88 protein-coding genes, 2 tRNA genes and 18 pseudogenes (2 of these 108 cut by a window edge) are annotated in these 115,343 nt (G+C 65.2%); 40 read left to right on the forward strand and 68 right to left on the reverse strand.

All coding sequences use genetic code 11. The features are described from left to right. The 3 genes and pseudogenes from plsX to OMK73_RS20995 form a co-directional block, all read right to left on the reverse strand. Positions 1-170 carry the beginning of a phosphate acyltransferase PlsX gene (gene plsX, locus OMK73_RS20985; protein WP_267603788.1) on the reverse strand. It extends 907 nt beyond the left edge of the window, so 170 of the gene's 1,077 nt are visible here — the first part of the coding sequence; its start codon is at positions 168-170; the stop codon falls past the left edge of the window. Positions 171-493: 323 nt separating this feature from the next. Then, on the reverse strand, positions 494-673 hold the full coding sequence (gene rpmF / locus OMK73_RS20990) for a 50S ribosomal protein L32 (protein ID WP_006158597.1): 180 nt from the start codon (positions 671-673) through the stop codon (positions 494-496). Positions 674-792: 119 nt separating this feature from the next. Next, positions 793-1,388: pseudogene (locus OMK73_RS20995) on the reverse strand (DUF177 domain-containing protein). A gap of 270 nt (positions 1,389-1,658) precedes the next feature. On the opposite strand from OMK73_RS20995, the gene OMK73_RS21000 reads away from it, so the two are divergent. Next, complete coding sequence (locus tag OMK73_RS21000) at positions 1,659-2,258, forward strand: Maf-like protein (RefSeq protein ID WP_267606455.1); 600 nt, start codon at positions 1,659-1,661, stop codon at positions 2,256-2,258. A gap of 52 nt (positions 2,259-2,310) precedes the next feature. Continuing rightward, positions 2,311-3,040: pseudogene (locus OMK73_RS21005) on the forward strand (SAM-dependent methyltransferase). A gap of 83 nt (positions 3,041-3,123) precedes the next feature. Here the strand turns inward: OMK73_RS21005 and OMK73_RS21010 are convergent. From OMK73_RS21010 to OMK73_RS21025, 4 genes and pseudogenes are all read right to left on the reverse strand, one after another. After that, positions 3,124-4,293, reverse strand: a complete 1,170-nt coding sequence (locus tag OMK73_RS21010) for a S49 family peptidase (protein WP_267603789.1) — start codon at positions 4,291-4,293, stop codon at positions 3,124-3,126. A 61-nt stretch (positions 4,294-4,354) separates the two neighbouring features. Then, a pseudogene (locus OMK73_RS21015) lies at positions 4,355-4,746 on the reverse strand (Rieske (2Fe-2S) protein). Further along, a complete protein-coding gene (locus tag OMK73_RS21020) occupies positions 4,739-5,398 on the reverse strand; it encodes an HAD-IA family hydrolase (RefSeq protein ID WP_267603790.1) in 660 nt (219 codons plus the stop codon). Before OMK73_RS21020 ends, OMK73_RS21015 begins: the two are co-directional and overlap by 8 nt. A gap of 19 nt (positions 5,399-5,417) precedes the next feature. Further along, a complete protein-coding gene (locus OMK73_RS21025) occupies positions 5,418-6,419 on the reverse strand; it encodes an RluA family pseudouridine synthase (RefSeq protein WP_267603791.1) in 1,002 nt (333 codons plus the stop codon). 767 nt (positions 6,420-7,186) lie between these two features. Here OMK73_RS21025 and OMK73_RS21030 point away from each other — a divergent pair. From OMK73_RS21030 to OMK73_RS21050, 5 genes and pseudogenes are all read left to right on the forward strand, one after another. Beyond that, a pseudogene (locus OMK73_RS21030) lies at positions 7,187-10,358 on the forward strand (Rne/Rng family ribonuclease). A 223-nt stretch (positions 10,359-10,581) separates the two neighbouring features. After that, entirely contained in the window at positions 10,582-11,706 is a 1,125-nt protein-coding gene (gene moaA, locus OMK73_RS21035) for a GTP 3',8-cyclase MoaA (protein ID WP_267603792.1), read from the forward strand. 46 nt (positions 11,707-11,752) lie between these two features. After that, positions 11,753-12,351, forward strand: a pseudogene (mobA, locus tag OMK73_RS21040) (molybdenum cofactor guanylyltransferase MobA). A gap of 35 nt (positions 12,352-12,386) precedes the next feature. Next, positions 12,387-13,665: pseudogene (glp, locus tag OMK73_RS21045) on the forward strand (gephyrin-like molybdotransferase Glp). A gap of 231 nt (positions 13,666-13,896) precedes the next feature. Then, positions 13,897-14,163 carry a hypothetical protein gene (locus tag OMK73_RS21050; protein ID WP_006158586.1) on the forward strand — a complete coding sequence of 89 codons (267 nt, stop codon included), beginning with the start codon at positions 13,897-13,899 and terminating at the stop codon, positions 14,161-14,163. 69 nt (positions 14,164-14,232) lie between these two features. Here OMK73_RS21050 and rmuC read toward each other — a convergent pair. The 5 genes and pseudogenes from rmuC to pncB form a co-directional block, all read right to left on the reverse strand. Next, positions 14,233-15,701 (reverse strand): annotated as a pseudogene (gene rmuC / locus OMK73_RS21055) (DNA recombination protein RmuC). Positions 15,702-15,733: 32 nt separating this feature from the next. Continuing rightward, on the reverse strand, positions 15,734-16,732 hold the full coding sequence (locus tag OMK73_RS21060) for a 2-hydroxyacid dehydrogenase (RefSeq protein WP_267603793.1): 999 nt from the start codon (positions 16,730-16,732) through the stop codon (positions 15,734-15,736). 8 nt (positions 16,733-16,740) lie between these two features. Then, positions 16,741-18,182 (reverse strand): annotated as a pseudogene (locus tag OMK73_RS21065) (sodium:proton antiporter). Between the two features lie 177 nt (positions 18,183-18,359). Then, a pseudogene (locus OMK73_RS21070) lies at positions 18,360-19,045 on the reverse strand (LutC/YkgG family protein). An 89-nt stretch (positions 19,046-19,134) separates the two neighbouring features. Continuing rightward, positions 19,135-20,313 (reverse strand): nicotinate phosphoribosyltransferase, encoded by a 1,179-nt coding sequence (pncB, locus tag OMK73_RS21075; RefSeq protein WP_267603794.1) that lies wholly within the window; start codon positions 20,311-20,313, stop codon positions 19,135-19,137. 63 nt (positions 20,314-20,376) lie between these two features. Between pncB and OMK73_RS21080 the strand changes: the two genes are divergently transcribed. The 3 genes from OMK73_RS21080 to OMK73_RS21090 all read left to right on the forward strand — a co-directional run bounded on the left by OMK73_RS21080 (position 20,377) and on the right by OMK73_RS21090 (position 22,823). Continuing rightward, the gene (locus OMK73_RS21080; protein WP_267603795.1) at positions 20,377-20,961 is read left to right on the forward strand and encodes a hypothetical protein; all 585 of its coding nucleotides are present in this window, start codon (positions 20,377-20,379) and stop codon (positions 20,959-20,961) included. A gap of 330 nt (positions 20,962-21,291) precedes the next feature. Next, entirely contained in the window at positions 21,292-21,615 is a 324-nt protein-coding gene (gene fdxA / locus OMK73_RS21085; protein WP_267603796.1) for a ferredoxin FdxA, read from the forward strand. 98 nt (positions 21,616-21,713) lie between these two features. Further along, on the forward strand, positions 21,714-22,823 hold the full coding sequence (locus OMK73_RS21090; RefSeq protein WP_267603797.1) for an NAD(P)/FAD-dependent oxidoreductase: 1,110 nt from the start codon (positions 21,714-21,716) through the stop codon (positions 22,821-22,823). A 93-nt stretch (positions 22,824-22,916) separates the two neighbouring features. On the opposite strand, the gene ltrA is transcribed toward OMK73_RS21090, so the two are convergent. Then, positions 22,917-24,314: a group II intron reverse transcriptase/maturase gene (gene ltrA, locus OMK73_RS21095; protein WP_267602818.1), complete on the reverse strand. Its 1,398-nt coding sequence runs from the start codon at positions 24,312-24,314 to the stop codon at positions 22,917-22,919. Positions 24,315-24,906: 592 nt separating this feature from the next. Here ltrA and OMK73_RS21100 point away from each other — a divergent pair. Then, a tRNA-Asn gene (locus tag OMK73_RS21100) sits at positions 24,907-24,982 on the forward strand. A 155-nt stretch (positions 24,983-25,137) separates the two neighbouring features. Here OMK73_RS21100 and OMK73_RS21105 read toward each other — a convergent pair. The 5 genes and pseudogenes from OMK73_RS21105 to OMK73_RS21125 form a co-directional block, all read right to left on the reverse strand. Beyond that, complete coding sequence (locus OMK73_RS21105) at positions 25,138-26,064, reverse strand: tripartite tricarboxylate transporter substrate binding protein (RefSeq protein WP_267606456.1); 927 nt, start codon at positions 26,062-26,064, stop codon at positions 25,138-25,140. A gap of 281 nt (positions 26,065-26,345) precedes the next feature. Beyond that, positions 26,346-26,633 (reverse strand): hypothetical protein, encoded by a 288-nt coding sequence (locus OMK73_RS21110; protein ID WP_267603798.1) that lies wholly within the window; start codon positions 26,631-26,633, stop codon positions 26,346-26,348. A gap of 80 nt (positions 26,634-26,713) precedes the next feature. Then, positions 26,714-28,821, reverse strand: a pseudogene (fusA, locus tag OMK73_RS21115) (elongation factor G). Positions 28,822-29,081: 260 nt separating this feature from the next. Beyond that, positions 29,082-30,278, reverse strand: coding sequence for an SDR family oxidoreductase (locus tag OMK73_RS21120; protein ID WP_267603799.1), 1,197 nt, complete (start codon positions 30,276-30,278; stop codon positions 29,082-29,084). Positions 30,279-30,288: 10 nt separating this feature from the next. Continuing rightward, the gene (locus OMK73_RS21125) at positions 30,289-31,125 is read right to left on the reverse strand and encodes a MipA/OmpV family protein (protein ID WP_267603800.1); all 837 of its coding nucleotides are present in this window, start codon (positions 31,123-31,125) and stop codon (positions 30,289-30,291) included. 177 nt (positions 31,126-31,302) lie between these two features. Between OMK73_RS21125 and OMK73_RS21130 the strand changes: the two are divergent. Both OMK73_RS21130 and OMK73_RS21135 read left to right on the forward strand, forming a co-directional pair. After that, positions 31,303-32,036: pseudogene (locus OMK73_RS21130) on the forward strand (response regulator). Next, complete coding sequence (locus tag OMK73_RS21135) at positions 32,037-33,365, forward strand: ATP-binding protein (protein WP_267603801.1); 1,329 nt, start codon at positions 32,037-32,039, stop codon at positions 33,363-33,365. A 195-nt stretch (positions 33,366-33,560) separates the two neighbouring features. Here OMK73_RS21135 and OMK73_RS21140 read toward each other — a convergent pair. Further along, positions 33,561-33,636: transfer RNA gene (locus OMK73_RS21140), tRNA-Met, on the reverse strand. Positions 33,637-33,765: 129 nt separating this feature from the next. On the opposite strand from OMK73_RS21140, the gene OMK73_RS21145 reads away from it, so the two are divergent. Beyond that, complete coding sequence (locus OMK73_RS21145; protein ID WP_006158572.1) at positions 33,766-33,963, forward strand: cold-shock protein; 198 nt, start codon at positions 33,766-33,768, stop codon at positions 33,961-33,963. Positions 33,964-33,997: 34 nt separating this feature from the next. After that, positions 33,998-34,210 (forward strand): 30S ribosomal protein S21, encoded by a 213-nt coding sequence (rpsU, locus tag OMK73_RS21150; RefSeq protein ID WP_006158571.1) that lies wholly within the window; start codon positions 33,998-34,000, stop codon positions 34,208-34,210. A gap of 411 nt (positions 34,211-34,621) precedes the next feature. Here rpsU and OMK73_RS21155 read toward each other — a convergent pair whose 3' ends face one another. Then, positions 34,622-35,239 (reverse strand): LysE family translocator, encoded by a 618-nt coding sequence (locus OMK73_RS21155; protein WP_267603802.1) that lies wholly within the window; start codon positions 35,237-35,239, stop codon positions 34,622-34,624. A gap of 215 nt (positions 35,240-35,454) precedes the next feature. Continuing rightward, positions 35,455-35,871, reverse strand: coding sequence for a PaaI family thioesterase (locus tag OMK73_RS21160; RefSeq protein WP_324291753.1), 417 nt, complete (start codon positions 35,869-35,871; stop codon positions 35,455-35,457). 204 nt (positions 35,872-36,075) lie between these two features. Here OMK73_RS21160 and nodI point away from each other — a divergent pair, with 204 nt between their 5' ends. The 3 genes from nodI (at position 36,076) to OMK73_RS21175 (ending at position 38,447) form a co-directional block, all read left to right on the forward strand. Further along, positions 36,076-36,987, forward strand: a complete 912-nt coding sequence (gene nodI / locus OMK73_RS21165; RefSeq protein ID WP_400102951.1) for a nodulation factor ABC transporter ATP-binding protein NodI — start codon at positions 36,076-36,078, stop codon at positions 36,985-36,987. Between the two features lie 67 nt (positions 36,988-37,054). Further along, positions 37,055-37,930, forward strand: a complete 876-nt coding sequence (locus OMK73_RS21170) for an ABC transporter permease (protein WP_324291754.1) — start codon at positions 37,055-37,057, stop codon at positions 37,928-37,930. 286 nt (positions 37,931-38,216) lie between these two features. Beyond that, positions 38,217-38,447 carry a hypothetical protein gene (locus OMK73_RS21175; RefSeq protein ID WP_267603804.1) on the forward strand — a complete coding sequence of 77 codons (231 nt, stop codon included), beginning with the start codon at positions 38,217-38,219 and terminating at the stop codon, positions 38,445-38,447. A 45-nt stretch (positions 38,448-38,492) separates the two neighbouring features. On the opposite strand, the gene OMK73_RS21180 is transcribed toward OMK73_RS21175, so the two are convergent. The 23 genes and pseudogenes from OMK73_RS21180 to OMK73_RS21290 all read right to left on the reverse strand — a co-directional run bounded on the left by OMK73_RS21180 (position 38,493) and on the right by OMK73_RS21290 (position 65,488). Beyond that, positions 38,493-39,698 carry an O-succinylhomoserine sulfhydrylase gene (locus OMK73_RS21180; protein WP_267603805.1) on the reverse strand — a complete coding sequence of 402 codons (1,206 nt, stop codon included), beginning with the start codon at positions 39,696-39,698 and terminating at the stop codon, positions 38,493-38,495. Positions 39,699-40,115: 417 nt separating this feature from the next. Beyond that, positions 40,116-41,651, reverse strand: a complete 1,536-nt coding sequence (gene purF, locus OMK73_RS21185) for an amidophosphoribosyltransferase (protein ID WP_267603806.1) — start codon at positions 41,649-41,651, stop codon at positions 40,116-40,118. Between the two features lie 97 nt (positions 41,652-41,748). Beyond that, entirely contained in the window at positions 41,749-42,252 is a 504-nt protein-coding gene (locus tag OMK73_RS21190) for a CvpA family protein (RefSeq protein ID WP_267606458.1), read from the reverse strand. A 62-nt stretch (positions 42,253-42,314) separates the two neighbouring features. Further along, complete coding sequence (locus OMK73_RS21195) at positions 42,315-43,055, reverse strand: SPOR domain-containing protein (protein WP_267603807.1); 741 nt, start codon at positions 43,053-43,055, stop codon at positions 42,315-42,317. A 110-nt stretch (positions 43,056-43,165) separates the two neighbouring features. Continuing rightward, the gene (folC, locus tag OMK73_RS21200; protein ID WP_267603808.1) at positions 43,166-44,476 is read right to left on the reverse strand and encodes a bifunctional tetrahydrofolate synthase/dihydrofolate synthase; all 1,311 of its coding nucleotides are present in this window, start codon (positions 44,474-44,476) and stop codon (positions 43,166-43,168) included. A gap of 954 nt (positions 44,477-45,430) precedes the next feature. Beyond that, on the reverse strand, positions 45,431-46,303 hold the full coding sequence (gene accD, locus OMK73_RS21205; protein ID WP_043347984.1) for an acetyl-CoA carboxylase, carboxyltransferase subunit beta: 873 nt from the start codon (positions 46,301-46,303) through the stop codon (positions 45,431-45,433). Positions 46,304-46,484: 181 nt separating this feature from the next. Beyond that, the gene (gene trpA, locus OMK73_RS21210; RefSeq protein ID WP_267603809.1) at positions 46,485-47,282 is read right to left on the reverse strand and encodes a tryptophan synthase subunit alpha; all 798 of its coding nucleotides are present in this window, start codon (positions 47,280-47,282) and stop codon (positions 46,485-46,487) included. A 2-nt stretch (positions 47,283-47,284) separates the two neighbouring features. Next, positions 47,285-48,199, reverse strand: coding sequence for a DNA-methyltransferase (locus OMK73_RS21215; RefSeq protein ID WP_267603810.1), 915 nt, complete (start codon positions 48,197-48,199; stop codon positions 47,285-47,287). Beyond that, positions 48,199-49,392: a tryptophan synthase subunit beta gene (trpB, locus tag OMK73_RS21220; protein ID WP_267603811.1), complete on the reverse strand. Its 1,194-nt coding sequence runs from the start codon at positions 49,390-49,392 to the stop codon at positions 48,199-48,201. Before trpB ends, OMK73_RS21215 begins: the two co-directional genes overlap by 1 nt. 127 nt (positions 49,393-49,519) lie before the next feature. Continuing rightward, positions 49,520-50,221 (reverse strand): phosphoribosylanthranilate isomerase, encoded by a 702-nt coding sequence (locus OMK73_RS21225; protein WP_267603812.1) that lies wholly within the window; start codon positions 50,219-50,221, stop codon positions 49,520-49,522. Beyond that, the gene (truA, locus tag OMK73_RS21230) at positions 50,205-51,029 is read right to left on the reverse strand and encodes a tRNA pseudouridine(38-40) synthase TruA (RefSeq protein WP_267603813.1); all 825 of its coding nucleotides are present in this window, start codon (positions 51,027-51,029) and stop codon (positions 50,205-50,207) included. Before truA ends, OMK73_RS21225 begins: the two co-directional genes overlap by 17 nt. Before the next feature lie 235 nt (positions 51,030-51,264). Continuing rightward, on the reverse strand, positions 51,265-54,099 hold the full coding sequence (locus tag OMK73_RS21235) for a FimV/HubP family polar landmark protein (protein ID WP_267603814.1): 2,835 nt from the start codon (positions 54,097-54,099) through the stop codon (positions 51,265-51,267). A gap of 327 nt (positions 54,100-54,426) precedes the next feature. After that, on the reverse strand, positions 54,427-55,563 hold the full coding sequence (gene asd, locus OMK73_RS21240) for an aspartate-semialdehyde dehydrogenase (RefSeq protein WP_267603815.1): 1,137 nt from the start codon (positions 55,561-55,563) through the stop codon (positions 54,427-54,429). A 328-nt stretch (positions 55,564-55,891) separates the two neighbouring features. Further along, positions 55,892-56,959: a 3-isopropylmalate dehydrogenase gene (gene leuB / locus OMK73_RS21245; RefSeq protein ID WP_267603816.1), complete on the reverse strand. Its 1,068-nt coding sequence runs from the start codon at positions 56,957-56,959 to the stop codon at positions 55,892-55,894. Between the two features lie 40 nt (positions 56,960-56,999). Beyond that, positions 57,000-57,650, reverse strand: coding sequence for a 3-isopropylmalate dehydratase small subunit (gene leuD, locus OMK73_RS21250; protein ID WP_267603817.1), 651 nt, complete (start codon positions 57,648-57,650; stop codon positions 57,000-57,002). Between the two features lie 10 nt (positions 57,651-57,660). Further along, positions 57,661-57,792 (reverse strand): entericidin A/B family lipoprotein, encoded by a 132-nt coding sequence (locus tag OMK73_RS21255; RefSeq protein WP_267603818.1) that lies wholly within the window; start codon positions 57,790-57,792, stop codon positions 57,661-57,663. Between the two features lie 16 nt (positions 57,793-57,808). Then, on the reverse strand, positions 57,809-59,218 hold the full coding sequence (gene leuC / locus OMK73_RS21260; RefSeq protein WP_267603819.1) for a 3-isopropylmalate dehydratase large subunit: 1,410 nt from the start codon (positions 59,216-59,218) through the stop codon (positions 57,809-57,811). A gap of 541 nt (positions 59,219-59,759) precedes the next feature. Continuing rightward, a complete protein-coding gene (locus OMK73_RS21265) occupies positions 59,760-60,461 on the reverse strand; it encodes an ABC transporter ATP-binding protein (protein WP_267603820.1) in 702 nt (233 codons plus the stop codon). Further along, entirely contained in the window at positions 60,461-61,240 is a 780-nt protein-coding gene (gene livG, locus OMK73_RS21270; protein WP_267603821.1) for a high-affinity branched-chain amino acid ABC transporter ATP-binding protein LivG, read from the reverse strand. Before livG ends, OMK73_RS21265 begins: the two co-directional genes overlap by 1 nt. Next, positions 61,237-62,510 (reverse strand): annotated as a pseudogene (locus OMK73_RS21275) (high-affinity branched-chain amino acid ABC transporter permease LivM). The gene livG and the pseudogene OMK73_RS21275 overlap by 4 nt, the downstream one beginning before the upstream one ends. Positions 62,511-62,517: 7 nt before the next feature. Continuing rightward, positions 62,518-63,444, reverse strand: coding sequence for a high-affinity branched-chain amino acid ABC transporter permease LivH (gene livH / locus OMK73_RS21280; protein ID WP_267603822.1), 927 nt, complete (start codon positions 63,442-63,444; stop codon positions 62,518-62,520). 195 nt (positions 63,445-63,639) lie between these two features. After that, the gene (locus OMK73_RS21285; protein WP_267603823.1) at positions 63,640-64,755 is read right to left on the reverse strand and encodes a branched-chain amino acid ABC transporter substrate-binding protein; all 1,116 of its coding nucleotides are present in this window, start codon (positions 64,753-64,755) and stop codon (positions 63,640-63,642) included. Between the two features lie 538 nt (positions 64,756-65,293). Then, complete coding sequence (locus OMK73_RS21290) at positions 65,294-65,488, reverse strand: hypothetical protein (protein ID WP_267603824.1); 195 nt, start codon at positions 65,486-65,488, stop codon at positions 65,294-65,296. A 72-nt stretch (positions 65,489-65,560) separates the two neighbouring features. Here OMK73_RS21290 and OMK73_RS21295 point away from each other — a divergent pair, with 72 nt between their 5' ends. Continuing rightward, positions 65,561-65,821 carry a hypothetical protein gene (locus OMK73_RS21295; RefSeq protein ID WP_267603825.1) on the forward strand — a complete coding sequence of 87 codons (261 nt, stop codon included), beginning with the start codon at positions 65,561-65,563 and terminating at the stop codon, positions 65,819-65,821. A 42-nt stretch (positions 65,822-65,863) separates the two neighbouring features. Here the strand turns inward: OMK73_RS21295 and gltA are convergent, their stop codons facing one another. From gltA to OMK73_RS21330, 7 genes are all read right to left on the reverse strand, one after another. Then, the gene (gene gltA, locus OMK73_RS21300; RefSeq protein WP_267603826.1) at positions 65,864-67,165 is read right to left on the reverse strand and encodes a citrate synthase; all 1,302 of its coding nucleotides are present in this window, start codon (positions 67,163-67,165) and stop codon (positions 65,864-65,866) included. Positions 67,166-67,205: 40 nt separating this feature from the next. Next, on the reverse strand, positions 67,206-67,493 hold the full coding sequence (locus OMK73_RS21305) for a succinate dehydrogenase assembly factor 2 (protein WP_006161620.1): 288 nt from the start codon (positions 67,491-67,493) through the stop codon (positions 67,206-67,208). Between the two features lie 80 nt (positions 67,494-67,573). Beyond that, entirely contained in the window at positions 67,574-68,275 is a 702-nt protein-coding gene (locus OMK73_RS21310) for a succinate dehydrogenase iron-sulfur subunit (protein ID WP_267603827.1), read from the reverse strand. A 31-nt stretch (positions 68,276-68,306) separates the two neighbouring features. After that, on the reverse strand, positions 68,307-70,085 hold the full coding sequence (gene sdhA / locus OMK73_RS21315) for a succinate dehydrogenase flavoprotein subunit (protein WP_267603828.1): 1,779 nt from the start codon (positions 70,083-70,085) through the stop codon (positions 68,307-68,309). Positions 70,086-70,088: 3 nt separating this feature from the next. Continuing rightward, positions 70,089-70,454 carry a succinate dehydrogenase, hydrophobic membrane anchor protein gene (gene sdhD / locus OMK73_RS21320; protein ID WP_043348033.1) on the reverse strand — a complete coding sequence of 122 codons (366 nt, stop codon included), beginning with the start codon at positions 70,452-70,454 and terminating at the stop codon, positions 70,089-70,091. Between the two features lie 13 nt (positions 70,455-70,467). Further along, complete coding sequence (sdhC, locus tag OMK73_RS21325; protein WP_150993516.1) at positions 70,468-70,875, reverse strand: succinate dehydrogenase, cytochrome b556 subunit; 408 nt, start codon at positions 70,873-70,875, stop codon at positions 70,468-70,470. A gap of 259 nt (positions 70,876-71,134) precedes the next feature. Further along, complete coding sequence (locus OMK73_RS21330) at positions 71,135-71,956, reverse strand: GntR family transcriptional regulator (RefSeq protein WP_267603829.1); 822 nt, start codon at positions 71,954-71,956, stop codon at positions 71,135-71,137. A gap of 339 nt (positions 71,957-72,295) precedes the next feature. Between OMK73_RS21330 and OMK73_RS21335 the strand changes: the two genes are divergently transcribed. The 8 genes from OMK73_RS21335 to OMK73_RS21370 all read left to right on the forward strand — a co-directional run bounded on the left by OMK73_RS21335 (position 72,296) and on the right by OMK73_RS21370 (position 82,658). After that, positions 72,296-73,279 carry a malate dehydrogenase gene (locus OMK73_RS21335; RefSeq protein ID WP_267603830.1) on the forward strand — a complete coding sequence of 328 codons (984 nt, stop codon included), beginning with the start codon at positions 72,296-72,298 and terminating at the stop codon, positions 73,277-73,279. 120 nt (positions 73,280-73,399) lie between these two features. Next, positions 73,400-74,380, forward strand: coding sequence for an HpcH/HpaI aldolase/citrate lyase family protein (locus OMK73_RS21340; protein WP_267606459.1), 981 nt, complete (start codon positions 73,400-73,402; stop codon positions 74,378-74,380). Positions 74,381-74,471: 91 nt separating this feature from the next. Further along, positions 74,472-75,635 (forward strand): bifunctional 2-methylcitrate synthase/citrate synthase, encoded by a 1,164-nt coding sequence (gene prpC / locus OMK73_RS21345; protein WP_267603831.1) that lies wholly within the window; start codon positions 74,472-74,474, stop codon positions 75,633-75,635. A 187-nt stretch (positions 75,636-75,822) separates the two neighbouring features. Beyond that, the gene (locus OMK73_RS21350) at positions 75,823-76,362 is read left to right on the forward strand and encodes a hypothetical protein (protein WP_267603832.1); all 540 of its coding nucleotides are present in this window, start codon (positions 75,823-75,825) and stop codon (positions 76,360-76,362) included. Positions 76,363-76,456: 94 nt separating this feature from the next. After that, complete coding sequence (locus OMK73_RS21355; RefSeq protein WP_267603833.1) at positions 76,457-77,908, forward strand: bifunctional 2-methylcitrate dehydratase/aconitate hydratase; 1,452 nt, start codon at positions 76,457-76,459, stop codon at positions 77,906-77,908. A 292-nt stretch (positions 77,909-78,200) separates the two neighbouring features. Beyond that, positions 78,201-80,906, forward strand: coding sequence for an aconitate hydratase AcnA (gene acnA / locus OMK73_RS21360; RefSeq protein ID WP_267603834.1), 2,706 nt, complete (start codon positions 78,201-78,203; stop codon positions 80,904-80,906). Between the two features lie 272 nt (positions 80,907-81,178). Continuing rightward, positions 81,179-81,325, forward strand: a complete 147-nt coding sequence (locus OMK73_RS21365) for a hypothetical protein (protein ID WP_267603835.1) — start codon at positions 81,179-81,181, stop codon at positions 81,323-81,325. A 130-nt stretch (positions 81,326-81,455) separates the two neighbouring features. Beyond that, positions 81,456-82,658: a DUF2863 family protein gene (locus OMK73_RS21370; RefSeq protein ID WP_267603836.1), complete on the forward strand. Its 1,203-nt coding sequence runs from the start codon at positions 81,456-81,458 to the stop codon at positions 82,656-82,658. A gap of 73 nt (positions 82,659-82,731) precedes the next feature. Here the strand turns inward: OMK73_RS21370 and trmB are convergent, their stop codons facing one another. After that, the gene (trmB, locus tag OMK73_RS21375; RefSeq protein WP_267603837.1) at positions 82,732-83,406 is read right to left on the reverse strand and encodes a tRNA (guanine(46)-N(7))-methyltransferase TrmB; all 675 of its coding nucleotides are present in this window, start codon (positions 83,404-83,406) and stop codon (positions 82,732-82,734) included. Between the two features lie 257 nt (positions 83,407-83,663). Here trmB and OMK73_RS21380 point away from each other — a divergent pair, with 257 nt between their 5' ends. Next, positions 83,664-85,298 carry an ABC transporter substrate-binding protein gene (locus OMK73_RS21380; RefSeq protein WP_267603838.1) on the forward strand — a complete coding sequence of 545 codons (1,635 nt, stop codon included), beginning with the start codon at positions 83,664-83,666 and terminating at the stop codon, positions 85,296-85,298. Between the two features lie 64 nt (positions 85,299-85,362). Here OMK73_RS21380 and OMK73_RS21385 read toward each other — a convergent pair whose 3' ends face one another. Together OMK73_RS21385 and OMK73_RS21390 are read right to left on the reverse strand one after the other, a co-directional pair. Then, positions 85,363-86,259 (reverse strand): spermidine synthase, encoded by an 897-nt coding sequence (locus tag OMK73_RS21385; protein ID WP_267603839.1) that lies wholly within the window; start codon positions 86,257-86,259, stop codon positions 85,363-85,365. Between the two features lie 74 nt (positions 86,260-86,333). Continuing rightward, entirely contained in the window at positions 86,334-87,089 is a 756-nt protein-coding gene (locus tag OMK73_RS21390) for a tetratricopeptide repeat protein (protein ID WP_267603840.1), read from the reverse strand. 234 nt (positions 87,090-87,323) lie between these two features. On the opposite strand from OMK73_RS21390, the gene OMK73_RS21395 reads away from it, so the two are divergent. Continuing rightward, positions 87,324-88,019, forward strand: coding sequence for a mobilization protein (locus OMK73_RS21395; RefSeq protein ID WP_267603841.1), 696 nt, complete (start codon positions 87,324-87,326; stop codon positions 88,017-88,019). A 93-nt stretch (positions 88,020-88,112) separates the two neighbouring features. Here the strand turns inward: OMK73_RS21395 and OMK73_RS21400 are convergent. The 5 genes and pseudogenes from OMK73_RS21400 to OMK73_RS21420 all read right to left on the reverse strand — a co-directional run bounded on the left by OMK73_RS21400 (position 88,113) and on the right by OMK73_RS21420 (position 92,477). After that, a pseudogene (locus OMK73_RS21400) lies at positions 88,113-89,248 on the reverse strand (PLP-dependent cysteine synthase family protein). A gap of 53 nt (positions 89,249-89,301) precedes the next feature. Then, positions 89,302-89,412: pseudogene (locus OMK73_RS21405) on the reverse strand (GNAT family N-acetyltransferase); the annotation flags it as partial. A 226-nt stretch (positions 89,413-89,638) separates the two neighbouring features. Beyond that, on the reverse strand, positions 89,639-90,073 hold the full coding sequence (locus OMK73_RS21410) for a hypothetical protein (protein ID WP_267603842.1): 435 nt from the start codon (positions 90,071-90,073) through the stop codon (positions 89,639-89,641). 758 nt (positions 90,074-90,831) lie between these two features. Then, positions 90,832-90,993 carry a hypothetical protein gene (locus tag OMK73_RS21415; protein ID WP_267603843.1) on the reverse strand — a complete coding sequence of 54 codons (162 nt, stop codon included), beginning with the start codon at positions 90,991-90,993 and terminating at the stop codon, positions 90,832-90,834. A 113-nt stretch (positions 90,994-91,106) separates the two neighbouring features. Then, the gene (locus OMK73_RS21420) at positions 91,107-92,477 is read right to left on the reverse strand and encodes a hypothetical protein (RefSeq protein ID WP_267603844.1); all 1,371 of its coding nucleotides are present in this window, start codon (positions 92,475-92,477) and stop codon (positions 91,107-91,109) included. A gap of 218 nt (positions 92,478-92,695) precedes the next feature. Between OMK73_RS21420 and OMK73_RS21425 the strand changes: the two genes are divergently transcribed. Further along, a complete protein-coding gene (locus OMK73_RS21425; RefSeq protein WP_267603845.1) occupies positions 92,696-93,811 on the forward strand; it encodes a helix-turn-helix transcriptional regulator in 1,116 nt (371 codons plus the stop codon). Positions 93,812-94,181: 370 nt separating this feature from the next. Here OMK73_RS21425 and OMK73_RS21430 read toward each other — a convergent pair whose 3' ends face one another. The 3 genes from OMK73_RS21430 to OMK73_RS21440 form a co-directional block, all read right to left on the reverse strand. Then, positions 94,182-94,670, reverse strand: coding sequence for a DNA-deoxyinosine glycosylase (locus OMK73_RS21430; protein WP_420715667.1), 489 nt, complete (start codon positions 94,668-94,670; stop codon positions 94,182-94,184). Positions 94,671-94,827: 157 nt separating this feature from the next. After that, on the reverse strand, positions 94,828-96,741 hold the full coding sequence (gene htpG / locus OMK73_RS21435; protein WP_267603847.1) for a molecular chaperone HtpG: 1,914 nt from the start codon (positions 96,739-96,741) through the stop codon (positions 94,828-94,830). A gap of 168 nt (positions 96,742-96,909) precedes the next feature. Beyond that, entirely contained in the window at positions 96,910-98,328 is a 1,419-nt protein-coding gene (locus OMK73_RS21440; protein WP_267606460.1) for a PLP-dependent aminotransferase family protein, read from the reverse strand. 198 nt (positions 98,329-98,526) lie between these two features. Between OMK73_RS21440 and OMK73_RS21445 the strand changes: the two are divergent. The 8 genes and pseudogenes from OMK73_RS21445 to OMK73_RS21480 all read left to right on the forward strand — a co-directional run bounded on the left by OMK73_RS21445 (position 98,527) and on the right by OMK73_RS21480 (position 104,626). Next, positions 98,527-99,218, forward strand: a pseudogene (locus tag OMK73_RS21445) (VOC family protein). An 80-nt stretch (positions 99,219-99,298) separates the two neighbouring features. After that, entirely contained in the window at positions 99,299-100,015 is a 717-nt protein-coding gene (locus tag OMK73_RS21450) for an alanyl-tRNA editing protein (protein WP_267603848.1), read from the forward strand. A 16-nt stretch (positions 100,016-100,031) separates the two neighbouring features. Further along, positions 100,032-100,670 (forward strand): LysE family translocator, encoded by a 639-nt coding sequence (locus OMK73_RS21455; protein WP_267603849.1) that lies wholly within the window; start codon positions 100,032-100,034, stop codon positions 100,668-100,670. A 13-nt stretch (positions 100,671-100,683) separates the two neighbouring features. Beyond that, positions 100,684-101,613, forward strand: a pseudogene (locus OMK73_RS21460) (DMT family transporter); the annotation flags it as partial. Positions 101,614-101,739: 126 nt separating this feature from the next. After that, positions 101,740-102,165 (forward strand): annotated as a pseudogene (locus OMK73_RS21465) (RidA family protein); the annotation flags it as partial. 102 nt (positions 102,166-102,267) lie between these two features. Further along, positions 102,268-102,597: a DHCW motif cupin fold protein gene (locus tag OMK73_RS21470; RefSeq protein WP_043348099.1), complete on the forward strand. Its 330-nt coding sequence runs from the start codon at positions 102,268-102,270 to the stop codon at positions 102,595-102,597. 39 nt (positions 102,598-102,636) lie between these two features. Next, positions 102,637-103,824 carry a PLP-dependent aminotransferase family protein gene (locus OMK73_RS21475; RefSeq protein WP_267603850.1) on the forward strand — a complete coding sequence of 396 codons (1,188 nt, stop codon included), beginning with the start codon at positions 102,637-102,639 and terminating at the stop codon, positions 103,822-103,824. Between the two features lie 157 nt (positions 103,825-103,981). Beyond that, a complete protein-coding gene (locus tag OMK73_RS21480) occupies positions 103,982-104,626 on the forward strand; it encodes a glutathione S-transferase family protein (protein ID WP_267603851.1) in 645 nt (214 codons plus the stop codon). Between the two features lie 65 nt (positions 104,627-104,691). On the opposite strand, the gene OMK73_RS21485 is transcribed toward OMK73_RS21480, so the two are convergent. Next, a complete protein-coding gene (locus OMK73_RS21485) occupies positions 104,692-105,345 on the reverse strand; it encodes a LysE family translocator (RefSeq protein ID WP_267603852.1) in 654 nt (217 codons plus the stop codon). Between the two features lie 377 nt (positions 105,346-105,722). On the opposite strand from OMK73_RS21485, the gene OMK73_RS21490 reads away from it, so the two are divergent. Continuing rightward, positions 105,723-107,399 carry an L-lactate permease gene (locus OMK73_RS21490; RefSeq protein WP_267603853.1) on the forward strand — a complete coding sequence of 559 codons (1,677 nt, stop codon included), beginning with the start codon at positions 105,723-105,725 and terminating at the stop codon, positions 107,397-107,399. Between the two features lie 186 nt (positions 107,400-107,585). Further along, entirely contained in the window at positions 107,586-108,764 is a 1,179-nt protein-coding gene (locus OMK73_RS21495; protein WP_267603854.1) for an AAA family ATPase, read from the forward strand. A gap of 46 nt (positions 108,765-108,810) precedes the next feature. Here OMK73_RS21495 and hutG read toward each other — a convergent pair. The 5 genes and pseudogenes from hutG to hutU all read right to left on the reverse strand — a co-directional run. Beyond that, positions 108,811-109,766 (reverse strand): annotated as a pseudogene (hutG, locus tag OMK73_RS21500) (formimidoylglutamase). Continuing rightward, the gene (locus OMK73_RS21505) at positions 109,763-111,070 is read right to left on the reverse strand and encodes an MFS transporter (protein WP_267603855.1); all 1,308 of its coding nucleotides are present in this window, start codon (positions 111,068-111,070) and stop codon (positions 109,763-109,765) included. The pseudogene hutG and the gene OMK73_RS21505 overlap by 4 nt, the downstream one beginning before the upstream one ends. Positions 111,071-111,110: 40 nt before the next feature. After that, the gene (locus OMK73_RS21510) at positions 111,111-112,514 is read right to left on the reverse strand and encodes an amino acid permease (RefSeq protein WP_267603856.1); all 1,404 of its coding nucleotides are present in this window, start codon (positions 112,512-112,514) and stop codon (positions 111,111-111,113) included. A 75-nt stretch (positions 112,515-112,589) separates the two neighbouring features. Next, a complete protein-coding gene (hutH, locus tag OMK73_RS21515; RefSeq protein WP_267603857.1) occupies positions 112,590-114,122 on the reverse strand; it encodes a histidine ammonia-lyase in 1,533 nt (510 codons plus the stop codon). A 2-nt stretch (positions 114,123-114,124) separates the two neighbouring features. Continuing rightward, positions 114,125-115,343, reverse strand: the 3' portion of a protein-coding gene (hutU, locus tag OMK73_RS21520; RefSeq protein WP_267606462.1) for a urocanate hydratase. 485 nt of this gene lie beyond the right edge of the window; only the last 1,219 of its 1,704 coding nucleotides appear in the window; its start codon lies beyond the right edge, outside the window — the gene reads right to left on this strand; it ends in the stop codon at positions 114,125-114,127.

Consider the following 115,343-nt stretch of genomic DNA (forward strand, 5'->3'; position numbering starts at 1 on the left):
GGATGGTCGAGCGCGTGCAGCTTCTTGAGCTGCGGCTCGATGCTGTCCCGCAAGCCGACCAGCACCACTTCGGCGTCGCTATGGCTTGAGAGAAAACTGATCGCCGCCGGTACCGTCACGGAGACACCGTGATCGCCACCCATGCAGTCGATAGCTAGTTTGATCGTCATTGTTTCCTGGTGCAGAAGCGCTTGTCGGCGTGACTTGAAATCCTGGCTCCCGAGCCGGGCAGGCTTGTCCCTGACCGGCCGGTGGCAACCCGACGGCACTCCCGGAGCGCTCCACGGCAAGATCTGGCGCCGCCCTCGCCGCCGCGCATGGCGCGTAGCCATGCACTTCGCTTGAGCCGGCGGCGCAAATCGGCCTGATGGAAGCCTGCGCTACGGTTTGCGCTGCGAGCGCGCAACAAAAAAGCGGCAACGATTTTGCCGCTTTTTTGTTTTTGACCTACCAACGTGCGCGTACGAGACGCAAAGTCACGCCGAACGATCTGTCAGTCGTTCTTGGTCTTGATGACCTTGCGGCCACGATAGTAGCCGTTCGGGCTCACGTGGTGACGCAGGTGGGTTTCGCCCGTGGTCGGTTCCACTGCCAGCGCTGCCGTGGTCAGGTGGTCGTGCGAGCGATGCATGCCGCGCTTGGAGGGCGACTTCTTGTTCTGTTGAACTGCCATGATGACTCCTTCGAGAATTTTTCAATGGTAACACACGCATCCCGCACGAGGCGTAGCCGGGCCCGGCCGGATGCTGATCCTGGTGCCTTCAAACGCTGCCAGATGCCGGCGAACCGGCTTCAGTGCTTCGTCTTCAGGCCGGCCAGCGCCGCAAAGGGCGAAGGCCGTTTTCTTCTTCCGGCAGAACCTCTGGTTCAGGTTCCGCCTGTCCGTCCACCCCGGTCACGAGACTTTCGTGCACCGTGGGGCAAACGTCATGCTTGGGCGCCACCGGCAAAGCCAGCAGCACTTCATCTTCAATCAGCGTCAGCAGGTCGAAACGCTTGGAGCCGACGATCACATCGAGTTCATCGTCGTCCATGGGCGCCGCATCGGCATCCGCCTCGCTGGCGACTACCTCGAAACACATGTCCGTGGCGATCGGCTGCTCGTAGACCCGCAGGCAGCGCTGGCAATCGAGCCAGACCCGGCCATTCACCGCGAGGTCGATGAACAGGCGCTCCACCGCGGGCTTGCCGGGCTCGCCCGCCTCTTCCTCGACAAAGCCGGAGAGCGCGTAGCTGAACACCTCGTCCGGTGCCGATGCTGGCGCTTGCGCCGCAGTCTCGGCTATGATGCGCGGCAAATCGCGTGCAGCAACTTCGCCGGTGGCGGCGTCGCCAGCGCGGCAAAACGCGAAGAGATCGAGCGCGCGCAGGTCAATCGGCTGGGTCATGTCTTATCGTGCCGTCATGCCGGGAGGCCTCCCGGAGGATCGCGGTTTCGACGTGTTTTCTACGCATTTTCTACGCATTTTCTACGTATACATGCGCGTACATGTATCAGCGCCGTCGAAACGTGACCCGGAAGCTACACAACACCGAAAAAAACACGGTATTGCGCCGGACTTGCTTGGCTAAACGCGAGATTATACGTCGATTCTGCTGCTGCGGTCAAAATTTTGGAAGACGCCCATTCGCCGCTTTCCCTTTTCGCTCAATTACTTATGTCGCAAACTTCCCGCCCCACCCTGATCCTGGGTTCCAGCTCACGTTATCGCCGCGAATTGCTGGAGCGCCTGCGCATTCCTTTCGAGGTGGCGACTCCCGACATCGACGAAACCCCGCAGCCCGGCGAAAGCCCCGAAGCCACCGCACTCCGGCTCTCCCACGCCAAGGCACTGGCCATTGCCGAGCGGCATCCTGGCACCCTGGTCATCGGCTCCGACCAGGTCGCCACGCTGGACGGCAAGCAGATTGGCAAGCCCGGTTCCCACGAGAAGGCCTTGGCGCAATTGCAGTGGATGCGCGGGCGCACCGTCACTTTTCACTCAGCGCTGTGCCTGCTTGACAGTCGTAGCGGCGAGGCCCAGCTGGCGGATATCCAGACGCGCGCGACTTTCCGCGACCTTCCCGACCAGGAGCTGGATGCCTACCTGCGCATCGAGCGCCCTTATGATGTCGCGGGCAGCGCCAAATCCGAAGGACTGGGCATCGCCCTGCTCTCGCATATGGAGTCCGACGATCCTACCGCGCTGGTGGGCCTGCCCCTGATCGCGCTGACCAATATGCTGCGCCAGGCCGGCTACCCCTTCTTCCAGGACTGAGGGCTTCGCCCACCCTGCGCCTAAGCCACACAAGACAAATGAGAACCCAAGCATGAGCGGCACCCTGTACCTGATCCCCAACACCCTGGGCAAACGCGACGAGTTCGACCCGCTGGCGGATGTCATTCCGGCGGGCGTGCAGCAAATCACTGCCAGCCTGGACTACCTGGTGGCGGAGAACGCCAAGACGGCACGCGCCTTCCTGAAGAAACTCAGCGAAACCTCCCCCTGGCCAAACCGATCCAGCAGATCGAGATCCGCGAGCTCAACGTCAATACGCGGGAAGGCGAACTGGCCGCGCTGCTGGCGCCGATCCGCGAAGGGCGCGACGGCGGCCTGCTGTCGGAGGCCGGCGTGCCGGCGGTGGCCGATCCCGGTGCCAACCTGGTGCGCCTGGCTCACACCAAGGGCGTGCGCGTGCGCCCCTGGTGGGCCCGAGCTCGATCCTGCTGGCCGTGATGGCGTCGGGCCTCAACGGCCAGAGCTTTGCCTTCAACGGCTACCTGCCGGTGGACGCCGGCGAGCGCGCCAAGCGCCTGCGCGAGCTGGAGCAGCTATCGCGCAAGGCACGCCAGACCCAGGTCTGGATCGAGACGCCTTACCGCAATGGCCCGTTGCTGGAGGCCATGCGCCAGCATTGCGCAGGCACCACCCTGCTGTCGATCGCAGTAGACCTGACCTTGCCAAGCGAGACCATCGTCACGCTGCCCATCTCCGATTGGCGCCCGGAGCGGCTGGCGCTGAACAAGCGCCCGGCCATCTTTTCACTGCTGGCAGTCTGAGCTGCCAGCCGGCAGACGAAAAAAACAAACAAAAAAATGGGGCGTTTCCGCCCCATTTTTTTGCCCCGCGCCGGCTTGCTTGCCTAGTGCATGGCCTGCACGCGCGTGCCGAACAACATGGTCTTCATCGCCGCCGTGCCCATCGCCGCGCCGAAACGCTTGGCCACTCGCTCCGCGATATTCTCCTTGACGGTGTAGTCGACAATATCCGCGGCCTTGAAGAGATCCCGCGCCACGTAGTCCGCATTGCCCAGGCCGTCGGCCAGGCCCAGCTCAACGCTGCGCTCGCCGGACCAGAACAAGCCGGAGAACAGATCCGGATCATCCTTCAGGCGATCGCCACGGCCTTCCTTGACCACGTCGATGAACTGCTGGTGGATCTGCTTGAGCATGGTTTCGGCGTATTGCTTCTGCCGGGGCACCTGCGGCGAGAACGGGTCGAGCATGGCCTTGTTGGCGCCGGAGGTATAAAGCCGGCGCTCCACACCCAGCTTGTCCATCAGGCCGGTGAAGCCAAAGCCGTCCATCAGTACGCCGATCGAGCCGACGATACTGGCCTTGTCGACATAGATCTTGTCGGCCGCCGCGGCCACGTAATAGCCGCCCGAGGCGCAAATCTCCTCCACCACCACATAGAACGGCTTGGCAGGATAAAGCGTGCGCAGGCGGTGGATCTCGTCATTGATCATGCCGGCCTGCACCGGCGAGCCGCCCGGCGAGTTGATCTTGAGGATGATGCCAGCGGCATTGGTATCGGCAAACGCAGCCTGCAGGGCCGCGTTGATCGATTCGGCGCTGGCGGGCGTCCCGGCAGCGATCTCGCCGTCGAGCGACACCATCGCCGTGTGGCGACCGCTCGTGGCAATCGTGCCGTCGCCCTTGAAGTCGAAAACAGCAAGGAAAATCAGCGCTAGCAGGGCGAGCCCGGCAAAGCGGAAGAATATGCGCCAGCGGCGTGCCGCGCGCTGCTCGCGCAGCGTCGCCATCAGCACCCTCTCCAGCACATCCCGCTCCCAGCCAGTCCCCGTGGGGACCGGGCCGACGTCGCGGCCGGCCAAGCGCGCCTTGCGCTGGCTGGCTTCCTTCTGCGAAGCAGCATCGCCGGCACGCAGCTCTTGCTCCAGCGGGAAATCCGCCTGCGAGGCGGTTTCCAGCCGGTCATCCCCCGCCCCGGACGCGCCGGCGCCGGCAGGAGCCGCCGGTTCCTGCGCCTTGCCGGATTCGTCCTGCGGCGGTTTTTGCTGTTCAGTCATGCAATTGGCTCTTGATTATGAATAGATAGGCTGGCCGGGCGCCGCGTCTGCCGGCTGCCCGCTAGCCCGCGGGTGCTTCGTATGGACTTTCCGGCAACCAGTACACATCGCCGTCGCGCTCTTCGACGCGCAGCTTGGACAATGAAGCGCCCCGACAAGGGCCGCCCACGCACAAGCCACTGTCCGGTGCATAAACCGCGCCATGTGTCGCGCACATCAAGTATAGGCCCGAGGACTCGAAAAACTGTCCCTCCTGCCAATCGAGCTCCATCGGCACGTGGGCGCACTGGTTCAGGTAGCCATGGACGCCCCCTCGAAGCGCACGACAAACGCGCTCAACGAGCGCCCACCAACCTCGACCACGAAGCGGACCCCGGCGCCACCTTCAGCCAGGTCTTCGGCCGCGCACAGGCGGCGCTCGCCCGTCATCCCCTGGCCCATGGCGTCAAGCATGCGTCAGCAGCCAGTCTTTCAGGTCGGCGATGGACGACGCGCAATGCAGCGGCGCCATCGCGCGCAGGGCGTCCGCGGGATGGGCGCCATAGCCTACGCCGATCCCAGCCGCGCCGGCATTGGCCGCCATCTGCAGGTCATGGGTGGTATCGCCGATCATCACCGTGCGCTCCATATCCTGCCCAAGCTCGCGAGTCAGCTCTTGCAGCATGGCCGGGTGAGGCTTGGAGAAGGTCTCGTCGGCGCAACGCGTACCGTCGAACAGGCGCACGAGGCCGGTTGCCTCCAGGGCGCGCTGCAGGCCGACGCGGGTCTTGCCCGTGGCCACACCAAGGAAATAGTGCTCGGCGTGCAAGGCTTCCAGCATCTCGCGCACCCCGTCGAACAACACCAGCTCGGCGTCGCGGGTCAGGAAGTGGAAGCGATAGCGCTCGGCCAGCTTGGGATAGTCGGCGGGATCCAGCGTCGGTACGGCGTACGATAGCGCGTCCTTAAGTCCCAGCCCGATCACGTGGCTGGCGGCACTGTCGTCGGGCACCGGCAGGCCAAGGTCGCGGCTGGCCAGCTGGATGCACTTGGCGATGGTCGGGGTGGAATCCATCAGGGTTCCATCCCAGTCGAACACGATCAGGTCGAAGCGTTGCCTGGCCATTTATATCCTCGTTAGCGCCTTAGTCAGCGGCGCGCTGGTTACGGGCTTGCTGCAGGAACGCTTCGCACTCCGGCGGCATGGGTGCAACGACAGTGGTGATTTCACCACTTATCGGATGCGTAAATGTCAGGCTGTGCGCATGCAGGAACATGCGCTTGAGCCCGGGATTGGCGCCGCTGCGGGCCAGCGCCTTGTTGAGGGCGTAATCGCCGTATTTCTCGTCACCGAGAATCGGGAAGCCCGCATGCGCCAGGTGGACCCGGATCTGGTGGGTCCGCCCGGTCTTCAGCTCGGCCTCGAGCAAGGTGTAGCCCGGCATCACCTCCAGCCGGTTGAACACGGTATGCGCGGCAATCCCGTCTTCCTGCACCCGCACGCGGCGCTCGCCTTCCGGGGTGGTGTACTTATATAGCGGGAATTTCACGTGCTGCCGGGCGTTCTCGAAATGACCAGCCACACAGGCGAAGTAACGCTTGTCGAGTGCACTGCCGCGCATCTGCTCGTGCAGGTTCACCAGCGCCGTGCGCTTCTTGGCCAGCACCAGCAGGCCGGAGGTTTCGCGGTCGAGCCGGTGGACGAGTTCCAGGAATTTGGCCTGTGGACGCGCGCGCCGCAACTGCTCGATCACGCCGAACGCCACCCCGGAGCCACCATGCACGGCGACCCCGGCAGGCTTGTTGATCACCAGCAGGTATTCATCCTCAAAGACCACCGGGAAGCTGGCCGGCGGCACGAACTTGCCGGCATCCGGTGCCGGAGCCGCCACACGCATGGGCGGAATCCGCACCACGTCGCCCAGCTGCAGCCGATAGGTGGCATCGACCCGCCCCTTGTTTACGCGCACTTCACCCGACCTCAGGATGCGGTAGACATGGCTCTTGGGCACCCCTTTCGAGAGCCTTAGGAGGAAGTTGTCGATGCGCTGGCCATCGGCTTCGTCGCCAATCGTTACGTACGCCACCTGGGGGCCGGCCGCGGCGGGCCGCGCCTCTTTTTCAATTTGATGGCGTAACTCATTCATTTTCAATATAATTTCCTCGCTGTCCCGGCCAAAGACCGGTAGCGCAAGTCAGGTGTAGGCGATTCGTCGTATTTTACACTTCGGGTTGCCGCCAGCCCTGCCAGCCTCCCGCTTCTTTGCGTACCACGCGAGCCCCGGGCTGGTGAATGGCAGCAAAAAACGCAGCACGCACGGTATCGCCCGCGCAGGAAGTCGCCCAAAGGCAACTTCGGCGCTGATGGCGGTCACGTGGGAATAGAGTGTTCAGGTAGAACAGAATTTGATAGTGGATGCCCACCCGGCATCCGCTCTGGTGAGAGAAGTCCCGCCCGCACCGGGAAACGGTGCCGCCGGCATGCTTCCAACGCCACCTGACTGGTTATACCGGCGCCCGGTCGCAGAACTCCAAGAAGCAGTAGGTGCGCCCGCCAGGAGATGTCAGGTAGCGAAGCAGCATTGCCGTGACGACAAACTTGCTCTTTGACGCGTCTAGCCCTTCCGCGGCCGGCCGCGGTGTGATGGCGCCCCTTCGCGCCCGCACCGCCGCCATGCCAGCCGGAAACCCGCTGGGTCGCTGCGCAGAGCAGCACACTGGCGTTCTCTCCGACCATGCGGACGGCGCTTTCGACGTCGTTACCTCTCTTTCACCCGTGCCCAGCCGGCCGCGCTCATTTGCGCGACGGCGCTTTCGGCAATTCTCGCACCCTCACTCGCTCCCTCGCGTGCTCCACGGAACGCCGCGGGCACCGCATGCCGGTGCAATCCGCGGCATTGAGTGAGGTAATGCGATGAAACGCATGCTTTTCAACGCGACGCAGCAAGAAGAACTGCGCGTCGCCATCGTCGATGGTCAGAAGCTGATCGACATCGACATCGAAGCCGCCGGGCGCGAACAGCGCAAGGGCAACATCTACAAGGGTGTCATCACCCGGATCGAGCCCTCGCTGGAAGCCTGCTTCGTCAACTACGGCGAAGAACGCCACGGCTTCCTGCCCTTCAAGGAAGTAGCACGCGCCTTTTTCAAGGAAGGCGTGGACGTGCGCAACGCGCGCATCCAGGACGCACTGCATGAAGGCCAGGAACTGATCGTCCAGGTAGAAAAGGAAGAGCGCGGCAACAAGGGCGCTGCGCTGACCACCTTTATCTCGCTGGCCGGCCGTTACCTGGTGCTGATGCCCAACAACCCGCGCGGCGGTGGCGTATCGCGCCGCATCGAGGGCGAGGACCGCCAGGAACTGCGCGAGACCATGGGCCAGCTGGCCGTGCCCGAGGGCATGAGCATCATCGCCCGCACCGCGGGCATCGGCCGCTCTGCCGAAGAGCTCCAGTGGGACCTGAACTACCTGCTGCAACTGTGGAAGGCCATCGACGGCGCCGCCGGCGACAACAAAGCCCCGCTGCTGATCTATCTCGAGTCCAGCCTGGTGATTCGCGCCATCCGCGACTACTTCCAGCCGGATATCGGCGAGATCCTGATCGACACCGACGAAATCTACGAGCAGGCCCGCGCCTTCATGAGCGTGGTCATGCCCGACAACATGAACCGCGTGAAGAAGTACCGGGACGACGTCCCCCTCTTCTCGCGCTTCCAGATCGAGCACCAGATCGAGTCGGCTTATTCGCGCATGGTGATGCTGCCCTCGGGCGGCGCCATCGTGATCGACCATACCGAAGCCCTGGTGTCGGTGGACGTGAACTCCGCCCGCGCCACCAAGGGCGCCGACATCGAGGAAACCGCGCTGCGCACCAACCTCGAAGCCGCCGACGAAATCGCCCGCCAGTTGCGCCTGCGCGACCTGGGCGGCCTGATCGTGATCGACTTCATCGACATGGAAGCCAGCAAGGCCCAGAAGGACGTGGAAACGCGCCTGAAGGATGCCCTGCGCCATGACCGCGCCCGCGTGCAGATGGGCAAGATCAGCCGCTTCGGCCTGATGGAGCTGTCGCGCCAGCGCCTGCGCCCGTCGCTGTCGGAAGGCTCGCACATCACTTGCCCGCGTTGCAACGGCACCGGCCATATCCGCGATACCGAATCCTCCGCCCTGCAGGTCCTGCGCATCATCCAGGAAGAAGGGATGAAGGAAAACACCGCCGCCATCCACTGCCAGGTACCGGTGGAAGTGGCTGCGTTCCTGCTCAACGAGAAGCGCCAGGACATCAACCTGATCGAGATGCGCTTCAAGGTCAACGTGCTGCTGATCCCCAACAAGCACCTGGAGACCCCGCACTACAAGCTGGAGCGCCTGCGTCACGACGACCCGCGCCTGGAAGACAGCATGGCCAGCTACAAGATGGTCGAGGCTGCCGCCAAGGAACTGGAAGCCGACACCAGCTACAGCAGCCGCAAGAAGGAAGACGCCAAGCCGCGCCAGGAAGCTGCCGTCAAGGGCATCACCCCGGAACAGCCGGCGCCCGTCTCCGTGCCGCGCGCCGAACGCGCCCCGCGCCCGGAGGCAGCCGCAGCAGCCGCACGTCCGGTGCCGGCTACCCAGCCGGTGGTCGGCGGTGGCTTTATCGGCTGGCTGAAGAGCCTGTTCGGCGCCAAGCCCGCAGCACCCGCCGTCGAACCGGCCAAGCCGGTTGACGCGGAACAGCGCAGCGGTGAGAACCGTCGCGAGCGCGGCCAGCGTGGCGAACGCGGCGAAGGCCGTGCCCAGCGCGGCGAACGTGGTGGCGAGCGCGGTGAACGCGGCGGCGAGCGTGGCGAGCGCCAGGGCCGCGGCCAGCGTGGCGAGCGCGCCCCCAGGAACGTGGTGAGCGCACCGAGCGCACGGACCGTGGCGAACAGCGCACGGAGCGTGGCGAGCGCGTCGAAGCGCGCGGTGAACGTGGCGAGCGTGGTGAGCCACGCGGTGAACGCGGCGAGCGCAGTAGCCGCGCCCCGCGCCAGGCCGCACTGGAAGTCCAGCCGGCCCGCCAGCCCGAGGGTGCACCGGCCGAGCGTACGGAAGGCCGTGGCGAAGGCCGCCGCGACCGCAACCAGGAACGCCGCGAGCGCCAGCGCGACCGCCAGCGTGAACGAGGAGACGCGCCGCGCGAAGGCGAAGCCGCCGAAGGCCTGGCTGCCGAAGCCGTAGCCGTGACCGCAGCCGCTGTCGTAGCAGCACCGGCCGTAGCCGCAGCGGTTGCCTTGCACGACGACGCCGACAACGCACGCACCGACCTGCCGGAAGGCACGGAAGGCACGGAAGGCACCGAGAACGGTGAAGGTGAAGAACGCCGCCGCCGCAATCGCCGTGGCCGCAACCGCTATCGCCGCGAACGCGATGACAGCGTCCAGGCAACCGAAGGCGCGGAAAGCGCTGAAGGCGAGTACACGGCGGAAGTGCGCGAAAGCACCCAGGCCGCCGCCCCGGCTGTTGTCGCCCAAGCGCCCGCGGTCGAAGCCGCTGCCGTGACGGTTGACGAAGCCGCGCCGAGCGCTCCTGCCTACCAGCCCGCCGAAGCGGCTGCCGTGGCGCAACAGCCCGTGGCACCGCCGGCAGAGCCGGTGTTCGTGCAAGCCGCGCCCATCTCGGCGCCGGTCGCTGCACCGATCGTTGAAACAGTTGCCGAGCCGGTGGCTGAACCGGTGGTTGAAACGGTCGCAGCAAGCCCGGCCGCCTACCAGCCGGCACCGGCCCCGGTTGTGGCGGAAGCTATCGTGGAAGCCCCTGCTGCCGTGGCGCCTGCCGTTGAAGTGCCGGCAGCAGCACCCGCGGCCGCACCGGCACCCGTGCCGGCCGCAGCCCCGGTGGCCGCGGTGGCAGTCGAAAGCCTCCAACCCATGCTGGCTTCGGCTGGCCTGGAGTGGGTCAACACCGACACCAGCAAGCTGCGCGCTGCGCAGGAAGCGGCTGCCAACATCCCGCCGGCGCCGCGCGTCGTGCGGGAGCGCAAGCCCTGCCGCCGCTGCCTGAAGGTCCGATGATCCTGGTCGAGACCGGTGGCGATACCGCAGAGACGACGCCGCAGAAGTAAGCGGCACCCTCTCGGGTAGCAAGGAAAGGGACGGCGATGCCGTCCCTTTTTCATGCCCGCGGGCTATGCCCCGGGTGATGCCGGCGGTACCATGCCCGGCTCGGCTAGAATGACAAATGGAGGGCACCCGAAAGATGGTGCCCCGGAACGGGCGTTGCTCGCCCCCACGCATCCGCGCTGGCGCCTAGAGCCCCCGTCACCTGCACTGCCACGCCCCCAGGCCATGACCGAATCCGTCATCCCCATTTTCGACCTGCGCGACCATCGCTACCGCTCGATGACGCCAAGCATTCCGGCTGTGCTCGCCGCACCGTCCGGGCTGGTTGCCGATACGCGCGGCCGGCCGCTGCATGATTTGCGCATCTCGGTCACGGATCGCTGCAATTTCCGCTGCGTCTACTGCATGCCCAAGGAAGTGTTCGACAAGGACTACACCTTCCTGCCGCACTCCGAGTTGCTGAGCTTCGAGGAAATCGAGCGCGCCGCCCGCCTGTTTGTTGCGCACGGGGTGGAGAAGATCCGCCTGACCGGCGGCGAGCCGCTGCTGCGCAAGAACATCGAGAAGCTGGTGGAAATGCTGGCGCGCATCGAGACGGTGTCGGGCAAGCCGCTGGACCTCACCCTCACCACCAACGCCTCGCTGCTGGCCCGCAAGGCGCGCGCGCTGCGCGATGCCGGCCTGACGCGGGTGAGCGTGAGCCTGGACGCCATCGACGACGCCACCTTCCGCCGCATGAACGATGTCGACTTCGCGGTGCGCGATGTGCTGGACGGCATCGAGACCGCGCAGGCCGTCGGGCTGGCGCCGATCAAGGTCAACATGGTGGTCAAACGCGGCACCAACGACGGGGAAATCGTGCCGATGGCCACGCATTTCCGTAACAGCGGCATCATCATGCGCTTTATCGAGTTCATGGACGTGGGCGCCAGCAACCACTGGCAGATGGACGAGGTACTGCCCTCGGCCGAAGTGGTACGCCGCATCCACGAGGTATTCCCGCTGGAAACCATCTCCGCCAACTATAGCGGCGAGACCGCCGAGCGCTGGCGCTACCGCGACGGCGCCGGTGAGATCGGCGTGATCTCCAGCGTGACCCACGCCTTCTGCGGGGACTGCAGCCGCATCCGCCTGTCGACTGAAGGCCGGCTCTACCTGTGCCTGTTCGCCACCGAAGGCTACGACCTGCGGGCGCTGCTGCGCGGCGAGCACAGCGACCTGGAAATCTCGAACGCCATTGCCGGGGTCTGGCAAGGGCGCACCGATCACTACTCGGAACAGCGCAGCGACCCCGCGGTGCGGCAGGCACGCGCCGAGAACAAGATCGAAATGTCGTATATCGGCGGCTGATGGCAGCCGCCCCGCCCAACCCAGCTCCCTACTCTCCCATCCCCCAATGATTCCTCGCGAAGACATTACCGGCCTGATCCTCGCCGGCGGCAGGGGTAGCCGCATGGGCGGCACCGACAAGGGTCTGCAACCGTTCCGGGGCGCGCCCATGGCGATGCATACGCTGATGCGCCTGTCTGCGCAGACCGGCGGCATGTTGATCAACGCCAACCGCAACCTGGCCGCGTATGAGTCCTTCGGCGTGCCGGTGGTCACCGATTCGGTGCCGGACTTCGCCGGACCCCTCGCCGGCATGCTGGCCGGGCTGGAGCAATGCCAGACGGGCTGGATGCTGAGCGCCCCTGCGACTCGCCTTTCCTGCCATCCGACCTGGCCGCGCGCCTGGCGAGCGCGATCGATGAGCAAGGCGCCGAGATGGCCATCCCCGTCACCATCGACGCGGATGGCCGCCGGCAGGTCCAGCCGGTGTTTTGCCTGATGCCGGCCACGGCGCTCGACGGCCTGGTGGCTTTCCTCAACGGCGGCGGCCGCAAGATCGAAACCTGGGCCGCCTCGCACCGCCTGGCCGAGGTGCTGTTCGAAGACGCCGGCGCCTTCGCCAATATCAATACCCTGGATGAGTTGCGCACGCTCGAAGCGCGCTGACAACTTAAGCCAGGCCGCTGCCCCGGGAACGGTCCATGCCATCACTACAATCCGTCATTTCCTGCCTGTCCGACTACGATCCCGGTGCGTTGCCGGTGGCGCAGGCCAACCAGATCATCGGCGAGGTGGTCGAGCCGGTGCGCGGCACCGAGCAGGTCGCCCTGCGCACGGCGCTCGATCGCGTGCTGGCCGAAGACGTCATCTCCACGCTGGACGTGCCGGCGCACGACAAGCTCCGCCATGGACGGCTATGCGTTCGCCAGCAGCGAGCTGGCCGCCGGCGGCAACGTGACCTTGACGGTGGTCGGCAGCGCCTTCGCCGGCGCTGCCTGCGAGCAAGCGGTGGCACGCGGGCAGGCAGCGCGCATCATGACCGGCGCCATCATGCCGGCCGGCTGCGACACCGTGATTCCCCAGGAATTCGTCGACATCCAAGGCGAACAGGTTCGCTTTGAGGCCAGGGCGGTACGGGCCGGCGACAACCGCCGCCTGCGGGGCGAAGACCTTGCCATCGGCCAGCCGGCGCTGGCCGCCGGGCGCATCCTGCAGCCAGCCGACCTTGGGCTGCTGGCATCGCTGGGCGTGGCCGAAGTCAAGGTGCGGCGCCGCCTGCGCGTCGCGTTCTTCTCCACCGGCGACGAACTGCGCTCGATCGGCGAGACGCTCGACGCCGGCTGCGTCTACGACTCAAACCGCTACACGCTGCACGCCATGCTGCGGCGGCTGAACGTCGACCTGATCGACATGGGCGTGGTGCGCGACGATCCCGCCGCGCTGGAAGCGGCGTTCCGCAGCGCGTGCGAAAATGCCGACGCGGTCATCACCTCGGGCGGCGTATCGGTGGGCGAAGCCGACTACACCAAGCAGATCATGGCCCAGCTTGGCGATGTGACCTTCTGGAAGATCGCCATGCGCCCCGGCCGGCCCATGGCCTTTGGACGCATTGCCTCCCACGGCCACCAGGCGCTGCTCTTCGGCCTGCCGGGCAACCCGGTGGCGGTGATGGTGACGTTCTATCATTTCGTGCGGGCCGCCCTGCACCGCCAGATGGGCGCGAAGGTGGCGCCCCTGCCACTGATGCGCGTGCGCAGCGCCCAGGCGATCCGCAAGAAGCCTGGCCGCACCGAGTACCAGCGCGGCATCCTGGCGCCGGACCCGGAGGGCGGCTGGCAGGTGAGCATCACCGGGCAGCAGGGCTCGGGCGTGCTGCGCTCGATGAGCGAGGCCAATTGCTTCATCGTGCTCGGGCATGAACAGGGCATGGTCGCGGCGGGCGATGAGGTCGAGGTCATGCTCTTCGACGGGCTGATGTAAGGGGTGCCCTCACTGCCCCCTTCATGGCGCCCTTGCCGGCGCCCTTGTTGGCTCCCACCAGGGCCGCCACGGTGCGCCGGCTTCACCTTTGTGTCGTTTTTGCGCAGCAGATTTGCCCGGGTTTAGCAAGCAGATCGGCGGTTTTCCATACCCCGCGAGTGCCGGACTATGCGCCGCCTCCCCCATTGGATACACTTGCGCAACATTACTTTGCTTACTGCCCAAGCTGTCATGAATCAGGAGATTGCGTACCTCCACCCGGTCAAAACCGCCCGCGCGCTCGTGCTCGTGTACCTGTGCTTTTCGGTACCCATCGTCTCGCTGGGCCTGTTCGTGGCCTTTATCCGTTATGGTGACCTGCCCGGCATCACCGTCTTCACGGCACTGATTCTCAATGCGCTGATCGGCTTTGGCCTGCTCTGGCTGGCCTGCAAGGCCTACAACTGGGTGGCTGCGCGTTTCGGCGGCATCGAAGTGACGATCCGCGACCTGTCCTGACACAGCCAGCCGCCAGAAAGTAAAAAAGCGCATCGATCCGATGCGCTTTTTTTGCTCGGTTTTTGCGTCTCAACCGCCTGCGGCCTCGTCATCCGCCATGGCGGCCAGGCCCAGCAGTTCCTGCGCGTTCTCGCCCGGCAGCGCCTCCACGGTGCGCAGCTTGCGCTCCATCTGGCGCGTACGCACCTCGGCCTGCTCGATGTTGCGGGCAGCGCGCTCCAGCGTGTCGCGGGTCTTGGCCAGCACATCGCCGAACTTGCCGAACTCGGTCTTGACCGCACCCAGCACCTCCCACACTTCGCTCGAACGCCGCTCCAGCGCCAGGGTGCGAAACCCCATCTGCAGACTGTTGAGCAACGCGGCCAACGTGGTCGGCCCGGCTACCGTGACGCGGAAATTGCGTTGCAGCAGGTCGGCCAGCCCGGGGCGCCGCAAGACTTCGGCATACAGCCCCTCGGTGGGCAGGAAGAGGATGGCGAAGTCCGTGGTGGCCGGCGGCGACACGTATTTCTCGGAGATCGTCTGGGCCTCGCGCTTGATCGCGGCTTCCAGTTCGCGCCCGGCCAGCACAACGCCATCGACATCGCCGCGCTCCTGCGCGTCGAGCAGGCGCTCGTACTGCTCCTTCGGGAACTTGGCGTCGATAGGCAGCCACACCTGCCCGCCGGCAGCGTCCTTGCCCGGCAGGCGAATCGCAAACTCCACGCGCGCACCGGTATTGCGCACCGTCTCCACGTTCTTGGCGTACTGCTCGGCGGTAAGCACCTGCTCGAGCAGCATCTCCAGCTGCACTTCGCCCCATGTCCCGCGCGACTTGACATTGGTCAGCACCCGCTTGAGGTCGCCCACGCCCTGCGCCAGCGCCTGCATTTCGCCAAGGCCCCGGTGCACCTGCTCGAGCCGGTCCGAGACCAGCTTGAAGGACTCGCCCAGCCGCTGCTCCAGCGTGGCGTGCAGCTTCTCGTCGACGGTGCGGCGCATCTCCTCGAGCTTGGCCGCGTTGTTGACCTCGATCTCCTTGAGCCGCTGCTCCAGCGTGGCGCGCACCTCGCCCAGGCGCCGCTCGTTGCCCTCGGACATCTGCGCCAGTTGCTGCTGCAGCCCGTCGCCGAAACGGCGCAGCGCGCTGCCTTGCTCGTCGCGTGCCTGCTGGCCCTGTTGCAGCAGGTTCTGCCGGACCTGCTCGAGCTGCTGGGCGTTGGACTCGGTCAGCTTGGAAGCTGCTGCGCGAACATGTCGATCTGGTTGTTCTGCAGCGTGGCGATGCTGGTGAGCTGCGAGGACAGCGCCTGCTGGAAACGCATCATCTGCTGGCCGGCTTCGCCACGGCCGACGCGCGCGCTCTCGGTCACCTCGGTGCGCAGTTCGCGCTCCAGACGCTCATTGCCGCGTGCGCCTTCGGCGCGCAGTTCGGCGAGCTGGCGCAGCAGCTCCGGGCCGGCGCCGTCCTGTGCGACACGCGGTCGCAGCAGCAACACCACCAGCAGCAACACGGCTGCCAGCGCAAGGGCCAGGGTCAACAGGGGAATCAAATTCATGAATGGGTTAGCAGGGGTTGGCAGCAAGAGGATCAGCGGCGGCGCGCCATTACGTCGGGATTGATCACCGAAGGCGGATGCCCTGCCTGCGGCCCCGTGTCGAGCGCGGCGATCAGGTTGTCGGCGGCGAGATCCGCCATGGCACGGCGGGTCTTCTCCGAGGCGCTGGCGATGTGCGGGGTCAGCACCACATTGGGCACCGCCAGCAGGCCGGGATGGACCTGCGGCTCGCCCTCGAACACGTCGAGTCCGGCAGCGAAGATGCGCCGCTCTCGCAGCGCATCGGCCAGCGCGGCATCGTCGACCACGCCGCCACGCGCCAGGTTGACCAGCGTGGCCGACGGCTTCATCTGCGCCAGCTCGGCCGCGCCGATGCTGTGATGGCTCTGCGCGCTATAGGGCAGTACCAGCAGCAGGTGGTCGGACTGCGCCAGCAGCTCAGCCTTGCTGACATAGCGCGCGTTGAGCGCGCGCTCGGTTTCATCAGCCAAGCGGCTGCGGTTGTGATAGAGCACCGACATGCCAAACCCGGCCGCGCGGCGTGCCAGCGCCTGGCCGATGCGGCCCATGCCAAGGATGCCGAGCGTGCTGCGGTACAGGTCCATGCCGAGGAACATGTCGTAGCTCCACCGCTCCCACTTGCCGGCGCGCAGCCAGTGCTCGGACTCGGTTACGCGGCGCGCGGTGGCCATCAGCAAGGCCCAGCCGAAATCGGCCGTGGTCTCGGTCAGCACATCGGGCGTATTGGTGGCCACGATCCCGGCGGCGGTCAGCGCCGGCACATCGAGGTTGTTGTACCCCACCGCCATGTTGCAGACCGCGCGCAAGGCTGGCAGCCCGGCCACCAGCCCGGCACCGATGCGGTCCGCGGCATTGGCCAGCACACCGGACTTGCCGGCGAGGCGCGCCTTGAGCGCGGCGCCATCCAGCGCCACGTCCTGCTGGTTGTCGTCGACGTCGAAGTATTGCGCGAGCCGGTCGATCACCTCGGGAAAGACGGCGCGGGTCACAAGGATGGAAGGCTTGGTCATGCTCACACTCACACGTGGAAGAAGAGAAAGGTCATCACCAGGAACAGCGGCACCAGCACGCAGATCGACCACAGCATGTAGCCGAAGAAGCTGGGCATGCGCACGCCGCGGCTTTCGGCAATCGCCTTGACCATCAGGTTGGGCGCGTTGCCGATATAGGTATTAGCGCCCATGAACACGGCGCCGGCCGAGATGGCCGCGAGCGTCGAGGCGTCGCGCGTCATCAGCGTGGCGGGGTCGCCGCCCGCGGTGTTGAAGAACACCAGGTAGGTCGGCGCATTATCCAAGAAGGACGAGAGAATGCCCGTGGCCCAGAAATACATGCTGTCGATGGGCTGGCCGCCGGCATCGCTGACCATGCGGATCACGCCGGCGAAGGCGCCGTCGGTGCCGGCCTTGAGCATGGCGATCACGGGAATGATGGTGAGGAAGATCCCGGCGAACAGCTTGCCGACTTCCAGGATCGGTTCCCAGTTGAATTCGTTGCCCGTGCGCGCGGTGATCGGCGTGATCAGCAGGGACAGCAGCGCCACTGCCACCAGCAGCACATCGCGCACCGCCGCGGGCAGGCCGACCAGGGTGCCCATCACGTTGAACTCGATGCCGGGCTTCCAGAGCCCGCTCATCAGCACCAGGCCAACAACCGCCAGCAGCAGCACGAAATTACGCTTGCCCTCGATGCGGATGCCCGCGGAGTCGGGCGTGGGATCGGCCGCTTGCGGCAGCTCTTCTTCCTTGTTCAGGTAGTAGTGGCGATCGACGAAATAGAAGATCACCAGCAGCGAGATGCAGATGAACAGCGTCTCGGGCAGGATGTTGCGCAGGGTCCAGAAAAATCCACGCCTTTCAGGAAACCCAGGAACAGCGGCGGATCGCCCAGCGGCGTCAGCGCGCCGCCCGCATTGGCCGCCAGGAAAATAAAGAACACCACCACGTGCGCCACGTGCCTGCGGTTGTCGTTGGCGCGCAGCAGCGGCCGGATCAGCAGCATGGCGGCGCCGGTGGTGCCCATCAGGCTGGCCAGCACCGTGCCGAGCGCAAGCAGGCCGGTATTCAGGCGCGGCGTGCCGTGCAGGCTGCCACGCACGCAGATGCCACCGGCGACGATATAGAGCGCGGCGATCAGCGCGATGAAGGGGATGTACTCCGACAGCAACGCGTGCACGGCATTGGCGGCGGCGGCATGCACGCCGAAGGCCTGCGCGAACGGCACCAGGAACAGCACTGCCCAGCCTGCGATGATCTTGCCGTAGTGGTGATGCCAGAAGCGCGGCGCGATCAGTGGGAACAGCGCGATCGACAGCAAGGTGCCGGCGAAGGGCAAGGCCCACAGCGGCGACAGCGTGGCGCCATCGAGATCGGCGGCGTGTGCCAGGCTCGGCACCAGCGAGAGCAACAGGGTGAACAACAACGGGGCCAGCAGGGATAGCAGTGCGGGGGCACGTCGCATCGAGCGGGGTCTCCTTGTATCGGATTGCGGCACCCGGGCCTGATGTTGGCCACGAGCGGAGAAAGCGCACGAACCCGAGCGGCCCGGCGAGCGGGCCGCGGGCGCGTGGCGAGGCCCTCAAGTGTAAAGCAATCGCCGCGCGACTCCACCGATTCCGGACGCCCCGGCCAGCCGCACTCAGTCCTGCTCGACCAGGATCACGTGCACGCGGTATGGGCCGTGCGCGCCGAGCACGATGGTCTGCTCGATGTCGCCGGTGCGCGAGGGCCCGCTGATGGTATTGGTGGCACGGGGCAACTCCCGCGCTCGCTGCGCACCAGCGCGAAGGCGTCTTCCAGGCCATCGACGATGCGCGAGACCGGCACCACCGCGATATGTGTCTCGGGCAACAGCGCGGCTGACGCGAACGTCTGCGGGCCGGACAGCAGCATCAGCGAGCCGGTCTCGGCGATCGCGCAAAAACAGCCCGTGATGCCGACCATGTCGCCATGGTCGTGATCGGCCTGCGCATCGCGGATGGGTGGCCGGCACTCCACCGTCAAGCCCTGCCCTTGCCAGTCCAGCGCCGCCAAGGTGTCCCAGGCCACGGCGCGGCGCCCAAGGCCGAGGCTGTCCAGGTAGCGCGCGGCCGCGGCCGGCACATCGGCCATCGTGACCACCCGTTCCACCGTGGAGGCCAACTTCTGCGCCTGCTCATGGAAGGCCTGGATCCGGTCCGCCGGCGCCGGCGGACGGGGGCCGGCAGGATGGCGCGCGAGGTAATCGGCCACCGCCGCGCGCTCGCCGTTGCTCACCCCGGGCGCGCGGCCCTGGGCGGCGCGGATGCGGGCAAAGATGCGATCGCGGGCGGAGGTGGTATCCATGAGTCGATTTCCGGAGGTTGGATGCTTGGTGGCTTGGTGGCTTGGTGGATTTGGGGGCAGCGGCTGCGGCGGCGCGCTTGCATCAAGCGCTAGGTCGGCGCCTTGATGCCGAACACCTGCCGCAGGTACGCCAGGTAAGCGGGATCGTCGCACATGGTCTTCTCGGGCGTGTCCGACAGCTTGGCCACCGGCTGGCCATTGCAGCGGGTCATCTTGATGACGATCTGCAGTGGCGTGTAGCCGAGATCGTTGGTCAGGTTGGTGCCCACGCCGAAGGCAAGCCGGCAGCGCCCGCCGAAGCGTTCGTACAGCTCGATCACGCGCGGGATGTCGAGGCTGTCGCTGAAGATCAGCGTCTTGCCCAGCGGGTCGACACGGCCAGCGGCGTAGTGCGCCAGCATGCGTTCGCCCCAGGCGATGGGGTCGCCGGAATCGTGCCGCACGCCATCGAACAGCTTGCAGAAGTACAGGTCGAAATCGCGCAGGAAGGCATCGAAGCCATAGGTGTCGGACAAGGCAATGCCGAGGTCGCCGCGGTACTCCTTGGCCCACACTTCCAGCGCGAACACCTGCGAGTCGCGCAGCCGCGGCCCCAGGGCCTGGCAGGCCTGCAGGTATTCATGCGCCATGGTGCCGAGCGGGACCAGGTTGTGCATGCGCGCGAAATGCACGTTGCTGCTGCCGGCCAATTGCGGGCCGAGCACGCGCCGCATGGTCTGCAACACCTCCTCCTGCCAGTCGCGCGAGAAACGGCGGCGCGAGCCGTAGTCGGCGATCACGCAGTCGGCGTGGGCAGGCATCTTCAGCAAGGCCAGCTTGTCTTCCAGGCGCTTGCGTCCCTCGCTCCAGTCCGGCTGCGGCTGGGTGCGGCGGAAATAGACCTCGTTGACGATGGCCAGCAACGGCACCTCGAACAGGATGGTATGCAGCCACGGCCCGCGGATGGTGATCTCGATCTCGCCGCTGCCGGAGGCCGCGGGCTTGATCGTCACGTATTTCTCGTTGAGGTGGAACAGGCCGAGGAAGTCGACGAAATCGCTCTTGATAAAGCGCAGCTCGCGCAGGTATTGCAGCTCGTCCGGCGTAAAGCGGACCTGGCACAGCTGCGCCACTTCGTCGCGTATCTCGTCCACGTAGGGCGTCAGGTCGACCCCCGCGTTACGGCATTTGAAGCGGTACTCGACCTGTGCCGCCGGGAAGTGATGCAGCACCACCTGCATCATGGTGAACTTGTACAGGTCGGTGTCGAGCAAAGAGGTAATGATCATGTCGGGCCAGACGGCAGTGCCGAGTCAGAGCGCCATGCTAACCGAAAGCGCGGCGCTCAGCCCATGAAGCCGCATCGGCCATGCCGGCCGGCCTCATGCGCCATCGAGGAAAGGATCGGGCTGGCGGCCCCGCGCGCTGCCGCGCAGGCACCACAGGACCTGCCCGCGATAGCCGGGGCAGCCAATCAGCGTGGCCTGCGCCCGGGGCACATCGGCAGGCAGCGGTTCGGCGAAGGTTGCCGAACGGGCCGTGATGCGCTCCTGGTAGACCCGCTGCGTGCCGCGGCGGAACACCAGCACCTGGACCGGCGCGCCACGCTCGGGCTGCAGGCCGGCGTCGCACGGCAGGAACCCGGCCTGGCCGCAATTGGCCATACCCTCCCCGCCGCCTCGACGATCACGCCGAAATCGTCCCAATCGAAGCGCGCCAGCGCGCTCAGGGATACCGGCCTGTCGCTCATCGTGCGCCACGCCATCAAGCGGGCCACCACGCTGTCCGGGGGCCCGGCCTTGGCCAGCGTCTGCGCATGCGCGGCCGGCATGGCCAGCGCCGCCAGGCATAGCAAGGCGTTCGCCGCCTGGCTGAAACCGCGGCTGCGCGACGACTCCCGGGCGGGTCTAGGCATGACGCACTCCTCACTGGGTTAGGCACGCGGCAATACCGCGCAGGCAAGCTCAGGCAGCATACAACGCCAACGCCGCACCGGCCAGAAAAGCACATCGGCGGGCACGACGCCGGCTGCCTTGGATCAAATGCACATAAAGAAATAAGAAAACTATCTGATCTGGCTATATAGAGCGACTACCCTTGCTTAATGGCTCAGCTACAATATCGGTCTTTGATAGGCCACGGCCTTCGCTCGCGCCGCGTATGGTGAACCCAGTGACTCCAGGGTAGGCCCGCACCGGCGTGATGAGCAAGGCACAACAGGCCAAATCCATTCCCATCGAAGCCGATCCTGTTTTTCTGGAACCGAAATGACTCACGTTGTCACCGAATCCTGCATCCGTTGCCGCTATACCGACTGCGTTGACGTGTGTCCGGTCGATTGTTTCCGCGAAGGCCCCAACTTCCTCGCCATCGACCCGGATGAGTGTATCGATTGCGCGGTGTGCGTGGCGGAATGCCCGGTCAACGCGATCTACGCCGAGGAAGACGTGCCGGGCGACCAGCAACAGTTCATCGACCTGAACGCCGAGCTGGCACGCAACTGGCCTTCCATCACCAAGACCAAGGCCCCGCTGGCCGAAGCCGAGGAATGGAAGGACACGGCCGACAAGCTGCAATACCTGCAACGCTGATACCTGCAACACCAAAAGACAGGTCAGAAAGCCGTCCCCACCCACGCGCTTTCCCGCAATGCCGGGCACGCATGTGCCCACAACGTATCAGGACGAATATGGACTTGAGCATCCCTAACCCCGTCGCCGACGCCACCAACCACGTTGCCGCCGGCAACGCTGGCGGCGGCCACCCGCTGGAAATCGATGCGCTGATCGTCGGTGCCGGTCCGGTCGGACTCTTCCAGGTCTTCGAACTGGGCCTGCTCGAAATCAAGGCGCACGTGATCGACTCCCTCAAGGTGGTCGGCGGCCAGTGCGTGGAGCTCTATCCGGACAAGCCCATCTACGACATCCCGGCCGTGCCCATCTGCACCGGCCAGGAACTGACGGACAACCTGCTCAAGCAGATCGAGCCGTTCGAGCCGACCTTCCACCTGGGCCAGGAAGTGGCTGTGGTGGAGCGCCGCGTAGACGGCCGCTTCTTCGTCGAGACCTCGCTCGGCACCCGCTTCATCACCAAGACCATCTTCATCGCCGCCGGCGTGGGCTCGTTCCAGCCGCGCACGGTCAAGGTGGACGGCATCGACAAGTTCGACGGCAAGCAGCTGTTCTACCGCGTGAAGGATCCGAGCCGCTTCCACGGCCGCAACCTGGTCGTGGTCGGCGGCGGCGACTCCGCGCTCGACTGGACGCTGGACCTGGTCGGCAAGGCCGAATCCGTGGTGATGATCCATCGCCGCGACGGCTTCCGCGCCGCGCCGGCATCGGTCGCCAAGATGAAGGACCTGTGCGAGCAGATGGAGATGCAGTTCCTGGTGGGCCAGATCAGCGGCTACGAGGAGAAAGAGGGCCTCCTTACCGAGATCAAGGTGACGGGCGCCGACGGCGTGACCCGCCGCCTGCCGCTCGACGACCTGCTGGTGTTCTTCGGCCTGTCGCCCAAGCTGGGCCCGATCGCCGAATGGGGCCTGGACCTGGAGCGCAAGCAGGTCAAGGTGGATACGGAGAAGTTCGAGACCAACATCCCGGGCATCTTCGCGGTGGGCGACATCAACACCTACCCCGGCAAGAAGAAGCTGATCCTCTCGGGCTTCCATGAAGCCGCGCTGGCCGCCTTCGGCGCCGCGCCCTATATCTTCCCCGAGAAGAAAATCCACATGCAGTACACGACCACCTCGCCGAAGCTGCACAAGATCCTCGGCGTCGATTCGCCGGTGTTCGACTGAGCCTGGCGTGCCCGGCAAAGTGATCGAGTAGGGTGAGGGGTTACCCCCTCAGCCCTCTCACACCACCGTACGTGCGGTTCCGCATACGGCGGTTCACGAACGAGACTGCAAGCGCCGCTGAGTATCCAGCAGCGAGACCAGCCCCATGGCGTCGAAGTAGCGTTTCGGGAAGGCATCGCGCAGATGCATCGCGCCAGCATTCCACCACGGGCCGCGCCCGTTGTAGGCTGACTTGTACGCTCGCTCGTCCGATAGCCCCTGCCGACGCAGCATCACCACCCGGGTCCGACGACGTTTGGCTTGCCGCCACAATAAGCAGCGCAGCCGCCGTCTGATCCAGGCGTCCAACTCCTCCAGCGCACGCTTGCCTTCGGTCCAGCGGAAGTACCCCATCCACCCGCGCAGTACCGGATTCAACACTGCTATCGTGTGGGCCGGGTTCCCTCCTCGTCCCGGACGCACCAGTTCCCGCACACGCTCCTTCAGCCTTTGCAGGCTGTCCGGCGCAATGCGCAACCGCGCCTGACGGTGCATTGTCAGGCTATAGCCCAGGAACTTGCGCGCCCACGGCCGCGCACACGCGCTCTTGGCCTCGTTGACCCGCAGCTTCAGCCGCTCCGCTAGGAACGCTGTCATGCCAGCCAACACCTGCCGTCCTGCCGTCTTGCTACGCACATAGATATTGCAGTCGTCCGCGTAACGACAGGACGCGAGGCCCCGCCTTTCCAGCTCACGGTCCCAATCCGTCAGCAGGATGTTCGACAGCAACGGCGACAGCGGCCCGCCTTGCGGCGTGCCTTGCCTCCTTGCCTCGACCATCCCGCCACGCATCAGCCCCGCTTCCAGATACCGCCGGATCAGCTTGAGCACCCGGGCGTCCCTCACTTGCCGTGCCACCCGCGACATCAGGATGTCGTGGTTGACCCGGTCGAAGAACTTCTCCAGGTCGATGTCCACCACCCAGCGCCGGCCTTCCCGCACATACCGCTGTGCCTGCAAGACCGCCTGCTGAGCGCTGCGCCCCGGCCTGAAGCCGTAGCTCGACTCGGAGAATCCCGGCTCAAAGATCGGTTGGAGAACTTGCAGCAGCGCCTGCTGGATCAGCCGGTCCATCACCGTCGGGATGCCCAGTGTCCTCACCCCGCCCGCAGGCTTGGGGATGTCCACCGCGCGCACCGCCTGCGGGATGTATTGGCCGGCCAGCAGCGCCGCCTTGACGCTCGGCCAGTGCACCTTCAGCCAGTCCCGCAACGCCGTCACCGCCAGGGCATCCACCCCGGCCGCGCCACCGTTCCTGACCACCTTCCGGTACGCCAGCCACATGTTGCCCTTCTCGACCACCGCCTCCATCAGCGATGGCGCCCGCGCTTTCGTTTGCCCGACAGCCGCCGTGCCAGCCTCCGCACCCCCATCGGCCCCAGGCAGGTTCCGCCCGCCTTCCTCCGCTGTGGGCTGCACTCGTTCGTGCATTTGGGCTTCGTCGGTAAGCATCGAGGTCTGTCGTCCTAATCGCGCTCATTCATGTTTGGCCCTTCAGTGCCAACCGCGCACCTAATATGGCCTCTGCTGACTTCTGCACCGCCGTCCCGACGCCTCTCGACGTCGGTAGCACCGTGGCAGCGGTGCAGATCTCCCCGGGTATGACGCACCCACCTTCACGCTTATGCCTGTCGGATCTACGCCGCATCGTTCCGTGCAAGTATCGGGCTTTGGCAATTATGGCTACCTCACCCCGATACGACGCCTCATCCGCTTCCTGTTCGTCAGGCCAGCGCTTTGCCTCGGACTTCCTTCAGACTCCCAGTCGCCCGGGAAACCCTTGTCTCTGGCTAACACTTCCCCTTGCCGGGTGTGTAAGGGACTTGCACCCTCAAGTGAGTGCGCCCTGCCGGGCGCACCATGGAGAAAAAATCGCCCTTCGGGGCGATTTTTTATGGCAAAAATCTGAAAGACCTTCTATAATGCGGCCCTGCCTCGGAACATCGGGGCGGAACCAGAAGTTCCGCAGCACCGCCAGCAAGAAATTGCAGCGCAGGTGTTGACGGATAAACGAGAAACTGGTTAAAATCCTTTTCTCAGCTGTTCCCTGATAGCTCAGTTGGTAGAGCGACGGACTGTTAATCCGCAGGTCGCTGGTTCGAGCCCAGCTCGGGGAGCCAAAGAATGTGAAAGGCCCGCAAGAATTTGCGGGCCTTTTCCATTTGTGCATCGGACTTCTTCGGTGCTTCGGGATGGGGATCGGGACTGCCGCAGCCCAACTGCAGAACCGCTGCGGTTCCTAGCCCCGCAGCCACATCCCGCCCCGCACAATTGCCTACTCGATCGTAATGCTGTTCTGCTTGACCAGCCGCGCCCAGCGCGTCAGCTCGGTCTGCAGGAATTGCCCGAAGGCCTGTGGACTGCTGCCGACCGGCACCACGCCAAGATCCAGCAGCCGGGCATTGACCTTGGGATCGTTGACCGCGGCCCGCACGGCCGCCGCCAGCCGCTCCACCACTTGCGGCGGCGTTCCCTTGGGCACGAACAAGCCATTCCATTCCAGTACGTCGAAGCCCGCCAGCCCGCTTTCCACCAGCGTCGGCACGTCGGGCAAGGCCGGCATGCGTTTGGCGGAAGTCACCGCCAGCGCCCGCAGCTTGCCGGCCTTCACATAGGGCAAGCCAGACGCCGCGTTGGCGAAATAGGCATCGACCTGCCCACCCATCACATCGGTCAGGGCCGGCGCGCCGCCTTTGTACGGCACATGCAGCAGGTCGACCTTGGCCTGGCTCTTGAGCAGCTCGCCGACCATGTGCGCAGGGCTGCCGGGCCCGTACGACGCGTAGGTCGTCTTGCCGGGATGCTGACGTGCGTAGTCGAGGAACTCGCCAACCGTCTTGTAGGGGGCGTTGGGCGGCACCACCAGGATATTGGGCGCCGTGACCGCCAGCGAGACCGGCAGGAAATCCTTGGCCGCATCGAACGGCAGCTTGCGCAGCGCCGGATTGACGACGAAGGTGGACGCGTCGTACAGCACCACATAGCCATCGGCCGGCGCCTGGGCAACCGCCGCGGCCCCGATGGTGCCGCTGGCGCCCGGCTTGTTGTCGATCACCACCTGCTGCTTGAGCAGCACGCCCATCTGGGCGGTGATGACGCGCGCCGCATTGTCCGCGCCGCCGCCTGCTGAATAAGGCACCACGACGCGAATCGGCTTGGACGGATAGCTATCCACGGCCTGCGCCGCGACCAACGCCGGCAGGCCAAGGAGCGCGGTGGCGAGCCATGCGGCAAGTTGCCGGCGCCGGCCGGCATGCGCGACCGGGGCCGATGAGGCAAAACCCGCCGGGAAGGCAAGCGAAAAAGATGACAAGAAAGCAGGCACAAGTGATGACACGCTAGCCGGCAAACCCCGCTGCATGGATCGTCTCCGAGTTATTTTTGTGGCACGGCAGGATGCCGCGCCGATGTGTTTGCGCAAGCGTACAGGATGATGCCGTCGAGCGTCGCCTAAGCGCGCGTAAGCGCGCCTATGCGTGGACCCTAGGCAGGCGCGTGCCCTGAAGGTTGCCCGAACAGGCCGCACTCGAGATCGCTCTCGAACTCCTCGATCCAGCCGGGCCCTTGCCCTTCGCTCGCGTCATAGGCACTCTGCGCATCCGTCGCGGGGCGCCGCACGCTGACCTGGCGCGGCGCCGGGTCGCCGTTATCGGGCTGGAAGCCTTCGTCGGTGATCTCGAAGTCGTCCGGCACAAAGCCCAGCCGTGAGCAGACGGCCACGACCGCGCGTTGCTCGTCCTCGGGGAATTGGGAAAACAGATGCTTGGCCATTGCACTCTCCCATCAAGTCGAAGCGGCGCCGCCTGGCACGCGGCGCCTTTGCCCTGCCCTGCCCGGCCATTCAATGCACGCTAGCGCGTGTGCCGGCTGTTGATGACCGCCTCGGCCACGCTCGCCGGGGCTTCCGTGTAGTGCTTGAACTCCATGGTGTAGGTGGCGCGGCCCTGGGTCAGGGACCGCAGCGAGGTCGAGTAGCCAAACATGGTGGCCAGCGGCACCTCGGCGCGCACCGACTTGCCGCCGCCGCCCGCGATGTCCTCCATGCCGTGCACGATGCCCCGGCGCGACGACAGGTCGCCCATCACGTTGCCGGTGAATTCCTCGGGCGTTTCGACCTCCACTGCCATCATCGGCTCGAGCAGGATCGGCTTGGCGCGGCGCATGCCCTCCTTGAACGCCATCGAGCCGGCCATGCGGAACGCATTCTCGTTCGAGTCGACATCGTGATAGGAGCCGAACACCAGCGTGGCCTTGACATCCACCACGGGGTAGCCAGCCAGCACGCCCGACGCCAGCGTTTCCCGGATACCCTTGTCCACGGCGGGAATGAACTCGCGCGGCACCACGCCGCCCTTGATGGCATCGACAAACTCATAGCCCTTGCCCGGCGCCTGCGGCTCCAGATCGAGCACCACGTGGCCGTACTGGCCGCGCCCGCCGGACTGCTTGACGAACTTGCCTTCGATGTCCTTCACCCCTGCTTGATGGTCTCGCGGTAGGCCACCTGCGGCTTGCCGACCGAGGCCTCCACGCCAAACTCGCGGCGCATGCGATCCACCAGGATTTCCAGGTGGAGCTCGCCCATGCCGGAGATAATGGTCTGGCCGGACTCCTCGTCGGTATGCACGCGGAACGAGGGATCCTCTTGCGCCAGGCGATTCAGCGCCAGGCCCATCTTCTCCTGGTCGGCCTTGGTCTTGGGCTCGACCGCCTGGGAGATCACCGGGTCCGGGAAGCTCATGCGCTCGAGGATGATCACGTGATCGGGATCGCACAGCGTGTCGCCAGTGGTCGCCTCCTTCAGCCCCACCGCCGCGGCAATGTCGCCAGCGCGCACTTCCTTGATCTCACTGCGCACGTTGGCGTGCATCTGCAGGATCCGTCCCAGCCGCTCCTTCTTCTCCTTGACCGGGTTGTAGACCGTGTCGCCGGAGTTCACCACGCCCGAGTAGACGCGGAAGAAGATCAACTGCCCGACGAAGGGATCGGTCATGATCTTGAAGGCCAGCGCGGAGAACGGCTCGTCGTCATTGGGATGGCGCTCGGCCTCCTTGTCGTCCTCGGTATGGCCGAGAATCGCGGGCACGTCCGCCGGCGACGGCAGGTAGTCGATCACCGCATCGAGCAGCGTCTGCACGCCCTTGTTCTTGAACGCGCTGCCGCACAGCATCGGCACGATCTCGTTGGCGACGGTGCGCTTGCGCAGCGCCGCCCTAATCTCGTCCTCCGTCAGCGGCTCGCCGCCGAGGTATTTGTGCAGCAGCTCATCGCTGGCCTCCGCCGCGGCCTCGACCATCTTCTCGCGCCACTCCTTGGCCAGCTCCAGCAGTTCGGGCGGCACCTCGCGATATTCGAAGTGCAGCCCCTGGCTGGTGTCGTCCCAGACGGTGGCCTTCATCTTGACCAGGTCGATCACGCCCTGGAAGCCTTCCTCGGCGCCGATCGGTATCTGGATCGGCACCGGCGTGCCCTTGAGCCGGTCGGCAATCTGCGAGCGCACCCGGAAGAAGTCCGCGCCGACGCGATCCATCTTGTTGACAAAGGCGATGCGCGGCACCTTGTACTTGTTGGCCTGGCGCCAGACCGTCTCCGACTGCGGCTGCACGCCGCCCACCGCATCGTAGACCATACATGCGCCATCGAGCACGCGCATCGAACGCTCTACCTCGATGGTGAAATCCACGTGCCCGGGGGTGTCGATGATATTGATGCGATGTTCAGGATAATTGCCGGCCATCCCCTTCCAGAACGCCGTGGTGGCGGCCGAGGTGATGGTGATGCCGCGCTCCTGCTCCTGCTCCATCCAGTCCATGGTGGCCGCGCCGTCATGGACTTCGCCGATCTTGTGGTTGACCCCGGTGTAGAAGAGGATGCGTTCGGTGGTGGTGGTCTTGCCAGCGTCGATGTGCGCGCTGATACCGATGTTCCGATAGCGCTCGATGGGGGTTTTGCGGCTCACGGTGATCTCCTGGTAGGCATCACTCAAAAGAGTAACACTTCTACAGGCGCCGCATCGTACGGTACGCCATGGGCGGCTTGCCGGGCCGCCGCAGCCAGTCGCGGCCCACGTCGCGCTGGCTCATCAGCCGGCAAAAGTACCGCCTGCATCACGTTCGCCCCGGATCGTTCCCCGCCGGGGCTAGGCGGCCAGCACGGCACCGAGACCTGCGGCCCGCACAATGCCTCGGCCAAAGGTTGCAACGATGGGAGGCATGCTCATCATGACTTGAAATCCCAGCTCATCTGCTCGAGGATGCCGACGCCGCGCGAAGTGCGCATGCATTCGCTGACGTAGTCCGTGATCGACAAGGGCTCGAAATCGATCTCCTCCCGGATGCGCCCGTTGTCAAAGACATAGCCGAGCTCGGCAAAGCCCGCGTACAGCCGCAGTGCGCGCTCGATCAGGCGCCGGTTGCTGATGCGCTCCTTGCGCGCTACGTCGCTCGCCAGCGCGGGGAGTTCGCTGGGCGGGCATAGACGGTAGGCGGGCGCGTCTTCGCTCAAGGCCGCCTCGTCCATGGCTGCGATCACCTGGGCAATGGTTGGCGCGCGCGCGCCGGCCGAAAGATGGTAGGCATCGAAGCGCAGCTCGGGCTTTATCGCCAACTGCAGCAAGGCCTGCGCGCAGTCGTCCACGGCGATCACGTCGATGCGGGTATGCGGGCCCGCGGTATAGCGGCGCGACTGGTGGATGATCCGGAAAAGCCAGAAGATGCTGGCCGAGGGCTGCGTGCCCAGCACGGTGTGCCCCACCACGATAGAGGGGCGCGCCACCACCAGCGGCAGGTCGGGCAAGCTGTTGCGCAGCAGCACCTCCACTTCCTGCTTGCTGCGCGTGTAAGGCACCAGGTGGCTGAGATCGCTGGTGCCGCCATGGCCGGCATCCCGCTCGGCAATCCTCGGCCCGCGCTGCGTGCCGCAAGCCATGGCGGTACCGACATGGACGAAGCGCCGCAAGGCCGCGCTGCCGGCAAAGCGCGAGGCAAAACGCAAGGTATCGCGCACGTTGATGCGCGTGACCTGCGCATCGGCGGAGAACGAGGCCAGCGCGGCGCAGTTGATGACATGGGTGACGCCCGCCAGCCGCGCCTGTGCGGCAGGCGCGAAATCGCTGTCAAGCGCGCCAAGCAACACGTTGTCCTCGTTGAGCCAGTCCACCCGGCTGCGCAACAAGCCGCACTGGATGGCGTTTTCGCGCAAGCGAGCCAATGCGTCCGCGGCATCCTCGCCGCGCACCAGGCAGAGCAAGCGCCGGGCCAGACCGGCGTTGACCGCGGCCACCGTCACGTTGCCGCCGATAAAGCCGGTGGCGCCGGTCAGCAGCAGGGAGCCGACGCCGGGCAGGCGTGTGTCGCAGGCACGCGCACGGGCGGCAAGATCCTGCGCGGGCAGGCTGGCGTGCCAATCCCACATCATGGCGTTCTCCTCAGAATGTGTAGTTGACCGAACTCATGCCGAAGTACGACTGCTTGCTCTGCACGATCGGGCTCTTCGCGGCGTCCCCGAGCAGGCGTGTCGCCGCCACCAGGGTGCGTACCGACCATTCCTTCGAGAGCGTGTAGTTCCATGCGAGCGACAGCGTCGCGGCATCGAAGCCGGCCTTGGGGGCGTACTGACCAAAGGCGCTGTTGGCGGCCTGTGCATCGGTCACGCCAAAGAGGGTCTGCATGTAGCGGCCCGAGCCGTAGTGCACGCTCGGCCCGAGTGTCACGATGTGCGCGCCCGACTGGATCACCGGCACCACCAGATCGATGTGCCCGCTCAGCCCGCGTTCGCGATGCGTCAGTGGCGCGTCCAGCGTCACGCTCAGCGTGGTGTCGCCGTACACGCGCGCGCCGAGCTGGAACGCGCCCATCAGCGAGCCCGGAATGTTGCCCATGCCCTTCAGGTGATCCGAGCCCGGCAGGTCCGCGCGGTTCTTGTCGGTACGGCCCAGCGCGTAGCCGAGCGAGGCCGTGGCAAACATGCCGTTGCCGAACTTGTAGGTATAGCCAGCGCCTTGCAGCAAATCGATAAAGGCACCGTTGCCGAAGTCGGCGCGCAGCACCGGCGCGCCGACGGCCCGGTAGTCTCTGCTTCCCGCGTAGCGCAGGGCGGCGCCGGCGGCCAGGCCAATGGAGTACGTTCTTTCCGCGTGCGCTGCCGGGCAGAGGCTCGCCAGCGCGGCCACGAGAAACGCGCCCTTGTACGCGCCCTTGTGCGCGCCCCTGTACGCGACCGGCAACCTTGCCACGCCCCACTGATTGCTTGCTTGCTGTTTCACGGCTGCTCCGCCTTGATGTCGAAGCACGCAGATTAGGGATGGCGCGCCGGGCTGTCTGTCCTGAAATCGCGCGAAATCTTGTTCAATTGTGCAAATTTGTCTTGAAGCGTCTCCAACATCCAATGCAGGTCGTTCGCCGGATAGAATCGGCACTTTTCTGCCCCAGGGAGCCCTGTCATGAGCGATGCCATGGCCAAGTACAAGGTATTGCTGGTCGAGGACGATGATCGCCTCGCGCAGCTTGTCAGCGAATATCTGGGCAACTACGAATTCGTGGTGGAGGTAGTGCGGCGCGGCGATATCGCGGTGGCCGCCGTCCAGGCCCTGTGGCCGGCGCTGGTGATCCTCGACCTGATGCTGCCGCATATGGACGGCATGGAAGTGTGCCGCGGCATTCGCGCGTTCTCGCGCGTGCCCGTGCTCATCCTGACCGCACGCGTCGATACGTACGACCAGGTGGCGGGGCTGGAGATCGGCGCCGACGACTATGTGGTCAAGCCCATCGAGCCAAGGCTGCTGGTGGCGCGCGCCCGCGCCTGCTGCGGCGCGCCGCCGCAGAGCGGGTTGCCGAGACCGCCGCGCCTGCGCAGCGGGACCATGAACTGGTGTTCGGCGCGCTGGTGATCTCGCCGCCGAACCGGTAGGTGACATGGCGCGGGCAGGAGGTGGACCTGAAGACCACCGAGTTCAACCTGCTGCTGATCCTGGCGCGCGCCGCCGGCACCGTGCTCAGCCGGGACGACATCCTCAAGGCCTTGCGCGGCATCGAGTTCGACGGCATCGACCGCACCGTCGACTCCGGTATCTCGCGGCTGCGCCGCCGCTTCGAGGATGCCTCGCCCGAGCCGCACAAGATCAAGACCATCTGGGGCCGCGGCTACCTCTTCAGCCCTTCGGCATGGGAGGAATGAATGGTCCGCTCGCTACTCAAGCTCTACCTGCTGGTGATCCTGGCCGCGGCCGCCGCGGTGACCGCCATCAACACCACCTTCATCCCGCTGTTCCATGAGCATTTCACCGAGACCGAACGGGAAAACCGCAAAGGCTATGCCTTTACGCTATCCGAATACCTTGGGCCGCAACAGGGCAAGGACCGCGACGCGGCGCTTGCCATCCTGCAAGGGCAGGCGCGCGAGAAGTTCGACCTGGTCGACGCGGCCAGCCTGACCCACCTCAATGCTCAGCAGCTTGCCGACCTCGCCGGCGGCAAGCTGGTGCTCAGCTACAACGCCAAGGATTACTACCTGCCGCTGCGCGACGGCCAGATCCTGCACGCGCTCAGCGAGGAAGACGACCACACCAACATCTCCGTGCTGGCCTACGCCTTGATCGCGCTCGCCACCTTGCTGTCGATCATCGCCTGGGTGTGGTACCACTGGCGCGACCTGGACAAGCTGCAGCAGGCGGCAAGGGATTTCGGCAACGGCAAGCTGTCGACCCGCGCCAACCTGCCCAGGCGCTCCAACATCTCCGCACTGGCCAAGCAATTCAATGAGATGGCCGAACAGATCGAAGCGTCGATCGTGCACCAGCGCGAAATGATGCACGGCATCTCGCATGAGCTGAAAACGCCAATCGCGCGGCTGGAGTTCGGCATCGCGCTGCTGCAGTCGGCCGGCACGGGCGAAGCGGAACAGGCGCGCCAGGCGCTGCGGCTGGAAGACCTGCGCCGCGACGTGCGCGAGCTCGACGAGCTGGTCACCGAGCTGCTGACGCTCGGCCAGCTTGAGCAGGGCGCGGCGCCGATGATGCTGATGCGGGTTTCGGTGAGCGAGCTGATCGACAGCGTTGCGGCCAGCGTGGCCAACGAGGTGGCGGATAAGAAGCTCACGCTGTCGGCCTATGCCAGCGGCCCCGAGCCTCACCACGTCTGCGATCCGCGGCTGGTGGCGCGGGCGCTGCTCAACCTCTGCCGCAACGCCACCCGCTACGCGCGCAACGCCATCCACCTGCACGCCGAGACCGACGCGGCTGGCACCTTGACCCTGACGGTGGAGGACGATGGCCCCGGGGTTGCGCCGGAGGAGCGCGCCCGCATTTTCGAGCCCTTCCACCGGCCCGATTCCAGCCGCAACCGGCACACCGGGGGGTTCGGCCTGGGGCTGGCCATTGTGCGGCGCATCGCGCTGCTGCATGGCGGGCAGGTCGGGCTGCACAGCGGCAGCGAGGGCGGCGCGCGCTTCGTGATCACCTTGCCAGCCATGGACGAGCCCGCCATGCCCGGCAAGCCGGCGATTTGAGGAGCGCCCATGAAATGGTCAACGATCGCTGCCGTGCTGCTCTCGTGGATGGGCGCCTGCGCCGCCGCCGGGTGGCTGGCGATGGCTTTCTCCGGCCTGACGGCGCAGGGGTAGCGCGGTAGTGACGCAATCTGCCCGCGCAACAAAACAAAAAGCCCGCCGGGACTGCCGACGGGCTTTTTAGTAGAATACGTCTGGTTGCGGGGGCAGGACTTGAACCTGCGACCTTCGGGTTATGAGCCCGACGAGCTGCCAACTGCTCCACCCCGCGTCAGAGGGGCGTACTATACGCCACCCTGACGGATTTGCAAAGGTCTTTAGGCACTCTTTCTTGACAGCGTTTACGTAAACGTGTAAAAGCAAGTGGGCGCATTCTTTGCGCCCAAAAAAGGATTTTTCCATGGAAACTGGTACCGTCAAGTTCTTCAACGCCCAGAAGGGTTTTGGCTTCATCACCCCGGACGCTGGTGGCAAGGACTTGTTCGTCCACATCTCTCAGGTTCGCGGGGGTGCTCCGCTGCAAGATAACCAGCGAGTGCAATACCAGTCGCAACAGGGCAAGAAGGGTCCTGAAGCGGCCAATGTTTCCCCTGTTTGAACCCGCCGCTTTGCGGCAAAGCTAAAGGACAGAATTGACTAAGATCGTCTTGAAACCAGGTGAGCCCGTTGAAGTTGCAATGCGGCGTTTCCGTCGGGCCATCCTCCAGACCGGCCTGATCGTTGAACTCAAGAGCCGTACCGCTTACGAGAAGCCCACGACCGAGCGCAAGCGCAAGAAGAAAGCCGCGGAATCGCGCCTTCGCAAACGCCTGCGCATGCAGATGTTGCCGAAGAAGATGTACTGATTTCGGCACAGCAAGCGGCGAGCGCGCTTCGACGCGTTTCTGCCGCAGGCCGCATAAATCCGCCAGTCATTGCCTGGCGGATTTTTCTTGTTTTAGCGGCGCCGTCGGATGTCCGGCCCTTCGTGGCCTGACAACCGCCGACCGGCCCTGATACCGCCTTGCCCATCGTTCCGCCTGGATCGAGCGCGGCCGGCGCAATGCTTGCGTTCGCCCTTTGCGCGCGACACGGCTAGCACTTTGACTCCCCACCGTTTTTTGAATTATCCCGGACACACTTGCGTGTTGCCGCCGCCTTGCCTCGCATTCAAGCCACGGCACTTGGCGCTGGCGACAGGCAAAAAACAGGCCGCACAATGGCGGCCCGCCTGGTCGGCAATTCCCGCTACATCACCCGCTACATCACCCGCTACATCAGCTGCGTGCCGCAATCAGCGCGCCCGCGCCAATCAGCGTAATGCCACCCGCGCGCTGCACATTGGCCTGTGCGCGCTGGGTGGTAAGGCGCTTGGCCAGCGCACGCGCCAGCAGCGCGTAGATCGCCGCGTTGGCGGTGGCCATCACAACGAAGGTGGGAATCAGCACCGCGGCCTGCGGCCAGAAGGCCAGGCGCGCATCGAGGAACTGCGGCACGAAGGCCACGAAGAACACGATGCTCTTGGGGTTGAGCGCAGTCACCAGCCATGCCTTGGCAAAGCGCTGGCGGCTGCTCCCAGACTGTGCCGTGACCGCCATCGCGCCGGCACGCGAGGCGCCGCGCAAGGCCTGGATGCCCAGGTAGACGAGGTAAGCCGCACCGGCCCACTTCAACGCCGTGAACAGGGCCGCAGAGGTGGCCAGTACCGCGCCGAGGCCGGCCATCGACAGTGTGAACGCGGTCAGGTCGCCCGCGGCAACGCCGGCCACGGTGGCATAGGCGGAGCGGCCGCGATGGGCAAGCGCATCGCCGATCACAAGCAGGATGGTCGGGCCGGGAATGATGAGCACGACGATGCTTGTCAACACAAAGGCCAGCCAGTGTTCGAAGGACATTGCGACTCCAGGTCTTATCGATTGGGGTGCCCGACGGGCGACACACAAGTATAAGCAAGGTGGCTGGCTGCTGAAAGCGGCGCCGGCGTTGCCGCAGATCAGCCAGCCGGCATCGGAAAGACCAGGCAGGTGGTCGTGGCGTAAGCGTAGAGCTTTCCCTGCGTGTCGACGATGCGGCCCTCGGCAATGCCGATCTGCGTGGTCAGGCTGATCACCTAGCCTTCCGCACGGATCGGGCCCGTCTTCGCGGTCAGCGGGCGCACGTAGTTCACTTTCAGTTCCAGGGTGGTGTAGCCCTTGCCGGCCGGCAGCATGGTGTGGACAGCGCAACCCACGCAGGAATCGAGCAGGGTCGCGGCGTAGCCGCCATGCACGCTGCCGATCGGGTTGTAATGCTGCGGCCCGGGCGTGCCCTGGAAGACGAAGCGCCCCGGCTCGAACTCCACTGGCACGAAACCCATCAGTTGCCCGATCGGCACACCCGGTATCCTGCCCGCCAGCATATCCTCGAAAAACTGCAGGCCAGCGCGTTCCCCCAACTGCGCGAGCGATACCACCCCCGGCTCGGCCAGGCTCGCGCGCACCTTGCGTTCCGCCTCTTGCCACTGGGCCAGCAGGTCTTCTGCGCTCATTGTCTCGTCTCCATCGCTTGTTCCGATTATTGCTTTCGTGCTGCGCGCCGGCAGGCTCAACGATGCCTGGTTTGCACGCCGGCGCGAACCATCAAGATAACCGCATCCGCGCATTCTTGCTGCAGCGCGCCACAAAGCATCCGCGCTGCTGCCTGCATAATGGTGGATATTGCGCCCGCGGCGCGTCCAACTCCCGCTCCTGCCTTGACTGCCATTCTTGAACTACGCAATGTAAGCAAGCAATACGGCGACACCGTCGTGGTCGACGATCTCAGCCTGAGCGTGCAACGCGGCCAGTGCTTCGGCCTGCTGGGCCCGAACGGCGCCGGCAAGACCACCACGCTGCGCCTGCTGCTGGGACTGACCACGCCGGCGTGCGGCACGCTCACCCTGTGCGGCGAGCCGATTCCACAGCGCGCGCCGCAGGCTCGCATGCGGGTGGGCGTGGTGCCGCAGTTCGACAACCTCGACCCGGATTTCACGGTGGTCGAGAACCTGCGGATCTTTGGGCGCTACTTCGGCCTGGAGCGCGCCGTGATCGAGGAGCGCGTGCCCGCGCTGCTGGAGTTCGCGCGGCTGGAGAGCCGTGCCAAGGCGCAGGTACGAGACCTGTCGGGCGGCATGCGCCGGCGGCTGACGGTCGCTCGCGCATTGATCAACGACCCCGACCTGCTGGTGATGGACGAGCCCACCACCGGGCTGGACCCGCAGGCGCGCCACCTCATCTGGGAGCGCCTGAAGTCGTTGCTGGCCAACGGCAAGACCATCCTGCTGACGACGCACTTCATGGAAGAAGCCGAGCGTCTGTGCAACTACCTGTGCGTGATCGACAGCGGCCGCAAGATCGCCGAGGGCAAGCCGCATGAGCTGATCGACAGCCAGATCGGCTGCGACGTGGTGGAAGTGTATGGCGACAACCTGGAGCCCCTGCGCGGCGAGCTGCACCCGCTTGCCACCCGTACCGAGATGAGCGGCGAGACGCTGTTTTGCTACGTCAAGGAGCCCGCGCCATTGCTGGCGGCGCTGCACGGCCGCAACGGCGTGCGTTACCTGCACCGCCCCGCCAACCTGGAGGACGTCTTCCTCAAGCTGACCGGCCGCGAGATGCGCGACTGAGGCGCGACTGAGGCGCGACTGAGGCGTGACTGATGCGCACCGACGCGCAACCGACAACGGATTGAACATGAGCGAACAAGACCCCCGCCCCGCCACCACGCCAGCCGCCGCCACCGCCGCCACCGCCACCGCCGCGCTGCCCGGCGCCGGGCAGCGGCAGCACTACCCGCAGCCGCTGCTGCCGATGAACATGCGCAACTGGACCATGGTCTGGTACCGCAACTTCATGGTGTGGAAGAAGCTGGCGATTCCCTCGATGATCGGCAATCTGGCCGATCCGATGATCTACCTGTTCGGGCTTGGCCTTGGGCTTGGCCTGCTGGTGGGACAGGTCAACGGTGTGTCCTACATTGCCTTCCTCGCGGCCGGCACCACGGCGTCCAGCGTGATGATGTCGGCGAGCTTCGAGTCAATGTACTCGGCCTTCTCGCGCATGCATGTGCAGCGCACCTGGGAGGCCATCATGCATGCGCCGCTGACGCTGGGCGACGTGGTGCTGGGCGAGATCATGTGGGCCGCCAGCAAGGCGGTGCTGTCGGGCCTGGCCATCATGCTGGTGGCAGGCGTGCTCGGCTATGCGCAGTTGCCGGGCGCGCTGCTGGCGCTGCCGGTCATCGTGCTGGCTGGCATTGCGTTCGCCAGCCTGGCCATGATCGTCACGGCGCTTGCGCCCAGCTACGACTTCTTCATGTTCTACCAGACGCTGGTGATGACGCCGATGCTGCTGCTCTCCGGCGTGTTCTTCCCGCTGGAGCAGTTGCCCGCGGGCGCGCAAGCTGCCACCCAGGTGCTGCCGCTGGCGCATGCGGTAGCGTTGATCCGCCCCATCATGCTGGGGCGCCCGATCGACAACCTGGTGCTGCACGTGATCGTGCTTGGCGCTTACGCGGCCGTGGCGCTGGTGGTGGCGCTGATGCTGCTGCGTCGGCGTTTGTTGCGCTGAGGATGGCTGCGACGGTCCGCGCCAGCCGCAAATCCCGGCGCGGCAGTGTCGACCGGGCTGGATCCGGTGGTAGCGCTGGCGGGCGAATAGCGTAGCGGGCGGTAGCGAGCGCTCAGGGGAAGAGTATGATGCCGGGCACGGCGCATGGTGCCCGGTGCAGCCGGAGACCTGAGGCCGCCCGCCTTACACCACCTCCACAACCCCGCAAGGGCAAGCAGTGTCCATGTCATTTCAAATGTACGTCCACGTTTCGCCAGCCAAGAAAGAGAGGCAAGAGCGTCGCGTCATGCGCGCTGCCGCAACGCTCGCCGCATTGGGCCTGTGCGGTGCACTGGCCGCCTGCAGCGTGGTGGGTGCCACCGTGGCGGTGGGCAGTGCCGCGGTCTCTACCGTGACTACGGTTGGCTCGGCTGCAATGAGCGTGGGATCGACCGTGGTCGAGACGACCTACGACGTGACCAAGGCCGGGGTCAAGGCAGTGGCCGGCAGCAGCGACGAAGCTGTGCCGGCGCACTGAGCGCGCGAGCGCCTTGGCTGATTGGCGCCTTAGTGCCTTAGCTATTTAGCCCTGCAGGCCACGCAGCAAGTCCGCCTTCAGGTCCGCCACCGATTCCAGGCCAACCGCGAGGCGGATCAGCCCTTCGCTGATGCCCGCGGCCGCCTTGGCTTCCGGGCTGACGCGTCCATGCGTGGTGGTGTACGGATGGGTCACGGTGGTGCGCGTGTCGCCCAGATTGCCGGTGATCGAGCACACGCGGGTGTTGTCGATCACGCGCCAGGCATTGGCGCGCTGCTGCTCCGGCGTATCCCCCTTGAGTTCGAACGACACGATGGCGCCGCCGCCGCTTTGCTGGCGCTGGGCCACCTCGTACTGCGGGTGGGACTTCAGCGCCGGGTGATACACGCGGGCCACGGCCGGATGCGACTCCAGGAACTCGGCCAGTGCCAGCGCGCTCGCACTGTGGCGCTCCATGCGGATCGCCAGCGTTTCCATGCCCTTGAGCAGCACCCAGGCGTTGAACGCGGACAACGTCGGCCCGGCCGTGCGCACGAAGGGGAAGACCTTGCCCATGATGAAATCATGCGAGCCCACCACCGCGCCGCCCAGCACGCGGCCCTGCCCGTCGATATGCTTGGTGGCCGAGTGGACCACGATGTCGGCGCCGAACTTCATCGGCTGCTGCAACGCCGGCGAACAGAAGCAGTTATCCACCACCAGCAGCGCGCCGGCGTTGTGGGCAATGTCAGCCACTGCGGCGATGTCGGCCACTTCGGTGAGCGGGTTCGAGGGCGTTTCCAGGAAGAACAGCTTGGTGTTCGGCTTGACCGCCGCGCGCCAGGCCGCCAGGTCGGTGCCATCGACAAAAGTGGTCTCCACGCCGAACTTGGCGAAGATGTTGGAGAACAGCGTCATGGTCGAGCCGAAGATGGCGCGCGAGCTGACCAGGTGGTCGCCCGCCTGCATCGACGACATCACGATCGACATGATCGCGCTCATCCCGGATGCCGTTGCCATGCACGCCTCGGCGCCTTCCAGCGCGGCCAGGCGGCTCTGGAACATCGCCACGGTGGGATTGGTGAAGCGTGAGTACGTAAAGCCCGACTCCGAATTGGCGAAGCGCTCCGCGGCCTCGGCAGCGCTGTTGAAGCAGAAGCTGGAGGTCAGGTACATCGCCTCCGAGTGCTCCATGAACTCGCTGCGCATGGTGCCGGCGCGCACGCCAAGCGTATCGATGCCGAGGGAGTCGAGGGGAAGCGGTTCGTTCATGATGGGGGAGGCGGTGGTACCCGCGCGGTTATCCGTGTAAGTGGTGGTAGCCAGGCTGCCCGCTGGCGGCAGCAACAAAAAAGCCCGTGCGATCATTGGCCGGGGGCCGAATCGACAGGCTGCTTGTGTTCGTTGGGATAGGCCCCGCGCTGCGGCGGGAATCCGGCTTGCCATCGTGCCTGTGGTGCGCACAACCGGGAAGCCGGCGTTCCGCTTTAGCTGTTTCGGGCAATTTCCCTGTGACGGGCAATTTCCTGTTCCGGGAGCAACGATCTACAAAAACGATCAACATACCGCTCCGGCAGGACCCGCGTCCGCAAGCTGACAATCAAATCGACGCCCGGCAATGTTACGGCCGGGCCTCGCCTCTCGTCAACTCCGCCGCGGGGATCGCGGCTATTGCGGGCATGCGCCGTCTTACTCGTTACCGCCCGAACGCTGCAAGTGCAGTTGCGAGCGCTCGCCATCACCAAGGCCACCGGTGCCATCGCGATCGGCCTGGCTGCGCGCGGTTTCCAGGCGCTCCAGGTAGGCTTCGTCGATATCGCCCGTGACGTAACGGCCATCGAAGCACGAGGCGTCGAAGTCGTTGAGTTTCGGGTTGATGTCGCGCACGGCCTGCTTCATGGCTTCGACGTCCTGGTAGACCAGCTTGTCGGCGCCGATGATGCGGGCAATTTCTTCATCCGTGCGGCCGTAGGCAACCAGCTCGCTGCGGGTGGGCATATCGATGCCGTACACGTTGGGGAACTTCACCGGCGGCGCGGCCGAGGCAAAGATCACCTTGTTGGCGCCGGCTTCGCGCGCCATCTGTACGATCTCGAAGGACGTGGTGCCGCGCACGATGGAATCGTCCACGATCAGCACGTTCTTGCCCTTGAACTCCACGCCCATGGCGTTGAGCTTCTGGCGCACCGACTTCTTGCGCACCGCCTGGCCGGGCATGATGAAGGTGCGGCCGATATAGCGGTTCTTGAAGAAGCCCTCGCGGTAGTTCACGCCCAGCTTGTTGGCCACCTGCATGGCAGCCGGACGGCTGGAGTCGGGGATCGGCATCACCACGTCGATGTCGCCGGCGGAGACTTCGCGGCGGATCTTCTCGGCCAGGTAATCGCCCATGCGCAGGCGCGCGTCGTACACGGGCACGCCGTCGATGCACGAATCCGGGCGGGCCAGGTAGACGTACTCGAAGATGCACGGCGTGAGCACCGGGTTATCGGCGCATTGCTGGGTGTAGAGCTTGCCGTCGAGGTCGATGAAGATGGCCTCGCCGGGCGCCACGTCGCGCTCGAGCTTGTAGCCGATGCCTTCGAGCGCCACCGACTCCGACGCCACCATCCATTCCTTGCCGGTCGGCGTTTCCACGCTGCCCAGGCACAACGGACGGATGCCGAACGGATCGCGCACGGCCAGCATGCCGTAGCCGGCGATCTGCGCGGCGATGGCGTACGAGCCACGGACGCGGCGGTGCATGCCCGCCACGGCCCGGAAGATCGTGGGCGGGTCCAGCGCCAGGCCGCTGCTGGCGCGCTGCAGCTCGTCGGCCAGCACGTTGAGCAGCACTTCGGTGTCGGAGTGCGTGTTGATGTGGCGGCGATCGCGGCTGAACAGCTCCTCGTGCAACTGCTTCCAGTTGGTCAGGTTGCCGTTGTGGGCCAGGATCACGCCGTAGGGCGCATTGACGTAGAACGGTTGGGCTTCTTCCTCGCTCGAGGCCGAACCGGCGGTGGGGTAACGCACCTGGCCGATGCCAGCGGCTCCAGGCAGGCCGCGCATATTGCGCGTGCGAAACACGTCGCGCACCAGGCCGTTGGCCTTGTGCATGTGGAAGGTGCTGCCATTTGCGGTAGCGATGCCGGCAGCATCCTGTCCGCGGTGTTGCAACAGCAGCAGGCTGTCGTAAATCAATTGGTTAACGGGCGTGGATGAAACCACACCGACGATACCGCACATGCCAAGCTCCCAGGAAAGGCGTTTGAATCAGGGGCGGCCCCGCCCTGCAGGGAGGAGCCCGCGTACTACCGGCCGGGCGAGTCCGCCCGGCTTCATGTCATGTCTTGACGTACTTGGCGACTTCAGGAGGCAGCCAGGGCCGCAGCGACTCCATCGCCTGCATCACGTAGGGCCGGGACAGCGCATCGCGCCAGAATGCCTCCTCGGGCAGCTTGGTGAACCCGGCCAGGGTCACCACGAACATCACCACCAGCGCGCCGCGCAACAGCCCGAACACCAGCCCGAGGCCACGATCTGCAGGCTTGAGCCCGGTACTCTCCAGCAACTGGCCCAGCACCGTGCCGGCCAGTGCGGCGGCGATCACGGTGCCGATGAAGATCACCGCGAAGCCCAGTGCGCTGCGCGCCAGCTGACCACCGGGCACCGATTCGGGAATCCAGCCAGCCGCGGTGCCCGCGAAATGGTAGGCCACCAGAAACGCCACCACCCAGCCGATCAGCGAGAGCACTTCCCGCACCAGTCCGCGCAGCACGCCGATCAGGCCCGAGGCGATAAGGATGAAAACAACGCTGTAATCGAAAAAGTCGGCTGCATGCGTAATACGGTGTCCCGGTGCGGCGGCTGGGCGGTGGGTCTGATGGGTCAACCAGCCCGCGCCGGGCTTTATTGTTCGACCACCTTGGCGGTCAGGCCCACGGCGCGCACCCGCTTCTCGGCGGCGTCAGCCGCGTCGCGATCCGAAAAAGGGCCGGCACGCAGCAGCACACGCTCGCCGTCGGCCAACACCTTCTTCTCGATATAGGCAGGCACCTTGCCTGCCTTGAGCTTGCCCAGCCAGCTCTTGGCCTTCTCCTCGGAGGAGAAGGCGCCGATCAGCACCAGGAACTTGCCGCTGCCCGGCTTGGCTGCGGCGGGCTTGTCGGCGATCTTTTCGGTGGGCGCAGCCGCAGCGGCTGTTGCTGCAACGGCGGCTGCGGCAGGCTTGGCCGTGGCCGAATCGGCGACCAGTTCCTCGCCGGCATCGAGCGCCTGGCTATCGAGCTTGGACTGCGGCGCGGGCGGCAACGGATCCGCCTTGCGGGCATCTGGCTTCACCTTGCCGGCGGCGCCGCCCGGGCCACCATCGATCTTGACGGAGATATTGTCGTTGACCGGCCTTGGCTGGGTCTCGAAGACGATCGGCAGCACGATAACGGCGGCCGCCATCAGCACCACGGCGCCGATCAGGCGCCGGCGCGCCCGCTGCTTTTGCGGAAACTCCGGGTCGAGCGTGTCGTCCGCGTACTCCTCGGCCAGGCGCCGCGACGAAGCGATGCCTGCACCCGGATCCGAACGCGAGCGGCGCCCGCGCTCCGGTGCCGGGGCGTTGCCCTTGCGGGAAGAAAACAGCGAAAGCAGGCCCATAGATTGGTTCGGTGCGACGGCCGCAAAACCGGCCGTTGAAATTGTCGCTCAGATTGCGCGGCGATTTGCCCCGGTGTTAGCCCCGGATAACTGCCCGGCGGCCGCGCGACTCAATTTGCCCGGGTGGCGCGATATGCCATCACGCCCGCCACGGTGTAGAACGATCCGAAGACCAGAATTCTATCATCCTCGGTCGCTCTGCCGAGGGCATCCCGGTAAGCCGCCTCCGGGCTGGCGAAGCAGGCCGCGGTAGCGTCAGGCCCGGGATGAAAACCGCCCTCTTCCAGCTTCTCCAGCAAATCCGCCGCGCTGGCCGCGCGCGGCGTCGGCAGGTCGGCCAGGCACCAGTGGTCGACCTTGTCGGCCAGATGGCGCAGCACGCCGGCGATGTCCTTATCCTCCATCGCGCCGAACACCGCGTAGGTGTAGCGGAAGAACCCCATGTTGTCGAGGTTCTGGCCAAGCGTGGCAGCCGCATGCGGGTTATGCGCCACATCCAGGATCACCGTCGGGCGTCCCGGCATGACCTGGAAGCGTCCCGGCAACTCCACGAAGGCCAGCCCGTTGCGCACTTCCTGGGCACTGACCGGCAGCCGCGGGCGCATCGCCTGCAGCGCGGCCAGCGCGGCCGAGGCGTTGAGCAACTGGTTAGCGCCGCGCAGCGCCGGATAGCCCAGCCCGTTGAGCTTGCGCTCGCGGCTGCTCCAGTCCCACTGCTGGCGCTCCTGGCCCTTGGAAGCCTGCTGATGGAAGTCCCGGCCCACCAGCCAGAGATCCGCGCCGATGGCTTCGGCATGATCGATCACCGACTGCGGCGGCATCGGATCCGCCACGATGGCCGGCACGCCCGGACGGAAAATCCCCGCCTTCTCGTAGCCGATCTTCTCGCGTGTATCGCCCAGGTAACGCGTATGGTCGATGTCCACGCTGGTCACGATGGCGCAATCGGTATCGATCACGTTCACCGCATCCAGCCGGCCGCCCAGCCCCACTTCCAGGATCATGGCATCCAGCCCCGCCGCGGCGAAGGCATGGATGATGGCCAGCGTGGTGAACTCGAAATACGTCAGGCTCACCGGATCCGCGAAGCTCGTGCGCGCCCGCTCCACCGCCTCGAAATGCGGCAACAGCTGCGCGTCCGTGGCGAACTCGCCATTGATGCGCGCACGCTCGTTGAACGCCATCAGGTGCGGCGAAGTATGGCAACCCACCTTGTAGCCCGCCTCAAGCAGGATGCGCTCCAGCATGGCGCAGGTGGAACCCTTGCCGTTGGTGCCGCCAACGGTGAACACCACCGCATCGATGCGCAGCCCCAGGGCCTCCTTGACGCGAGTGATGCGCGCCAGGCCCATGTCGATGCCGACCGGATGGGCGGATTCGAGATGGGTGAGCCATTCGGGGAGGGAGGGGAAGATAGGCATGATTGGGGGGACGGGATTGAATCGGGGGTCTGGCTTATTGGAGCCGGTTTTGAGGTAAGTGGTTCTTTCGCGGGGCGGAATTGATCGGATTGGATTGGCTTGGGGTGGATATTGGGGTGGGTTGGGTTAAGGCAAGCGCCTTCGGTCAAGGTCAACTGCGACTGCAACTGCAACTGCAACTGCAACTGCAAAATCAGCTTCAAATTCAACGGCTTAATGTCAAAAGCAACTGCAGTTTCACCTCCCCTGCGGGGCGGCGACCTACTTTTTTGTCTTGCCAAAAAAGTAGGCAAAAAGGCGCGCCGGATGGGGCGACACCCCTCGGGATTTCACGAAAAGAGCGGCCGGGACCCAAACTCGCATCGCCTTAAGGCGATACTCAAACATGGGTCCCTCTTTTCCGCTCTTTTCGTGAAATCCCGAGGCGCCCCATACGGCCTTGGCACACCTCCACGGCTCGCTTCGCATCGCCATGGGTGTTTCCCGCCCCTCGGGCGGGAAACACGGCCGAACCAGTGGGAGAGCGATGTCCTCAAATCACCATGCGGTGTAGCCGTGATTACCGCCCCCAGGCGGCAATCACCCATGCGCGATGCGAAGCGAGCCGTGTAGGTTTTCATCTCCCGTTATGGGGCGCCTCGTCGGCAGGCAAAAAGAGCGGAAAAGAGGGGGCCATGTCTGAGCATCGCCTTAAGGCGATGTGAGTTTGGCCACCGGCCGCTCTTTTTGCCTGCCGACGAGGAGTCTTTCGCCCCATCCGGGTCGCCTTCTTTGCCTACTTTCTTGGCGAGACAAGAAAGTAGGTCGCCTCCCGCAGGGGAGGTGAAACTGCCTTTGACTTTGAAGTGGCAGTTAAGCCGTTGCAGTTGCAGTTAAACACCCCACCCCACCCCATAAAGCGAAAAAGCGCGAACATCCCAGTCCGCGCCTAATCACCCTCAACCAACCCAACCCTCAAGCCACAGCATCCGCCGGCTGCTTCTGCAGCAAAGCCAGCAACTGCGCCAGCTCATCCCGCAACTTGCGACGATCGACAATCATATCGATCGCGCCCTTCTGCAACAGGAACTCAGCCCGCTGGAACCCCTCAGGCAGCTTCTCGCGCACGGTCTGCTCGATCACGCGAGGACCAGCAAAGCCAATCAGCGCCTTGGGCTCGGCGATCACGACATCGCCCAGGAACGCAAAGCTGGCGGAAACCCCACCCATGGTCGGATCGGTCAACACGCTGATGAACGGCAGCTTGGCATTCGACAACTGGTTCAGCATGGACGTGGTCTTGGCCATCTGCAGCAGCGACAGCAGGCTTTCCTGCATGCGCGCGCCGCCCGTGGCGGTAATGCAGATAAACGGCACCTTCTGCTCCAGCGCCGCCTGGGCGCCACGCACAAAGCGCTCGCCCACCACCGAGCCCATCGAGCCGCCCATGAATTCGAACTCGAAGCAGCTCACCACCACCGGAATGGTGTGGATGGCGCCGCCGATCACAACCATGGCATCGGTCTCGCCGGTGTCGTCCATGGCAGCCTTGATGCGGTCCGGGTACTTCTTGGTGTCCTTGAACTTCAGCGCGTCGACCGGCAGGATCTCCTGGCCGATCTCATAGCGGCCTTCGGCGTCCAGCAGCCCGTCGAGGCGGGCGCGGGCGCGGATGCGCATATGGTGGTCGCACTTGGGGCAGACGTGGAGGTTGGCCTCGACGTCGGTCCGGTACAACACGGACTCGCACGACGGGCACTTGACCCACAGCCCTTCCGGAATGCCCTTGCGGGTGGAGGGGTCGGTCTGTTGAATCTTGGGAGGGAGGAGTTTATCCAACCAGCTCATGAAAGGCTCCTTTCGGCACATGCGCGGAACATGTCAGGCCGCGAATTTACCATGCCTGCGGCCCGCAGTCCCCCTTCTGCCGGGGCGATGCGCCTGTTGCGGCACAACGGCCGTCAAAAACAGTGTTTTTGCTGCGCTCACCGCCCGTGCACCAACACGAGCGGCGCCGCTTCAATCACATTCAGGCGTCGAGGGCCTGGCGAATTTCCGCGATGAACGACTGCAGCGATTGTACCGCCTGGTCGCGCGGCGCATCTTCCAGCAATTGCACCAGGCGGCTGCCGATCACCACGGCATCGGCCACGCTGCCGATCGTGCGCGCGGTCTGCGCGTCGCGGATGCCAAAGCCCACGCCGACCGGCAGGTTGGCGTGGCGCTTGATCAGCGGAATGCGCGCGGCCACGCTGTCGAGGTCGATCGTGGCCGAGCCGGTCACGCCCTTGAGCGACACGTAGTACAGGTAGCCGCTAGCCAGCTTGGCCACGGCTTCGATGCGATCGTCGGTGGAGGTGGGCGCCAGCAGGAAGATCGGGTCCATCTGGTTGGCGCGCATCTGCGCGGCAAAGGACTCGCACTCCTCGGGCGGGTAGTCGACCACCAGCACGCCGTCGACACCGGCCGCGCGCGCGGCCTTGGCGAACGTTTCCTCGCCCATGCGCTCGATCGGGTTGGCGTAGCCCATCAGCACCACCGGCGTGGTGGCGTTAGTCTGGCGGAACTCGGCCACCCAGGCCAGCACTTTGGTCAGCGTCACGCCATTGGCGAGCGCGCGCTCGGAGGCGCGCTGGATCACCGGGCCATCGGCCATCGGGTCGGAGAACGGCACGCCAAGCTCGATCACGTCGGCACCACCCGCCACCAGCGCATGCATCAGCGCGACGGTCAGGCCGGGCTCGGGATCGCCGGCGGTGATGAACGGAATCAGGCCCTTCTTGTTCTGCGCGGCCAGCGCCGCGAAAGTCGATTTGATTCGGGACATGGTCATTGAGCGAGAGTAGGCAACGGCATGGACGAGGCAGCCAGCAGGGGCTCATCGTTCGCGGCTGCGATGTTCAGGGTAGCGGGCGCGGCCTGCGGCGAGTTGATGCATGCCGCGACGCGTTCGCGCGCCACGTCGACATAGTCGGGATTCATCTCGAAGCCGACGAAGCGGCGCCCGTGCAGCGCGCAGGCTACGGCCGCGGTGCCGCTGCCGGTAAAGGGATCGAGCACCAGCCCGCCGGGCGGGCAGCTGGCCAGCACCATGCGTTGCACGATGTGCAGCGGCTTCTGGGTCGGGTGATTGGCACGCTCCGGATCCTGCCGGTGGATGCGCGGCACGCTCCACAGGTCCTTCGGGTTGTAACCAACCTCCAGCCACTTCTTGCCCTCGAAACGCGGACGGCTGCGCGCCTTCTTGGTCTCGGCGTCATACGGCACGCGCACTGGGTCGAGATCGAAGTAGTAGTCGCGGGCCCGGGCAAAAAAGCCGATGTTGTCGTGCACCGAGGAATACTTGCGCGTGGTGCCGCCCATGCTCGGTACGCGCCGGTCCCAGATGATCTCGTTGATCATGGTCAGGCGCTGCTTGAGCATCACGAACAGCTCCGGCGAGTATTGCCAGGTGCAGAACAGGTAGAGCGAGGCGCGCGGCGCCAGCTTGGGCACCACCGCATCGATCCAGCTCGCGGACCATTCCAGGTAAGCGTCGCCGGACAGGCGGTCGGAGTCGTTGCCGTAGTCCTTGCCCAAGCCATAGGGCGGATCGGCCACGATCAGGTCGATGGAGCCGTCGGCGATGCGCTTGATACCTTCCAGCACGTCTTCCTGGTAGAGCGTCAGTTGCGGTGCCGCGACGGGCGCGGGCGCGGACGGGGCGCCGCCTTCAGCGGCGCCCGGCGGGAGGAAATCGCGCATCAGAGGGTCAGCCCCGAACGCTCGGCCACGGTATGCATGTCCTTGTCGCCACGGCCGGACAGGTTCACCAGCAGCAATTTGTCCTTGGGCAGCGTGGGTGCCAGCTTGCAGGCGTAGGCGATGGCGTGGCTGGATTCCAGCGCCGGGATGATGCCTTCGATGCGGCAACAGTCGTGGAAGGCCTTGAGCGCTTCCTCATCGGTGATGGGGACATACTCGGCGCGGCCGATATCCTTGAGCCATGCATGCTCGGGGCCAACGCCGGGATAGTCCAGGCCGGCGGAGATCGAATGGGTCTCGATGATCTGGCCGTTGGCATCCTGCAGCAGGTAGGTGCGGTTGCCGTGCAGCACGCCCGGCGAGCCGCCGATCAGCGCCGCGGCGTGGCGGCCGGTTTCCAGGCCGTCGCCAGCGGCTTCCACGCCGATCAGGCGCACGTCCTTGTCCTCGATGTACGGATAGAAGATGCCCATGGCATTGGAGCCGCCGCCCACGCAGGCGATCACGGCATCGGGCTGGCGGCCTGTCATCTCCGGCATCTGCACCTTGGCTTCTTCGCCGATCACGCACTGGAAATCGCGCACCATCATCGGGTAAGGATGCGGGCCGGCCACGGTGCCGATGATGTAGAAGGTGTTCTCGACATTGGTGACCCAGTCGCGCATGGCTTCATTGAGCGCATCCTTGAGGGTCTTGGAGCCGCTTTCCACCGGCACCACGGTCGCGCCCAGCAGCTTCATGCGGTAGACGTTGGCGGCCTGGCGCTTGACGTCCTCCGAGCCCATGTAGACCACGCACTCCATGCCAAAGCGCGCGGCGATGGTGGCGGTGGCCACGCCGTGCTGGCCGGCGCCGGTCTCGGCGATCACGCGCGGCTTGCCCATGCGCTTGGCCAGCAGTGCCTGGCCGATCACGTTATTGATCTTGTGGGCGCCGGTGTGGTTGAGGTCTTCGCGCTTGAGATAGATCTGCGCGCCGCCGAGCATCTCGCTCCAGCGCTGCGCGTGATAGATCGGCGAGGGGCGGCCGACGAAATGCTTCAGCTCGCGGCGGTATTCCGCGTCGAACTCCGGATCCTTCTGGAAGTGCGCATAGGCTTCGCGCAGCTCGTCCAGCGCGTGCACCAGGGTCTCGGAAACAAAGGAACCACCATAGGGGCCGAAATGGCCACGGGAATCGGGCAGGTCGTACATGAGTCAGCTCTTCTGAACAGGGCCCTTGCCAGTCTGGCAGGGGCTCGATGACGTTAGGGTCGTGCGCGGTACAGGCGCGGAGATTGCGCGGAATATGCGGGGGCCGAAGCCCGATGGGCAACAAGCCCTACCCGGCATCCGCGCTGCGCACCGCGCGCACGAAAGCGGCAATCCTGGCGTGGTCTTTCACGCCTTTGGCAGCCTCCACGCCGCTGCTTACATCGACAGCGTAGGGCCGCACGCGCTCAATCGCGCCAGCGACGTTTTGCGCGTTCAACCCACCACTCAAAACGATCCGAGGAGCGGCGCTTGCGATCGGGTTGTGGGTGGGCGGAAGCCATGCCGGGGGTATCAGGGTCCAGTCGAAGACGTGCCCGCCACCGCCGTAGCCTTCGACGAAGGCATCAAGCAGCAAGGCAGCGGCATCACGATACAGATTTGCGAATTCTACCAAATCAAGGCTGGGCTGCACGCGTGCCGCGCGCAGAAACGGCAACCGGCAGCGCTGGGCCACCAGGGAGCAGTCCTCGGGGCTCTCGTCGCCATGCAATTGCAGTAGCGTAAGCGGCACCCGCTCCACCACATGGGCAATGTGCTCGGCCTCGGCATTGACGAACAGGCCGACCACCGACACGAACGGGCCGGCGGCTTCCGCCAGCGCAGCGGCACGTGCCACCTCGACAAAGCGCGGGCTGCCCGGATAGAACACCAGGCCGATCGCGTCGGCGCCGGCATCGACCGCGGCGCGGACATCTTCCTCGCGCGTCAGCCCGCAGATCTTGACGCGGGTGCGGTGCGGCACGCTGCCCGCTTCAGGCAACTGGGTCATTGGCAAACACTCCATGGAACAGGCTGGCGGCCGTGTCGGCGGCCGGGATCTGGTACTGCTCAGGATACTTCACCCCGGCCAGGTAGAGGCCGTCGGGCATGAAAGTGGGCGCTGCCTTGGCGCGGCTACGCCCGGCCAGCACCTCGGCCAGCCACTCCGGCGGGTTGCGTCCCCGCCCTACCGCCACCAGGCAACCCATCAGGTTGCGCACCATGTGGTGCAGGAAGGCGCTGGCGCGAAAACGCACGAACAGCCAGTCGCCGTCGGCCTTCAAGGTGATGTCGTACATAGTCTTGACGGGCGACTTCGCCTGGCACTCGGCGGCGCGAAAGGCCGAGAAATCGTGCTCGCCGAGCAGGCAGCCCGCGGCCGCGCGCATGGCGTCGATGTCCAGCCCCTTGCCCGGTGGCAGCATCAGGTAGCCAGCCCTGCCGTGCACCAGCGGCACACGGTGGGGGCCGGTGTAGAGCGCGTAGTAATACATGCGCTCGAAGGCCAGGAAACGTGCATGGAAGCCGTCGTCCACCGGTTTGGCCCATTGCAGCGAGATGCTGGGCGGCAGGAAGGCGTTGACGCCGCGCACCCAGGAAAACGGTTCCCGCGACAGGCCGGTGTCGATGTGGATCACCTGGCCGAGCGCATGCACGCCGGTGTCGGTGCGGCCCGCCACCGTGGTCATCACGCGGCTGCCGGCGAACTGCTCGATGGCGTCCTCGAGCCGGTCCTGCACCGTATTGCGGTGCGGTTGCGACTGCCAGCCGGAGAAGGCGGCGCCGTCATAGTGGAGGCCGAGGGCAATGCGGGTCATGGGGCGGAAATTGACGATAAAACGGGAGCTAGCGAAAACGGCGCGGCGCCAACGAAAAAACGCCCGATGGCCGGCTCGCAAAAGCAAATGCGCCGGGAGCCACGCTCCCGGCGCATTGGTGGCGAGCTGCCGGGCGCACCGCTTGCGCACAGCCCGACATTCTACAGCTTGCTTGTCAGCTCACCGGCCAGGCCGCCGGTTAAGCCCCCGTTTAAGCCACCAGTCATGCCACCAGTTATGCCACGTCACGCAGCAAAGTCTTGGCTTCCGTCAGCAGCGGATCCTGCGACTGGTCCACCACTTCCTGCAGCAACTCCCGCGCCCCTTCCTTGTCGCCGATCTCGATATAGGCGCGGGCCAGATCGAACTTGATCTGCATGTCGCGGCCACCATCCACAGAGTCGGCCGACAACGTGCTCGGCGAGATGCCGCGCGCCGTGTCCAGCCCGCTTTCCGCGCTCACGCGGGACAGGTCGATCGGTTCGGACAGCTTGCCGTCGCGCAGCATGGTCGGCGCCGGCAGGGAAGAGCTGAACAAGGAACGGGCCTCTTCATGCACTTGCGCCGGGCTATCGGCACGCGCTTCGGCATGGCCCGCCGGATTGAGGTCCAGCGAGATGCCGGACATGTCGAAGTCGAGCGGACGGCTACGCGTAGGCGTATCCAGCGCCGGCACGTCGTCATGAGCGCCGATGCCATGGGTCTCGGGCAGGTCCAGGCCAAGGCCATCGTCCAGGCGCGTGGCAAGCGCCGAAGGCACCGCCTCGCCGCTGCCGAACACGCGCGAGGCGGACTCGGGCGCGGTGATCGGCGCACCGGCTGCCGGCGCGGGGAACCCATCCAGCGGCAGCGCAAAGTCTGCCAGGTCCGCCAGCGGGGTTTCCCGCGGCGCCGCCAGATCTTGCGACGGATCGTGGGTGCGCCACTGATCGGCCGGCAAGGTGGTGGTGTCGCCAGACGCCACGTCAGGCGCCACGCTCAAATACAAGGCATTGCCCGGGTCGAGGCTACGCCCCATCTCCGTTGCCTGTGCCCACTCCGCCCCGTGTCCTCCAGTCTGGGCGAACATTTCTTCTGCAATCACGCGAAAACCTTCCACATCCTGACGAGTGTTGTAAATCTCCATGAGCTTCAGGCGAATCGCCTGGCGCTCAGGGTTTTGCTGCAGGGCTTCGCGCAGGATTTCCTCGGCCTGCACATCGCGCCCGTAGGCGATATAGACATCGGCCTCGGCGATCGGATCGACCTCGTTGGCTTCCGCTACATTGTTGCCAATGCGGAAATCCGCTCCGAACACGCTGTGCTGCGAGGTGTCGACGCTCTGCCCGCCCGCGGCGCCGAACAGCGAATTGCCGCCGGACATGACGGTGCTTTCCTGCGACAGGACGCTGTCCCCGAAGGCCGCGCCGTCGCTGGTCTTCTGTTGCTGGCGCCGGCGATAGATCGCGTAGCCGCCCAGCAGGGCAATCAGCAGTCCGCCGCCTGGCAGCAGCATCGGATTGGCCAGCAGGTCTTCGATGAAGGACGGCTGGGCCACCGGCGTGGGCTGCGTCACGGTCGGCGGGCGCTTGGCGGCAGGCGTGGAAGCAGCAGCAGGCTTGGCGGCGCCAGCAACGGCAGCGTCCGCGGCATTCGCGCCGGCGCTACTGGCGCCAGTGGTGGCCGCAGGCGCCGAAGCCTGGGATGCGGCGGCGAGCGGCGCCGCAGCCGCCGGGGCCGGCGCGGCTGCGTCGGCCTTGGCGGCCTCAGCCGGCACCACGGAGGGTGCAGCGGCGGGTGCGGCAGGTGCAGCGGCCGAATCCTTGCCCGTGCCCTTCTGCACCTGGTCCAGCTTGGCGATCTCGGCGTTCTTCAGCTCGACCAGCCGCTGCATGTCGCCCACGTTCTTCTCAAGCTGCGCGAGGCGTGCCTCGGCTTCCTTGAGCTGCCGTTCCTTGGCGATATTGGCTTCGGCTGCCGCTGCAGCGGCGGCCTGGCCGCCACGATCGGGCTTGCTGAGCTTGAGTTCGTCGCGCGGTCCGGCGGCCGGTGCGGCTTGTTCCTGCACGCGCGCGGTGACGTTGCCCGACTGTTCGCGGCCACTGCTGGCCTCGACCGAGCGCCCCGCGGCCGCCGTAGCCAGGCGGCTGCGGTAGGCATTGAAGCCCTGCGTGCGCGCCACCACTTCGCGGCGTGCCGCGCGGGGCGTGACCGATTGCGCTTCCTTCTGGCTAGGCACCTTGAGCACGGCGCCCGCCTTGAGGCGGTTCATATTGCCGCCGACGAAGGCGTTCGGATTGTTGCGATAGAGCGCGACCAGCATCTGGTCCAGCGATACTGAATCCTGTCCCTGGGAGGCCTCGCCGGCAATGGCGGAGAGATTGTCGCCGCGCTGCACGGTGTAGGTGCCGCCAGCCGCGCCAGCGCCGTCGGCCAAGGCCTGCGTGGCGGCGCGGTGCGCACGGGGTGGCGGGGCCTTGGCCTGGGGCCGTGGCGCCGGGCTGGCTGCCACGGGAGCCGGGGCCTGCACCGACGGAGCGGGCACGGGCGCGGCGCTTGGCGCGGGCGCCGACGGGCTGGTGGCGCCGGATTCGTCGGGGGTACCCGCCTGCACGACCGTGGCAGGCGAGAAGGTCTGGTTGGAAGGCTTGGCGCCTACCGGGTCCAGCAGGAAGGTGTACGCGCGCGACACCTTGCCGCTCGCCCACGTCATGTCGACAAGGATGTCGACAAAGGGCTCGCTGAGCGGCTGGGTTGACCGGACCCGCGCCACATAGCTCCCATTGGGGCGGCGCTCGACCTGCAGCCGCAGGCTGCTGACCGCCGGCAGATACGTCAGGCCGGCCTTGGCATATGCTTCGGGCGACGCCAGCTTGACGGCCAGGCCGTCCGCTTCTTCCGCACTGACACCACTAATATCGATTTCCGCTTGCAGCGGCTGACCCAGATTCGACTGTACCCGCAATTGCCCGAACCCCGCGGCATAAGCGGCCGGCTGCGCGAGCAGCAAACCGAGTGCCGTGAAGGCCAGCGTTGACCAGCGCTGGCGGGCGGTAGGCGCATCTTTCCGGCGATGTTGGCTCACACTCACCTTGTGCTCCGTTGTGTTCTAGTAATGAAATTAACTTAACATCAATGGTTTAGCGCAGCAAGTTAGCGTCCCGACTGAGCCCCGCGCCAACTCGTACGGACGTGCGGATGACCGCCCCGCAGCCCGGCATATGCCGCCTGTATTGTGACGCAACGCCGGGAAAAATAGGCGGCCAGGCGTGACAACGCCGCGCACAGGCGCGGCGTTGTCATCAAAGCCAGGGGTTTCTGTTGCCTTGCTGCAACGAAACCACGGACGCCTTGCGCGGAGCCTTAAGACATGGACTAAGACATGACGCAAGAGCGCCTTGGCGAGCAAGTCCCTAGCTCAGGCTTCGATCAAGATGCGCAGCATACGGCGCAGGGGCTCGGCGGCACCCCACAGCAGCTGGTCGCCGACGGTGAAGGCCGACAGGTATTCCCCGCCCATCTGCATCTTGCGCAGGCGCCCCACCGGAATGGTCAGGGTACCGGTCACGGCGGCCGGCGTGAGGTCGGTCATGCTGGCCTCGCGCGTGTTCGGCACCACCTTGGCCCACTGGTTGTTCTCGGCCAGCATGCCTTCGATCTCATCGAGCGGCACGTCGCGGCGCAGCTTGATGGTCAGCGCCTGCGAATGGCAGCGCATGGCGCCAATGCGCACGCACAGGCCGTCCACGGCGATCGGCGAAGCACCGGTCGCGCCCAGGAAGCCTTCGCCGCGACCCAGGATCTTGTTGGTCTCGGCGCCGGCCTTCCATTCTTCCTTCGACACGCCGTTGCCCAGGTCCTTGTCGATCCAGGGAATCAGGTTGCCGGCGAGCGGCACGCCAAACTGCTTGGTTTCATCGCCCGACAGGCCGTGCTGGGTTGCCAGGATGGTGCGGTCGATTTCCAGGATGGCCGATGCCGGGTTATCCAGCAGCGGCTTGACCGACGCGTTGAGCGTGCCGAACTGCGTCAGCAGCTCGCGCATGTGCTGCGCGCCGCCGCCCGAGGCGGCCTGGTAGGTCATGGACGTCATCCAGTCGATCAGGTCGTGCTGGAACAGGCCGCCCAGGCCAATCATCATGCAGCTGACCGTGCAGTTGCCGCCGATGAAATTCTTGACGCCCTTCGCCAGCGCGTCCTTGATCACGCCAAGGTTGACCGGATCCAGCACGACGATGGCATCGTCCTTCATCCGCAGCGACGAAGCCGCGTCGATCCAGTAGCCCTTCCAGCCAGCTGCGCGCAGCTGCGGGAAAATCTCGTTGGTGTAATCGCCGCCCTGGGCCGTGAGAACCACGTCGCACTTCTTCAGCGCTTCGATGTCGTTCGCGTCCTGGAGCTTGGTTTCATTCTTGGCCATGGCCGGGGCCTGGCCGCCAGGGTTGGACGTGCTGAAGAATACGGGCTCGATATGGTCGAAATCGCGCTCTTCCTGCATGCGTTGCATCAGGACGCTGCCGACCATTCCTCGCCAGCCGACGAGACCTACAATCATGACTAACCTCGGATGTGATTTGAACTTCCCCGCGCTTTCCTCGCCCGACGTGACTGCGCGGGGAAGACGAGCAGGCACGACGAACGATCTAGCCGATCGTTTTGGTAGTAATGGTTTTAATCGTCGTTGCGATAAGCGGGTGGCCGTGCGAACCCAGGCCAACCGGGCTGCGGGTAGCAACCGGGGCGGCGATGGCAGTCGAGGGGGACTGGAAGATTCGGACCATTGGCAAAGTCTACACGATTTTGTGGCGCTGCCACACGGGGGAAATCGGGGACAAATGAAAGAAAAGGCGCCGCATGCGGCGCCCTTTCAACTTTAATGCGGCTTACAGTGCCGCGAGCACGGCCTCACCCATTTCACGCGTGCCGACTTGCTTGCAGCCGGGCGTCAGGATGTCGCCGGTGCGGTAGCCCTGGGCCAGCACCTGCTTGACGGCATTCTCGATGCGGTCTGCCTGCTCGGCACGGTTCAGCGAGAAACGCAGCATCATCGCCGCCGACAGGATGGTGGCCAGCGGATTGGCCACGCCCTTGCCGGCGATGTCCGGTGCCGAGCCGTGCGACGGCTCGTACAGGCCCTTGTTGTTGGCGTCCAGCGAAGCCGACGGCAGCATGCCGATCGAGCCGGTCAGCATGGCGGCCTCGTCCGACAGGATGTCGCCGAACATGTTGCCGGTGACGATCACGTCAAAGCTCTTGGGCGCCTTGATCAGCTGCATGGCCGCGTTGTCCACGTACATGTGCGACAGCTCGACTTCCGGATATTCCTTGTGCACGTCGATCACGACGTCCTTCCAGAACTGGAAAGTCTCGAGCACGTTGGCCTTGTCCACGCTGCACAGCTTCTTGCCGCGCTTGGCCGCGGCCTGGAAGGCCACGTGGGCGATGCGGCGGATTTCCGGCTCGCTGTAGCGCATGGTATCGAAGCCTTCGCGCGCGCCCTTGAAGGGGCCGTCCGGCGCTTCGCGCATGCCGCGCGGCTGGCCGAAGTAGATGTCGCCGTTGAGCTCGCGCACGATCAGGATGTCCAGGCCGGCCACCAGCTCGGGCTTCAGGCTGGAAGCGCCGGTCAGCTCCGGGTAGCAGATCGCCGGACGGAAGTTGGCGAACAGCTGCAGGTGCTTGCGCAGGCCGAGGATGGCCTGCTCGGGACGCAGCGGGCGGTCCAGCTTGTCGTATTTCCAGTCGCCCACGGCGCCAAACAGGATGGCGTCGGCTTCCTGGGCCAGCTTGAGCGTGGCGTCGGGCAGCGGATGGCCGCTGGCCTCGTAGCCGGCGCCGCCGACCGGGGCGGTTTCCATCTCGAACTTTTCGTCGAGCGCGTTCAGGACCTTGACGGCCTCCGCGATGATCTCGGGACCGATGCCGTCACCCGGCAGGACTGCGATTTTCATGCTTTGTCTTCCTTGTTTTGTCTCAGCGTACCAGCCGGCTTCAGCCGACCACGCGGTTGTTCAACCACGGCATCTTAGCCACGCGCTCTGCCTCATAAGCCTTGATCTTGTCGGCATGGCGCAGGGACAGGCCGATATCGTCGAAGCCGTTGAGCATGCAGTACTTGCGGAACGGCGCGATGTCGAACGGGTAGCTATCGCCACCCGGCGTGATCACCAGCTGCTTGTCGAGATCGATGGTCAGCTTGTAGCCGCTGAACGCATTGGTCTCGTTGAAGATATGGTCGACCTGCAACTCGGTCAGCACCACCGGCAGCAGGCCGTTCTTGTAGCAGTTGTTGAAGAAGATGTCGGCAAAGCTCGGCGCAATCACGGCGCGAAAGCCGTACTGCGTCAGCGCCCAGGGTGCGTGCTCGCGCGAGCTGCCGCAGCCGAAGTTGCGGCGGGCCAGCAGGATCGAGCCGCCCTGGTAGCGCGGCTGGTTGAGCACGAAATCCGGATTCAGCGGACGGCGGCTGTTGTCTTGCCCGGGCTGGCCCACATCCTTGTAGCGCCATTCGTCGAACAGGTTCGGGCCGAACCCGGTGCGCTTGATCGACTTGAGGAATTGCTTCGGGATGATGGCGTCGGTGTCGACGTTCTCGCGGTCGAGGGGCACCGTGAGCCCGCTGTGTACAGTGAACTTATCCATGGTCGGTTCCTTACTTCTTTGCCGCGCTTTCGAGCGAGCGGCCTGCGGCCTGTGTGTCCTTGCCAAGGCCGGCCATCGTATGGCAGCCGGCCAGTTGCAGCGTGCACACGCATGCGAGCAACACGATCAGGGCTTGTTTCATGATGAGCCTGCGCGAATCAGCTGAGCTGGCGGATATCGACGAAGTGGCCTTCGATGGCTGCCGCGGCAGCCATCGCCGGGCTCACCAGGTGAGTCCGGCCACCCGCGCCCTGGCGCCCCTCGAAATTGCGGTTCGAGGTGGAGGCGCAGCGCTCGCCCGCTTCCAGGCGGTCGGCATTCATGGCCAGGCACATCGAGCAACCCGGCTCGCGCCATTCGAAGCCGGCGGCCTTGAAGACCTTGTCCAGCCCTTCACGCTCGGCTTGTTCCTTGACCAGGCCCGAGCCCGGCACCACCATCGCCAGCTTCACGTTGGACGCCACGCGACGGCCCAGCTTCTGCACGACCCACGCAGCGGCGCGCATGTCTTCGATACGGGAGTTGGTGCAGGAGCCAATGAAGACCTTGTCGATCTTGATGCTGTCCACCGGCACATTGGGCTGCAGGCCCATGTACTCCAGCGCGCGCTCCATGGCGTTGCGCTTGTTCGGGTCTTTTTCCTTCTCGGGATCCGGCACGCGGTCCTCGATGCTGACGACCATCTCGGGCGAAGTGCCCCAGGTCACCTGCGGACGGACCTCTTCCGCGCGCAGCTCGACCACCTGGTCGAAGTGCGCACCGGCGTCCGAATGCAGCGTGCGCCAGTAGCCTACGGCCTGCTCCCACTCCACGCCCTGCGGCGAGAACGGGCGGCCCTTGACGTATTCGAGCGTGACATCGTCCACCGCCACCAGGCCAGCGCGCGCGCCGGCCTCGATGGCCATGTTGCAAACCGTCATGCGCCCTTCCATGCTCAGGTCGCGAATGGCCGAGCCGGCGAACTCGATGGTGTAGCCGGTGCCGCCCGCGGTGCCGATCTTGCCGATCACCGCCAGCACGATGTCCTTGGCGGTACAGCCGCGCGGCAGCTTGCCTTCCACGCGCACCAGCATGTTCTTGGCCTTCTTGCCCAGCAGTGTCTGCGTGGCCAGCACGTGCTCCACCTCGGAGGTGCCGATGCCATGCGCCAGCGCGCCGAACGCACCGTGCGTGCTGGTATGCGAATCGCCGCACACCACCGTCATGCCCGGCAGCGTGGCGCCCTGCTCCGGCCCGATCACGTGCACGATGCCCTGGCGCAGGTCGTTCATCTTGAACTGGGTGATGCCGTACGCGTCGCAGTTGTTGTCCAGCGTATCCACCTGCAGCTTCGACACCGGATCCGAAATACCCTGGCTACGATCGGTGGTCGGCACGTTGTGGTCCGACACCGCCAGGTTGGCGCTGATGCGCCAGACCGGGCGCTGCGCCAGCTTCAGGCCTTCGAACGCCTGCGGGCTGGTGACTTCGTGCAGCAGATGGCGATCGATGTACAGCATCGTGGTGCCGTCATCCTCGACGTGCACGGTGTGGTCATCCCAAAGTTTGTCGTAAAGCGTCTTGGCCATGATGCAGGGGGCGGGCCGGGACCGTTTGGTACAGCACGGTTGGCGGCGTCGCGCGGTAGTTTGGGGGATTTTTCGCAGGAATGCGGGCAATGAAATGCGGCTTGCTGCGATGCTTGACTTCACAATCGATTATGCCACAGCGATATTGGGAGACTGGGCCCTGGCCGGCCTGGGAGGCGGCGGCCATGTAATGTGATTGGCGAAAGGGGATTTCGCCGATGGCGAAAAGGCAGGCTTGGGCGGGCTGGCAGAGCCTCAAATTCCAGACGGTTGGCCCATTCGGCGGCTTCGTTCAGTGCATCAGATTTGCTCCCCTCTCCCACTTGTGGGAGAGGGGTTGGGGGAGAGGGGTTGGGGGAGAGGGCGGGCGCTCGTCACGCTGTCGCGCTGGAAAAAACAGCTGGCTTCGCTTCAAGTGGCTCCTAGCTAAGCCACCCCTCTCCCCGGCCCTCTCCCCCTGAGGGGAGAGGGCGAGACAACCGTTGTCATGGCGCTCGGCTTGGCCCGTTCGGCGGCTTCGGCCTGCGCTCCCGGGCGGGGTTTAGCCTCCCAGGTAGGCGCTCTTGATGCGGTCGTTGGCCAGCAGGTTGGCCCCCGTGTCCGCCAGCACCACGCGGCCGGTCTCCAGCACATAGCCGCGGTCGGCCACGCCCAGCGCCTTGTTGGCGTTCTGCTCGACCAGGAACACAGTGACGCCTTCGTCACGAATGGTCCGGATGATGTCGAAGATCTGCGCGATCACCAGCGGCGCCAACCCTAGCGTGGGCTCGTCCAGCAGCAGCAGCCGGGGCCGGCTCATCAGCGCGCGGCCGATGGCCAGCATCTGCTGCTCGCCGCCGGACATGGTGCCGGCGCGCTGGGTGGAGCGCTGCTTGAGCCGCGGGAAGAGCTTGTAGACGTGCTCGACGCCCGCCTCGATCTCGTCGCGCTTGCCGAAGAAGGCACCCATTTTCAGGTTCTCCAGCACGGTCAGGCTGGGAAACACGCGCCGCCCTTCCGGCGAGATTGCCATGCCGAGCCGCATGATCTCGTGCGTGGGGCGCCGCGTGATGTCCTGTCCTTCGAACATCACGCGCCCGCTGGACGCGCGCGGCGAGCCGCACACAGTCATCATCAGCGTGGTCTTGCCGGCGCCGTTGCTGCCGATCAGCGTGACGATCTCGCCCTTGTTCACCTCAATCGATACGCCAGACAGCGCTTCGATCGCGCCGTAATGGGTATGGACTTGTTCCAGCTTCAGCATCAGTCCTCTCCCAGGTAAGCCTTGATCACGCGCGGGTCGTTGCGCACTTCGGCCGGTTTGCCGACCACGATCGGGCGCCCGTGCTCCATCACCAGGATGCGGTCGGACACGCCCATCACCAGGCTCATGTCGTGCTCGATCAGCAGCACCGAGATCTTGTACTCGCGCCGCAGTTGGTCGATCAGCTGCGACAGCTCGACCTTTTCCTGCGGGTTGAGCCCGGCAGCCGGCTCATCCAGCATCAACAGGCGCGGGTTGGTGATCATGCAGCGCGCGATCTCCAGCCGGCGCTGGTGGCCGTACGACAGCGTGCCCGCCTCGCGGTTGGCAACGCCGCGCAGGCCCATGCGTTCGAGCCACAGTGCGGCGCGTTCCAGCGCCTCGCGCTCGGCGCGGCGGTAAGCCGGCGTGGCAAACAGCCCGCGCAATAGACCGGAGCGCACCTGCAGGTGTTGCGCCACCAGCAGGTTCTCAACCACCGTCAGTTGCTTGAACAGGCGGATGTTCTGGAACGTGCGCACCAGGCCGCGGCGCGCCACCTGGTGGCTCGGCAGGCGGGCGATCGAATGGCCGTCCAGCATGACCTCGCCGGCGGTGGGCTTGTAGAAACCGCCCACGCAGTTGAAGACCGTGGTCTTGCCCGCGCCGTTGGGCCCGATGATGGCGAAGACTTCATCGCGGCGCACATCGAAATCGATGCCATCGACCGCCAGCAGGCCGCCGAAGCGCATCTGCAGGCCGGAGACTTTCAGCAGTTCCGCTGATTGAACTTGGCTCATTGCGGCAACTCCACATGGGGGCGGCTCGCGGGCAGCAGGCCCTGCGGACGCCACATCATCATCAGCACCATCACCAAGCCGAAAATCAGCATGCGGTACTCGGCAAAGCCGCGCGCCACTTCCGGCAGCGCGGTCAGCAGGATGGCGGCCAGGATCACGCCCAGCTGCGAGCCCATGCCGCCCAGCACCACCACCGCCAGGATCAGCGCGGACTCGATAAAGGTGAACGATTCGGGATTGACCAGGCCCTGGCGCGCGGCGAAGAACGCGCCGCCCAGGCCGGCAAACGCCGCGCCCAGCGTGAATGCCGACAGCTTGATGCGGGTCGGGTTCAGGCCCAGCGAACGGCAGGCGATTTCATCCTCGCGCAGGGCTTCCCACGCGCGTCCCATCGGCATGCGGATCAGCCGGCTGGTGACGAACAGCGTGAAGCCCACCAGCAGCAGCGCCAGCAGGTAGAGGAAGATCACCATGTGCTCGCCGCTGTAGTCCCAGCCCAGCAACTCGTGGAAGGTCTTGACCCCTCCACGCTGGCGCTGCGCGCCATCTCGATGCCGAACACGGTCGGCTTCGGGATACCCGAGACGCCATCCGGGCCACCGGTGAGGCTGGTCAGGTTGTTGAGCAGCAGGCGGATGATCTCGCCGAAGCCCAGCGTGACGATGGCCAGGTAGTCGCCGCGCAGCCGCAGCACCGGAAAGCCCAGCACGAAGCCGAACGCCGCCGACATGCACGCGGCGATCGGCAGGCATTCCCAGAAGGTCAGCCCGAAGCACTGGTTGAGCAGCGCGTAGGTGTAGCCGCCGACCGCGTAGAAGCCAACATAGCCCAGGTCGAGCAGGCCGGCATAGCCCACCACGATGTTCAGGCCCAGCCCCAGGATCACATAGATCAGCGCCAGCGTGGCCACGTCCACCGCACCGCGCGAGCCGAACAACGGAAACACCAGGCCAACCGCCAGCAGCAGCCAGATCACCTTGCGCTGGTGGCCAGCGCCCAGCGCGGGCAAGCTCGGCACCTTGACGCCGGCCGTGGCGCGCTGGAACAGCGGCTTGAAGAGCTGGAACAGGAAGACCCCGCCCACCGCCAGCCACACCGGCCTCCAGTGCGGCTCGAGCACGACCTTGTAGCCATCCAGCTTCAACTGCAGGCCGAGCACGGGAATGGTCAGGATGGCCGTCATCACGGCCGCGACGATGGCGTTCTTCAGGGTCTGCCCTGCCGGAGCGCCCTGCGCCACGATAATCGGCGTAGTAATAGCTTGTGTCATAGCGTCCTCACACCTTTTCAACGTCAGGCTTGCCCAGCAGCCCGGTCGGGCGGAACAGCAGGATCAGCACCAGCAGGCCGAAGGCCACCACATCCTTGTACTCGGCCGGCATATAGCCGGAAGCAAAAGTCTCGGCAAGGCCCAGCAGCACACCGCCCAGCATGGCGCCCGGGATGCTGCCGATGCCGCCCAGCACGGCCGCGGTAAAGGCCTTGATGCCCGCCACGAAACCGATGTACGGATTGAGCTTGCCGATGGTCAGGCCGATCAGCACGCCGCCCACCGCCGCCAGCATTGCGCCCAGCACGAAAGTGAAGGAGATCACGCGGTTGGTGTCGATGCCGAGCAGGTTGGCCATGCGCATGTCTTCGGCGCAGGCGCGGCAGGCGCGTCCCATGCGCGAGTGGCCGATAAACATGGTCAGCGCGATCATCAGCACCAGCGTCACGCCGACGATCAGCAGGCGCGAATACGGTATGGTCACGGTGAAGTCGCCGCCCATCTGGAACTCGATGGCGCCGGAGATCAGCACCGGCACGGACATGTCGCGCGCGCCCTGCCCGATCTGCACATAGTTCTGCAGGAAGATCGACATGCCGATGGCGGAGATCAGCGGCACCAGCCGCGGGCCGCCGCGCAAGGGCCGGTAGGCCACGCGCTCGACAGCGAAGCCATACAAACCGGTGACCAGGACGGACACCAGCAAGGCGGCGCCCAGCACCAGCGGCAGCGGATAGCCCGCGCTTGCGCCGATGGCGGTGAGCGTCACCAGGCCCACATAGGCGCCGATCATGTAGATCTCGCCGTGGGCAAAATTGATCATGCCGATGATGCCGTAGACCATGGTGTAGCCAATGGCGATCAGCGCATAGATCGCACCCAGCGTCAGGCCATTGACCAGTTGCTGGGTGAACTGTGGAAGGAACTCGTTCATGCGGGAAGCCCCATAACTTTGAAGCTGGAGAACCCGGCGTTGCAGGAGGTGCGCAAGCGCCGGGCCGGCTCCGTAATGCCGGATATGCACAGGCCCCGGACGCGGCGGATAAGCCGCGCCGGCCGGGCAACCGGACCCCGATACCAAAACGCCCCGCTCAAGCCATGAGCGGGGCGCGCAAAGCCAATGTGCGGCTTAGTTGGCAGCGGTCTTGGTGGCGTCCTTGTGCCAGGTGAACACGACGAACCTGAACGACTTCAGGTCGCCCTGCGCGTCGTACTCAACCTTGCCGATCGGGGTCTGGAAGGCGTTCTTGTGCATATAGGCGGCAACCTTGGCCGGATCCGTGCTCTTGGCGCCGGCAATGGCGTCGCCGATGATCTGGACCGCGGCGTAGGCCGGCATCTGGAACGGGCCGTTGGCATCGCGCTTCTTGTCGGCGAAGGCCTTGACCAGTGCCGCGTTGGACGGATCGGCGGAGAAGTCGGCCGGCAGCGTGACCAGCATGCCTTCGGAGGATGCGCCGGCGATGGCCGTCACGTCCTTGTTGCCCACGCCTTCAGGACCCATGAAGGTCGCCTTGACGCCCTGCTCGCGCGCCTGGCGCAGCAGCAGGCCCATTTCCGGGTGGTAGCCGCCGAAGTAGACGAAGTCCACGCCCTGCGACTTGAGCTTGGTGATCACGGCGGAGTAGTCCGAATCGCCGGCGTTCACGCCCTCGAACACGGCCACCGGGATCTTGGCGGCTTCCAGGTCCTTCTTCACCGAGGAGGCAATGCCCTGGCCGTACGACTGCTTGTCGTGCAGGATCGCGACCTTCTTGGGCTTGACCTTGGTGATGATGTACTGGGCTGCGGCCGGGCCTTGCTGGTCGTCGCGGCCGATGGTGCGGAAGATAAACTTGCGCTTCTTGTTCTCGGTCAGCTGCGGCGCGGTGGCCGACGGGGTCACCATCACCACGCCTTCGTTCTCGTAGATGTCGGAGGCGGGAATGGTCGAGCCCGAGCACACATGGCCGATCACGTAATGGATCTTCTGGCTGACGATCTTGTTGGCTACCGCCACGGCCTGCTTGGGTTCGCAGGCGTCATCCATCAACACCACTTCGAACTTGTTGCCACCCGCGCCGCCGGCGGCATTGATCTGCTCGATGGCAGTCAGCGCGCCAGCCTTGACCATGTCGCCGTACTGGGCGACCGAGCCGCTCATGGGGCCGGCAATGGCAATCTTGACGGTTTCAGCGTGGGCAGCAGCGCCGAAAGCGCACAGGGCCGTGGCCAGGGAGATGGACGTAAGACGGGACAGCGTCATTCAGGAGCTCCTCGATTATGGTTGGGTCATGGGCTGAGACGGCATGACCTGCGCAATCGAACAACACCCGCGGGCTACAACCTGGGAAAGACGCCCGAGACGCGGAAGACGGGCCTGCAAGAAAAGAAGCGTGTGCGGGGCCCGGCATGTGTCAGCCCTCCTATGCAACCCATGCACCGGAAGGCCTTGGTTCGGAAAGATAACGTTGATGCGTTCTCTATTGCGCAGGTGATTCGCCTGCCCCGCTCGCCTCAACGCAGTCCGGAAGGGTGGCCCGGCTGCTGTCGGCAAAGCAGCCCGCATTATAGGGTCAATTTCCGCGCCGGATGGCATATTTGCACAACAAATGAGGATCTTATTGGTAGTAACACAGCACAAATCATCGGAAATTGGCGTTATCGCCACCTTTCGCGCAATAAATCTTTTGCGTCGCACAAGTCCGGCTACGCTTGCATGGCAAACGCTCTCGCGACGGCTGGGCACGTGGTAATGCTGCGGCGCCAACACGGGCCCAAGCGTGAATGGGCACGCTTGGGCGCTACATCAGGAGATAGTCCGCAACCCAGTTGCCCGCGCAAGTTGCTGCACCCGCCATCAAGCCGGTGCGCACCGCAGATAGCCGGAAGGTGCCACGCAGCGGGCGTCCTCTGCAGATTGCCGTCAAGATGGGGATCAGCGTGAACACCACCGTCGTGCCGGCTATCTGCGCAAGGTACACGTGCCAAAGGTCCATGCTTGGCAATTCGACTTCCCCTCATCGCAACCATCATTTCGCTCGTGCGGCATTGAAGATGCCGCACACCTGATGTTTCGCACCTACAGACAGGACAGAATCGTTCTACGAAATTGGCGTGCGCGCCTGCAGGACATCCAACTGAACATAAGCCCAGGTAGAGCAAAAATCGATAAGAAAAATCTGCATGCCCTGGCCGCATTTTCTCTTTTCACTTGGAAAGACGTCAGAATCCTGGCCGGCGCGGCAATGGACGCACACGGCGCCGCGCCGCGATGTCCGGGGCAGACGCACAAAGCAAAACGCCCCGGCCAAGGCCGGGGCGTTTCATGATCAAAGCGACGCCGGTGTTACCAGCGCGCCCTTACCGGGGCATCAACGCGTGCCCATATCCGGCACGGTGCGGCTTGCCGCGCCGTTGAACAGCTGGCGCGGACGGCCGATCTTGTATTCCGGATCGGTGATCATTTCTTCCCACTGCGAGATCCAGCCCGGGGTACGGGCCAGTGCGAAGATGCAGGTGAACAGCGACGTCGGGATGCCGAGTGCGCGCTGCACGATGCCCGAGTAGAAGTCGACATTCGGGTACAGCTTGCGGCTGACGAAGTACTCGTCTTCCAGCGCGATCTTTTCCAGTTCCATGGCGAGCTTGAACAGCGGGTCGTTGTGCAGGCCCAGTTCATTCAGCACTTCATAGCAGGTTTCGCGCATCAGCTTGGCGCGCGGGTCGTAGTTCTTGTACACGCGGTGGCCAAAGCCCATCAGGCGCACGCCCGAGTTCTTGTCCTTGACCTGCTTGATGAACTCGGTGATGTTGTCGACGCTGCCGATTTCCTCAAGCATCTTGAGGGCGGCTTCGTTGGCGCCACCGTGGGCCGGGCCCCACAGGCAAGCCACGCCGGCGGCGATGGCGGCGAACGGGTTGGTACCCGAGGAGCCGGCCAGGCGCACCGTGGAGGTGGATGCGTTCTGCTCGTGGTCTGCGTGCAGGATGAAGATGCGGTCGAGCGCGCGCTCGAGCACCGGGTTCACCTTGTACGGGGCGCACGGCGTGGAGAACATCATCTGCATGAAGTTGCCCGAGTAGGACAGGTCGTTCTGCGGATAGATGTACGGCTGGCCGATGTTGTACTTGTAGGCCATGGCGACCAGGGTCGGCATCTTGGCGATCAGGCGGATCGCGGAGATTTCGCGCTGGTGCGGATCATCGATGTCCATGGCGTCGTGGTAGAACGCGCTCATGGCGCCGACCAGGCCCGTCAGGACGGCCATCGGGTGGGCATCGCGGCGGAAGCCGCGCAGGAAGAACTGCATCTGCTCGTGAACCATGGTGTGGTTCATCACCGCACCGACGAATTCTTCCTTCTGCTTGGCATTGGGCAGTTCGCCCTTGAGCAGCAGGTAACAGGTTTCCAGGTGGTCGCACTTGGTGGCCAGCTGCTCGATCGGGTAGCCGCGGTACAGCAGCTCGCCCTTGTCCCCGTCGATGTAGGTGATCTTCGAATTGCACGAAGCCGTCGACATGAAACCGGGGTCATAGGTGAACTTGCCGGTTTGTCCGTACAGCTTGCGAATATCGATTACGTCGGGGCCAACGGTACCCGTATAAATCGGCAGCTCGACGCTGGGGGAACCATCGGAAAACGATAGCGTGGCTTTCACATCGGACGGCGTCATGTCGGTTCCTTCTAATGCTGACTAATAATGTTGACGAAACTCAGACCGAACGCAGCAGGGCAATCACGTGCTGCATCGGGGGCGTGTCGAGCTCACCGTCCAGCTCCTTGCGTGCAAGAAGCAGGTCCATCAACTCGTTGTCGCTCAGCTCGAAGAGTTCGGAGAGCGAGGCCACGTCCTGGTCGGAGAGGCTTTCTTCGTAACGGTTGAAAAAACGTTCGACGATGATGTCGTTCTCCAGGAGGCCGCGCCGCGCGCGCCAGCGCAGTCGTGCTCGCCGGTGCGGATCGGCCTGGTGGGAGAAACTGGGGGAAACACTTTCGGTCATAGGTACCTACTTCCGGCGCGCCGGTCGGGTATGCAGTTTGATAGCCCGGACTGACGCGCCGCTTACAACAACCGCGCGGATCAGACCGAGCGGCGAACCATCAGCTCTTTGATCTTGCCGATGGCCTTGGTCGGGTTCAACCCCTTCGGGCAAACGTCGACGCAGTTCATGATGCTGTGGCAACGGAACAGTCGGTACGGGTCGTTCAGGTCGTCCAGGCGCTCGCTGGTCGCCTGGTCGCGGCTGTCCGCGATGAAGCGATAAGCTTGCAGCAAGCCGGCCGGGCCGACGAACTTGTCCGGGTTCCACCAGAACGACGGGCACGACGTCGAGCAGCTTGCGCACAGGATGCACTCATACAGGCCGTCCAGCTCGTCGCGCTCCTCGGGCGACTGCAGGCGCTCTTTCTCGGGCGGCGGCTCGTCGTTGATGAGGTACGGCTTGATCGAGTTGTACTGCTTGAAGAACTGCGTCATGTCGACGATCAGGTCGCGCACCACCGGCAGGCCGGGCAGCGGACGCAAGACGATGCGGTCCGGCAGCTCGAGCATGTTGGTCAGGCAGGCCAGACCATTCTTGCCGTTGATGTTCATCGCGTCCGAGCCGCACACGCCTTCGCGGCACGAACGGCGGAACGAGATGGTTTCGTCCAGCTTCTTCAGCTTGACCAGCGCGTCCAGCAACATGCGCTCATGACCGTCGAGCTCGACCTCGTACGTCTGCATGCGGGGCGCAGCATCCTTGTCCGGATCATAGCGGTAGACTTCGAAAATACGCTTCATTTCTGTGGGTCCTGTGGGTCCTACGCGGTGCTTAGAAGGTCCGGGCCTTGGGAGGAACGCTTTCCACCGTCAGCGGGTTCATCTTCACCGGCTTGTAGTCGAGGCGGTTGCCTTCGCTGTAGAACAGCGTGTGCTTGAGCCAGCTCTCGTCGTCGCGATTCGGGAAGTCGCTGTGCGCGTGCGCACCGCGGGATTCCTTGCGGGCAGCGGCCGAAATCATCGTCGCCTTGGCCACTTCCACCAGGTTGGCCACCTCCAGGGCTTCCACCAGTGCGGTGTTGAAGACCTTGGACTTGTCCTTGAGGTGGATGTTGTCGGCACGCTCGGCCACTTCCAGGATGCGCTCGACGCCTTCGTCCATCAGCTTCTGCGTACGGAACACGCCTGCATGCGACTGCATGTTCTTGCGGATGTCGTTGGCCACGTCCTGGGTGTACTCGCCCGAGGTCGACGATTGCAGCCTGGACAAGCGGGACATGGCGCGGTCAGCGGCATCGGCCGGCAGCGGCTTGTGCTCTTTCTGCTTGATCGCGGTCGCCACGATGTGGTTGCCGGCCGCGCGGCCGAACACCACCAGGTCCAGCAGCGAGTTGGTGCCCAGGCGGTTGGCGCCGTGCACCGACACGCAGGAGCATTCGCCGATCGCGTAGAAACCGTTGATGACCTCGTTGGGGTTGCCGTTCTTCGGCGCCACCACCTGGCCATGGATATTCGTCGGGATACCGCCCATCTGGTAGTGGATGGTCGGCACCACCGGGATCGGTTCCTTGATCGCGTCGACGTTGGCGAACTTGACGCCGATCTCGCGGATCGACGGCAGGCGCTTCATGATGGTGTCGGCACCGACGTGCGTCAGGTCCAGCAGCACGTAGTCGCCGTTCGGGCCACAACCGCGGCCTTCCTTGATTTCCTGGTCCATCGAGCGCGAGACGAAGTCGCGCGGCGCCAGGTCCTTCAGCGTCGGCGCATAGCGCTCCATGAAGCGTTCGCCGTCCTTGTTGCGCAGGATACCGCCTTCGCCGCGCACGCCTTCGGTGATCAGCACGCCCGCGCCGGCCACGCCGGTCGGGTGGAACTGCCAGAACTCCATGTCTTCGAGCGGCACGCCTGCGCGCGCTGCCATGCCCAGGCCGTCACCGGTGTTGATGAAGGCATTGGTCGAAGCGGCGTAGATACGGCCTGCACCACCGGTGGCGAACAGCGTGGTCTTGGCCTCGAGGATGTAGACCTCGCCGGTTTCCATTTCCAGCGCGGTCACGCCCAGCACGTCGCCGTCGGCGTCGCGGATCAGGTCCAGCGCCATCCATTCGACGAAGAAGTGCGTCTTGGCACGCACATTACGCTGGTACAGCGTGTGCAGCAGCGCATGGCCGGTACGGTCGGCAGCCGCGCAAGCGCGCTGGACCGGCTTCTCGCCATAGTTCGACGTATGGCCGCCGAACGGACGCTGGTAGATGGTGCCGTCGGCGTTACGGTCGAACGGCATGCCGAAGTGTTCGAGCTCGTAGACGACCTTGGGCGCTTCACGGCACATGAATTCGATTGCGTCCTGGTCGCCCAGCCAATCGGAACCCTTGATGGTGTCGTAGAAGTGATAGTGCCAGTTGTCCTCGCTCATGTTGCCGAGCGAAGCGCCGATGCCACCCTGCGCCGCCACGGTGTGCGAGCGCGTCGGGAAAACCTTGGAGAGCACGGCGACATTCAGGCCGGCTTCCGCGAGCTGGAGGGATGCGCGCATCCCAGCGCCGCCCGCCCCGACGATGACCACGTCAAAGCGACGACGCGGCAATCCTGTCTTGACTGCGACCATTTATTACACCCTCCAGAGAATCTGAGCTGCGTAGCCCGCACAACCGACGAGCCACAGAATCGTAAGAACTTGCAGCACGAGGCGCACGGCCATCGGCTTCACATAGTCCATCCAGATGTCGCGCACGCCAATCCAGGCGTGATACAGCAGCGACAGGATGGTGAGGAACGTGATGATCTTCATCCACTGGTTGGAGAAGAGACCTGCCCACGCTTCGTAGGAAGCGCCGTTCGAGAGCAGGAAGGCGACTGCCAGCACGATGGTGAAGACCACCATGATGACTGCGGTGACGCGCTGCGCGAGCCAGTCTTTGAGACCGTAGTGCGCACCGACGACTAGACGCTTGGGACCGATATTATTATTTGCCACGTTGACACTCTCCTCAGAACAGGCCGAACAGCTTCAGGCCGAACACAGCGGTGAGCAACAGGCTGATGATCAGCACGGCAACAGCGGACTTGGCCGAAGCGGGCTTGGTCACGCCAACGTGCACGTCGAGCAGCAGGAAACGGATGCCGGCGCAGAAGTGGTGCAGGTAACCCCAGATCAGTGCCAGCAGAACCAGCTTGACGAAGCCGCCGGACAGAAGCGCCGAGAACTTTGCGAAGCTCAGTTCGGAAGTGACGCTCTGCTCGAAGAGATACAGGACGAAAGGAAGGAGGAGGAACATCAGAGCACCGCTTGCACGATGCAGGATGGACACCTTGCCGGCCCAGGGCAACCTGTAACGCGCCAGCTGCGTCACATGGATGTTCCTGAACTCCGGCCTGGCTTGTTTGGCTTCAGCCATGCGAGACCCCATTTTGCGGTAAACAAAAACGAAACTACTGAGCGCCCTGGATGCAAATGGATGCAGCCGGAGCAAATCCCGATAATTTTAGCGCCTTTGTTGCGCGGCGCACCAATAATTTTCAGCTATCGCGCACCAACATGGCGTGCCCGACAATCGCACGCAACCATGCCGCGAGGTAATAAGCCTTGCTTTGCGCAACAGCGGCGCCCGCCGTGGCTACAACAGCAATAATCGGCATGGATTGCAATCCGGCGTATCAGCTCAAATCGTTCTGATAATAGTGCCGGGTGGTTACATACAGGCCGCGGCGGACTTCGACGGGCCTGTCGCCATAGGTGAACGAGACGCGCTCCACGGACAAAAGCGGCGTGCCCGCGTCCACGGACAACAGCGACGCGGTGGCCTGGTCTGCGGCCACCGCGCGGATTTTTTCGGTCGCCCGGATCATGCGCGTGCCGAATTCAGCCTCGAACAGCGCGTACATCGGGCCCTTCCATTCGGTCAGCTTCTCGGCAGTCAGGCCCTTGAAGTTGGTGCCCAGCAGCCAGATTTCGTCCAGCACGGTCGGTTCGCCGGAGAAAAACAGCACGCGGCGGATCTGCACCACCCCATCGCCGGTGCGGATGTCGAGCAGGCGTGCGATTTCGGCCGGGGCGCGCAGGCGCTTGCATTCCAGCACCTGGCTGGAGCCATAATGGGGCTCGCCCTCGTCCGGCACCAGGCGCAGGAAGCGGAACTTCACGCCATCCTCGTGGTGCGTCGTGACAAAGGTGCCCTTGCCCTGGCGGCGCGCCACCAGGTTCTCGGCGGCGAGCTCATCGATGGCCTTGCGCACCGTGCCCTGGCTGACCTTGTAGCGGGCCGCCAGGTCCATTTCACTGGGAATCATGTCGCCCGGCTTCCACTCGCCGGATTGCAGGCTCTGCGTAATGAGCGCCTTTATCTGCTGGTAGAGCGGGCTGAACGTTGGAGAGGCCGCCGCCGCGGACGGCTGGGTCCCGGCGCCGGACGTAGCGGCGCCATTATCCTGCACTGCAGCAACGGCAGTGCCGGCGAGGGACGGGGGCAGGGATGACATAAGCGAATTTCACCACAAAACGAGGAAGCACGTCCAGCCCGTCATCAAATGTCTTATGTCTTATATAAGACATATGAATTGACAATGGTTTTGTGCAGGCCTACACTCCCGCAGGTTTCACGCCGGCATCCGCTCTGGATGCAGCACCCCTCTTCGCAGTAGACTTACGCTTTGTCGCACCCCATGACCCGTTGTGGCTCCCTCCAGTCGGTATCGCTAGCAGCGCGCCGGTGGATTGCCGCTTGCCGCCGTGGCGACAAATCCGCAACCGGTGACGTCCGGACTACCCTCCGGCCTGCCACCGACCAGTTTCCCCTCTTCTTGTTTGGAGAATTACTCATGGCTAAAGCCCCAATGCGCGTCGCAGTCACCGGCGCCGCTGGCCAGATCGGCTACTCCCTGCTGTTCCGCATCGCCAACGGCGACATGCTTGGCAAAGACCAGCCGGTCATCCTCCAATTGCTCGACCTCCCGCAAGCCCAGGCCGCCGTCAAGGGCGTGGTGATGGAACTGGAAGATTGCGCATTCCCGCTGCTGGCCGGCGTGGTGATCACCGACGACCCCAAGGTCGCGTTCAAGGACGCCAACGTCGCGCTGCTGGTCGGTGCCCGTCCGCGTAGCAAGGGCATGGAGCGCAAGGACCTGCTCGAAGCCAACGCACAGATCTTCACGGTGCAAGGCAAGGCACTGGACGAAGTCGCCGCCCGCGACATCAAGGTGCTGGTGGTCGGCAACCCGGCCAACACCAACGCCTACATCGCGATGAAGTCGGCTCCGAGCCTGCCCAAGGAGAACTTCACCGCCATGCTGCGCCTGGATCACAATCGTGCCCTGTCGCAGATCGCCGCCAAGACCGGCAAGCCGGTCGCGTCGATCGAGAAGATGTTCGTCTGGGGCAACCACAGCCCGACCATGTACGCCGACTACCGCTACGCGACTGTCGACGGCCGGAGCGTCAAGGACCTGATCAACGACCAAGCCTGGAACAACGACGTGTTCCTGCCGACCGTTGGCAAGCGCGGCGCCGCCATCATCGAGGCGCGTGGCCTGTCGTCGGCAGCTTCGGCCGCCAACGCTGCCATCGACCACGTGCATGACTGGGTCCTGGGCTCGAACGGCAAGTGGGTCACCATGGGCATCCCGTCGGACGGTTCGTACGGCATCCCCGAAGACACCATGTTCGGCTTCCCGGTGACCACCGCCAACGGCAAGTACGAAATGGTCAAGGGCCTGGAAGTCGACGCCTACAGCCAGGAAAAGATCAACATCACGCTCAAGGAACTGGAAGAAGAGCGTGCCGGCGTGCAGCACCTGCTCGGCTGATCCAGGTAGCGCCAATGACTAGACCGGAGCCTCGCAACGATTCACGAATCGGCGCGGGCTCCGGTTTTTCATTCTGGCGCCCCGCCCTTGCCTCCCTCAACCACTATCCGATTGAATAAAGTGCATCCTTCCGAGGTCTTGTTCCAGGGCGAAGCCATTCCGACGCAGTTGCCGGTCTGCGACCACTATGCCGGCAGCGAAAAGCTGATGCTGAAATCGCTTGCCCTGCAACAAGAGCTTGGGCCCGTCTTCGATATCACCTTCGACTGCGAAGACGGTGCCGCCGTCGGGCTGGAGCGCGATCACGCCGAGTTGTGCGCGCGCCTCATCAACAGCCAGCAGAACCGCTTCAACCGCGTAGGCGTACGCATCCACGACCCGGCCCACCCGAGTTGGCGCCACGATATCGACATCCTGGTCGGCAGCGCCGGCGCCCGGCTGGCCTATGTGGTGGTGCCCAAGGTGATCGACGTGGTCGAGGTCGCGCGCGTCACGGATCACGTGAACCAGGCGGCCCGCGCCGCCGGCGTCGCGCGGCACATTCCCATCCATGTGTTGATAGAGACGCATGCCGCAGTGGACCAGGTGTTCGACATCGCCCGTCTCGTCCAGGTGGAATGCCTCAGCTTCGGCCTGATGGATTTTGTCTCTGCCCACCACGGCGCCATCCCGGGCGAGGCCATGCGCTCGCCGCAGCAGTTCGAGCATCCGTTGATCCGGCGCGCCATGCTGGAGATCTCGGCCGCCTGCCACCGTTACGGCAAAGTGCCCTCGCACAACGTCAGCACCGATATCGAGCAGCCATCCCGCGCCGGCGACGATGCCCATCGCGCCCGGGCCGAATTCGGCTACCTGCGCAAGTGGAGCATCCACCCGAGCCAGATCCAGCCGATCGTTTCGGCCTTCCGGCCCAGCGGCGCGGAGATCGGCGCGTCCAGTGAAATCCTGCTTGCCGCCTACGAGAACAACTGGGCGCCGATCCGCCACCAGGGCCAGTTGCACGATCGCGCCAGCTACCGCTATTACTGGTCGCTGCTGCAGCGGGCGCACGCCACCGGCGCCGATTTGCCCGGCACCGTGCTGGAACGCTTCTTTGCATGAACGTTGCTTGGCGCGCGCCAGGCGATGACCACGGTGTAACACAGGATCGAACCCGGGCTGGGCTCGGGTGAGAGACCAGACAGGAGACGCGATGTCAGAGCAGCAGCCAGTCCCGCAGAACGCCCCGAAGCCGAAGAAGTCCGTCGCCCTGTCTGGCGTTACCGCCGGCAATACCGCGCTGTGCACGGTCGGCCGCACCGGTAACGACCTGCACTACCGCGGCTACGACATCCTCGACATCGCCGAGACCTGCGAATTCGAGGAGATTGCCCACCTGCTGGTGCACGGCAAGCTCCCCACCCGCGCCGAACTGGCCGCCTATAAGGCCAAGCTCAAGGCCCTGCGCGGCCTGCCCGCCAACGTCAAGGCCGCCCTCGAATGGGTGCCCGCCAGCGCCCACCCGATGGACGTGATGCGCACCGGCGTGTCCGTGCTCGGCACCGTGCTACCGGAAAAGGACGACCACAACACACCCGGTGCGCGCGACATCGCCGACCGCCTGATGGCCAGCCTGGGCTCGATGCTGCTGTACTGGTACCACTACAGCCACAATGGCCGCCGCATCGAGGTGGAAACCGACGACGACTCCATCGGTGCGCACTTCCTGCACCTGCTGCACGGCCAGAAGCCCTCGGCGCTGTGGGAACGCGCCATGCAGACCTCGCTCAACCTGTACGCAGAGCACGAGTTCAACGCCTCCACCTTCGCCGGGCGCGTGATCGCCGGCACGGGCTCGGACATGTACTCGTCGATCTGCGGCGCCATCGGCGCGCTGCGCGGCCCCAAGCACGGCGGCGCCAACGAAGTGGCGTTCGAGATCCAGAAGCGCTACGACAGCCCGGACGAGGCGCACATCGACATCTCGCGCCGCGTGGAAAACAAGGAAGTGGTGATCGGTTTCGGCCACCCGGTGTACACGGTTTCCGACCCGCGCAACCAGGTGATCAAGGAAGTGGCGCGCCGCCTGTCCAAGGATACCGGCTCGATGAAGATGTTCGACATTGCCGATCGCATTGAAGCCACCATGCAGGATGGCAAGAAGATGTTCGCCAACCTCGACTGGTTCAGCGCGGTGAGCTATCACATGATGGGCGTGCCGACCGCCATGTTCACCCCGCTGTTCGTGATCTCGCGCACCTCGGGCTGGGCAGCGCACATCATCGAGCAACGCATCGACAACAAGATCATCCGCCCCAGCGCGAACTACACCGGGCCGGAAGACCTGAAGTTCGTGCCGATCGGCAGGCGCAAATAGCTGGAAAAGCGGCCTACCATGTAGTGAAGGAGTCCTTGCCCGGCATGGGGCCGCACCGAATTGTGTAACCGATGGTAGGGGTACTTCGCCCCGACTTTCAAATCGTAGAGAATAGCGGCGGACTTGTGACTGCCGGCCTTCCCGGCTATCCACCGCCTTTGACCCAACTCCAGAAGGAACCCACAGAATGAAGCATCTTGTCCTCGCCGCCTGCATCGGCGCATTTACGCTGACCACCGCCGGTGCTGCGATGGCCCAGGAACCGGCCAAGAAGGCCGCTCCCGCCAAGAAGGCGCCTGCCAAGAAGAGCACCAAGAAGACTGCCGCCGCAGAACCCGCGGCCGTCCCGAGTGGCGAAAAATGGCAATGCGAACTGGGCCATGTCCTGTACATCGGCGGCAACATGCGGCGCGATGAAGTCATCACCGTGAACTGGGAGGGCAAGGAATACCGCCTGCCGCGCCTGTCCACCGTCACCGGTGCCGACCGCTATTTCGACCAGCGCTCCGGCCTGGACCTGGTTGTGATCCCGAGCAAGGCCATGCTGTTCAACAAGAACGCCGGCCAACGCCTTGCCGACGAATGCCAGACCGCCGACATGCAGGCTGGCGGCTCGGCCCCGACCCAGGCTGGCGCGCTGCGCGCTCCGGTCGCCACCCCTCTGCTGGTTGCCCCGTCGGCCCCGGCAGCCGATGCGCCCCAGGCACCCGCCGCCCCCAAGCAGTAAGCAGTAACCCTTGCAGTAGCAAGGGGCCGTGGCCAGACATCGTCTGCCCACGGCCCCATGGGCACCAGGAAGCACAAATATCCGAGGGAATCCCATGTCCGCGCATATTTCGAACGTCCGCCCCGAACCGGACACGGTACTGGTCGACATCGTCGACTACGTCTCCAGGTACCAGGTCAAGAGCGCGCTTGCCTACGACACGGCCCGCAACTGCCTGATCGACACGCTCGGCTGCGGCCTCGAAGCCCTGTCATACCCGGCCTGCACCAAGCTGCTGGGCCCGATCGTGCCCGGCACGGTGGTCCCCAACGGTGCCAAGGTGCCCGGCACCCAATTCCAGCTCGACCCGATCCAGGCCGCCTTCAATATCGGCGCCATGATCCGCTGGCTCGATTTCAACGACACCTGGCTGGCCGCCGAATGGGGCCACCCGTCCGACAACCTAGGCGGCATCCTCGCCACCGCCGACTGGCTCTCGCGCAATAACGTGGCCGCCGGGCGCAAGCCGCTGACCATGAAGGACGTGCTCACGGGCATGATCAAGGCCCATGAGATCCAGGGCTGCATCGCACTGGAAAACTCCTTCAACAAGGTCGGCCTGGACCACGTGGTGCTGGTCAAGGTGGCCTCCACCGCCGTGGTTGCGCAGATGCTTGGCCTGGCCAGGGACGAAATCCTCAACGCGGTGTCCCTCGCCTGGGTCGACGGGCAATCGCTGCGCACCTACCGGCACGCCCCCAACACCGGCAGCCGCAAGAGCTGGGCTGCCGGCGACGCCACCAGCCGCGCGGTACGCCTGGCGCTGATCGCCAGGACCGGCGAGATGGGCTATCCGTCGGTGCTGAGCGCCAAGGGCTGGGGCTTCTACGACGTGCTGTTCAAGGGCCAGCCCTTCCGGTTCCAGCGCCCGTATGGCACCTACGTGATGGAGAACGTGCTGTTCAAGATCGCCTTCCCGGCCGAATTCCACTCGCAGACCGCGGTGGAAGCCGCCATGACCCTGCACGGCCAACTGGCCGCCTCGGGCAAGGCGGCAGCGGATATCAGGCAGGTCACCATTCGTACCCACGAGGCCTGCATCCGCATCATCGACAAGAAAGGCCCGCTGGCCAACCCCGCCGACCGCGACCATTGCATCCAGTACATGGTGGCGGTGCCGCTGCTGTTCGGTCGGCTGACCGCCGAGGACTATGAAGACAAGGTCGCGGCGGACCCGCGCATCGACGCCCTGCGCGACAAGATCGTGTGCGTGGAAGACCCACAGTTCACCGCCGACTACCACGACCCGGAAAAGCGCTCGATCGCCAATGCGCTGACCGTGGAACTGAACGACGGCACGGTGCTGCCCGAAGTCGTGGTGGAATATCCGCTCGGCCACAAGCGCCGGCGCGATGAGGGCATCCCGCTGCTGGTGGAGAAGTTCAAGACCAACCTGGCCCGCCGTTTCCCGGCCAAGCAGCAGCAAGCGATCCTGGCCGTGTCGCTGGACCAGGCCCGCCTGGAGGCCATGCCGGTCAATGAGTATGTCGACCTCTACGTAATCTGAGTGATTTGAGTCATCTGAGAAAAAACAGGGGCAATTCGCGCGCAGCAAGGCCATCGGGGGCTGACGGGGTCTGCCGGCTTGGCCTAAAATCCACGCGGCACGTACCTTGGTTTAGGGATTCAGCAGCAAAGCAGTCCTGCAAGATCAATGAGCAAGAAAAGCAGTAGCCATGAACACGGCGCGCAACCCGCGCCGCGCGCCGCGCGGCAGTCCTGCTTCACCGGCAGCCGGCGGCGATAGACGATTTACGAGTCCAAGCAAGTCCGCACCATCCTTCGATTGGAGTAAGGCAATGCCCCACAATCTCAATAAGACTCTGAAAGAATTCAAGATCGGCCCGTCCGGCAAGGGCCAGTTCTACTCCCTGCCGCAACTGGGCAAGGCACTAGGCGTGGCTGTCGAACGCCTGCCGGTATCGATCCGCGTCGTGCTGGAATCCGTGCTGCGCAACTGCGACGGCAAGAAGGTCACCGAGGAGCACGTCAGGCAGCTCGCCCACTGGAAGCCCGTCGCCGACCGTGTCGACGAGATCCCGTTCGTGGTCGCGCGCGTGGTGCTGCAGGATTTCACCGGCGTGCCCTTGCTGGCCGACCTGGCCGCCATGCGTAACGTGGCCGAGAAAATGGGCCAGAACCCGAAGAAGATCGAGCCGCTGGTTCCCGTGGACCTGGTGGTCGACCACTCGGTGCAGATCGACCACTTCCGCGAGAAGAACGCGCTGGACCTGAACATGAAACTGGAATTCCAGCGCAACAATGAGCGCTACCAGTTCATGAAGTGGGGCATGCAAGCCTTCGATACCTTTGGCGTGGTGCAGCCGGGTTTCGGCATCGTGCACCAGGTGAACCTGGAGTACCTGGCCCGCGGCGTGCACAAGAAGGACGGCGTGTACTACCCTGACACCCTGGTCGGCACCGACAGCCACACCACCATGATCAACGGCATCGGCGTGGTGGGCTGGGGCGTGGGCGGCATCGAGGCGGAAGCCGGCATGCTGGGCCAGCCGGTCTATTTCCTGACGCCCGACGTGGTTGGCGTGGAACTGAAGGGCCGCCTGCGCGAAGGCGTGACGGCGACCGACCTGGTGCTCACCATCACCGAAATGCTGCGCCGCGAGAAGGTCGTCGGCAAGTTCGTCGAGTTCTTCGGCGAAGGCACGGCCAGCCTGGCATTGCCGGACCGCGCCACCATCGGCAACATGGCACCGGAATACGGCGCCACCATGGGCTTCTTCCCGGTCGACGAGAAAACCATCGATTACTTCAAGGGCACCGGCCGCACCGAAGAAGAAATCGCCGCCTTCGAAGGCTACTTCCGCGCCCAGAAGATGTTCGGCGTGCCCAAGGCCGGCGAGATCGACTACACCAATGTGGTGACCCTCGACCTTGGCTCCGTGGCGCCGTCGCTCGCCGGCCCCAAGCGCCCGCAGGACCGCATCGAGATCGGCAACGTCAAGTCCACCTTTGCCTCGCTGTTCGCCAAGCCGACCGCCGAGAACGGCTTCAACAAGGACATCGCGGAACTCGACAAGACCTACACCACGACCGACGGCTTGAACGTGAAGAGCGGCGACGTGCTGATCGCCGCCATCACGTCCTGCACCAACACCTCCAACCCGAGCGTGCTGCTGGCAGCCGGCCTGCTGGCCAAGAAGGCGGTGGAAGCCGGCCTCACGGTGGCGCCGCACATCAAGACGTCGCTCGCCCCTGGCAGCCGCGTGGTGACGGAATACCTGCAAGCCGCCGGCCTGCTGCCGTACCTGGAAAAGCTGGGCTTTGGCGTGACCGCCTACGGCTGCACCACCTGCATCGGCAACGCCGGCGACCTGACGCCGGAACTGAACGAGGCGATCACCAAGAACGACCTGGTGGCCGCCGCCGTGCTGTCGGGCAACCGCAACTTCGAAGCGCGCATCCACCCGAACATCCGCGCCAACTTCCTGGCCTCGCCGCCGCTGGTGGTGGCCTACGCCATCGCCGGCAACGTCACGCGCGACCTGATGACCGAGCCGGTGGGCACGGGCAAGGGCGGCCGCGAGATCTACCTGGGCGACATCTGGCCGACCTCGGAAGAGATCCACGCGCTGATGAAGTACGCGATGGACTCGAAGGTGTTCAAGACCAACTACGAGCAGGTCAAGAAGCCGAGCAAGCTGTGGTCCCAGGTCAAGGGCACCAAGGGCCAGGTCTACGACTGGCCCAAGTCCACCTATATCGCCGAGCCGCCCTTCTTCGAGGACTTCGGCATGGAGCCGGCCGCCACCCAGTCGAGCGTGCGCAACGCGCGCGCACTGGGCGTATTCGGCGACTCCGTGACCACCGACCACATCTCGCCGGCCGGCTCGATCAAGGAATCGTCGCCCGCGGGCAAGTACCTGCTGGCCAACGGCGTGCTCAAGGCGGACTTCAACAGCTACGGCTCGCGCCGCGGCAACCATGAGGTCATGATGCGCGGCACCTTTGCCAATGTGCGCATCAAGAACCTGATGCTGCCGGTCAAGGCCGACGGCTCGCGCGTGGAAGGCGGCGTCACGCTGCACCAGCCTTCCGGCGAAGAAATGTCGATCTACGACGCCGCCATGAAGTACATCGCTGAAGGCACGCCCACCGTGGTGTTCGGCGGCGAGGAGTACGGCACGGGCTCGTCGCGCGACTGGGCGGCCAAGGGCACCCAGCTGCTCGGCGTGAAAGCCGTCATCACGCGCAGCTTCGAGCGCATCCACCGCTCCAACCTGGTCGGCATGGGCGTGCTGCCCCTGCAGTTCAAGGGCAGCGACAGCGTGCAGACGCTCGGCATCACCGGCGACGAGACCTTCGACATCGAAGGCATCGAAGGCGAGCTGAAGCCGCAGCAGGATGTGACGCTGGTGATCAACCGCGCCAACGGCGACGTGCAGCGCGTGCAGGTGCTGCTGCGCATCGACACCCCGATCGAGGTCGACTACTACAACCACGGCGGCATCCTGCCGTTCGTGCTGCGTCAGTTGCTGGCCGCCTGACCGGCAAGCCCTGGGCCCTTCGGGGCCAAGGGTGACGCCGCTGGCTGTGTGCCTCTATCGGAGGCCATGGCCAGCGGCGTTTTTCTTTGGGGCGCCGTCCGCGCTGGCCCTAAAGCGCTTCAGCCGTCGCTTGTACCGGGCTTACCCCAGGTGTTGGCCAGTGTAAGTTCCACGCAAGCCTGCCCTGCCAAACTGGCCTGCATCCACAAAGAAAACGCCTTGCGCGGGACAGCCATGTCGGCCAGCCCCGCCAGAAACGCACAGGAGACACCATGGCAAAGATTTTCATCGCATTCGTCGTCATTGCCGGCGCGGCACTGTATATGCTGTCCAAGGGCGGCGACATTTCGATGGGCGGCGAGCAGCACGGCGTGGAAACCCACCCGCCGGAGGCTGCGCAAGCGCCCGCGCAGAAGTAAAACCCTGGCGGATCCGCTGCTGCGCGGACCGGCCTGACGCAATGCAATACAGCCGCCCGGCGCCTGGCGGCTTTTTTGTCAACGCAGCGAGTAGAATACCGTTTTACCGAAAAACGGATGATTTCGACTTATGGCAGGTTTTCGCCCCAAGGCTTCCCAACGTCTTTCGCCTGACGCCGAGCGTCTGGTGGCCGATGCGCTTGCGCTCGATGCCTCGGGCAGCCGCATGGAAGATGGCTACTGGGAGCGGCGTCTATCGCAGCGCCTGGGCCGGCTCCTGAAGAACGGCAGCCAGTCCGCGCTCGACGCAGCGCTCGAACACCTGTTCAAGCACAACGCCGACGCCTCCGACGTGCTTGCCGAGCAAGCCGAGACCCTGGCCGAATCGGCTACCGTCGAAATCGACGGCGTCAGCTATGACGCCCTGCTGATCGCCGCGCCCATCCTGGCCCACACTCGCTACGCCATCCCGTCCGGCGCGCTCAAGCCCGAGCTGACGCAGACGCTGGCCGTGCACATGCAGGCGCATGTGCTGGCGGCCAACACCAAGATGGCGCTGTCGCCCTACCTGTACAGCATCGACCAGCTGCCGCGCACGCACAGCGACACCTTTGCCCTGACCTACAAGCTGGTATCGGCCGCCATGGCCGGCACCACGCCCAAGGTCGACCTGCGCGACCTGCCGGAAACCGCGCCGATCCTGGCCGATCCGCGCTACCTGCTGGCCGTGGTGGTGGCGCCGCACGAGCAAGCCCTGTTCCGCTGGCAGGAAGACGCCAAGGAGCACCACGCCGAGCGCAGCGTGTGCCTGGAGCAATGGCGCACGCAGGTGCAGCCCTCGATCGCGCTGCTGATGCCCGGCTGCGAGTTCGACCTGCTGCTGCCGGACGCCTTCTTCCTGTCCTGCCGCGAATCCGACAAGAGCATCCGCCCGCTGACCGTGCGCGCCGCCGTCAACTACCTGTGCGGCACGCTGGACGTGCCCGCCGGCCAGATGGCGGCCGTGGTGGCGGCCTTTGGCGAGGAAGAAGTCGAGGAATACCGCGTGGGCTTCACCATGCGCGGCGAGAAGGATGTGATCTACGGCATCGTGTGGCCGGTGTACGGCCGCGAGTCCGGCGAGATCGACGCCAGCGAGAAGGACAACCCGCTGGAGCAGATCTGCGAAGAACTGCGCAACGCCGGCGTGGAAGACATCTTCCGCCACGCCGCGCTGTTCGACCCCGAGTATTGCGAAGACTGCGGCACGCCGCTTTACGCCGACCGCTCGGGCGAGATCGTGCACGCCGAACTGCCGGAAGACGCACCCACGCAGCAGCCACTGTTCCACTAGGCGTGTTCCACCAAGCGCTGCGTTGCTTCGCCCTGCCTGACCGACGGCCCGCCTTGCGCGGGCCGTTTTTCATTCAGCCGGCGCAAGGCGGGCTGACGCAGCGCCACAGCGCATGGCCGGACGCCGCGTACTTGCGCTCGAACGGCGTGATGGCCTCGGCTGGCTGCCACAGCTCGACCTGTGCCGGCCGGCCAACCAGCGCCAGCGCCTGGGCGAACTCATCGATATAGACCTGCCAGTTGCTGCGGCACTCCAGGTAAGCGCCGCACGCAGCCAGCGCCGGAAACACCGCATGCCCCTGCCAGCGCCGCCCCAGGTGGCCGATCTTGGGCCAGGGGTTGGGATACAGCACGTAATGGCGATCCACGGCGACGCGATCCGCCTGCAGCATCCGCCAGACGTCGACCAGGTCCGCACGCGCCCAGGCGAAATTGGCCGGCATCGGGCCGTCCCACCAATTCTTGCCCCCGGTCAGCCGCTTTTCCGACTGATCCACGCCGATCACAAAGTGCCCGGGGAACGCCGTGGCCAGGCGCAAGGTGCTCTCCCCCACGCCACAGCCGGCATCCAGGATCAACGGGGCCGCCCCGGCCTGCTGCCATTGCTGCAATGCAAGATCCAGCGCGCGCCGGCTCGGCTCGCCGATGGGCTTGCGAAAGGGCTCGGCCAGGTGGCGGGCCACGCGCGCCGCGAGATGGTCGTGGACATCGGCCTGGGCCGAGGTGATGGTGCGGGAGTTGGCGAACATGGGCGGGATTCTACCCGGCTGCCGATCGATGCGGGATCGCCCGGGCTTGCGGTTTTGGCAACAGCCATGGACAAATGCCATCCACTGCGGCGAGCATAAGGATATGACGTCGATGTCGCACGCAGATGTCGTTTTGACGGCACAATGCGTGCAACCGGGGTGGCAAGCGGGCCGGCCAAGCGTGGCCCGCCACCCCATCTGAGAACCCGCCGCCGCCATCCCATCCTGGCGACGGCCCGTACGAGGAACGCATCCCGATGACCGCCACACGCCGCACACGCCACCCCTCCAGCCTCACCACCATGATGCCGCGCCGCGCGCTGCTGCAGGCCGGCGCCGCGCTCGCGCTCGGCAGCGCCGCGCTGATGCTGTTGCCCGCCGGTGCGGCGCAGGCCGAAGACCTGCGCATCGGCCTGTCCGCCGATGTGACCTCGATGGATCCGCAGTGGAACAACGCCGGGCCCAACAATGCCATCGCGCTGCATATCTTCGAGTCGCTGGTGTTCATGGACAAGAACGCCCGCTTCATCCCCGGCCTGGCGCTGTCATGGAAGCCGGTCAACGCCATCACCTGGGAAATCAAGCTGCGTCCCAACGTGAAATGGCATGACGGCACGCCGTTCACCAGCGAAGACGTCAAGACCTCGCTCGAGCGCCCCGACAAGCTCACCAACAGCCCGGGCTCCTTCACCAGCTACACCAAGCCCATCGCGCGCATCGACACGCCCGACCCGCTGACCGTGCGCCTGACCATGAGCGTGCCGAATTACGCCAACCTGGCCAACGACCTGAACAGCGTGCCGATCATGCCGAAGAAAGTAGCGGCCACGCTAAGCCAGGCGGACTTCGATTCGGGCAAGGCGATGATCGGCACCGGCCCGTTCAAGTTCGTGCGCTTCGCGCGCGGGCAGGAAATCGTGATGGCGAAGAACCCCGACTACTGGGGCCCGAAGCCGGAATGGGATCGCGCGATCTTCCGCATCATCACGGACAACGGCGCGCGCAGCGCGGCGCTGCTGTCCGGCGACGTCGACGTGATCGAAAGCGTGCCGTCCGCCGACGTGGCCAAGCTCAAGCAGAACCCCAAGTTCCGCATCGAGCAGCAGGTCTCGTGGCGCACCATCTTCTGGCAGATGGACCAGTCGCGCGACAACCCGCCCTTCGTCACCGACAAAGCCGGCAAGCCGCTGGGCAAGAACCCGTTCAAGGACGTACGCGTGCGCGCCGCCATCAGCAAGGCACTCAACCGCGACGCCATTGTCAGCCGCATCATGGAAGGCTTGGCCGTGCCGGCCTCGTCGATCGTCTCGCCGCAGATCTTCGGCCATCCCGGCACCAAACCCGATGCCTACGACCCCGAAGGCGCCAAGAAGCTGCTGGCCGCGGCGGGCTATCCGGATGGCTTCGGCCTGACGCTGCACGCCACCAACAACCGCTACCTGAACGATGCCGCCGTGGCACAGGCCACCGCCAGCATGCTCACGCGCATCGGTATCCAGACCAAGGTGGAGACGCTGCCGGTAGCGGCGTACTTCACCCGCGCGCGCCAGGGCGACTTCGCATTCGAGATGCTGGGCTGGGGCTCGGCAGCGGCCGACGTGGCGCTGCGCTCGATCACCGGCACGCCGAATCCCAAGACGGGATACGGCACGTGGAACTGGGGCAAATACAGCAATACCCAGCTTGACCAGCTAATCGAGAAATCGCTGACCACGGTGACCAGCGACAAAACGCGCGAGGAGAACGCACGGACCGCAGCCAAGTTCGCGCTGGCCGATCACGCCATCATCCCCTCGCACAGCCAGCTGGCGATGTGGGCGATGCGCAAGGACCTGAAGTACGAAGCCCGCACCGACGAATGGTCGCTGGCGCAGTTCTTCCACAAGCAGTAAGAGGCGTCTCGCGATGCGGCGCCGGGCTTTGAACCCGGCGCCCTTCGCTACCTGGCCGCTTGAATCAGATCCGCAAGCCGTCTTCCTGGTTTGCGTTCGCCGCCCGCAATTTCTTCACCCAGTCGCGCGCCGGCAAGCCGGTGGTGTCCTCCACCACCTTGGCGCGCACCTCCAGTACATCCCACGACACATCGATCGCCGGCCCGTTGAAAGCCAGGGCAATGACATTGCCGTCATGCACCTCGGGAAACACCAGCACGCGGTTATCGAATGCCTCGCAGATCCGCACGATGTTCTTGGGAAAGCTGTCGTGGTCGCCGAACAGGTTGATGGTCATCACGCCCGGCGCCTTCAGCACGCGGCGGCAGGCCTTGTAGAAGGCGGTGGTGTCCAGCACTGGTCCGCGTGCGGTGGCGTCATAGAGATCGACCTGCAGGACATCGAGGGCGCCGGTGTGCGCGCCGTCCATCACGTAATCCCAGGCATCCTGCTCACGCACGGTAAGGCGTTCGTCATCCTCGCGCAGGCCGAACATGCTGCGCCCGGCCACGATCACCGAAGGATTCAGCTCCACGGCAGTCACACGCGCGCGGTTGAACTGGCGATGGCAGAACTTGGTCAGCGCGGCCGCGCCCAGGCCCAGCTGCGTCACGTGGAAATCCGGTGCCGACGGCGACAAGAACAGCAGCCACGCCATCATCTGCTGTGCGTACTCCAGTTCGATGGCATCAGGCTTGCGCAGACGCATGGCGCCCTGCACCCATTCGGTGCCGAAATGCAGGTAGCGCACGCCTTCCATTTCAGAAAAGGTCACCGGCGCGAAACGCGGAGTCATGCGCTTTTCCTCGCGCTGCGCGGCTTGCGCGCCTCGTGCGCCGCGTGCGTCCTCTGGGCTGCGCGTGCCGCGCGCAGGACGGCGCGAGGCCACGGCTTCAATCGATTTGCGTTTGAGAAGAGTCATGGTGGTCAGAAAGAATACGTATAGGCGTGCCGCCCGCCTGGGCGGCACGTAAGTCGGTTCGGGTCGATCCGGGATCAGGCTTTGCCGAGCGCGCCCTGGGCACGCTGCAGCCACTCCCGGTTGTGCTCGCGGGCGTGGCGCGGCCAGTGCTTGCCGTCGTGCACGATTTCCGCGTAAAGCGCGTGAGCGCGATCGCGGTCGGCAGGCTCCCCGCGTGTCGTCAGCCAGTCGGCAAACAGGCAGCGCGCGGCGGCATCGCTGGCACAGGTCAGCGCCTGTTCGAATGCGGCCTGCGTGCCGGGCGCATCCGACGCGGCCAGCGCGCGGGCGTACAACAAGGCAGGGTCCGCTTGCTGGCGGGCCTGGGGCTGGGAGGCGAACAGCCGCTCCAGCGCAGCCACGGCAGCGGCATGGCCGCCGGTGGCGAACTGCGCGCGCGCCAGCCCCAGCAGCAGCGCCGGGTCGGTGGCAAACGGCCCGCTGGCAGCGGCTTCATAGTGTTCCAGCGCGGCCTTGGGCTCGCCGGCCTCGAGCAAGGCGGCGCCCAGGCGCATGCGGTGATCGACGGTGGGCGCGCGGTCGAACGCGTCGCGCGCCTCGCGCACCGCGCGGTTGGGGTCGACCAGTTGGCCAATGGCGCGCTTGGCGGCGCGCGCGCCGCGCGTCTGGCGCAGGCCGGGCAGGTAGATGGCAAAGAAATACACCACGCTGCCCAGGCCCGGGAAGGCGAACAGGATCAGCAGCCAGTACATGTTCTGCTGGGTGCGCACCGCGTGCACGGCGAAGAACACCGCGATGATGACGTGAAAACCAATTCCTAGATACGGCATTGTCTATCTATCCTGCAAAGCGTTGGCCGGCGGACTCTCCACCGGCATGCATGGCCGCGATTGTGACAGAAGTGGGCGGCGTGCCTGATGCGGCATGCTACTTGCTACTGTCACAAATGCCTTTTACGGTAAGGTTGTTTTGCGCTTACCTTCCGGGCTGACCTTCCGCGCTTACCTTACCAAAACCCGAGACGCCCCTTCATCCAGGCCCTCCACGACAAAGGATCCGCAGATATGAGCTACATCCACTTCATCGGTGGTGAAAAAGGCGGCGTCGGCAAATCGCTCGTCGCCCGCCTGCTAGCCCAGCATTTTATCGACCGGAGCATGCCGTTCCTGGGTTTCGATACCGACAAGTCGCATGGTGCGCTGCTGCGCTTCTATGCCGACTTTGCCGCGCCCGCCGTGCTGGACAAGCACGATAGCCTGGACCCGATTATCGAGCACGCCGTGGAAGACCCGCAGCGGCGCATCCTGGTCGACCTCGCGGCCCAGACGCAGCACTCACTCGCGAAATGGATGGAAGATGCCGACGTGCTGGCGCTGGCCGAAGAGCATGGCCTGACGCTCACCTGGTGGCACGTCATGGATGCGGGCCGCGATTCCGTCGACCTGCTGCGCCAGTGGCTCGACCAGTTCGGCGGCCGCATCAAGCTGGTGCTGGTCCTCAATGAAGTCCGCGGCGATCGCTTTGAAATCCTGGAGGCCTCGGGCGAACGCGCCCGCGCCGAAGCGCTGGGCGCCAGCGTGATGACGCTGCGCCACCTGCCCGATACGACGATGCAGAAGATCGACCAGCAAAGCACCAGCTTCTGGGCCGCGGTCAATCATCCGGATCGCGCCGCCACCGGGCTCGGCATGCTGGAGCGGCAGCGCGTCAAGGTCTGGCTGAACCGGGCCTATGGCGAGATGGCGGCGCTGGCGTTGTGACGCGGAAGAACTGGCGGCCGGGGCACCATCGCTGCTCCGGTCGCTGTTGCCGAAGATGCGCGCGCCACGGCGCCTGCTCGTGCTGCCCCGGGGCTACGTAGCCCCCTGAATCCCAGCCCCGGCAGCCTCCAGTCCAGCAAGCGCCTGCTGCGTCAGCATCGGCTCGCCATTCACTGCACGGGCGATCAGGGCATCAGGCTGCGCGACCGGGATTCCCTGCGCCTGGTACCACGCGTCGTCGTAGTAGGTGTGGCTGTAGCGTTCGCCGCTATCGCACAGCAGGCTGACGATAGCCCCTCCTCACCCGCCGCCGTCATCCGCTCGGCCAGATACAGCACACCGACGAAATTGGTGCCTGTCGAGCCGCCCACGCGACGCCCGAAGCGCCCGGCCAGATAGCGCATCGCGGCAAAGGACAAGGCATCGGGCACCTTGAGCATCGCATCGATACACGTCGGAATAAAGGAGCGTTCGACACGCGGGCGGCCAATGCCCTCGATCCTCGATCCGACATCCAGGCTCAGGCCGCTGTCCGGCTGGCCCGTCAGCGTGCTTTTGAAATAGTCAAAAAATACGGAGTTCTCCGGGTCGGCGCAAAGAATGCGGGTTCTGTGTCGACTGTAGGCTACATAACGGCCCAAGGTTGCGACGGTGCCACCGGTACCGCCGCTGGCAACGAGCCACGTCGGAACCGGATGTTCCTCGTCAGCCATCTGCTTGAAGATCGACTCGGCGATATTGTTGTTGGCGCGCCAGTCGGTAGCACGCTCCGCATAGGTGAACTGGTCCATGAAATGGCCCCCGGCTTCCACCGCAATACGATGCGATTCCGTATAGATGTCCGATGGATTGCCAACCAGGTGGCAGCGCCCGCCATAGAACTCGATCGCCTCGATTTTCGCCCTTGAAGTGCCCGCCGGAATCACAGCCACAAAGGGCAAGCCGAGCAGCCTGGCAAAGTAGGCTTCGGAGATGGCCGTCGAGCCGCTGGACGCCTCCACTACCGTGCCTCTCTCGTTCAGCCAGCCATTGCAAAGCGCGTAGAGAAACAGCGATCTCGCCAGGCGATGTTTCAGGCTGCCGGTCGGATGACTGGATTCATCCTTGAAATAGAAGCGGATGCGCGGATAGCCCGGCAGGTCCAGCGGGATCAGGTGCGTATCGGCGGAACGGTTGAAGTCGGCTTCGATCTTGCGAATCGCTTCGCGGGTCCAGTCTGAGCGTGGCATGGGAACCCTCACCGAAATGACTGCGAACAGAACAACTGCCTTGGGCGCCCGGACTATCGCTCGAGCTTGCGCTGCAACATCACCTTCACGTCCGGCCACTCGGCGTCGATGATACTAAAATGCACGGAGTTGCGTTTGCGGCCGTCCGGCATGATGCGTTCGTTGCATCGCGCCCATGGTCGACTCTCACATGTAGCGGGACGTACCCGAGTTCGGCCTTTGTCGTGCATGTGGTGTCGCTGATCGACCGAGGCCGTCATGAATGCCTTTGTGATCGGCTTCGCAGATCGATTGATCCATCGCGGCGTGTGAAAAGATGCGAGTAGTTGTTCACGCGCGCACTGATCTGGTTCGCGGGCACCGGCAATCCGTCGCGGCGGGTGTAGTGCCCTATGGCTTGGCGATATCCACGGGAATCAGCACGACAGGGACACTGCCGTGGTTTTCCCACCAATGGTGAACACCGTTCACACCTTGGGCGATGTCGCCCGCGTGGTGTTCGATCGGCGTCCCGTTGCGTACCTCGATCACGGTGCCTTGCGCGATATACTCCTGCGTTGGGCGGCCTACATGGGTGTGCGCCGCAGTGTGACCGCCCGGGGCGATGGTGACCGCTCTCGCCCGAAGTTGGTAGCCCGAAAGATGCACCTCATCCGCCAGATCAATTGCTGACAAAAGCGTATTCGACACACCTGCATTATCGGTCGGTGCGACGCTGAGCACCTGGACAGGAGCCGTTGTAGAGCAAGCGGCAACCAGAAGTCCCGAAAGCAGAAGGCCCAATAAGCTCATCCGCATAACCACCTTGATGTTGGCTCTGAGCATGATCGCGATCCCCCGAGTTCCGGATTCTTATGGGATTGTCTCGTGCTCCCACGATAGTCTATGTGCTAAAGGACGACAACCTTGCTTACGTTCGGATAGGCCTCGTTCCGCCGACTGGGGTGCGTAAGCCGGCGTGAAGGCTTGGTAGCGTGGTTACCTCCCGCTTACAACAGGTCGGCACTGATCTGCTTCAATCTTACCGAGTTGTCTTCAACGTACTGTGCTGTCATGGCAATCGACGCATGACCCATAAGTGTCGAAACCGCTTTGATGTCAACACCCTCCTCAATCTCGTGGTAGCGAACGTGCTCCGATCAGAATGCCTGGAAGCGCCTTGAAGGGTTGCTTGCGCGTACAGCCTATGAAAAAGCCGCTGCAACGTGTTCGGCGAGAACCCGGCGAACCCTTTGCCACCGAAACAGAGGCGCAGCGTCGTTGAAGAGGATGGCATTCCGCTGATCGCACGGCGCTCACATCCTTCCGTCGTACCGAATCGCTCGGGAAAAAATGTGGATCATCACGGAAGCCGACCGAAGTGCCACCACGCTTCTATTCGTACCCGCGCAATCTGCTGATCGACATCGAAGTGCGTGTTGACTCGGCCCGCAAAGAGGCCGAACAGGGCGTCAATATGCTGCGCACCGCCAAACCAGCGGTGCCAACCTCGCGACCTATGATAGTTACACAGAATCGACAGGAGTTAGCACTGGCCCATTACAGGCCAGTGCTATACATCCCAGACATCAGGTACAAGGTGTCTAGTTGCTGCCCGGCTTGTTCACCGAAATCGAAACGCCATACGTGCTTGCGGAACCAAACCAGGCCAGCGTCATGCCGCCCAGTGGCAGTTGCAGCACTGACTTGCAGGTCGTTGCCGCACCGGCTGTAGTCGTGCAGGCATTGGCGGCACGGTGACGCATCCCGTTGAACGGATCGTTGAAGCTGAGTACGTCCGTATGCTGGTCGGCAAAAGTGCGCGTGACGGTGGCCCCATTCTGCGCGGTAATGGTGTGACTATCTTCGGTGACCGCGCTCAGGCCAGTGCTGTTGTAGACATAGCTTTGCCAGAAGGCGCTTGTCGTGCCAACCGCGGGCAGGGGCAGTGTCGTCTGCGGAACAAAGACGCCCACGCCTCCCCCGCGTCCAACACGGTCGCTATCCAAAGGACTTTCCCTTGTGCATTTCTGAACCCGAATGCGTGAAATCCGTTGCTGTGCTGGCTGCCATCATCCACCCAATTCGCGCCGCCATCGGAAGTGGCGACCAGATGCCCATAGGGCGTGACGGTATCGACTGCGCAGCTACTGTAGCCAGTGCAGTTGGTGGCCGCCGAGGCGACTCCATTTGAATAATTATGGGTACCAAACTGATTTTGAGATGGGCCATTGAAGATGGCGTAGTTGTAGGCCCCATTGATGATACTCGGGTCCATGGTCTGCGCCGGCATCGAGAGCGAAACCGAACCCGTCGTGCCGGTCCCGTTTGTCCAGGTCGCGAGCCCGGATTTGGCAACGAGCAAGCGTGTCGAGCCCGTATAGTTCAAAGTGAAATCGCAGCTCGTCGCGCCTTTGGTGAGCTGATAGGTCGTGCCGCTCATGGCGACGGTCAATTTCGTCGCATCCACCGTCACCAGTTTCGCAGACCCATCGGACAGCTTGATCAGGCGGTGATCGCCGCTCTTCAGCGCCGTGCAATCCGGGTTCGCCGGCGCCAGAATGGTGGCGAGGGTCGAGGCAGCGGCGGTGGTGCTGCCGGTGCTGTTGGCAATAGCAGTGCTCAATTCGCCCAAACTCGTGCCAGCGCTCGTGATCGTGGATTGCAGGGTATCCAGAATGGCGTCATAGCCCTGATGGCTGCCTGCGGTGATCGTGCCGCCGATAAAGTCGCCGACGCTTGAAGGATCGACCCCGGCGTTCTTGAGCACCGAAACCAGGGCCGATTGGGCGCTGCTGACCGCTGTAGCGCTCACTACCGTGGTCGGACCAAAGGCTGACGCAAATTGGACTGGATCTTGCCCGCTCAGCTGGGCGACCAGCAGTTCGGTAAGCGGCGTGATATGCGCGGTTGCATTGCTGCTGCCCGACCCGGAACCTGACACCACGGAGTGCAAGACGACCTTGCTGTCGCTGCTGGTGGCGGTCAACACGCAGGGCAGGCTTCCACCCTTGATCGTGACCGAATAACTGCCGTCCGTGGCCGTCGTTGCCGCTCCGGAACCTGATGCGCAGGTCATATTGACCGCGGCACCAGACAAAGGCAGACCGGTGGCGACCACACCGCTGACGGTCTGCGCCGCCGGCGTTTGCGTGGCCGTTCCGCCCGATGTGGACGCGGAATCCCCGCCGCCTCCGCAGGCGGCCAACGAAAGCGCCACAAAGCTGATCGCAATAGGTTTGAGCTTCATTTTTTCCTCCCTGACCCGTTCTAGTTAGTGGCTCGGATTTTCCGGAAGCCCATCTCGCCCGTCATCATTCAGATAGATGAAATTCAGGGATTGTCGCGGTGCTGCCTGCAGAAAAGCTGTGACAGATTGACAAAAAAGAGATGGTTCTGGCCTGGCCCGTGAAGTTCTAGGTCGAATACGCCACAATTAAATTGCAGTGCTTTTTGGGAGGAAAGCAATTGCTGAGAGACCAGCTTATCGGGGACCTCTATGAGGCCGCGCTGCGCCACCACAGCTTCCTGGATGTGTTCCAGCAAGTCATCACAACGTTCGGCGCCAATTACTTCCACATGTTCAGTTGGGATGCTGCACGCAATGCGCCACACCTTTCGACCTATTCGGCCGGGTTACCGGATACCCAGATTGCGCTATACGACCAGTATTACGGCGCGCTCGATCCACGCCGCAGCGTGGTCGGGAACGCTGGCGTTGGGGAGTTGATTTCCTGCCAGGACTTTCTCTCCGACGAAGACGTCGCGCGCAGCGAATTCTTTCAGGACTACCAGATTCCGATGGGCGTGCGTTACCTGATGGGCGTGCGCCTAGCGCGCCCCGGCGGCAACGACATTCTGCTGGGCATGCTGCGTTCATATGGCAGAACGCCCTATTCGCCCGAAGAGCGCGCCACTGCGGCCAGCATGACCGGGCATCTGCAGCGCTCCATCAATCTCTGGCAGGACGCGCAGATTCTGCATCGCGATGCCGCGGTCGGCTCCGAACTGCTGGAAGAGCTGGATCTTGCCGTCTTGGCGTTGGACGAGCGCTCCCGCGTCGTCTTTGCCAATCAGGTTGCCGAATCCATGCTGCACGCGAGCGCCTGCCTGAAGCTGCTGCATGGGTGCCTGACTGCCGCGGTTGCCGCCGAGAACGACGCGCTGCAAGCGGCCATCGCACGCGTCGCCAAGAGCAGGAAGGGTGAGAGCCTGGCCCTGCAAGGCGCAATGAGCGCAACACATGCGTTCTTTCTCAACATCGCGTACCTTCCCGCGCTGGCCATGCGCTCGGCCTTTGGCGAGGCAACCGTCATGGTGACCGTGCGGCGGCGAAGCGCAGGCGCGCTGGTTGTCGCCCAACAGTTACGGCAAGCGTTTGGCTTGTCAAAAGCGGAAGCTGCGGTGGCGGAGGCACTCGTCAGCGGCAAGACACCTGACGAATGTGCGGCGAGCATCGGCGTTTCACTTGCCACCGTCCGTACGCAACTGCGGGCCATTTACGAGAAGACGCATTCTCGAAACCAAGCGGAGGCTGTGAGTGCAATGCTGTGGGTGCTACCACGACGCGCGCACGAAGACTGACGGCCGCAGTTCGGCAGTCTTTGACCTGAACTCTGTATGCGCCGGAGTACGCCAGCGCCACAGTCCAAAAGCCGGAATTACCGCCCGAACTACTTGATAGTGTTATGTGCTCACCTGCCATGCGGTATGAAAAGACTCCGCAACCCTATCTCGCAACCCTGAAGGCGCATCATGCTTCGATTAGATTGGGTGCGTTGATTGCACGAGAAACCCCTGGAATCCGACCAATGAGGGATAGTCTTTCTATAGACATGAAGGCGATGTCCCGCGACGCCACTCTATCAATGGCACGTATAGGGGGAGTTTCTCTTGAGAACGAGCTATGCGTCAGCCCAGCCGACGGCTTACCCGCCGGCACGAATATCAGCGCTTATGACAGCAGCCCGCGCCACAAAGCCAGCTTCTGCTCAAAATTGCGCGCCGCATGCGCCGGGCTCGATGAGGGCAGCACGACCGTCTCATAGCCTGCCGCCGCAAACTGCGCGGCGAAACGACCCGACGTACCGCCGTTGAAACCGACGCGGCGCAACTCAGGCGCCAGCGCATGCAAGCGCGCGAAATCATTGGCCTGCGGATACCGGATATTGGAGTCCAGGCTGCCCTCGCGCACGCAGGCGCCGAGCACATCCCACACGCCGATGCGGTGGGCCAGCAGCCGCGCCAGCCGATCAGCGTAAGGCAAGTCAGGCAGCGGCTCGCCGGTCAGCGCACCCAGCAGCGGCCAGAATTGGTTGCGCGGATGCGCGTAGTACTGCTGCGCCGCGAGCGACGCGGCACCGGGAAAGCTGCCCAGCACCAGCACGCGCGTGTGCCGGTCGATGACCGGAGGCAGGCCTTGCTGGAGGTCGGGGGCGAGAATCGGGGGGATGCGGGGGATGGGACTGGCATGGGATGAGTGGACTTGGCCCGGGGGAGGACAGGCGCCTGCGCAGCTTGTGTGCATTAGCTTGCTGCTGGCGCCCGCCCTCTCCCTGGCCCTCCCCCACACGTGGGAGAGGGGCGCAAACCAGCTACGCTTACGCCAGCAGCTTGTTGACGCGCTGCACGTAGATCGACGGATCTTCCAGCGTGCCGCCCTCGGCCAGCAGGGCCTGGTCGAACAGCACGTGCACGCGATCGCCGAAGGCGTCGTCCGTGGGGCCGGCTTCCACCAGCGCGCGCAGCTTCTTCACCAGCGCGTGGTCGGGGTTCAGCTCCAGGATCGGCTGGGCGTCAGGCGCCTTCTGGCCGGCCTGCTTCAGCAGGCGTTGCAGGTAGCCGCTCATGTCGCCTTCGTCCGACACCAGGCACGATGCCGACTCGGTCAGGCGCAGCGTGACGCGCACGTCCTTGGCCTTGCCATCCAGCACGGCCTTGGCGCTTTCCAGCACTACCTTCCAGTCGCCTTCGGCTTTCTCCTGCTCGGCCTTCTCGTCGGCGTCGGCCAGCGCGCCGAGCTCCAGGTCGCCGCGTGCCACCGAGACCAGTTCCTTGCCATCGAACTCGCGCAGGAAGGACAGCATCCATTCGTCCACGCGGTCCGTCAGCAGCAGGACTTCGATGCCCTTCTTGCGGAACACTTCCAGGTGCGGGCTCGACTTGGCCGCGGCCCAGCTATCGGCCGTGACGTAGTAGATCTTGTCCTGGCCTTCCTTCATGCGGCCCACGTAGGCAGCCAGCGCCACGCTCTGCTCGGCGTTGTCCTGATGCGTGGAAGCAAAGCGCACCAGCTTGGCAATGCGCTCCAGGTTGGCGGCGTCTTCGCCCAGGCCTTCCTTGAGCGCCTGGCCGAACTGTTGCCAGAAGGTGGTGTACTTGGCGCGTTCGGCTTCGTCCTCGCTGTCGGCCAGTGTCTCCAGCATCGACAGCACGCGCTTGGTGCAGCCTTCGCGGATGGCCTTCACGTCGCGGCTTTCCTGCAGCAGTTCGCGCGAGACGTTGAGCGGCAGGTCGGCCGAATCCACCACGCCCTTGACGAAGCGCAGGTAGGCCGGCAGCAGTTGCTCGGCATCGTCCATGATGAAGACGCGCTTCACATAGAGCTTGAGGCCGGCCTTATGGTTGCGGTCCCACATGTCGAACGGCGCGCGTGCCGGCACGTACAGCAGCTGGGTGTATTCGCTGCGGCCTTCGACGCGGTTGTGGGTGTAGGCCAGCGGCGCTTCGTTGTCGTGCGCGATGTGCTGGTAGAAGGCGGTGTACTGCTCTTCGGTGATGTCCGACTTGGAGCGGGTCCACAGCGCGCTCGCCTGGTTCACGCTCTCCCACTCGCCGGTGGTCTTGTAGGCGCTGGTCTCGGCATCCCACACTTCCTTGGGCATGCGGATCGGCAGCGAGATATGGTCGGAGTATTTCTGGATGATGCCCTTGAGCTTCCAGGCCGAGAGGAAATCGTCCTCGCCTTCGCGCAGGTGCAGCGTGATGGTGGAACCGCGCTCGGCGCGGTCGATGGCGTCCACCGTGAACTCGCCGTCGCCGGCGCTTTCCCACCGCACGGCTTCGCTGGCGGGCAGGCCGGCGCGGCGCGTTTCCACGGTGACCTTGTCGGCCACGATGAACGCCGAGTAGAAGCCCACGCCGAACTGGCCGATCAGGGCGGCGTCCTTCTGCTGGTCGCCGGAGAGCTGCTGGAAGAATTCCTTGGTGCCCGAGCGGGCGATGGTGCCGAGGTTGCGGATCGCCTCGTCGCGGCTCATGCCGATGCCGTTATCGGTGATCTTCAGCGTGCGCGCCTTGGCGTCGGCCTCGATGCGGATCGCCAGGTCGGCGTCGTTCTCGAGCAGGGCCGGGTTGGCAATCGCCTCGAAGCGCAGCTTGTCAGTGGCGTCGGAAGCATTCGAAACCAGCTCGCGCAGGAAAATTTCCTTGTTGCTGTACAGCGAGTGGATCATCAGGTGCAGCAGTTGCTTCACTTCCGCCTGGAAGCTCATCGTCTCGTGCGGTGCGGTCATGGTTCTCCTCTTAACAATCTTGGATAACTTTGGCTGATCTGGCCACATCTGGCCAAATCTGGGAATCTGGGCCATGTGGCGGGCCGGCGCCCAGGGGGCAGCCAGCCGCCGTCAGGCCGGTGACCCGAAACATAGGGGCATCCGGCCGCTTTTCAAGACATGGCCGGCCTAGCGCCGCTCCAACTGGCGCGCCAGGAAGTCCAGCATGGCGGGGTCATGGCTGCTGGCCACATTGAAGCGCATCCAGCCGGACGGCATCTGGGAAGGCGAAAACAAGCTGCCGGGGGCGAACAGGTAGCCCTCCTCGTGCCCGGCGACAGCAATGGCGTTGGTATCGCGCCCCGTGTCCGCCCACAGGTACATGCCGGCGTGCTGGCCGGGAAAGAGCGACAGGCCCATCCGCTCGATGGTGCGCCGGGTCTCGTCGCGGGCGCGGTCGAGCCGGTTTCGCACCCGCTCCACATGCTTGCGGTAGTGGCCTTCGGTCAGCACCTTGTAGAGCACGCGCTCGTTGATCTCCGGCGAGGCCAGGCCGGCCAGCAGCTTGCTGTCGGTGAGGCTGGCGACCAGCTCCGGGTGGGCGGCGATAAAGCCCACGCGCAGGTTGGCGGCCAGCGTCTTGGAAAAGCTGCCCAGGTAGATCACGCGGCGCAGCTGGTCCAGGCTGGCCAGCCGCGTGGCGGAGTGACCCGGCGGGCACAAGTCGCAATAGATGTCGTCCTCGACGATCAGCAGGTCGTACTGCTCGGCGAGGCGCAGCAGCTGGAAGGCCTTGGCGGCCGACAGCGAGGTGCCGGTGGGGTTGTGCAGCACCGAGTTGATCACCATCAGGCGCGGCCGGCGCGCCTGCAGGATGCGCTCCAGCGCCTCCAGGTCCGGCCCTTCGGCGGTGTAGGGCATGCCGATCAGCTGCGCGCCCTGGGCGGCGAAGCGGCCAAACATGACGAACCAGGCCGGGTCGCCCACCAGCACGGCGTCGCCGGGGCGCAGGTAGAGCCGGGCGATCAGGTCGAGCGCCTGCGTGATGCCGGAGGTGAGCACGATCTGCTCGGGGGTGGCGCCGATCTCCAGCTCGGCCAGGCGGTTGCGCAATTGCTGGCGCAGCGGCAGGAAACCCTGCGGCGTGCCGCTGGCCAGGAAATGGCCGCCCGGCTGGCGGCCCAGCCCGCGCAGCGCGCTGGCGATCAGGTCGCCGTCGAGCCAGTCGTTGGGGAGGAAGCCCATGCCTGGCGATTTATGCGGCTCGGTCGAGTGGAACATGCTGCGCAGCAGCCAGGTCACGTCGATGTTGCGCGCGCCGGTCGAAACCGGGGCTACCGCCGTGACCTGCGGCGTGCGCTCGCGCACATAGAAGCCGGAGCCACGGCGCGATTCCAGGTAGCCCAGCGCCACCAGCCGCTCGTAGGCCTCGACCACGGTGAAGCGCGAGATGCCTTTTTCCTGCGCCAGCTGGCGGATCGAGGGCATGCGCATTCCGGCGCGGAACACCCGCTCGTCGATGCGCAGCCGCGCCCATTCGGTCAGTTGCTCCACCAGCGTCATCTGCGCCGAGGGCACCGGGTCGGGCATGCGCTCGGTGGGGGGCATGACCAGGCGCAACGACCGCACCTGTTCTCCAGCCTGGGAGGCCACGCCGTCCTGCTTGCCTGCCCCGGCTCCTTTATCCTTGAGCCCTGGCGCAACCGGTTCCCTGCTGTTCATGCCTTGCTCCCGCCACTGTACTGAGAATGTTCTGCATAACTGTATCGGTACTGTACCGACAACCTTGTCTACCATCAACACACAATGCCAATAGCCCTCGACCATCTCGTGATCGCCGCCCCCACGCTTGAAGCGGGGCGCAGCATGTCGCCGACGCGCTCGGCGTGGCGCCACAGCCGGGCGGCGCCCACCCTGGCATGGGCACCCACAATTGCCTGCTCGGCTTGTTCGGCGGCATCTACCTGGAAGTCATCGCCATCGACCCCGAGGCACCCGTCCCCGCCCGGCCGCGCTGGTTTGGCCTGGACACCGAGGCGGTACAGGCCCGCCTGCGCCATGGCCCCTTCCTGATGCACTGGGTAGCGCGGGTGGAACGCCCGACCGACCTGTCCCTGTGGCAATCGCAATACCCCAGGCGCATCGCACCGGTCATCCCGATGACCCGTGGCGATCTGCGCTGGCGCATCACCGTGCCGGAAGACGGCAACCTGCCCTCGTGGCCGGCTGACGATGCCGATGGCGCGGACCGCCCGGCGACGCCGGGCGACGGCATCCTCCCCACGCTGATCCAGTGGGATGTGTCGACCCACCCTTCGTCCCGGCTGCCGAACCAGGGCCTGGTGCTGCGCACGCTGCGGGCACGCCATCCGCAGGCGGCCCGGCTGGCCGAGGCCACGCAATGGCTGGGTGGTTGTCCGATCACCCTGGAGGCTTCCACCCTCGCGGAACTGAGCGCGGAAATAGAAACGCCCGACGGTGTGCGCACGCTGCGCTGAACCCGGCTCCGTACGCCGCAGCGAGCAAGCCACAAACAAAAAGCAGCAACCACAAGAACAACCGCCAAGGAGACCCATTGATGTCCGCCACCCGCAAGCGCTTCGACGACGACGCCTATCTCGGCAGCTGCACCGCCACCGTGGTGGCCGTGCACGCTGACGGCATCGAGCTCGACCAGACCGTGTGCTACGCGCGCAGCGGCGGCCAGGCGGGCGATACCGGCACGCTCAAGCTCGCCAACGGCGCCACCATCGCACTGCTGGAAACGGTGTACGCCCCGGACCGCAGCCACATCCTGCACGTGCCGGCGCCGGGCGCCGCGCTGCCGGAGCCGGGCGACATCGTTGCCGTCACCATCGACTGGGAGCGCCGCCACCGGCTGATGCGGCTGCATACCTGCCTGCACCTGCTGGGTTCGCTGATCCCCGTGCCGGTGACCGGCTGCGGCATCGCGCCCGACTCGGCGCGCATCGACTTCGACTTGCCGGAATCCACGCTCGACAAGGCCGTGCTCACCGAGCAGCTCAACGCGCTGATCGGCGCCGACAGCCGCGTGCAGGTGGACCGCATCACGCCCGAGCAGCTCGCCGAGCAGCCCGAGCTGGTGCGCACGGTGGGGGCCGCGCCGCCCGCGGGCAGCGGCATCATCCGCATCATCGACATCCCCGGCGTGGACCGCCAGCCTTGCGGCGGCACCCATGTGGCGGCCACCGGCGAGATCGGTGCCGTGCTGGTGACCAAGATCGAGAAGAAGAGCCGCACCAACCGACGCGTGGTCGTGCAGTTCGCTGCGTGAGGGAGCAGGACGACACATGGATCCCGCTCTTCTCACCGGGCTGTCGGCCGCCCAGTTCGCCGCGCTGCTGTCGCTGATGGCCGTCGGTGCGTTCACGCCCGGCCCCAACACCACCATCGCCGCCGTCACGGGCGCCAACTTCGGCCTGCGCGCCACCCTGCCGCACTGCGTGGGCGTGGCGTTCGGCTTTGCCAGCATCCTGGCGCTGTGCGCGGCGGGCGTTGGCGCGCTGATCCTGGCCAGCCCGACGCTGGCGCTGCTGGTGCATGCCGCCGGCGTGCTCTACCTGCTGTGGCTGGCGCTCAAGCTCGCGCGCAGCACCGTGCTGTCGGACAAGCAGGTGCTGCGCCCGCTGTCGGCGTGGCAATCGGCGGTGCTGCAGTACGCCAATATCAAGGCATGGATGCTGGCGCTGGCGACGGCCGCCTCGTACATGGCCGGCGCGCAGTCGCCGGTGCATCGGGCCTTGCTGGTCTGCGCGGTGTTCGGCGTGTTCGGCTTCGTCAGCAATGGCGTGTATGGCGTGATCGGCGCCACGCTGCGGCAATGGCTGCAGGTAGGCCACCGCATCCGCTGGTTCAACCGTGCAATGGGCCTGGCGCTGGCACTCACGGCGCTGTGGATTGCGCTGGCCGGCCGGCCCACCCTGCACTAATTATTCAAACACCATGGCTGCCAAACCCGCCTCTGTCCAACCTATCCATGGCGCGCCTGCCGACGCCCACAGCGGTGGCATGCTGCTCGGCTTGATCGGCGTGGCCGTGTTCAGCCAGACCTTGCCCTTCACACGCATGGCGGTGGCCGAGCTGGATGCCACCTTCGTCGCGCTCGGCCGTGCCGTGGTGGCGGCGCTGCTGGCGCTGGCGCTGCTGTGGCAGCGTGGCGCGTTTGCCAGCGGGCGCCGGCCCCGGGGCGGCCAGTGGTGGCGCCTGGCGGTGACCTCGCTGGGCGTGGTGGTGGGCTTTCCACTGTTCTCCTCGCTGGCCATGCGTGAAGTGCCGGCCGGCCATGGCGCCATCATCACCGGCCTGCTGCCGCTCGCCACCGCGGTCTTTGCCGCCTGGTTTGGCCGCGAGCGGCCGTCGCCGGCGTTCTGGCTGTCGGCCGCCGCCGGCAGCGCGCTGGTGGTCGCCTTTGCCCTGTGGCAGGGCGCTGGCGGGCTGCAGCATGCGGACTGGCTGCTGTTCGCGGCGATGGTGCTGGGCGCGCTGGGCTATGCCGAAGGCGGCAAGCTGTCGCGCGAGCTTGGCGGGCTGGAAACCATCGGCTGGGCGCTGGCAGTGGCGCTGCCGCTGTTGTTGCCGGTAGTGGCATGGCTTGGGTTGCAGCACGCCGGCCAGATCGCCGCCGCCTCGCCGCGCGCCTGGATCGGCATGGGCTATGTTTCCGTATTCTCGATGTTCATCGGCTTCCTGTTCTGGTATGCCGGCCTCGCAAAAGGCGGCGTGGCGCGCGTGGGGCAGATACAATTGCTGCAGCCGTTCCTCACGCTGGCGGGCGGCGCCCTGCTGCTGGCCGAGCCGCTCGATGCCGTCACGCTCGCTTTTGCGGTGGCGGTGATCGGCGTGGTAGCCCTGGGCCGCCGTACTGCCGTGCGCAGCGCCCCGCGGGCTCACTGCCCGCGCCCGCCGTCGAAGAACCCCACCCTACCCCGTTGGGACGATCCCACTGACTGGATGACTGGAGACCCTATGTCCGTCTATGACACCCTTGCCCGCCTCGGCATCGAACTGCCCAACGCCGGTGCGCCGGCCGCCGCCTACGTCATGGCCGCGCAGACCGGCAACACCGTGTTCCTTTCGGGCCACATCGCCCGCAAGGATGGCAAGCCCTGGGTAGGCAAGCTGGGCAAGAACCTGGGCACCGAAGACGGCAAGGCCGCAGCGCGCGCCATCGCCGTGGACTTGCTGGCCACGCTGCACACCCACCTGGGCGGCGACCTGAACCGCGTCACCCGCATCGTCAAGGTGATGAGCCTGATCAACTCCACGGAAGACTTCACCGAGCAGCACCTGGTGACCAACGGCGCCTCGGAGCTGCTGGCGGAAGTCTTCGGCGAAGCCGGCAAGCATGCCCGCAGCGCCTTTGGCGTAGCGCAGATCCCGCTGGGCGCCTGCGTCGAGATCGAGATGATCGTCGAAGTGAAGTAAGCGGAAAAGAAGCAAGAAAGCAGAGCGAAGTGAATTGAAACAAGGCTAGGGACCGGGGGATTCCCCTCCCCTGCCCCCGACCCACTGAAGGCACCCCCACCGATGCGCATCGACAACCTGCCTTTCGGCACCACCGACTGGTCTGACATCACCCCGACCCGCCACCCCGGCGACACCGGGGAAGCCCTCTGGCGCACCCGCCAGTTCGGCGACATCCGCGTTCGCATGGTGGAGTATTCTGCCGGGTATCTCGCCGATCACTGGTGCACAAAAGGGCACATCCTCTTTGTACTGGAAGGCGAGCTGCATACCGAGCTGGAAGACGGCCGGCATTTCGTGCTCCGCGCGGGCACGAGCTACCAGGTCGCCGACCAGGCCGAGCCGCACCGTTCGTCCACCCCGACCGGGGCGCGGCTTTTTATCGTTGACTGAGTCGAGCCAACTCGACTCCCCACACACCAAGAGAACATCATGAACTGGGCCATCTCCCGCCGGGCGCAACAGCTGACCAGCTCGGCTATCCGCGAAATCCTGAAAGTGACCGAGCGTCCGGAAGTCATTTCCTTCGCCGGCGGCCTGCCGTCGCCGGCTACGTTCCCGGTAGCGGCCATGGAACAAGCGGTGGCCCGGATCTTCGCCGACAACCCGCAGGCCGCCCTGCAGTACGCCGCCACCGAAGGCTACATGCCGCTGCGCGAATTCATCGCCAAGCGCCATCACGTGGACGTGGAGCGCGTGCTGATCACCACCGGCTCGCAGCAAGCGCTGGACCTGATCGCCAAGGTGATGATCGATCCGGGCAGTCCGGTGCTGGTGGAAACGCCCAGCTACCTCGGCGCGCTGCAGGCCTTCTCGCTGTTCGAGCCGGAATTCGTCTCGGTGCCGGGCGACGACAAGAGCCTGCTGCCCGAAGCCCTCACGCCCGAGCTGACCGCCGGCGCGCGCTTCCTCTACGCCCTGCCCAACTTCCAGAACCCCACCGGGCGGCGCATGCCGCTGGAGCGCCGCCAGGCCTTGGTGGCCCGCGCCCGCGAGCTCGGCGTGCTGCTGGTCGAGGACGATCCCTACGGCGAGCTGAGCTATAGCGGCGACCAGCTGCCGAGCCTGCTGTCGATGAACCCCGACGGCGTGATCTACATGGGCTCGTTCTCCAAGATCCTGGCCCCCGGCCTGCGCCTGGGCTATGTGATCGCCCCGCCCGACCTGCATTTCAAGCTCTGCCAGGCCAAGCAGGCATCTGACCTGCACACGCCCAGCTTCACCCAGCGCCTGGCCTATGAAGTGGTGCGCGACGGCCTGCTGGACACGCATATCCCGACCATCCGCACGCTCTACGCAGCGCAGTGCCAGGCCATGCTGGATTCGCTCACGCGCCACATGCCCGAAGGCGTGACCTGGAACGCGCCCGAAGGCGGCATGTTCATCTGGATGGAGCTGCCCGAGGGCCTGGACAGCATGGAGATCCTGCAAGAAGCAGTCAAACGCAATGTGGCCTATGTGCCGGGCGCGCCGTTCTACGCCAGCAACCCGCGCCGCAATGCGCTGCGCCTGGCCTTTGTTACGGTGGCGCCGGAGCGCATCGAGCAAGGCGTGGCCATCCTCGGCACGCTGTTCCGCGAAGCCATCGCCAAGCTCGCGCCGCAAGCCAAGGCTGCCTGAGCGTCGCTTGAGCGACACGCATGGCACGGATACGCCTCCCGGCTGATACCGGGCTGGCGGGCTTCATGGCAAGATAACGGCCATCGCCCGTCAGTCCGGGCCGCGAACGCGCATGCAGTTGCGCATGCCCGGCCCACGCCTTAAGGAGAAGGTTTTCGTGCTGCGTATCTGGGGTCGACTCTCATCGATCAACGTGCAGAAAGTGGTCTGGTGCGCGCGCGAGCTGCACCTGGACCACGAACGCATCGACATTGGCGTCAGCGAGGGCGACCTCGACACCGAGGCCTATGTCCGGCTCAATCCCGACCGCAGCATCCCGGTGATAGAGGATTTCCGCGGCACCGACGTGGGCGGCGAGCCCTTTGTGCTGTGGGAGTCCAACGCCATCGTGCGCTACCTTTGCGCGCACGACGGCGAGGATAGCCTGTGGCCCGGCAACGTCAAGGCGCGCGCGCTGGCCGACCGCTGGATGGACTGGCAGACCAACGCCTTCAGCCCGGCCATGGTCGACGCGTTCCGCCACCTGGTGCGGCTGCCCGCCGAGCAGCGCGACCCCGACCTGATCGCCCGCTCCCTGGAACGCACCGAACCGCTCGCGGCCCGGCTCGACGAAGCCCTGGCGCAGCGCGAATTCATCTGCGGCGACCGTTTCACCATGGCCGACATCCCGGTTGCCTGCGCCGCGCACCGCTGGCTGGGCCTGCCGGTGGCGCGCCAGCCTCGCCCGCACCTGGAGCGCTGGGCAGCGGCCATGCGAGCGCGGCCTGCCGCCCGCACCATCCTGACGCTGCCGCTGGTCTGAGCCGCCTCGCTACCTGCTTCGTCCGAATTTGCAGGTAGCGCTTATTTGCTCACTTCCTGGCTCGCTTACTTGCTGTTGCGCCCACCCGACATCGCGGCAAGCACCCCTAGCCCGATCAGCGCGCCGCCGGTCAGGTAACGGCCCACGGCCTGCGCGCCCCTGGCGCGGGAGAGCAGTGGCAACAGCGCCGCCGCGGCCAGCACATAACAGCAATCCGTGGTGGCGGCGATCAGCACGAAGGTCCCGCCCAGGGCAACGCTCTGCGGCAGCGCCGCGATGGCGGGGTCCATGAACTGCGGCAGGAAGGCAGCAAAGAACAAGGTGGTCTTGGGGTTGAACAAGGCCACCACGAAGCCATCGCGAAACACCCGCTTCAAGCCGGCCCCGCCAGGAGCCGGTGCCGCCTCCGTGGCAGCGGCCGGCCGCGCGCGCAGCGCGCGTACCCCCAGATAGACCAGGTAGGCCGCGCCGGCGTACTTCATCACGGCAAAGGCCAGCGACGACACCGCGAACAGCGCCGCCAGCCCCAGCGCGGCCGCCAGCACATTGACCAGGTTGCCCAGCACCACGGCCGCCACCGAAGCCAGGCCCGCAAGCCGACCTTGCGACAGCGTGCGCGCAACGATGTAGATCACTGCCGGCCCCGGCGTCACCGCGAGCAACAGGCTGGACAACAGGAACGCGGCAAGCACGGGACCGCCGGGAAGGATGTGATGCATGGCCATGCTCCTTTGGATGTAGGAACGCCATCTCTGATGCCAGACCAGCCTCTTTATCGGCAGCGCCAGGGCACGAAAGGACGACCGCCACATTCTGCCACCACGGGCCAGGCCAGCACATATTTGCGTATCGAGTGGTTTGGAGTACTCTGCCCTATGGGGCAGCGAGTGCGCCAGCCTGCCCCCAGGCAAACCCTGATCCATGAATCCGGCTCACTACGGTGGTGACCGGATTTAGGGCGGTGCGGCGGGAACCCATCCTTAAAATCGAGAATTTGTCGGTAGCGCGGCTGGGACCGCACGCCAGGACAAGAACCAGAACGGCAGGCCGGCGCAGTCAGAAGAGTACCTGCCGCATAACCCGAGGAGGATTCATCGTGTGGAGTCAAGTTTATGACCCGCTAGGCAGCATGGCGTTGTCAACGCTAGCTGCCGGCATTCCTGTCGCCGTACTGCTGGCTTCGCTGGCCTTCTTTCATTTGCAGGCTCACCTGGCCGCCGGGCTGGCGCTGGTGGTCGGCGTGATCATCGCTGCCGCCGTGTTCGGCATGCCTGCCGAGATGGCGGGCAAGGCCGCCGGCCTGGGCATCGTGTCGGGCCTGTTCCCGATCGGCTGGATCGTGCTGAACATCATCTTCCTGCACCGGCTGACCACCATCAACGGCTCCTTCAAGGTGCTGCAGAACTCGATCTCAGGCATTACTGAAGACCGCCGCCTGCAACTGCTGCTTGTCGCCTTCAGCTTCGGCGCCTTCTTCGAGGGTGCGGCCGGCTTCGGCACGCCGGTGGCAGTCACCGGCGCCATCCTGATCGGCCTGGGCTTCTCGCCGCTGGCCGCCTCCGGCCTGGCGCTGATCGCCAATACCGCGCCGGTGGCCTACGGCGCACTGGGCGCACCGCTGATCGGGCTAGCCTCGGTCACCGGCCTGGACCTGCTGCACCTCTCGGCCATGGTCGGCCGCCAGTTGCCATTCTTCTCGGTGCTGGTGCCGTTCTGGCTGATCTGGGCGTTCGCGGGTTTCCGCGGCATGCTGGCGATCTGGCCGGCGATCCTGGTGGCCGGCGTCACCTTTGCCGTTCCGCAGTTCCTGGTGTCGAACTACCACGGCCCCTGGCTGGTGGACGTGATCGCCGCGCTGGTCTCGATGGGCTGCCTCACGCTGTTCCTGAAGGTCTGGAAGCCCAAGGAAATCTGGACCTCCACCAAGATCCTGGGCCGCCATGACGACTCCAAGGTCGACGACCCCGAAGCCGTGGCTGCCGAAGCGCGCGCCAATGCCGCCTCGGCCAGCATCTCCGTGGTCAAGGCGTGGATGCCGTGGGTGATCCTGACGGTATTCGTCTTCGTCTGGGGCATCCCGGAATTCAAGAAGCTGATGGATGGCCTGTGGCAATGGAAATTCCCCATCCCGGGCCTCGACAAGGCGGTGATGAAGGTGCCGCCGGTCGTACCCAAGGCCATCGCCGAAGGCGCGGTGTTCAACTTCAACGTGCTGTCGATGGCGGGCACCGGCATCCTCGCCTCGGCCTTGTTGGGCGGTCTGCTGATGGGCTATTCGGTACCGCGCCTGATCAAGGAATACTGGGAAACGATCAAGCTGGTGAAGTACTCGCTGCTGACCATCTGCGCGATGTTCGGCATCGGCTACCTGACCCGCTACTCGGGCCTGGATGCCACGATGGGGCTGGCGTTTGCCCATACCGGCGTGTTCTACCCGTTGTTCGGCACCATGCTGGGCTGGCTGGGCGTCGCGCTGACCGGCTCGGACACGGCCTCCAACGTGCTGTTCGGCGGCCTGCAGAAGACCACGGCCGAGCAACTCGGGCTGTCACCGGTCCTGATGGCAGCGGCCAACAGCTCCGGCGGCGTGATGGGCAAGATGATCGACGCGCAGTCCATCGTGGTGGCATCCACCGCCACCAAGTGGTACGGCCACGAAGGCGACATCCTGCGCTACGTGTTCTTCCATTCGATCGCGCTGGCGGTCTTGGTTGGGCTGTTCATCACGCTGCAGGCGTATGTGCATCCGTTCACGCAGATGGTGATTCACTGAGCGGCTTTGAGTCGGGTCGGCCAGACCCCGCCCTTGCAGGGCGGGGTCTGGCCGACGACAAAGATGGCCTCGATCGGGCTCTAAGCTTTCGCAATGCCATGAAGCGCCTCATGAATCACTTTTATTATTGACTTTTATTTTCTTCCACGTAAATTATGAACCATAGAATAATTCCGGATAATGCGGATGACCTACTTCACCCGTCCGAGGCTCGCCACAGAGCTGGCTGACCAGTTGGAAGGCAAGGCTGCCTTTGGGGACGCACAGAACGGCCTGTTCCTTGCGGCTCCCCGCAGGACGGGCAAATCGATGTTCCTGCAGCACGATCTGACTCCGGCCCTGATCGACCATGGCGTTGTCGTGATCTACGTCGATCTTTGGTCGGACAAGCGCCGTGATCCAGGTGAGTTGATTTCCGAGGCGATTGCCCGCCGCCTGGCGGATCATCTTGGCGTTGTGGCAAAGACAGCGAGGAAGGCTGGGCTCGACAGCGTCACCATCGCAGGCGCAATCAGGATCGATACCTCCAGGATTGGAAAACTCGACGGCGCAACCTTGCCAGAGGCATTGCGGGCGCTGCATGCTGCCGCGCACAAGCCGATTGCACTGATCATCGACGAGGCCCAGCACGCATTGACCAGCGAAGCGGGCGAGACCGCCATGGCCGCGCTCAAATCGGCGCGCGACCAGATGAATAATCCGGATCGCATCGCGCTGATGCTTGTGATGTCCGGGTCCGATCGGGACAAACTGCTACGCCTCGTCAATACGAACGGCGCGCCGTTTTACGGATCCACGATCCACAAGATGCCGACTCTCGGCAAGGACTACGTAGACCACGTAACCACGGCAATCGAGGCACACCGTCCTGACCTGGTGCCGGTCGACCACCTGGTTTTGCTGGAGGCCTTCCAGCTCTTCGCCTACCGGCCGCAGTTTTTTCACGCGGCGATTGGCGAGGCGCTGAATCCCCTGGACGAGAATGGCGAACGGTTTGAGCAGAAGGTCTTGCAGGCGGCACAGTGGCGGCGAGAGCAAGACGCGGCGCAGATGGAATCCGAGTTCCTGGGACTGAAACCGCTGGAGCAAGCTGTGCTCTGGCGAGTGCTTGCCCAAGGCAGGCTTTTTCGGCCTTATGATGCGGAAGCGCTCCACTTCTATCGCGAGCAATGCCCGGGACTCGCGGTTTCCGCCCAGAAGGTACAGGCAGCGTTGGAAAGCCTGCGGGATCGCTCGCCGGCTCTCGTGTGGAAGTCGGCGCGTGGCGAGTACTCTGCCGACGATGCCGGCATGCACGGATGGTATGAGCACCTGGTCAGCCTTGAGCGCTGGCCGCCGCAAGCTAACCGTTTGGCTAACCCGTAAGTATCAAGCGTCGGCGAGCCCGCTCGCGCGGGCCCGGCCTCGACACTCAGACCATCAACCGATATGCCAGCCGCGCCGCAGCGCGTGCGCCGCAGGTGTCGCGGTCATAGAGCGGATTGAACTCCGCCAGGTCCGCCACGCGCAGCTTGCCGCTGGCGCGCACCAGTGCGACCACCTCCTCCACGACCGGCAGGGGCACGCCGTAGGCGGCTGGGGCCGAGACCGCCGGCATCACGGCCGCCGGCAGCACGTCCAGGTCGATGGTGAGGTAGACGTGATCGACCGCATCCATCAGGCCCTGCAGCTCGGCAAGCCGCGCGTCCAGGTGCCGCTCCTGCATCTGTACGTCCTCGACGTAGTGCACGCCAAGCGCATCCGCATGCGCGAACAGCGCGGCGGTATTGCCGAGACGGCTCACGCCCAGGCAGGCGTACTCGAAGCGCTGGCCGCGCTCGCGGCATGCCTGCGCGATCTGGTCGAACGGCGTGCCCGAGCTGCCGGGACGGCCGGTGCGCAGGTCGAAGTGCGCATCGAGGTTGATCACCAGCACGCGGCCTTGGTCGCCGCGCGCATCGAGATGCGCGCGCAGCCCCTGCCAGGCGCCCCAGGCGATCTCGTGGCCACCGCCCAACACCAGAGGGAAGGCACCCTGATCCAGTTCGGCCGCGACCGCTTGCGCCAAGGCTTGCTGCGCGGTCTCGAGATCGCCATCGTTGCAGACTACGTCGCCGGCATCGTGGAAAGCTTCGAGGCCATGGGCCGGGATGCCGGCCAGAGCGCGGCGGATTTCGCGCGGCCCCCGGCGGCGCCCGGACGGCCCTGATTGCGCAGCACGCCAGCGTCGCAGCAAAAGCCCAGCAGCACGGGCGCGCCGGGCACGCGTTCGGCGCCTTGGGTGCGCACGACATTGAACAGCCGGCGCGTGTCGCCCAGCTCGCCCGCATCGCTGCGGCCGCGCCAGACGCTGCTCGGCGCCGCGGCCAACGGATCCATCTCGCTCATGACAGGCGGCGGCCCAGGGTTTCCGGCACCATCGCCAGGCCGATCAGCGAGACCAGCCCGCACCCGATCACGTAAAACGCAGGCGCATTGGGATTGGCGGTGAGATGGATCAGCTCGGTCGAGAAGAACTGCGCGAAGCCACCGAAGATGGCTATGGCCACGCAGTAGGCAATCGACAGGCCGGTAGCGCGCAGGCGCTGCGGCAGCACCTCGCTGACCAGCACCATCGACGCCGGCGAGGTCATCGACATCGGCACCGAGAGGCAGCCCACCACCAGCAGCAGGCGCGTCAGGCTGGGCTCGGCGTTGATCAGCACAAAGGCCGGATAGATCATCACCAGCAAGGCCACGCGCGACCACAGCACCACCGGGCGGCGGCCCAGCCGGTCGCTCAGCCAGCCGGCGAACGGCGACAACACAACCTGCACGGCTGCGGCCACGCAAGCGGCCCAGATGCCCAGCGACAGCGGCATATGCAGCTGGCTGACCGCATAGTTGCTGAGGTAGTACACCACGATGTAAGTCGACGACGCGACGCCGACCATCAGCAGGATGCTGGCCACCAGCGCGCGGCGGTGCTCGCGCAGCAGTTGCATGGTGGACCCGCTCTCCGATTCCGCGGCCGCCGGCGCGGTTTCCTCCAGGCGGCGGCGAATCACCAGGCCCACCGGGATCACCAGGATGCCGATCACGAAGGCCGCGCGCCAGCCCCAGGCCTCAAGCGCGGCCGGCTCCAGCACATTGCTCAGGAACAGGCCGACCAGCGCGCCGAACAGCGCCGCCAGCCCCTGGCTGAACGGCTGCCAGCCGGTATAGAAGCCGCGCGAGCGGTCATCGGCATACTCCAGCAGCAGGGCCGTGGAGGCCCCCATCTCGCCGCCGATGGCGAAGCCCTGCACCAGGCGTGCCAGCAGGATCATGATCGGCGCCAGCATGCCGATCTGGGCATAGGTCGGCGTCACCACGAAGATCACCGAGCTCAGGCCCATCAGCCAGAGCGTCAGCGCCACCGCCGGCTTGCGCCCGACGCGGTCGGCATACATGCCGATCAGCAGGCCGCCCAGCGGGCGCATCAGGAAGCCGACGCCGAAGGTGGCGAACGACAACAGCAGCTGCCCGGTGGGATCGGATACCGGGAAATACAGCCGGCCGATCAGCGTGGCGAAGAAGCTGTAGACCACGAAGTCATAGAACTCCAGGCCATTGCCGATGGTGATGGCGGCGATGGACTTGAACCTGGACAGTGGCTGGACCGCGCCGGCATGCGGGGCCGCAATGCCGGAGACAGTGTTCTCAATGGACATGTTGTAACTCCGAAGCAAGAAAGAGAGAGCCACGCACGCATCAATCCGTGGCCAGGGAGCGTGCCTGTGCGGCCGGCATCCCGCCGCGCGGCCGCCCCCAGCACCACCACGCCACCACCAGCAGCACCAGCCACGCCGCGCCCACCAGCAGCGCTGCACGGGTCTGCGGGAACCAGCCAAGCACGCCGAAGATGAACAGCATGAAGGCGATGGCCGCGAGCGGCGCCACCGGCCAGAATGGCACCGGGAATTTCAGCGCAGCCACCTCGGCGCGGCTCATGCGCCTGCGCAAGGCGAACTGCGACAGCAAGATCATGAGCCACACCCAGACCGTGGCGAAGGTGGCGATGGAAGCGATCAGCACGAACACGTCCTCGGGCATCACGTAGTTGAGCACCACGCCGGCCAGCAAGGCCAGCGCCATGACCACCACCGTCATCCAGGGCACGCCATTGCGCGATACGCTGGCGAAGACGCGCGGAGCCTGCCGCTGCACCGCCATGCCGTACAGCATGCGGCCGGCGCCGAAGATATCGCTGTTGATGGCGGATACCGCGGCGGAGATGACCACGACATTGAGCAGCGCTGCGGCCGAGCCAATGCCAAGCCGGCTGAAGATCTGCACGAAGGGGCTGCCCTCGCTGCCGATGCGATGCCAGGGATAGAGCGACATCAGCACCGCCAGCGTCAGTACGTAGAACAGCAGGATGCGCAGCGGCACCGCGTTGATCGCGCGCGGAATCACGCGCTCCGGATCGCGCGCCTCGCCTGCCGTGATGCCGATGATCTCGATGCCGCCAAAGGCGAACATCACCACGGCGAACGAAGCGATGACACCACCGATGCCGTTGGGCATGAAGCCCCCGTGCGCCCAGAGATTGTGGATGCCGGTGGCAATGCCGCCATCGGCCATGCCGAGGCCGAACGCCATGATGGCAACGCCGCCGCAGATCATCGCGACGATGGCGCTGACCTTCAGCAGCGACAGCCAGAACTCCAGCTCGCCGAACACCTTGACGCTGAGCAGGTTGAGGCCGCCGATCAGGAACACGATGCCGAGCACCCAGATCCAACGCGGCACGTCCGGGAACCAGAAGCCCATGTAGATACCGAAGGCGGTCACGTCCGCCAGGCAGACGATGATCATCTCGAAGGCGTAGGTCCAGCCGAGCAGGAAGCCCGCCAGCGGCCCCAGGCCGGTGCTGGCGTACTGGCCGAAGGAACCCGCCACCGGGTTGCGCACGGCCATCTCCCCCAGCGCGCGCATCACCATGTAGACCGCGGCCCCACCGATCAGGTAGGCCAGCAGTACCGCCGGCCCGGCCGCCTGTATGGCCGAGGCCGAGCCGTAGAAAAGTCCCGTGCCAATGGCCGATCCCAGCGCCATGAAGCGAATATGACGGGCGCTGAGTCTACGCTGCAGGCCTTGCGACTGCTCTTGCATGTATTTGTCTCCGAATCTTTATTTTTGTCGCGCCCGGGGCGGCAGCCCGCCGCCCCGGGCGTTGTGCCCGCCGCCTCAGAGGCTGGGCAGCAGCCGCGCCGGCACCAGCGCGTTCAGCGCGCCGCCCGCCAGCAACTGGCTTGCCGTCTCGATATCGGGCGCAAAGAAGCGGTCCTTCTCGTAGTAAGGCACCTCGGCGCGCAGGAGGCTGCGTGCTTGCTCCAGCTTGGGCGAGCTCTTCAGTCCCTCGCGGAAGTCCAGGCCCTGGCAGGCACCGAGCCACTCCACGGCGAGGATGCCGCGCACGTTTTCGGCCATCGGCCACAGGCGCTTGCCGGCGTTCGGCGCCATCGACACGTGGTCTTCCTGGTTGGCCGAGGTGGGCAGGCTGTCGACGCTGTGCGGATGGGCCAGCGCCTTGTTGTCGCTGGCCAGCGCGGCAGCGGTGACCTGGGCAATCATGAAGCCCGAATTGACGCCGCCGTTGGCTACCAGGAAAGGCGGCAGCTGCGACATGTGCCGGTCCATCATCAGCGAGATGCGGCGCTCGGACAGCGAGCCGATCTCGGCAATGGCCAGCGCCAGGTTGTCGGCCGCCATCGCCACCGGCTCGGCGTGGAAATTGCCGCCCGAGATCACGTCGCCTTCGGCGGCAAACACCAAGGGGTTATCCGAAACCGCGTTGGCCTCCACGGCCAGGACTTCGGCTGCCTGCCGCAATTGCGTCAGGCAGGCGCCCATCACCTGCGGCTGGCAGCGCAGCGAGTAGGGATCCTGCACCTTGTCGCACTGCGCGTGCGAACGCGCCAGTTCGCTGGTGTCGGTCAGCAGGTCGCGGTAGGTGGCGGCCGCGTCGATCTGGCCGCGCTGCCCGCGCACCGCATGGATGCGCGCGTCGAAGGGCGCACGCGAGCCGAGCATGGCCTCTACGCTGAGGCTGCCGCAGACCGTGGCGGCGGCGAACAGGTCCTCGGCCTCGAACAGGCCGCGCAGCGCGTAGGCGGTGGATACCTGGGTGCCGTTGAGCAGGGCCAGGCCCTCCTTGGCGGCCAGGGTCAGCGGCTCGAGTCCGGCTTGGGCCAGCGCCTGGCGGGCCGGCAGCCACTCGCCGTGGTAGCGGGCACGGCCTTCGCCCAGCAGCACCAGGGACATGTGCGCCAGCGGCGCCAGGTCGCCGGAAGCGCCCACCGAGCCCTTGAGGGGGATATGCGGATAGACCTCGGCATTGACCAGGGCAATCAGCGCGTCGATCACCTTGCGGCGGATGCCGGAGAAGCCGCGCGCCAGGCTATTGATCTTGAGCAGCATGATCAGCCGCACCATGGCGTCGTCGAGCGGTTCGCCCACGCCGGCGGCATGCGACAGCACCAGCGAGCGCTGCAGGTTCTCCAGGTCCTCGCGGGCGATGCGGGTCTGCGCCAGCAGGCCGAAGCCGGTATTGATGCCGTAGGCGGTCCGGCCCTCGGCCACGATGTTCTCGACGCAGGCCACGCTGGCGGCGATGGCCTCGGCGGCCCCGGCGTCCAGGCTCACGCGCAGCGGCTGCAGATAGGCCTGGCGCAGTTGCGCCAGGGTCAGTTGACCAGGTTTCAGGTTCAGCGCGTTCACGTTCAGGCTTCCTTCTTGCTGTTGATCATCGGCAGGTTCAGGCCCTGCTCTCGTGCACAGTCGATGGCGATGTCGTAGCCGGCATCCGCGTGGCGCATCACGCCGGTGGCGGGATCGTTGTGCAGCACGCGGGCGATGCGGGCGGCGGCTTCGTCGGTGCCGTCGCACACGATCACCACGCCCGAATGCTGCGAGAAGCCCATGCCCACGCCGCCGCCATGATGCAGCGAGACCCAGGTCGCGCCGCTGGCGGTGTTGAGCAGCGCGTTGAGCAGCGGCCAGTCGGAGACCGCGTCGGAGCCGTCCTGCATGCTTTCGGTTTCACGGTTGGGGCTGGCGACCGAGCCGGAGTCGAGGTGGTCGCGGCCGATCACCACCGGCGCCGACAACTCGCCGCTGCGCACCATCTCGTTGAACGCCAGGCCAAGCTTGGCGCGCAGGCCCAGGCCAACCCAGCAGATGCGCGCCGGCAGGCCCTGGAAGCTGATGCGCTCGCGCGCCATGTCCAGCCAGCGGTGCAGGTGGGCGTCGTCGGGGATCAGTTCCTTGACCTTGGCATCGGTCTTGTAGATATCCTGCGGATCGCCCGACAGCGCGGCCCAGCGGAACGGGCCGACACCGCGGCAGAACAGCGGGCGGATATAGGCCGGCACGAAGCCCGGGAAATCGAAGGCGTTCGCCACGCCCTCTTCCTTGGCCATCTGGCGGATATTGTTGCCGTAGTCGAAGGTGGGCACGCCCATCTTCTGGAAGTCCAGCATGGCCTGCACGTGCTTGGCCATCGACTGCTTGGCGGCCTTGACCACGCCGGCCGGATCGGTCTGCGCGCGGTCGCGGTACTGGCCCCAGGTCCAGCCCACCGGCAGGTAGCCATTGAGCGGATCGTGCGCGCTGGTCTGGTCGGTGACCATGTCCGGACGCACGCCGCGGCGCACCAGCTCGGGCAGCACCTCGGCGGCGTTGGCGCACAGCGCGATGGAAACGGCGCGGCCTTCGGCGGTGTATTTGGCGATGCGGGCCAGCGCGTCGTCGAGATCCGCGGCCTGCTCGTCGACATAGCGGGTGCGCAGGCGGAAATCAATGCTGACCTGCTGGCATTCGATGTTCAGCGAGCAGGCGCCGGCCAGCGTGGCGGCCAGCGGCTGCGCGCCGCCCATGCCGCCCAGGCCAGCGGTCAGCACCCAGCGGCCCTTGAGGTTGCCGTTGTAATGCTGGCGCCCG

The organism is Cupriavidus sp. D39 (genome assembly GCF_026627925.1).
In the GTDB taxonomy this organism is placed as follows: Bacteria; Pseudomonadota; Gammaproteobacteria; order Burkholderiales; family Burkholderiaceae; genus Cupriavidus; species Cupriavidus ulmosensis.

Excerpts from the sequence above, each read along its gene's own strand:
- OMK73_RS21110 (WP_267603798.1), bottom strand. The coding sequence starts at position 26,633 with ATGGCCAAGCATCTGTTTTCCCAATTCCCCGAGGACGAGCAACGCGCG.
- OMK73_RS21440 (WP_267606460.1), bottom strand. The coding sequence starts at position 98,328 with ATGCCCCCCACCGAGCGCATGCCCGACCCGGTGCCCTCGGCGCAGATG.
- OMK73_RS21020 (WP_267603790.1), bottom strand. The coding sequence starts at position 5,398 with ATGGCCAGGCAACGCTTCGACCTGATCGTGTTCGACTGGGATGGAACC.
- trpA (WP_267603809.1), bottom strand. The coding sequence starts at position 47,282 with ATGTCCCGAATCAAATCGACTTTCGCGGCGCTGGCCGCGCAGAACAAG.
- truA (WP_267603813.1), bottom strand. The coding sequence starts at position 51,029 with ATGACCCGCATTGCCCTCGGCCTCCACTATGACGGCGCCGCCTTCTCC.
- acnA (WP_267603834.1), top strand. The coding sequence starts at position 78,201 with ATGCCCCACAATCTCAATAAGACTCTGAAAGAATTCAAGATCGGCCCG.
- OMK73_RS21505 (WP_267603855.1), bottom strand. The coding sequence starts at position 111,070 with ATGTCCATTGAGAACACTGTCTCCGGCATTGCGGCCCCGCATGCCGGC.
- OMK73_RS21455 (WP_267603849.1), top strand. The coding sequence starts at position 100,032 with ATGGATCCCGCTCTTCTCACCGGGCTGTCGGCCGCCCAGTTCGCCGCG.
- OMK73_RS21330 (WP_267603829.1), bottom strand. The coding sequence starts at position 71,956 with ATGTCATCCCTGCCCCCGTCCCTCGCCGGCACTGCCGTTGCTGCAGTG.
- OMK73_RS21380 (WP_267603838.1), top strand. The coding sequence starts at position 83,664 with ATGACCGCCACACGCCGCACACGCCACCCCTCCAGCCTCACCACCATG.
- gltA (WP_267603826.1), bottom strand. The coding sequence starts at position 67,165 with ATGACGCCGTCCGATGTGAAAGCCACGCTATCGTTTTCCGATGGTTCC.
- OMK73_RS21175 (WP_267603804.1), top strand. The coding sequence starts at position 38,217 with ATGCGCGCTGCCGCAACGCTCGCCGCATTGGGCCTGTGCGGTGCACTG.
- OMK73_RS21145 (WP_006158572.1), top strand. The coding sequence starts at position 33,766 with ATGGAAACTGGTACCGTCAAGTTCTTCAACGCCCAGAAGGGTTTTGGC.
- folC (WP_267603808.1), bottom strand. The coding sequence starts at position 44,476 with ATGCCTATCTTCCCCTCCCTCCCCGAATGGCTCACCCATCTCGAATCC.
- leuB (WP_267603816.1), bottom strand. The coding sequence starts at position 56,959 with ATGAAAATCGCAGTCCTGCCGGGTGACGGCATCGGTCCCGAGATCATC.
- sdhA (WP_267603828.1), bottom strand. The coding sequence starts at position 70,085 with ATGGTCGCAGTCAAGACAGGATTGCCGCGTCGTCGCTTTGACGTGGTC.
- OMK73_RS21170 (WP_324291754.1), top strand. The coding sequence starts at position 37,055 with ATGAGCGAACAAGACCCCCGCCCCGCCACCACGCCAGCCGCCGCCACC.
- ltrA (WP_267602818.1), bottom strand. The coding sequence starts at position 24,314 with ATGCTTACCGACGAAGCCCAAATGCACGAACGAGTGCAGCCCACAGCG.
- OMK73_RS21355 (WP_267603833.1), top strand. The coding sequence starts at position 76,457 with ATGTCCGCGCATATTTCGAACGTCCGCCCCGAACCGGACACGGTACTG.
- leuC (WP_267603819.1), bottom strand. The coding sequence starts at position 59,218 with ATGGCCAAGACGCTTTACGACAAACTTTGGGATGACCACACCGTGCAC.
- OMK73_RS21080 (WP_267603795.1), top strand. The coding sequence starts at position 20,377 with ATGAAGCCGCATCGGCCATGCCGGCCGGCCTCATGCGCCATCGAGGAA.
- leuD (WP_267603817.1), bottom strand. The coding sequence starts at position 57,650 with ATGGATAAGTTCACTGTACACAGCGGGCTCACGGTGCCCCTCGACCGC.
- OMK73_RS21310 (WP_267603827.1), bottom strand. The coding sequence starts at position 68,275 with ATGAAGCGTATTTTCGAAGTCTACCGCTATGATCCGGACAAGGATGCT.
- OMK73_RS21495 (WP_267603854.1), top strand. The coding sequence starts at position 107,586 with ATGACCTACTTCACCCGTCCGAGGCTCGCCACAGAGCTGGCTGACCAG.
- OMK73_RS21415 (WP_267603843.1), bottom strand. The coding sequence starts at position 90,993 with ATGCGTCACCGTGCCGCCAATGCCTGCACGACTACAGCCGGTGCGGCA.
- OMK73_RS21395 (WP_267603841.1), top strand. The coding sequence starts at position 87,324 with ATGAGCTACATCCACTTCATCGGTGGTGAAAAAGGCGGCGTCGGCAAA.
- OMK73_RS21285 (WP_267603823.1), bottom strand. The coding sequence starts at position 64,755 with ATGACGCTGTCCCGTCTTACGTCCATCTCCCTGGCCACGGCCCTGTGC.
- OMK73_RS21475 (WP_267603850.1), top strand. The coding sequence starts at position 102,637 with ATGAACTGGGCCATCTCCCGCCGGGCGCAACAGCTGACCAGCTCGGCT.
- OMK73_RS21390 (WP_267603840.1), bottom strand. The coding sequence starts at position 87,089 with ATGCCGTATCTAGGAATTGGTTTTCACGTCATCATCGCGGTGTTCTTC.
- fdxA (WP_267603796.1), top strand. The coding sequence starts at position 21,292 with ATGACTCACGTTGTCACCGAATCCTGCATCCGTTGCCGCTATACCGAC.
- rpmF (WP_006158597.1), bottom strand. The coding sequence starts at position 673 with ATGGCAGTTCAACAGAACAAGAAGTCGCCCTCCAAGCGCGGCATGCAT.
- OMK73_RS21410 (WP_267603842.1), bottom strand. The coding sequence starts at position 90,073 with ATGCTCAGAGCCAACATCAAGGTGGTTATGCGGATGAGCTTATTGGGC.
- OMK73_RS21365 (WP_267603835.1), top strand. The coding sequence starts at position 81,179 with ATGGCAAAGATTTTCATCGCATTCGTCGTCATTGCCGGCGCGGCACTG.
- purF (WP_267603806.1), bottom strand. The coding sequence starts at position 41,651 with ATGTGCGGTATCGTCGGTGTGGTTTCATCCACGCCCGTTAACCAATTG.
- OMK73_RS21195 (WP_267603807.1), bottom strand. The coding sequence starts at position 43,055 with ATGGGCCTGCTTTCGCTGTTTTCTTCCCGCAAGGGCAACGCCCCGGCA.
- OMK73_RS21000 (WP_267606455.1), top strand. The coding sequence starts at position 1,659 with ATGTCGCAAACTTCCCGCCCCACCCTGATCCTGGGTTCCAGCTCACGT.
- livG (WP_267603821.1), bottom strand. The coding sequence starts at position 61,240 with ATGAGCCAAGTTCAATCAGCGGAACTGCTGAAAGTCTCCGGCCTGCAG.
- OMK73_RS21290 (WP_267603824.1), bottom strand. The coding sequence starts at position 65,488 with ATGGACCTTTGGCACGTGTACCTTGCGCAGATAGCCGGCACGACGGTG.
- sdhC (WP_150993516.1), bottom strand. The coding sequence starts at position 70,875 with ATGGCTGAAGCCAAACAAGCCAGGCCGGAGTTCAGGAACATCCATGTG.
- OMK73_RS21120 (WP_267603799.1), bottom strand. The coding sequence starts at position 30,278 with ATGATGTGGGATTGGCACGCCAGCCTGCCCGCGCAGGATCTTGCCGCC.
- trpB (WP_267603811.1), bottom strand. The coding sequence starts at position 49,392 with ATGTACGACCTGCCCGATTCCCGTGGCCATTTCGGCCCCTATGGTGGT.
- trmB (WP_267603837.1), bottom strand. The coding sequence starts at position 83,406 with ATGTTCGCCAACTCCCGCACCATCACCTCGGCCCAGGCCGATGTCCAC.
- OMK73_RS21215 (WP_267603810.1), bottom strand. The coding sequence starts at position 48,199 with ATGCGCGATTTCCTCCCGCCGGGCGCCGCTGAAGGCGGCGCCCCGTCC.
- OMK73_RS21305 (WP_006161620.1), bottom strand. The coding sequence starts at position 67,493 with ATGACCGAAAGTGTTTCCCCCAGTTTCTCCCACCAGGCCGATCCGCAC.
- OMK73_RS21135 (WP_267603801.1), top strand. The coding sequence starts at position 32,037 with ATGGTCCGCTCGCTACTCAAGCTCTACCTGCTGGTGATCCTGGCCGCG.
- OMK73_RS21350 (WP_267603832.1), top strand. The coding sequence starts at position 75,823 with ATGAAGCATCTTGTCCTCGCCGCCTGCATCGGCGCATTTACGCTGACC.
- OMK73_RS21255 (WP_267603818.1), bottom strand. The coding sequence starts at position 57,792 with ATGAAACAAGCCCTGATCGTGTTGCTCGCATGCGTGTGCACGCTGCAA.
- OMK73_RS21470 (WP_043348099.1), top strand. The coding sequence starts at position 102,268 with ATGCGCATCGACAACCTGCCTTTCGGCACCACCGACTGGTCTGACATC.
- OMK73_RS21510 (WP_267603856.1), bottom strand. The coding sequence starts at position 112,514 with ATGCAAGAGCAGTCGCAAGGCCTGCAGCGTAGACTCAGCGCCCGTCAT.
- livH (WP_267603822.1), bottom strand. The coding sequence starts at position 63,444 with ATGAACGAGTTCCTTCCACAGTTCACCCAGCAACTGGTCAATGGCCTG.
- OMK73_RS21420 (WP_267603844.1), bottom strand. The coding sequence starts at position 92,477 with ATGAAGCTCAAACCTATTGCGATCAGCTTTGTGGCGCTTTCGTTGGCC.
- OMK73_RS21225 (WP_267603812.1), bottom strand. The coding sequence starts at position 50,221 with ATGACCCAGTTGCCTGAAGCGGGCAGCGTGCCGCACCGCACCCGCGTC.
- OMK73_RS21160 (WP_324291753.1), bottom strand. The coding sequence starts at position 35,871 with ATGAGCGCAGAAGACCTGCTGGCCCAGTGGCAAGAGGCGGAACGCAAG.
- htpG (WP_267603847.1), bottom strand. The coding sequence starts at position 96,741 with ATGACCGCACCGCACGAGACGATGAGCTTCCAGGCGGAAGTGAAGCAA.
- OMK73_RS21450 (WP_267603848.1), top strand. The coding sequence starts at position 99,299 with ATGTCCGCCACCCGCAAGCGCTTCGACGACGACGCCTATCTCGGCAGC.
- OMK73_RS21335 (WP_267603830.1), top strand. The coding sequence starts at position 72,296 with ATGGCTAAAGCCCCAATGCGCGTCGCAGTCACCGGCGCCGCTGGCCAG.
- OMK73_RS21265 (WP_267603820.1), bottom strand. The coding sequence starts at position 60,461 with ATGCTGAAGCTGGAACAAGTCCATACCCATTACGGCGCGATCGAAGCG.
- OMK73_RS21025 (WP_267603791.1), bottom strand. The coding sequence starts at position 6,419 with ATGAATGAGTTACGCCATCAAATTGAAAAAGAGGCGCGGCCCGCCGCG.
- pncB (WP_267603794.1), bottom strand. The coding sequence starts at position 20,313 with ATGATCATTACCTCTTTGCTCGACACCGACCTGTACAAGTTCACCATG.
- OMK73_RS21050 (WP_006158586.1), top strand. The coding sequence starts at position 13,897 with ATGAATCAGGAGATTGCGTACCTCCACCCGGTCAAAACCGCCCGCGCG.
- OMK73_RS21155 (WP_267603802.1), bottom strand. The coding sequence starts at position 35,239 with ATGTCCTTCGAACACTGGCTGGCCTTTGTGTTGACAAGCATCGTCGTG.
- prpC (WP_267603831.1), top strand. The coding sequence starts at position 74,472 with ATGTCAGAGCAGCAGCCAGTCCCGCAGAACGCCCCGAAGCCGAAGAAG.
- OMK73_RS21060 (WP_267603793.1), bottom strand. The coding sequence starts at position 16,732 with ATGACCAAGCCTTCCATCCTTGTGACCCGCGCCGTCTTTCCCGAGGTG.
- asd (WP_267603815.1), bottom strand. The coding sequence starts at position 55,563 with ATGATTGTAGGTCTCGTCGGCTGGCGAGGAATGGTCGGCAGCGTCCTG.
- OMK73_RS21370 (WP_267603836.1), top strand. The coding sequence starts at position 81,456 with ATGGCAGGTTTTCGCCCCAAGGCTTCCCAACGTCTTTCGCCTGACGCC.
- OMK73_RS21010 (WP_267603789.1), bottom strand. The coding sequence starts at position 4,293 with ATGACTGAACAGCAAAAACCGCCGCAGGACGAATCCGGCAAGGCGCAG.
- OMK73_RS21295 (WP_267603825.1), top strand. The coding sequence starts at position 65,561 with ATGTTTCGCACCTACAGACAGGACAGAATCGTTCTACGAAATTGGCGT.
- OMK73_RS21090 (WP_267603797.1), top strand. The coding sequence starts at position 21,714 with ATGGACTTGAGCATCCCTAACCCCGTCGCCGACGCCACCAACCACGTT.
- OMK73_RS21485 (WP_267603852.1), bottom strand. The coding sequence starts at position 105,345 with ATGCATCACATCCTTCCCGGCGGTCCCGTGCTTGCCGCGTTCCTGTTG.
- OMK73_RS21385 (WP_267603839.1), bottom strand. The coding sequence starts at position 86,259 with ATGACTCTTCTCAAACGCAAATCGATTGAAGCCGTGGCCTCGCGCCGT.
- moaA (WP_267603792.1), top strand. The coding sequence starts at position 10,582 with ATGACCGAATCCGTCATCCCCATTTTCGACCTGCGCGACCATCGCTAC.
- accD (WP_043347984.1), bottom strand. The coding sequence starts at position 46,303 with ATGAGCTGGTTGGATAAACTCCTCCCTCCCAAGATTCAACAGACCGAC.
- OMK73_RS21180 (WP_267603805.1), bottom strand. The coding sequence starts at position 39,698 with ATGAACGAACCGCTTCCCCTCGACTCCCTCGGCATCGATACGCTTGGC.